Raw genomic sequence first — 115343 nt, forward strand, 5'->3', positions numbered from 1 at the left:
ATTGGTGGCAGCCTTTAAGTCAACCTTGGAAGAAAGCCGTCATGTTGATTTGCTGCTACACGTGATTGATGCCAGCGACCCAAATCATGCTGAACACGAAAAAGTTGTTCTGAATCTGTTAAAAAATCTAGATATGCTGGATATTCCACGTTTAGCTGTTTATAATAAGATGGATGTGGCAGAGCATTTTGCAGCGACAGCTTTTCCAAATGTGCGTATTTCTGCGCGTGATAAAGATGCTCGTTCACTTTTGCGCCGTTTGATTATCAATGAAATTCGTGAGATTTTTGAACCATTTAGCATTCGTGTTCACCCAAATCAAGCCTATAAGCTATACGATTTAAATAAAATCGCGCTGCTTGATCGTTATGATTTTGCAGAAGGATACGAAACCATCACTGGTTACATTAATCCAAAAAATAGATGGAGACTAGAAGAATTCTATGACTGATTATATAAGTTTAGCTTTAAAATACGGTGGCTTTACGTCACTAGATAAAGTATACTTGCAAAATGTTTTGGAGGATTTAACAGATGAGCAAAAATTGAGTTTCATCACACCACCTCCAAGTGTTATCAATGCTTATTTTGCAGAAATGTATCAAAAACAATCTCCGCAAGCCGCAACAGATTATTATTTTGAACTATCAAAAGAATTGCAGCTTTTAAATGATAAGCCATCTTTTGACGAACATAAGCCTTTTATTCGTTTGAATTTATCAGGAAAATCATATGGTTTCACTTATGAAAATGATAAAGAGGTTGCTCGTATCTTTTCTGAAAAAGATGAAGCTTTGACAAAAGATGTCTTGTTTGAATTGGCTCAAGTCTTTCCTCAATATAAAATTTATGTTGAAGATGGCAAGATCAAAATGTCAAAAATCACTTTTGATGACCAAGAACTTGAAGACCTCACACCAGAAAGTAGTTTGCTCAGTCATGTTTCAAAATTAAAAGGAAATATGGTTAAGCTAAAAAGTTTTAATCGCGATGAATTGTCAGACTTGCTAGCTCACTATCAAGGGCAAGTTTATTATACGTTTGATCAACGTGAATTTATCGCTTATGTAAAAGTATCGTAATAGGAAGGATAAGTAAAAACTTCGGTTTTTATAGGTATATATGGAATTACAATTTTTGGGAACAGGAGCGGGTCAGCCCTCAAAGTCACGTAATGTGTCAAGCTTAGTGTTAAAGTTACTTGACGAGATTAATGAGGTGTGGATGTTTGACTGTGGTGAAGGAACACAGCGTCAGATTTTAGAAACAACGATCCGTCCTCGTAAAGTGAAACGCATTTTTATCACGCACTTGCACGGTGACCACATTTTTGGTCTTCCTGGCTTTTTGGCAAGTCGTGCTTTCCAAGCAAATGAAGAACAAACTGACCTTGATATTTATGGTCCTGTTGGTATTCGTTCATACGTTTTGAACAGTTTGCGCTTGTCTGGTGCACGTTTGCCATACCGTATTCATTTTCATGAATTTGACGAAAACAGTCTTGGAAAAATCATGGAAACTGATAAATTTGTGGTGTATGCTGAGAAATTGGACCACACTATTTTCTGTATTGGTTACCGTGTGATGCAAAAAGATTTGGAAGGAACACTTGATGCTGAAGCGTTGAAAGCTGCAGGTGTGCCATTTGGTCCATTATTTGGAAAAATCAAGAGTGGTCAAGATGTTGTCTTAGAAGATGGGACAAAAATCATTGCCAAAGATTACATCTCAGCACCGAAAAAAGGAAAAATTATCACTGTTTTAGGCGATACACGTAAGACTGATGCTAGCGTGCGCCTTGGTTTGGGAGCCGATATTTTGGTTCACGAATCTACATATGGTAAGGGTGATGAAAAAATTGCTCGTAAGCATGGGCACTCAACAGGTACTCAAGCTGCTCAAATTGCTAAAGAAGCATCAGCTAAATGCTTATTGCTTAATCACATCAGTGCACGTTTCTTGGGACGCGAATGCAAACAAATCGAAAACGATGCTCAAGAAATTTTTGAAAATACACACTTGGTTAAAGATTTGGAAGAAATTAGCTTATGAGAATAATTGCTATTACAGGAGCAACAGGTGGACTTGCCAAAGAAATTGTCAAACAGTTACCATCTGATGACTTTGTGATTGCCTTAGGACGTAATGTAAAAAAACTTGAAGCCTGTTATGTTGAACGTCCTAACACAGTTTGCTACGAACTTGATATGTCAAGTGATGAAGCGATTGGGGCAATGGTTGAAAAACTATATGCTGAACATGGTTACATCGATGTCTTTATCAATAACGCTGGTTATGGTGATTTTAGTGAGTTTGATGCTTATACAACCGCTGAAATTCGTGACATGTTTGATATCAACACCTTTGCGACGATGACTTTTTCACGTTTGGTTGGGCATAAAATGAAGAAAGCTGGGTACGGCCATATTGTCAATATTGCCAGCATCGCTGGTTTGATTGCGTCAGCAAAATCATCTGTTTATTCTGCAACAAAATTTGCTGTGATTGGTTTTTCAAATGCTCTACGTTTGGAATTAGCTGATAGCAATGTTCATGTGACAACGATTAATCCTGGACCGATTGCAACAAGCTTTTTTGACAAGGCAGATCCATCTGGAGAATACTCAAAGAGTGTTGGACGTTTTGTTTTGCAACCAGAAGAAGTTGCTAGACGTACGGTTGCCATTTTAGGTAAGAACAAGCGTGAAGTGAACATGCCTTGGTCCATAGCTGCAGCACACAAATTCTATACTCTTTTCCCAAAGATTGCTGATTTTTTAGCACGCAAAGTTTTTAATTATAAATAACCTCCTTTCAATTCTACATAAGAAGTGAGAAGTGAATGATAACAAGTAAATACAATTGGAAAAATATTAAAAAAGAGCCAGATGATGGCTTTTTTGAAGTGACAAAAAAAGAAAATATAACGGCATTAGCCAGCAAAATCCTATACAGTCGTGGCGTTGACAACGACGAAAAACTAGCTCAATTTTTATCGAATGATTTGTCACAACTTCACGATCCATATCTTTTGCACGATATGGACAAGGCAGTTGCCCGCATTCGTCAAGCTATTGAAAATTATGAACAAATCTTGGTTTATGGTGACTATGATGCCGACGGGATGACCAGCGCTAGTATCATGAAAGAAGCGTTGGAAATGCTTGGGGCTGAGGTTCAAGTCTATCTTCCTAACCGATTTGTTGATGGTTATGGACCAAATGAATCGGTTTATAAGTATTTCATCGAGCAACAACAGGTTTCTTTGATTATTACGGTGGATAATGGCGTAGCTGGACATGAAGCTATTAGCTATGCACAAAGTCAAGGAGTAGATGTCATTGTTACTGACCACCATGGCTTACCAGCAGAGCTTCCAGACGCATTTGCCATTGTACATCCAGAGTATCCAGAAGCTAACTATCCTTTTAGATATTTAGCAGGATGTGGTGTTGCCTTCAAAGTGGCTTGTGCCCTATTAGAATCCATCCCAACCGAAATGTTAGACTTGGTTGCTATCGGAACGATTGCCGATATGGTTAGTCTAACAGATGAAAATCGTATCATGGTAAAGGTTGGGCTTGAAATGCTCAAGCAGACCGAACGCATTGGTCTCATGGAGCTTATGAAAGTATCTGATATTGACATGTCAGATGTTAATGAGGAAACTGTTGGGTTTAAAATTGCACCGCAGCTAAATGCTCTTGGTCGTCTAGATGATCCAAATCGAGCTATTGAATTATTGACTGGTTTTGATGATGAAGAAGCGCTAAGTATTGCGCAAATGATTAATGCCAAGAATGAAGAACGTAAAGAAATTGTTCAAAAAATTTACGATGAAGCCATGGGCATGGTTGATCTTGACAAGCCTGTGCAGGTGTTGGCAAAAGAAGGCTGGCATCCAGGTGTTCTAGGAATTGTCGCTGGTCGTATTTTGGAGCACATTGCTCAGCCAGTTATTGTCTTAAACATTGAAGACGGTATGGCAAAAGGCTCTGCTAGAAGTATTGAGGCAATCAATATCTTCCATGCACTTGATGACCACCGTGATTTATTTGAAGCTTTTGGTGGACATGCTGGTGCTGCAGGAATGACCTTGCCAGTTGATAACTTAGAGCAATTGTCACAAGTTTTATGTGATTACATTGCTGAAAATGATATTAATTTAGCTCAGAAAAAGACTTTGATCATTGATGAAGTGCTGGACTTGTCAGAAATTGATTTGGACACTGTTAAAAGTCTTGAGAAGATCGCACCTTTTGGGATGGATAATGCTAAGCCAGTCTTTGAAATCAAAGACCTTACCGTTAAACAAGCACGTACCATGGGGCAAAATGGCACTCACTTGAAATTAAAAATTGCTCAAGGAAGTACGGCGGTTGACCTTGTTGCCTTTAACCAAGGTCATTTGGTACAAGAATTCCAGCAAGCGCAGAACCTGTGCCTTGCCGTTACTTTGTCAATCAACAAATGGAACGGGCAAACCACAGTTCAGTTGATGCTTGAAGACGCGCGTGTTGACGGCGTTCAGTTGATTGATATTCGTTCCAAAAATGCCAGTCTTCCTGAACGTGTTCCTGTTTTGAGTGAAGACACCAGTGCCGGTGAAGTGGTTGTACTAGATATTCCTGATAAGGCTGAAGAACTCAAATCCCTTTTTGTCGGTCGACAATTTGATGCCGTTTACTTTAAAAATCACATCAAACGAGCTTATTATTTGACTGGCTATGGAACTCGCGAACAATTTGCTAAGTTGTATAAAACGATTTATCAATTCCCTGAATTTGATGTTCGTTACAAGCTGAAAGAATTGAGTCATTATCTTAATATTCCTGATATTCTTTTGGTCAAAATGATTCAAATTTTTGATGAATTGGATTTTGTAACCATCACAGATGGAGTGATGGTCGTCAATAAAGGTGCTGAGAAACGCAGTATTTCTGATAGTAAAATTTATCAAAATCTTAAGCAAGAAGTGAAATTTCAAGAGCTCATGGCACTTGGAACGCCACAAGAAATTTATGACTGGTTGATGAACTAGACTAAAAAGTTACGTTGCTTAGCTCAGCGTAGCTTTTTTAGCTTTTTGTCATAGAAAACGTTTACTTAAAAATTGAAAATTTTTTTAATTGAAAACTTTTTTAATTGGAACTATAATGAGACTACAAAGTTGTAGATGACTTTTAAAGTATTTTTTAAAGGAGTTTTTTATGTGTACTGCAATTACTTATACAACTAAAGATAATTACTTTGGTCGAAATCTTGATTTGGACTTTTCTTACAATGAAACGGTAACGATTTGTCCTCGAAATTATCCTTTTTCGTTTAGACACCAAGGAGAAAATAACAGCCATTTTGCCATGATTGGAATGGCAACGGTAGTGGCTGATTACCCACTTTATTACGAAGCAGTTAATGAAAAAGGTTTAGGAATGGCAGGTTTGAATTTCCCTGAAAATGCCGACTATAAAGAAGTAGCAGAAGGGAAAGACAATCTTGCATCTTTTGAATTGATTCCATGGTTCTTATCACAATGCCAATCTGTTGCTGAAGTTAAGAAACTTTGCCAAAATCTTAACGTCACAAATGAAGCATTTAGTGATGATTTTCAACCAAGTCCTTTGCACTGGTTGATTGCAGACCGCAATGAAGCTATTGTGTTGGAATCTGTGGCTAGTGGTCTTAAGGTTTATGATAACCCAACAGGTGTTTTGACAAATAACCCAACTTTTGATAAACAATTATTCAATTTGAACAATTATCGTCATGTTTCTCCAAAAGTTTCTGACAATCTCTTTTCTACAGAAATTACCTTGGACACTTATAGCCGAGGAATGGGAGGCCTTGGTTTGCCTGGGGATTTATCATCAATGTCACGCTATGTTAAGGTAGCCTTTACTAAATTAAATTCAGTAGCAGAAGATACAGAAGTATCTAGTGTTAACCAGTTCTTCCATATTTTGAAATCCGTTGAACAACAAAAAGGGTTATGTTACGTGGATGAAAGCGGCAAATACGAATACACCATTTACAGTTCATGTATCAACACAGAAAAAGGTATTTATTACTACACAACTTACGATAATTCACAGATTACAGCTGTCGATATGCATAAGGAAAATTTGGATAATAACAAGTTAGTTACTTATCCATTGATTAAAGATTGGCAAGTGAATTATCAAAATTAAGGTCTTGAAAATTTATTACCTAAATCCTCTGCTTTTTTTCGAAAAATATGCTATAATGAAATGTAAAACATTTTTTGGCAAAAAGCCCATAGAAAGAAGAAAATGGATTTAAAAAATTATATCGCTACAATTGAAAACTATCCTAAAGAAGGGGTCACTTTCCGTGATATTTCTCCTTTGATGGCAGATGGAAATGCTTATAGCTATGCTGTTCGCGAAATTGTACAGTATGCTACTGACAAGAAGATCGACATGATTGTTGGCCCAGAGGCACGCGGATTTATCGTCGGATGCCCAGTTGCATTTGAACTTGGAATTGGTTTCGCACCAGTTCGTAAACCTGGTAAATTACCACGTGAAGTAATCTCAGCTGATTACGAAAAAGAGTACGGCATTGATACACTATGTATGCATGCTGATGCTATCAAACCTGGACAACGTGTCCTTATCGTTGATGACCTTTTGGCAACAGGTGGTACTGTGAAAGCTACTATCGAAATGGTAGAACGCCTTGGTGGTATCGTTGCTGGATGTGCTTTCCTTGTTGAATTGGATGGATTGAACGGACGTAAAGCACTTGAAGGTTATGATACGAAAGTCTTAATGAATTTCCCAGGATAATTATAGCTAAAAACTATAACTACCTAAAGAAATTATATAATTGAAAACTATATCTCCATCTTTTATAATATTACTTAAATATAATATTATAGAGTGGAGATATTTTCATGCCAATAAAACTTGATAAAGAATTACCGGCCTTAGACATTTTGCGCAAAGAGAATGTCTTCATCATGGATAATAAACGAGCAAAGCATCAAGATATTAGACCGATGGATTTTCTCATCGTTAACTTGATGCCAACAAAAGAAGTGACAGAGACACAACTCTTGCGTTTGCTAGCCAATACGCCTTTGCAGATTAATGTTGAATTCCTCTATATGACTAGTCACGAGTCAAAAAATACAACGGCTGAGCATTTAGAAACCTTCTATAAAACTTTTGCGGATGTTAAACATAAGTATTATGATGGGTTGATTATCACGGGTGCTCCAGTTGAAACTTTGGCTTATGAGGAAGTGGATTATTGGGATGAATTGTGCCAAATCTTTGATTGGGGAAAATCTCATGTCTATTCAACCTTGCACTTGTGTTGGGGAGCGCAAGCTGGACTCTATTACAAATATGGTATTAAGAAGGTTTTGCTAGAGGAAAAATTATCAGGCATCTTTTCTCAAAATGTCAAACAACCTTCTAATCCGATTGTCCGTGGGTTTGATGACTGCTTTATGGCGCCGCATTCTAGGTATACAGAAGTTCGTCATGAAGATGTTGCTAAGGTTGATCGATTAGAAGTAATTGCTGAAGGTCCCACAGTTGGTTTGTCTATCGTAGCTAGTAAAGATTTGCGCGAGGTTTATAGCTTTGGACATTTGGAATACGACCGTGAAACTTTGGATCTCGAGTACAAGCGTGATGTTAAAGTTGGCAAGAATCCTAATGTGCCTGCACATTATTATGTCAACGATGATCCTGAGCAAGACGTTCCGATGAAGTGGAATTTAGCTGCAACAACTTTCTTTAGTAATTGGATTAATTATGCTGTTTACCAAGAGACGCCTTATCAACTGGAACAATTGGAAAAAGAATCATCTTTTTACGGTTATTTGTGATGAGGTGATTGTCGATCAAATCTTGCTTTATCTTTGTCAGGTTCGGTTTTAGAGGTGATGATTTTTTAGGAATATATTATGAGTTATTTGGAAAATTTTAAATCAGGCAATCTTGTATTGCCGAGTGCTCTTCTCTTTCATTACAAAGATATTTTTAAACGTGCAGATGATTTTTTGATTTGGCAGTTTATTTATCTCCAAAACACGACTAAGATGGATGATTTGGCACCTAGTCAAATTGCTAGCGCGCTGAATAAAACAGTGGCAGAAGTTAACCGCTCGATTTCTGATTTGACTGCTCAAGGTTTGCTTGATATGAAAACTATTGAGCTTGGTAGTGAAATCGAAGTGGTTTTTGATGCGAGTCCTGTTTTGGCACTATTGGATAAATTAGTTTCTGAACCAAAACAAGTTCCTGAAAAACAAGACGTAAATCCTGTGAAAGAACTTGTCGAAGAGTTTGAACGTGAGCTAGGTCGTATGCTAAGTCCATTTGAATTGGAAGATTTGCAAAAAACTATTCGTGAGGATAAAACGGATCCAGACCTAGTGCGCTCAGCGCTTCGTGAGGCTGTGTTTAACGGCAAGACAAACTGGAATTACATCAATGCCATTTTGCGAAATTGGCGTCGTGAAGGCATTACAACAATGCGCCAAGTTGAGGAACGTCGTAAAGAGTATGAAAATTCAAAAGTAGGTAAAGTCAATGTGTCAGATGACTTTTTGGCTGCGATGGATTTGTGGAGTGACTAATGAGAGTTGGACGTGAGCGTTTAAAGAAAATCTTAGCTATTATTGGTGACATGTATCCAGAAGCGCGTGGCGAGTTGGAATGGGAGACACCATTTCAACTGCTTATCGCGGTGATCTTGTCTGCTCAAACGACGGATAAAGCAGTAAATAAGGTGACTCCAAATCTTTGGAAACATTACCCAGAAATTGAGGACTTGGCTAAGGCAAATTTGGCTGATGTTGAGGAGTGTTTGCGAACTATCGGACTTTATAAGAACAAAGCTCGAAACATTATTAAGACAGCAAGAGCGATTTTGCAAGATTTTGACGGGCAAGTTCCTAAGACACATAAAGAGTTAGAAACCTTGCCAGGAGTTGGACGAAAAACAGCTAATGTTGTGTTAGCAGAAGTTTACGGTATTCCATCAATTGCTGTGGATACGCATGTGTCACGCATTGCTAAGCGCCTCAATATTTCTGCGCCAGATGCTGATGTTAAAGAAATCGAAAAAGATTTGATGAAAAAAATTCCAAAGAAAGATTGGATTTTGACGCATCATCGCTTGATTTTCTTTGGACGTTATCATTGTTTAGCTAAAAAGCCTAAATGTGATATTTGTCCAGTTCAAGCCTATTGCAAATACTATAAAGACAATGTGAAAACTAACTAAGCAGCTCACTTGAGTTGCTTTTGTTATGCTTTTGTAAGGAGAAGTTGTTTTTGATATAATTAAAAAGAATGATATTTTAGAAGGAAGAATTATGCAAACAGTATTATCTAAGCGTTTAGCTGCCGTAGCAGAATTTGTACCGCAAGGAGCACGCTTACTGGATGTCGGAAGTGACCATGCGTACTTACCGATTGCCTTGATGGAAGAGGGAAAAATTGATTTTGCTATTGCTGGTGAAGTTGTCAAAGGTCCATATGAATCAGCGGTTCATAATGTTGCTGGCGCTGGTTTGGCAGATAAAATCGTTGTGCGTTTGGCAGATGGTTTGGCAGCCTTTGAAGCATCAGACAAAGTAACAACGATTACGATTTGTGGTATGGGCGGCGGCTTGATTGCTGATATTTTGGCGGCAGGAGTTGAAAAATTAGCAAGTGTAGACCGTCTTATCTTACAACCTAATAATCGTGAAGATGAGCTTCGTGCTTGGTTGATGAACAATGGCTTCAAACTTGTCACTGAAGAAATCATGACAGAAAATGATAAATTTTATGAAATCATGGTTGTTGAACACGGACAGATGACTTTGTCAGAGACAGACTTACGCTTTGGTCCTTTCTTGAACCAAGAAAAATCAGCTGTCTTCAAAGCACGTTGGCAACGAGAATTGAAAAAATTAGAAATTGCTTTGCCACATGTGCCAGAAAATCGTGTCGATGACCGCGCTGCTATTTCACAAAAAATGACAGCTATCAAGGAGGCTATCAATGAAAGCAAGTGAAATCATTGAACGCTACGAAGCATACTGTCCACGTGAGCTTTCTATGGAAGGAGATATTTCTGGTCTCCAAATTGGAACTCTTGATAAAGAAGTTAATCGTGTCATGATCGCTCTTGATGTGCGTGAAACGACAGTGGCAGAAGCAATCGAGAAAAATGTTGACTTGATTATCGTTAAGCACGCTCCCATTTTTCGTCCGCTAAAAGACCTTGTGGTGACTCCCCAAAATCAGATTTACCTTGACTTGGTAAAACATGATATCGCTGTATACGTGAGTCACACAAATATCGATATTGTGCCAGATGGTTTAAATGATTGGTTCTGTGAGCTATTAGACATTACCGATACAGAGATTTTAAGTCCTACGGCTGATGGTTACGGGATTGGTCGAGTTGGAACGATTGAGGAGCAACCTTTTTCGGAATTTGCTCTTAAGGTTAAAGAAAAATTCAACTTAGATAGTGTTCGTTTGGTCGCATATGGAAACCAAGATAAGCTCATTAATCGCGTAGCTATTTGTGGTGGTAGTGGTCAAAGTTTTTACCGTGAAGCAATGGCAAAAGGGACGCAAGTCTACATCACTGGTGATATTTATTACCATACTGCTCAAGAAATGATTACAAATGGCATGCTTGCTATTGACCCTGGGCATCATATTGAAGTGCTCATGGTTGATAAATTACTTGAGAAATTTAATGCCTGGAAAAATGACAATCATTGGTCAGTAGATTTCATTGCCAGTGAGGCAGAAACAAATCCGTTTTATCATTTATAAATAATTACTGACATTTGTCAGTAATTTTCGTTAAAAGTTTGTAAAATTAGGAAATTTAGTGACAGCATTTGCAAAAAATGATAGAATAGTTCTGATAATTGATAATTTATTAATAAAGAGGGAGACCTAACTATGAAAGGTATTATTCTTGCAGGAGGTTCAGGAACACGTCTGTATCCTTTGACTCGTGCGGCTTCAAAACAACTTATGCCAGTGTATGATAAACCAATGATTTATTATCCACTATCAACATTGATGTTAGCAGGTATCCGAGATATCTTGATTATCTCAACACCAACTGATATTCATCGTTTTGAAGAACTACTTGGCGACGGTTCAGAATTTGGTATTTCACTTTCTTACGCTGTTCAACCAAGTCCAGATGGATTGGCACAAGCCTTTATCATCGGTGAAGAATTTATCGGAGATGACAATGTTGCTCTTGTTTTGGGAGATAACATTTACCATGGAGCAGGTCTAAGTAAAATGCTTCAAAAAGCAGCAAGCAAAGAAAAAGGTGCTACTGTCTTTGGTTACCAAGTAAAAGACCCAGAACGTTTTGGTGTTGTTGAATTCGACGAAGATTTCAACGCTCTTTCAATCGAAGAAAAGCCAGAACATCCAAAATCACACTACGCTGTAACAGGTCTTTACTTCTACGATAACGACGTTGTGGAAATTGCTAAAAACATCAAACCAAGTGCACGTGGTGAACTTGAAATCACAGATGTTAATAAAGCCTATCTAGAACGTGGCGACCTTTCTGTGGAAGTTATGGGACGTGGCTTTGCATGGCTTGATACAGGAACACACGAAAGCCTTCTGGAAGCAGCTCAGTACATTGAAACAGTGCAACGTATGCAAAACCTTCAAGTGGCAAACTTGGAAGAAATTGCATACCGCATGGGTTACATCACAAAAGAAGATGTTTACAACCTTGCACAACCACTTAAGAAAAACGAATACGGAAAATACTTGCTCCGTTTGGTTGGAGAAGAATAATGACAGAACAGTTTTTTGGTAAAGAATTAGCAGCACGTAAAATCGAAGCTATCCCAGGAATGATTGAATTTGATATTCCTGTTCACGGTGACAGCCGCGGATGGTTTAAAGAAAATTTCCAAAAAGAAAAAATGCTTCCTCTTGGTTTCCCAGAATCATTCTTTGCAGAAGGAAAATTACAAAATAACGTTAGCTTTTCACATAAAAACGTTTTGCGTGGACTTCATGCAGAACCTTGGGACAAATACATCTCAGTTGCCGACGAAGGTAAAGTTCTAGGTTCATGGGTTGATTTACGTGAAGGTGACAGCTTTGGTCATGTTTACCAAACAGTTATCGATGCTTCAAAAGGTATCTTTGTCCCACGTGGTGTCGCTAACGGTTTCCAAGTATTGTCTGATAAAGTATCATACAGCTACTTGGTTAATGACTATTGGGCACTTGAACTTAAACCAAAATACGCTTTTGTAAACTATGCTGACCCAACTCTTGGTATCAAATGGGAAAACTTGGAAGAAGCAGAGGTTTCTGAAGCAGATAAAAATCACCCATTGCTTAAAGATGTAAAACCATTACGTAAAGAAGATTTGTAAGAAGATTTGTAATAAAAATAAAAAAATAATCAGAAAGGAGTGTTCAGTTTTAAGAAACTGAACATGGGACTAAATCTCTGAGAAAAAAGAAAAATCTTCCTAGACACTTGTCGTCTGCGTCAGATTTCCTATTTTTCTACGAGATTTTTCGCGAGCGAAACGTCCCTTTGTATCTTAATTATGTCTGAATACAAAAATATTATTGTAACCGGTGGTGCAGGTTTTATCGGTTCAAACTTCGTACACTATGTTTACAACAACCACCCAGATGTACACGTTACTGTTCTTGATAAATTAACATACGCAGGTAACCGTGCAAACTTGGAAGAAATCCTTGGTGACCGTGTTGAATTGGTTGTTGGTGATATCGCAGATGCAGAATTGGTTGACAAATTGGCAGCAAAAGCTGATGCTATCGTTCACTACGCTGCAGAAAGCCACAACGATAACTCACTAAAAGACCCAAGCCCATTCATCCAAACAAACTTTGTTGGTACTTACACACTTTTGGAAGCTGCTCGTAAATACGATATCCGTTTCCACCACGTATCAACTGACGAAGTTTACGGAGATCTTCCACTTCGCGAAGATCTTCCAGGACATGGTGAAGGCCCAGGTGAAAAATTCACTGCCGAAACTAAATACAACCCAAGTTCACCATACTCATCAACAAAAGCTGCATCAGATTTGATCGTAAAAGCTTGGGTACGTTCATTTGGCGTTAAAGCAACAATCTCTAACTGTTCAAATAACTACGGACCATACCAACACATCGAAAAATTCATTCCTCGTCAAATCACAAATATCTTGTCAGGAATTAAACCAAAACTTTACGGTGATGGTAAAAACGTTCGTGACTGGATTCACACAAACGACCACTCAACAGGTGTTTGGGCAATCTTGACAAAAGGACGTATCGGTGAAACTTACCTTATCGGTGCTGATGGTGAAAAGAACAACAAAGAAGTTCTTGAACTTATCCTTGAAAAAATGGGTCAACCAAAAGATGCTTACGATCACGTAACAGACCGTGCTGGTCACGACCTTCGTTACGCAATCGATTCAACTAAACTTCGTGAAGAACTTGGTTGGGAACCACAATACAATAATTTTGAAGAAGGACTTGAAGCAACAATCAAATGGTACACAGATAACCAAGATTGGTGGAAAGCTGAAAAAGAAGCAGTTGAAGCCAACTATGCTAAAACTCAAAAAGTTCTTGATAAATAATTTAAAAAGCCTACCGTATCAAGCCACGCTTGGTACGGGGCTTTTTTTAGCTTTTGAGAAAAAGCAAAGCTAAGATAAGGTTAACTGAAAAATACCTATAATAACTTAGAATTATTTTATAAGTTAGGCTCTGATTCAAGAATTGTGTTTGGTTTTCTGGTACAATAGAAGAAAACGAGAAAGAAGAGAAAGATGACAAAGTTAGCGACGATTTGTTATATTGATAACGGTGAGGCACTTTTGCTTTTGCATCGTAATAAAAAGCCAAACGATGTTCATGAGGGAAAATGGATTTCGGTTGGTGGTAAACTTGAAGCGAGTGAAACGCCTGATGAATGTGCCAAACGTGAAATTTTTGAAGAAACGCATTTTACAGTTAAGGAAATGGATTTTAAAGGTGTGATTACTTTCCCTGAATTTACGCCAGGTCACGATTGGTATACCTACGTCTTTAAGGTGACAGATTTTGAAGGTGAATTAATCTCTGACGAAGAATCACGTGAGGGTACTCTTGAGTGGGTTCCTTATGATAAGGTGTTATCAAAACCAACTTGGGAAGGTGACTATGAAATCTTTAAGTGGATTTTAGATGATGTGCCATTCTTCTCAGCTAAGTTTACTTATGATGACAAGCAACGCTTGGTAGATAAGAGTGTTACTTTTTATGGTGATAAGTAGTCCTTATTGAAGTTGTCTGAAGAGAGGAGTTTTTATGGATCGTCATCAAGAAAAGAAATTTACGGAGTCTTGGTTTTTTAAATGGGTTTTAAACAGTCAAGCTACTGTGGCAGTTATGGTCACTTTTCTTGTCTTTTTGACCCTTTATTTGTTCACTAAGATTTCATTTCTATTTAAACCTATTTTGTCTTTTTTAGCCATCATCATGCTTCCTTTGGTGATTTCGGCAATTCTTTACTATCTGATTAAGCCTTTGGTTGGATTGATTGAACGACGTGGTGTTAATCGAACGGCTTCAATTTTCATTGTTTATGCTATTATTGTGGCTCTACTTATTTGGGCGGTAGCAAGTTTTATTCCTATGATTGAAGGACAATTAACCTCATTTGTTGAGAATTTACCTGCTTATGTTAAAAGTGTCAATGTTGAAAGTTCTAAACTTTTGAAGAGCCCTTGGTTGACTAATTATCAGTCAGAATTGCAGGACATGCTAGCCAATATCAGTAATAAAGCTGTTGATTATGCAGAAAGCTTTTCTAAGAACGCTATTGATTGGGCATCAAGTTTTGCCACCGCTATTGCTCGCGTGACCTTAGCTATCATTATGTCACCATTCATTCTCTTTTATTTCTTAAGAGATAGTCATAAGATGAAAGAGGGGTTAATTAAGGTACTCCCGACTAGAATACGTCGTCCAACATCACGTATTCTTGGGGATATCAACAAACAACTTGCTGGTTATGTTCAAGGTCAAGTAACTGTGGCGATTGTTGTTGGGATTATGTTTACAATCTTCTTTAATATGATTGGTTTGCGTTATGCGGCAACTTTTGGTATTATTGCAGGCTTCCTTAATATGATTCCATATCTTGGTAGTTTCTTAGCCATGGTTCCTGTTGTGATTATGGGGATTGTTCAAGGACCAATTATGCTGATTAAGATTCTTGTGACCTTCGTGGTTGAACAAACGATTGAAGGGCGTTTTGTGGCTCCTTTGGTTTTGGGAAGCAAGCTAAGCATTCATCCGATTACCATTATGTTTATTTTGCTAACGTTTGGCTCAATGTTTGGTATTTGGGGAGTTTTCCTAGGAATTCCGGTTTATGCCTCTATCAAGGTGATTGTTAAAGAAATTTTTGACTGGTACAAAGCTGCCAGTGGTTTATATGAAGAAGAGTTAATTGTAGAAGAAGGAGGAGAAGAATCAAAAGATGTTAAATAGTGAAAAAATGGTTGCCTCAATCCAGAGTCAAGATTTGGAGCATGCTAATAAATATTTTAAACGAGCTTTGAAAGAAGACGATGCTGAGACTCTTTTGGAATTGGCAGAGTATCTTGAAAGCATTGGTTTCTTGCCACAAGCAAAAGAAATTTATTTGCAAGAACGTGAAGATTATCCTGAAGTTAATATCAATCTAGCTCAGATTGCGACTGAAGATGGTGATATCGAAGGTGCTTTCTTGTATCTTGATGCTATTTCGCCTGAGAGCGATACTTATTTGTCTGCTTTGCTTGTTATGGCAGATATCTACGAAATGGAAGGGCTAGCTGACGTTGCGCGTGAAAAACTTCTCCAGGCTAGTCAGATTAGTGATGAACCTTTGGTTATTTTTGGTTTGGCTGAAATCGAAATGGAACTTGGTAATTACAACCAAGCTATCAAAGAATACGCTAAGCTAGATAATCGAGATATTCTTGAATTGACTGGTGTGTCAACCTATCAACGTATCGGTCGTGTATATGCTAGTCTCGGAAAATTTGAAGCAGCTATTGAATTTCTTGAAAAAGCTGCTGAGATTGAATACGATGATAATACTGTTTTTGAATTAGCGACAATTTTATATGATCAAGATGAATACCAAAAAGCAAATATTTACTTCAAACAATTGGAGACAATGAATCCTGATTTTGAAGGGTATGAGTATGTTTATGCACAATCTCTTCATGAAGAAAATAAAACTGAAGAAGCCCTTCGATTGGTTCAAAAAGGTTTGGCTAAAAATGAATTTGATACCAATCTTTTGCTTGCAGCATCACAATTTTCATATGAATTACACGATATCAAACAAGCAGAAAGTTATCTTTTGAAAGGAAAAGAAGTAGCTGTTGACGATGAAGATGTCTTGATACGTTTGACAAACTTATACTTAGAAGAAGAACGCTACGACGATGTTGTAGCTCTTAATCGCGATAACATTGATAATGTGCTTACTAAATGGAATATTGCCAAAGCTTACCAAGCTCTTGAGGCTGATAAAAAGGCTCTCAAAATTTATGATGATTTAGCAACTGACTTGGTAGACAATCCAGAATTCTTGCAAGACTATGCCTATATTTTGCGTGAATTTGGCTACGCAGATCGTGCTAAGGATGTAGCTAAACGTTATTTGACTTTGGTTCCAGATGATGTCAATATGGTGGAATTTTTAAATGAAGATGAATTTTAAGAGTCTTTTGGCTAGTAACCTAATAACGGTTATTATCATTTTTGTTTTGCTATTATTCTTTGATCAAAGTGGTGAACCACTTCGCAATATTCTTGTGGTATTTGGTAGTTTTATCTTGATGACCATCTATGATTTTGTCAGAACAAGACGAAAAAAATAGAGTAAAAAGCGCGACAACTTCGTCGTGTTTTTTCTTGTAATTTTCAAGAATGTTTTTAATCTTACTTTAGAAAGATAAAGAAAAATTTCACAAGAGAAATTTCACAAACTTTTCGTAAAACTATGGTATAATTGATTAATATTTGTGAAAAATAAAAATTTGTGATTTAGATTTGACTAATTTTATCGCCAGATTTTCTTGAAATTGTGATATATTGGAACTTTAAAAACTGTTCTTAATTAGTCATCTAAAGACATATAGGAGATAAAATGACTGAACAAAAGCAATATGGGGCTGATTTGGTAGTGGATAGTCTCATCAACCATGACATTGACTATGTTTTTGGTATTCCTGGTGCTAAAATTGATCGTATTTTTGACACTCTTGAAGATAAGGGGCCACAGTTGATTGTAGCTCGTCATGAGCAAAATGCTGCTTTTATGGCACAAGGGATTGGACGTATTACAGGTACACCTGGCGTTGTGATTACAACAAGTGGACCTGGAGTTTCAAATTTGGCGACAGGATTGGTGACCGCAACGGATGAAGGGGATCCTGTTTTAGCGATTTCAGGTCAAGTAAAACGTGCTGATTTGCTGAAACGGTCTCACCAATCTATGAAAAATGTGGCAATGATGGAACCAGTTACAAAATATGCTGTAGAAGTTCATGAGCCAGATACTCTCTCTGAAACAATTGCTAATGCCTATCGTGTGGCAAAGTCAGGTAAACGTGGTGCAAGCTTTGTTTCCATTCCACAAGATGTGACTGACAGTTTGGTTTCCGTAAAAGCAATCAAGCCATTAACAGATCCTCAATTGGGTTCTGCGTCAGTTGGTGATATCAACTATTTAGCGCAAGCTATCCGAAATGCCGACTTACCAGTTCTTCTTCTGGGAAATGGTGCTTCAACGCGTGCAGTTACAAAGTCTATTCGTAAGTTATTGGATGCTGTAAAATTACCAGTTGTTGAAACTTTCCAAGGGGCAGGTATCGTATCGCGTGAACTTGAAGAAGACACTTTCTTTGGACGTGTTGGGCTTTTCCGCAATCAGCCAGGTGACATGTTGCTTAAAAAAGCTGACCTAGTTATTGCTATTGGTTATGACCCAATTGAGTATGAAGCCCGAAATTGGAATGCTGAAATTTCAGCTCGTATTATTGTTATCGACGTTGCGCAAGCTGAAATCGATACTTATTTCCAACCAGAACGTGAATTGATTGGTAACATTGCGGATACGATTGACTTGCTCTTGCCTGCCGTTAATGGTTATGTTTTGACAAAAGCATCAGTAGATTATTTGCAAAATCTGAAGAAAAATGTTGTCGAAGATGTCAAATTTGATCGTAATTCCAAGGAAGGTTTGGTTCACCCGCTTGATGTTATTGATGTCTTACAAGAAAATACAACAGATGATATGACTGTCACTGTTGACGTTGGTAGTCACTACATTTGGATGGCACGTTATTTCAAATCATATGAAGCTCGTCATCTGCTCTTTTCAAACGGCATGCAGACCCTTGGAGTTGCACTTCCTTGGGCAATTTCAGCTGCTCTTGTTCGCCCAAATACAACTGTTATCTCTGTATCTGGTGATGGTGGTTTCCTCTTCTCAGCGCAAGAATTAGAAACTGCAGTTCGTCTTAATTTACCAATCGTTCACATTATCTGGAATGATGGTAAATACAATATGGTTGAATTCCAAGAAGAGATGAAATACGGTCGTTCTTCAGGCGTTGATTTTGGTCCTGTTGATTTTGTGAAATACGCTGAAAGTTTTGGTGCTAAAGGTTACCGTGTTGATAGCAAAGAAGGTTTTGAAGCGACCTTCAAAAAAGCTCTTGCTGAAGCAGCCAATGGTCCAGTTCTTATCGATATTCCAATCGATTACAAAGATAATATCAAACTTGGTGAAACAATCTTACCAGACGAATTTTATTAAGCTTGCAATTTAACGAATTTGGCAATAAAATATTAATGTCAGTTAATTTTTAATGACGAAAGTGAAGGAGAATATGTCAGAAGCAATTAAACTTTTTCAATATAATACCTTAAGTGCCCTAATGGCTGGTCTTTATGGTGGTACCTTAACCATTGGTGAGTTACTAGAGCACGGTGATTTGGGAATCGGAACACTCGATTCTATTGATGGAGAGTTGATTATTCTAGACGGTAAAGCCTATCAAGCTATCGGTTCAAACGGGAAACCTGAAATTGTTGAGGTTTCTGATGATGTCAAAGTTCCTTACGCTGCAGTTGTTCCTCATCAAGCTGAAGTGATTTTCAAACAACGTTTTGAAATGACAGATGCAGAGTTGAAAAAACGTATCGAATCGTATTATGATGGTGTGAACTTGTTCCGTTCGATTAAAATTAAGGGGACTTTTTCTAACATGCATGTTCGCATGATTCCCAAATCTGCGCCAAATACAAAATTTGCAGAAGTTGCAACACGCCAACCCGAATATTCACGTGAAAATGTCACAGGGACTATTGTGGGTATCTGGACACCTAAGATGTTCCACGGAGTAAGTGTTGCTGGTTATCATTTACACTTTATTTCAGATGATTTAACCTTCGGTGGTCATGTGATGGATTTTGTGATTTCAGAAGGTGTGGTTGAAGTAGGACCTGTTGACCAACTTGATCAACGTTTCCCAGTTCAAGACCGCAAATACCTTTTTGCAAAATTTAACATGGACGAATTGAAAGAAGACATCAAAAAAAGCGAATAAATCGTCTAGTTATCGCATATGAAAAAGGCACACTTCTAAAAACGAGTTTATCTTGTTTTAGCAATGTGTTTTTTTACGGATAAAAATGAGGTATAGAGTTGATTTTTATTTATATTTATCCTAAAATAAAAGACGTTGTGCATGTGAATCTTGTATCAAGGATTGATAGAATTATAAGAATTGCATGACGATTTCAAACAAATAACAGGAGAATGTATGGATATTTTTCGAAAGACCCCGATGGCGCAAAAGACAAGCCATTTGCAACGACGCCTGGGGCTTGCTGAACTTATCTTTTTAGGGGTAGGTTCGATTGTTGGGACTGGGATTTTCACGATAACAGGAGTAGGTGCTTCTCAATATGCAGGACCTGCGATTACTATTTCAATTATTATTGCTGCTATCTGTGTAACCATGTCAGCTTTATTCTTTGCAGAATTTTCTTCAAGATTGCCTCATTCAGGTGGTGTGTATCGCTATTTGTATACTGTTTTTGGAGAGTACCCAGCTTGGATTGCAGGTTGGTTTATGATGATTGAATTTGCAGGAGCGATTTCAACGGCAGCCTCTGGTTGGGGAGAGTATTTAAAAGCTTTCTTGAAAACTTTTGGCATTAGTTTGCCGACAGCTTTGAGTGGTCCTTTTAATCCTGCAAAGGGAACTTATATTGATATTGTTCCTGTTATCTTATTACTTTGTGTGACAGCCCTTGTTGTACTAGGGGTTCAAACGGTATTGAGATTTAATTCTATTTTGGTTATCTTTAAATTAGCGGTTTTGCTTATATTTATTGCTCTTGGTTTGACAGCAATTAATACACAAAACTGGAGTGATTTCACACCGTTCGGATTTGGTCAAATTTATGGTGGAAAAGTTGGTATCATGGCTGGTGCGTCATTGATGTTCTTTGCTTTTCTTGGATTTGAATCAATTTCTATGGCGGCTGATGAGACCAAAGAACCTCAAAAGAAAATTCCGCAAGGTATCTTCTTTTCAATTGGATTGACAACTTTGTTGTATGTTTTGGTTACTTTGGTTTTAACTGGAACTGTTCACTATACTAAATTAAATACAGCTGACGTGGTACCATTTGTTTTACGTAGCATTGGTTTTTCATTAGTAGGTAATATTGTTTCTGTTGTGGTTATTTTTACATTGGTAACGGTATGTATTTCTATGATGTTTGCCTTGTCACGTGTGATTTACAATGTCAGTTGTGATGGGCTTTTGCCTGAGCAATTCCAAGAATTAACACCGAAGAGCAAGGTTCCTAAGAAAGCAACTATATTTGTTGGGATTGTCACAATGTTCTTCTCGGGAGTTTTTCCTTTGGAAATTCTAGCTTTGTTAGTTAATATTGTGACACTTGCATACCTTATCCTGCTTGCTTTTGGGGTTATCAAACTTCGTAAAGATTTTGGTGAGCCAAAAGAAGGGGAATTCAGAGCACCTTGGGTGCCATTTTTGCCAATATTATCAATTGTGGTTTGCTTGGCTTTGATGACACAATGTAAGCTTGAGACATGGTATTGCTTTATCATTGCCTTTGTGATTGGAACAATCATTTATTTTGCTTATGGTTACCGTCACTCAAAATTAATCGATAAAACTGAAGAATAAATAAAAAGCATTGGCTTTTAGCCAATGCTTTTTTGCAATCTTAATAGCAAGTTATTTCTTATTTTCAATGCGCATGCTATTGATTTTTTCTTCGGTTGGTGTAACGCGAAGTGTTTTTTGACCAGTGTATGTGACAAAACCAGGTTTGGCACCAGTAGGTTTGTTGAGTTTTTTAGCTTCAATCATATCGACTTGGATAAGATTTGATAGGCGAGCTTTTGAGTAATAAGCTGCTAATTCAGCGGCATCAGTCTTGACTTCATCGCTTGGGTTAAGATTGTCCTTGATGAGTACGTGACTACCTGGAATATCCTTAGCGTGGAACCAGAGTTCACCTTTTTTCGCCATTTTGAAGGTTAATTCATCATTTTGCAGGTTGTTGCGTCCGACCATGATGATTGTCTTACCATCTGAAGCAAGGTATTGCTCTGGTTTTTTACGTTTGTGATGTTTATCGCGCGTGCGGCGTTTGACAAAACCAGTTTCCACCAACTCTTCACGAATGTCTTCGATATCAGAGATAGAAGCGTGACTAAGAGAAGTTTCAACACTTTCAAGATAAGTGATTGTGTGTTTTGTTTCTTCGATAAGCCCTGTTAAGTGTTTGACAGCTTCTTTTAGTTTTTGGTATTTTTTGAAATAACGCTGAGCATTTTGGTTAGGGGTCAAACTTTTATCAAGAGCAATAGTGATTTTTTCATTAGTGTAGTAGTTATCAAGTTCCACTTGGTCTTGATTGTTTGGCACCATTGAGAGATAAGTGGTTAAGAGTTCGCCTTTTTGGCGGAATTCTTCGGCGTTTTCAGTAGCTGCCAATTCTTTTTCTTGTTTTGCTAGCTTTTTGATATTTTTATCGAGTTCAGTTTGAACACGGTGAATCAAGTCGCTTGATTGTTGGTTGACGCGATCGCGTTCAGCTTTATCTTGATAGAAAACATCTAGCAACTCTGAAAGGCTGTCAAAAGTTTGACCGCTATTATTAAATGGCACCGCTGCAAATGATTTGTCAGTCATATTTGGCTGGACAGGTCGAGCAAAGAAAGCACGGAACTGTTTGAGTTTGTCATCACTAAGCTGAGCTGCCAAATTTTCAGCGGTATCACGTCCCAAACCTTGGAAAAGCTTTTGAAGATGACGTGGTGCCAAATCCTCGGTTTGTAAGATTTCAAATAATTTTTCATCTGAAACGGTAAAAGGATTTTTAGCATTAGTTTTTGGCGGTGCAATGTAAGTTGAACCAGGCAAGATTGTTCGGTAGCTGTTTTGTGAGAAACCGATATGCTTGATAGATTCGATAATCTTACTTTCAGCCTTATCAATCAAGATGATGTTACTGTGTTTGCCCATGATTTCAACAACCAAGGTGACCTTGATGTTGTCACCGATTTCATTTTTATTTGAAAAGGCGATTTCTAAAACACGGTCATTTTCAATTTGTGTGATGTTTTCAATAACCGCACCTTGAAGGTATTTACGCATAATCATGGTAAAGGTATTAGGTGTTTGAGGGTTTTGAAAGTCTGTTTTAGTAATTTGCAGACGCCCAAAAACAGGGTGGGCAGAAAGTAACAGTTTATAGTTTTTACGGTTATTACGAATGGTTAAAACAAGCTCGTGCTCAAAGGGCTGATTAACTTTTTGAATGCGTCCGTAGAGAAGCTCATCTTGTAATTCTTTGGTTAAATGATGTAGGAAAAAACCATCAAATGACATGATTAAAGTTGCCGTAATGCTAGCTAACCGAGAGCGATAAAAAGCTTACGACGTCTCCTTTCTAATCTCATGTTTTCAATTCTTCTATTATACCATAACCCTTGCAAAATCTGGACTCTGCGATATGGGAAAGTCTGTCCCTTACGATTTTTTTAATTTTTGAATGATTGTTAGAAGGTCTAGGTAATGCTTATTTTCCATTTTGACGATGGCGTAGGTTTTGATAAAAATGTCTTTGAGCTTTTTAGAGCTTGAAATGATATTGGAATTTTCAAGCAGACATTCTGCGATATCTTGACTAACAATGGTAATGCCAGTACCTTTAAGGACCTCGTGCTCAATCAGTGAGAGGTTATCGATAGAAATATGATGTTGGGTTGGCAGCTGGTTAATCTTGATAAATTCTTTTAAGAAATTGTGATAACTGCTGGTCGTGTGATAGAGTAAGAAAAGCGATTCTTCACCCTTGTCAAATTTTTCGATGAGCTCTTTTTGCCCGATGAAGGAAAATATTCTGGCAAAATTTCCAGATTTAAAAGGAATTGCGGTTAATGCTACGGGAATAAATACCATTGATTGTGAGTATGCAGAGAAGTTAGGCATTGCTATTCGAAATTTAGGAGCGCATTCGACAGAAGATGTTGCCAACCACACGATTGCTCTATTACTAGCACTAAATCAAAAACTCTTTATTCATCGTAAATACATTGAAGCTGGTTTTTGGAGTTATCAAAAAGCCGGTGAAGTAAAGCGTTTATCCTCGCAAACTTTGGCAATTTTTAGTCTTGGTCGAATTGGTCAAGCAGTAGCAAAACGTGCGAAAAGTTTTGGCATGTCAGTGATTGCCTACGATCCTTTTTTGCCAGAAGAGATGGCATAAGAAATCGGGGTCAAATTGGTCTCGGTTGAGACTATCCAAGTAGAAGCTGATGTGATTAGCTTGCATTTATTTGCTAATTCGGCAAATGAGCATTTCTTTAATCGTGATTTCTTTAAGAAATTGAAAAAGCCAGTGTTGTTTATCAATGTGGCGCGTGGGAGTCTGATTGATGAAGCAGCCTTGGTAGAAGCACTTGATGAAGGTGAAGTGATTGGTGCTGGTTTGGACGTTTTAGAGAGTGAAAATCCAGACCTGATTAACAATTCCTTTACTTGGACGTGAGAATGTTATTCTAACGCCACATTCAGCCTTTTATAGTCAAGAAAGTCTGAACACCTTGCAAGTTCAAACGGTTAAAAATGCAGTTGCCATTTTAAAGGAGTATCATCATGAAATTTGAAACGATTGAAGCCTACAGTTTGCCAGAGCGCATCGAAGCAATTACTAAATATTTGGTGTCCATTCTTTCGGTAAATGGCACAGAAGGTGAAGTTAAGCTGGCAGATGCCATCTATAACTTATTGCAGCACCGTATTTTAAAGCTCACTCAGAAGACCTCTGGCAGTAAGTTTTAGAAAATGACTCCTTGAAACGAAAAAATAATTTTGCACTGCTCAAAAAATCAGGAACAACTAAGACTGTCATTTTACACTCGCATATGGACACCGTAGGCATAGAGGATTATGGTCCGCTAAAGACAATCGCAAATGATCCAGATACTCTGATAGATTTTTTTAAAGATTATGACAATGACCCTGTCGTTCAAGAGCATGCTAAATCAGATGATTGGCTCTTTGGACGAGGTATTCTTGACATGAAATCGGGCGATGCGGTCAATATTGCAACACTTTTCTATTACATGGAACACATGGATGAACTTTCCTGTAATTTACTTGTGGTGACCAATTGTGTTGAGGAAAATGACCATACGGGTGCTATTCAAGTCTCAAGTGAACTTTTACGTTTGCGTAAAGCTGGCTATGATTTTAAAGTGGCTATCAATACAGATTTTATTTCGCCATCATATGACGGTGATGATAAGAAATATATCTACACAGGCGCAGCTAGAAAAATGTTGACATGTTTTTACATCAAAGGGAGAGAAACGCATGTTGGCAGTTGCCTAATGGGCATTGATGACACAATGATTTCTAGTGAGATTAATCTTAAAATCAATACCAACCTTGATTTAGTTGAAAAAATTGACAATGAAGATGTATTGCCAAGTTCTGTGCTTTTACAACGAGGTTGCAAGGATTTTTATAATATCCACACAAACAAGCGTGCCAATCTTTATTTCAATACTTTCTTATATGAAAAAAGTGCAGATACCATTTTGGACACCTTAATGGAAGCTAGTCGTGAGGCTGTCCATGAGGCTTCAAGACATTATAAAGAATGATTTAAGATTTATTCGGAAAGAAGTCATATTCATAGACAGATTTCACATGATATTACTGTGATGACTTTTTCGCAGTATCTAGATGTTTTGGAGAAAAAAGTTTTGATAGCCAAGCCTTGATTAGGAAGTGCTTTGAAACTATCGAATATTATGACAAACGAGAAGTTGGCTTTGATTTAATTGACTACCTTGAGGCAAAAACACAGTCTGATGAAGTAAAAGTGATTATCTTTTTAGCGCCGCCATTTTGTCCTCGCAATTATACTGGCCGTGACAGCGATGTTGACCAAGCGCTTGAAAAAATGATGACAGAATTTCCTGAAGAACATTTTGTGAAACGTCGTTTTTCCCCATTTTTAAGTGATTCTAGTTATCTTGCGATACGAGAAAGTCCAGAAGACATTGAAAAACTAAAAGCAAATTTTCCTCTGATGGATGCGATTTATCCTTTGCCAGTTGAGACGATTAGAAGCCTTGATATTCCAGCTCTTGACTTGAGCGTTTATGGTATTGGAGCTCATACTTGGAAAGAGAGACTCTATAAACCTTATTTTTATCACACTCTTCCAAAGGTTATTAGGAGTTTTATCCAGCATTTAAGCTAAAGTTTGAGCTTGGCAAATAAGTGTTTTGAATAAAAATAAGAAAATTTCGAAAAGAACTTGAAATTTTCAGAATTTAGGTTATAATTATTAAAAAACACAGGAGGAAGCTAAGATATGAACATGACACAAACTCTTACAAGTTGGCAAAGTTGGCGTATGTAAAAGTTGTGTTTATGTTGTTGCATAGATACGACTTTTGGAGTACTTCTAAAAAGTATTTATGCGCTAATCTTAGTTACAAGATAAAAAAGCGTGTAGTAAGCAATTACTAGACGCTTTTCTTTTTAGTTGACTCTTTAGGATGAAAATATGCTATTAAGAAAATAGATTGTTCAACGGAGATAACAAATGAAAAATAAAGCACTTATTGGAACACTTATTGCCCTTGTCATGTTAGTAGCTGGTTCAATGATTTATGACCAGACTAAAAATGAGTCAGCGAAAAATGGAGACATCAAAATCGGTATTTTACAATATGTTACCCACGATGCTCTTGATGAAATTGAAAGAGGGATTGAAGATGGCTTAGCTGATGCTGGTTATGACAAAGCAAATGCGAAGATTACCGTTTTGAATGCCGAAGGTGACCAAAGTAAAATCCAAACCATGAGTAAACAATTGGTTCATGCTAAAAATGATGTGGTCATTGGTATTGCAACACCAGCTGCCCAAGGTCTAGCCTCAGCAACCAAAGACATTCCGGTTGTGATGGGAGCTATTTCAGACCCAGTCGGAGCAAAATTGGTTAAGAATTTGAAAAAACCGGAAGGAAACGTAACAGGAGTTTCTAACAAAGTGCCGATTAAACAAACGGTTGAGATGATTCAAGAAATTACACCAAACGCTAAGACAATCGGAGTCTTGTATGCTAGCAGCGAAGATAATTCCGTATCTCAAGTGGCTGACTTTAAAAAGTACGCTAAAGCGGCAGGTATCAACGTGATTGAATACGCCGTCCCATCAACCAACGAAATTAAAACAACCATGTCTGTCATGACTGGTAAAGTCGATGCTGTTTTTGTCCCACAAGATAATACCATTGCCTCAGCTTTTTCAACTGTTGTTAACTCAGCAAACGCTGCTAAGATTCCAGTTTATTCATGTGTGGACACCATGGTTGAACAAGGAAGCATCGCTTCAGTCGCTCAAAGTCAATATGATTTAGGGGTTGAAACAGCAAAAATTGCTATCAAATTACTTGCTGGTAAAAAAGTATCAGACGTCCCAGTTAACATCGTTAATACTGGTACCCCAACCCTTAACTTAAAAGAAGCTCAAGAACTTGGCATTACAATTCCAGATAGCATGCTGTCAAAAGCAACAGTAGCTGTCAAAGCAGATGAAAATTAGGAGAGAAGGAGAAAACATCATATGATTATTTCGTCAGTTTCACAAGGACTTTTGTGGGGGATTCTTGGTTTAGGAATTTACCTGACTTTCCGAATTCTTAATTTTCCAGATATGACGACTGAAGGGTCTTTCCCTCTTGGTGGAGCAGTGGCTGTTACTTTGATGAATCACGGGACACACCCTTTGTTAGCTACTTTGACAGGTATGCTTGCGGGTTGTTTAGCAGGTCTTGTTACTGGTCTTCTTTACACCAAAGGAAAAATTCCGACGCTTTTAGCAGGGATTTTGGTAATGACGTCATGTAACTCAGTTATGCTTATGGTTATGAAACGTGCCAACCTTGGTTTGCTTAACATCAAGCCTTTGCAAGCCTTGCTTCCATTTGCTGATAGTACAAATCTTTTGGTAATTGGTCTTTTGGCAGTGGTAATCGTCATTTCAGCGTTGATTTTCTTCCTTTATACACGTCTTGGTCAGGCTTATATCGCCACTGGTGATAACCGAGATATGGCAAAGAGCTTTGGAATCAATACTGACCGCATGGAAGTTATGGGACTTACCATTTCAAATGGTTTGATTGCTTTGTCAGGGGCTCTTGTCAGCCAACAAGATGGCTACGCTGATGTGTCAAAAGGGATTGGTGTTATTGTAATCGGTCTTGCAAGTATTATTATCGGAGAGGTGCTTTACTCAACTGGTTTGACACTACTTGAACGTTTGATTGCCATTGTGGTCGGGTCAATTTTGTACCAATTCTTAATCACAGGTGTGATTGCTCTTGGCTTCAATACCAACTACCTCAAATTATTCAGTGCCATTATCCTAGCCATTTGTCTTATGGTTCCTGTTCTTAAAAATAAATTCTTTAAAGGAGTGACCTTATCACGATGAAAAAAATTGTCGAATTAAAAAATGCAACAGTTCAAGTTAATAACGGACTTGATGAGGTCAAAACAATCCTTGACGATGTGAATTTGACCATTTATGAACATGACTTTTTAACGATTTTAGGTGGAAATGGTGCTGGTAAATCAACTCTTTTCAATGTGATTGCTGGGACTTTGATGTTAACTAGCGGAAGCATTTCAATCCTTGGAAAAGATGTGACGCATCTGCCTGCTGAAAAACGTGCTAATTACCTTGCGCGTGTCTTTCAAGACCCTAAAATGGGAACAGCACCTCGTATGACAGTGGCTGAAAATATCTTAATTGCCAAATACCGTGGTGAAAAACGTGGGCTTTTGCCACGAAAAATTCACAGTTTTACAGATGAATTTAAGAAATTGGTGGCACGAACTGGCAATGGTCTTGAAAAACATTTGGATACGCCGACTGGCCTTTTATCAGGTGGGCAACGTCAAGCCCTTAGTCTTTTGATGGCAACGCTAAAACGTCCAGAGCTACTTTTACTTGATGAACACACAGCAGCTCTTGATCCCAAAACAAGTGTGTCATTAATGAATCTGACAGATGAATTTGTGACGGGAGATCAGTTGACAGCGCTCATGATTACACACCACATGGAAGATGCTCTGAAATACGGTAATCGCTTGATTGTCATGAAAGACGGAAAAATCATCAAAGACCTCAATCAAGACGAAAAAGCCCAAATGGCAATCGCTGATTACTATCAATTATTTGAATAAAATGAAACGCCCTCGGGCGTTTTTTTTGTACCTTGAGTGACTTTTCCAAATCATAAAGAAGAAAAACTGCTGAAAATATGTTACAATTAAATTGCTGTAATTCGACTTGCTAACCTTTTTGGAGGCGAGGACCGTTAGTAAAAGAAATAAGCAAACTTGGTTTGCACGTATAAAAAAATAAAATGAGGAGAAAACATCGTCATGAGCGATATTAAAATTATTGCCCTAGGTGGGGTTCGTGAAAATGCAAAAAACCTCTATGTGGTAGAAGTTAATGACTCAATTTTCGTTTTGGATGCTGGACTGAAGTATCCTGAAAATGAGCAACTTGGTGTGGATGAAGTCATTCCGAACCTTGATTACCTAATTGAAAACAAAAAACGTGTGCAAGGGATTTTCTTGACACACGGGCACGCCGATGCTATTGGAGCTTTGCCTTATATTTTGCAAGAATTCAAAGCGCCAGTCTTTGGTTCACCACTTACTATTGAGTTAGCGAAGCTCTTTGTTAAGAAAAATAACAACGTTAAGAAATTCAATAATTTCCACGTTATCGACGCTGAAACTGAAATCGAATTTGCCGATGCGACAATTTCATTCTTCAAAACAACTCACTCAGTTCCTGAAAGTTTAGGGATTGTAGTTGGTACCGATGAAGGAAACATCGTCTATACAGGTGACTTTAAGTTTGACCAAGCGGCGCGTAAATATTACCGTACTGACTTGGGACGTTTGACTGAAATTGGACGCGAAGGTGTACTTGCCCTTCTTTCTGATTCTGCTAATGCTACAAGTCACGTCATGACAGCAAGCGAAGCAGAAGTTGCTGCTGAAATGTATAGCGCTATTGCTGACGCTGAAGGTCGCGTTATCATTGCTGCGGTTGCTTCAAACCTTGTGCGTATCCAACAAGTCTTTGACTCAGCTGCTGAATATGGTCGTCGTGTAGTCTTGACTGGTTTTGACGCTGAAAACATTGTTCGCACAGCGATTCGCATGAAACGTCTTCGTTTGGTTGATGAAAAATTAATCATTAAACCAAAAGACATGCACAAATACGAAGACCATGAATTGATTATTCTTGAAGCTGGTCGTATGGGTGAACCAATTAATGGTCTACACAGGATGGCACTTGGTCGTCACCGTTATATTCAAATTAAAGATGGCGATTTGGTTTACATCGTTACAACACCAAGTCTTTCAAAAGAAGCAGCAGTTGCGCGTGTTGAAAACCTAATTTACAAAGCTGGTGGTACGGTTAATCTTATTACGAAGACACTTAATGTCTCAGGTCATGCCAATGGACGTGATTTGCAGTTGATGCTTAACCTTCTTCAACCGAAATACCTTTTTCCAGTTCAAGGTGAGTACCGTAATTTGGCAGCTCATGCTGAATTGGCACAAGAAGTGGGAATGTACCCTGAAAACATCTACATCGTCAAACGCGGCGATGTTATGGTTCTTGGTAAAAATGGTTTCAACCATGAAGGTAGTGTACCAGCAGGGGATGTCATGATTGATGGTAATGCTATCGGTGATGTCGGAAACATCGTTCTTCGTGACCGTAAAGTCTTGTCAGAAGATGGTATCTTCATCGTTGCCTTGACTGTTAATAAACGCGAAAAGAAAATTGTATCAAAAGCAAAAATTCACACACGTGGATTTGTTTACGTTAAGAAGAGCCGTGATATTCTTCGCGAATCAGCTGAATTGGTTAACCAAACCGTTGAAAACTACTTGGAACAAGATAGTTTTGACTGGGGTGAATTAAAGGGAGCTGTCCGCGATGAAGTGGCTAAATTCCTCTTCGACCAAACCAAACGTCGCCCAGCTATCTTACCAGTCGTTATGGAAGTGAGATAAGAAGATTATTGAAGTTGAGACAGAAGTTCTCAACTTCTTTTTTTATTATGATGAATCGTAGTGGTTGACTGGGATTAAAATGATTATTTTTTCTTGTTTTTTTAAGCTTAGCTTGTTATACTATAGCCCGAGGTAATTTGTTAATGCTTAGAATTCTAGAAAGAGAGGATAGGTATGAGAACACTATTTAAGATTATCTTTTTCATTCCAAGCCTCATTATTAATATTATCTGGAATTTTTTCTGGGCTATTATCAAGACAATCATTTTGATTGCGATTGTGTGTTTTGGTCTGCTTTATTATGCCAATAACAGTAGCTCACAGTTAGCAAATTCCATTTTAGATGCTGCTAATAGTGCGACAGCTTATTTTCAGGATAATAAAGATGATATTGCTAAGAATTTAAAAGATTTATCGACCGATGATTTCACGCATTATTCTGGTGCGCGCTGGTCAAGTAATTCAGCGACGGTTTATATTAAAACGACCAATAAAACTTTGGTCAATGCTTATGAAGAAGCTATCAATGCTTGGAATGCGACGGGTGCTTTTACCTTTACGCTTGTGAGTGATGAAAGTTCTGCTAATATTGTGGCGACGGAGTATTCTGATGCTAGTTCCAAGGCGGCTGGGCTTGCTGAGACAGAAACCAATGCTCTGACTAATCAGATCACACATGTGGATGTTAAGTTAAATACCTATTATTTGCTTGACAATGATTATGGCTACACACACAATCGTATCGTCTACACAGCAGAGCACGAATTGGGGCATGCGATTGGGCTTAACCACGATGACAATGAAGAATCTGTCATGCAGTCTTCAGGATCATACTACGGCATTCAAATGGTTGATATCCAAAAAGTGCAATCGATTTATAATCAATAGTAATGAAATCTGCTCATTTGAGCAGATTTTTTGATATTATCCTAGTTTAACGAGTGAGGATTTGTTAAAATAGACATATGATTATTTTACAAGGAAACAAAATTGAACGCTCATTTTCGGGCGATGTCTTATTTGACAATATTAATATTCAAGTTGATGAAAAAGACCGCATCGCGCTTGTTGGGCGAAATGGTGCTGGTAAATCAACGTTGTTAAAAATTTTAGTCGGTGAAGAAGCACCAACATCAGGTGAAATCAATACAAAACGTGACTTAAGTTTGTCATATTTGGCGCAAGATAGCCGTTTTGAGTCAGAAAATACCATTTTTGATGAAATGTTGCACGTTTTTGATGATGTGCGTGGCATGGAATCTCGTCTTCGTAAGATGGAAATGCAAATGGCTGAGCTAACAGGCGATGCCTTTGATAAATTGATGTCAGATTATGACCACTTATCAGAAGAATTTCGTGTTAAAGGTGGATTTACTTACGAGGCAGAAATCAAAGCCATTTTAAACGGGTTCAAATTTGATGAATCGATGTGGCAAATGAAAATTTCTGAGTTGTCTGGTGGGCAAAATACTCGCTTGGCACTTGCTAAAATGTTGCTTGAAAAGCCTGAACTTCTTGTACTTGACGAACCAACTAACCACTTGGACATTGAAACCATTGCTTGGCTTGAAAATTACTTGGTCAACTACCAAGGCGCTTTGATTATTGTCAGTCACGACCGTTACTTCCTAGATAAAGTGGCAACGATTACGCTTGATTTGACAAAACATTCGCTTGACCGTTATGTCGGTAATTACTCAAAATTCATGGACTTGAAGGCTGAGAAATTAGCTCTTGAAGCTAAAAATTACGAAAAACAAGCTAAGGAAATTGCTAAGTTGGAAGACTTTGTGCAACGTAACCTTGTTCGTGCTTCAACGACAAAACGTGCCCAAGCCCGCCGCAAACAATTAGAAAAAATGGAGCGCTTGGACAAGCCATCAGCTGGACAAAAATCTGCCAACATGACTTTCCACGCTGACAAGGTGTCAGGAAATGTCGTCTTGACAGTTGCTGATGCGGCAATTGGTTATGATGACCAAATTTTGTCTGAACCAATCAATATTGATGTCAAGAAATTTGATGCCATTGCCATAGTTGGACCAAATGGTATTGGAAAATCAACTTTGATTAAATCAATCGTTGGTCAGATTCCATTTATCAAAGGAACATCAACTTACGGTGCCAACGTAGAAGTGGGTTACTATGACCAAACACAATCAAACTTGACTCATACCAATACTGTACTTGATGAGCTTTGGAATGATTTTTCAACAACACCAGAAGTTGAAATTAGAAATCGTCTTGGTGCTTTCTTATTCTCAGGTGATGACGTTAAAAAATCTGTCAGCATGCTTTCAGGTGGCGAACGAGCTCGTCTTTTGTTAGCAAAATTGTCAATGCAAAACAACAATTTCCTTATCCTTGACGAACCAACCAACCACTTGGATATTGACAGTAAGGAAGTTCTGGAAGATGCCTTGATTGATTTTGACGGCACGCTTTTATTTGTCAGCCACGACCGTTATTTCATTAACCGTGTAGCGACAAAAGTGCTTGAAATCTCCGAAGAAGGCTCAACACTTTACCTTGGTGATTACGATTATTACCTTGAGAAAAAAGCAGAGCTGGAAGAATTAGCACGCTTGAAAGCTGAAGAAGCACAAGAAAAAACAACAGTTGTCGTTGAAAAAGCGCCAGCTAATGATTATCAAGCTCAAAAAGCCAATCAAAAAGAACTTCGTAAACTCACACGCCGAATCACTGAAATTGAAAATCAATTAGAAGAAATTGAAGCGCGAGAAGAAGAACTCAACCAAGCCATGCTTGCTACAAACGAAGCAAGTGAGTTGATTGATTTGCAAAAAGAACTCGATGAACTAACTGAACAACAGGAAAACCTCATGCTTGAATGGGAAGAACTCAGCGAAAAGGTTGAGGGTTAAAATACTAGTAATCTCGGCAGAAATGTCGGGATTTTTTGTTTTAAAAAATCAATAGCAGGCTATTGATTTTTGCCTTTAAAGTTTTATAATAGTCTTGGAAATAAAATGAAATGTTTAGCAAATCTTAAAGAGTGCCTGCTGGTTTTGAGTGGCATTTTTTGAAATTACTTTTTTATTGTTGGAGGTTACTATGAATCCTAAAAATGCTCCATACGGTTGGCTTGTTAAGCGAATCGCGCATCGTTTGGAACAAAATATGAACAATTTCTTAAAACCTTATAACATTACGATTATGCAATCTTGGGTTTTGCTGTATTTAAAAGACACCAAGGAATGCTGTACTTATAAGGAATTGGAAAAAGAATTCGAAGTGTCACAACCAACTATGGCGGGAATTATTTCGCGTTTGGAACAAAAAGAGTTGGTTACTAAGGTTCAGGATGACAAGGACAAGCGTGTCAAGAAAGTGCGCATTTCTGATAAAGGGCTTGATTTAATTGTACTTGTATGTGATCATTTGCAGGAATCCGAAGACGATATTATCAGAGGCTTTTCTGATAAAGATCAAGAAACATTTCACTCTTTGCTCGAGAGAGCTTATTATAATGTTGTAGAAAGAGGTGACGAGAATGATTAAAACCCTTTTAGCTCAAGTCAAGGAGTATAAGACGCCATCTTTACTTGCTCCTTTGTGTGCAACTTTAGAGGTTTTCTTCGATATGTCAGTCCCTTTTGTTATTGCTAAGTTAATTGACCAAGGGGTACAAGCTGGGAACTTGGCTGTTGCCATGAAGTATGGTATCTTGATGTTGGTTCTTGCCACATGTGGTTTAACAACTGGTTTCTTGGCTGGTAAATTCGCTGCGCAAGCCTCAGCAGGATTTGCCGCTAATTTGCGTGAAGGAATGTATGATAATATTCAAACCTTTGCCTTTTCAAATATTGATAAATACAGTACAGCTGGTCTTGTCACTCGTATGACAACAGACGTTACAAATGTGCAAAATGCTTATCAAATGATTATTCGTATCGTTGTGCGTGCACCACTGACAATCGTTGTTAGTATGATTATGTGTTTTGTGGTAGACCAACGTTTGAGTTTGATTTTCCTTGCGGCTGTCTTGATTTTGGGAGCATCGCTTCTATTTATCATGCGTAAGGCTATGACAACTTTCAATTACGTTTTCCGTAAATACGATGATTTGAATGCTAGTGTTCAGGAAAATATTTCTGCCATTCGTGTGGTTAAAGCATTTGTACGTGAAAAATATGAAAATAAAAAATTCACGAAGGCTGCTGAAAATATTTACCGTTTATTTGTTAAAGCTGAGAAAATCATCATTTTCAACGTGCCAGTTATGATGTTTATCATCTTTGGTTGTATTATCTGCTTATCATGGTTTGGAGCACAATTCATCGTTGGTGGTACACTGACAACGGGTGAATTGACATCCCTAATGTCTTACATCTTTGCCATGATGATGTCTCTTATGATGTTGTCAATGATTATGGTTATGGTTTCAATGAGTACAGCCAGTGCCGAACGTATTGCAGAAGTGCTTAATGAAAAAGCTGATATCGTGAACCCTAAAAATCCATTGATGGAAGTTCCAAATGGAAACATCGAGTTTAACCACGTGCATTTTTCATACAAACACGGTGATGGAGAAGAAGTGCTATCTGATATCGACCTTAGTGTTAAATCTGGTGAAATCATCGGTGTTATCGGTGGTACTGGTTCAGGTAAGACATCTTTTGCTAATTTGATTTCTCGTCTTTATGATGTGGATGCAGGGTCAGTCAAAGTTGGTGGACACGATGTTCGCGAATACGATTTGGAAGTTCTTCGTGACCAAGTAGCTGTAGTGCTTCAAAAAAATGTCCTTTTCTCAGGAACTATTCTTGATAACCTTCGTTGGGGGAATGAAAATGCGACTGACGAAGAATGTATGGAAGCTTGTCGCCAAGCTTGTGCAGATGAATTTATCGAACGTTTCCCTGACAAATACAATACATGGATTGAACAAGGCGGAAGCAATGTCTCTGGTGGTCAAAAACAACGTCTTTGTATCGCCCGTGCATTGCTTAAAAAACCAAAAGTTTTGATTTTGGATGATTCAACAAGTGCCGTTGATACTGCCACAGATGCCAATATCCGTCGTTCATTTGAAGAAACAATTCCAGGAACAACAAAAATCATCATTGCTCAACGTATTTCAAGTGTGCAACACGCTGATAAAATTTTGGTTCTTGATGATGGTAAAATCTCAGGCTTTGCTAGCCACGATGAGTTACTACAAACAAACGCTATCTACCGTGAAATCAATGAGGTTCAACAACAAGGTAGCGGTGATTTTGATGAGGAAGGAGGTAATAACTAATGGCTCAACCTAAAAAAGAAGTGAACAAACAAGCCACACTAAAACGTGTTTTGGCTTATGTGATTAAGAATTATAAATGGCGTTTCATGGCTGTTTTCGTCTTGATTTTGATTGCTGCGCTTTGTATGGTTCGTTTTAGTTTGTTCATGCAAACCTTGATTGATAGTTATGTCACACCTCTTTTGGCTGCTAAAAATCCTGACTTTTCTGGTTTAGCACATGCTATTTTCCAACTAATCATTATTGGAATTATTGGGGTAGCAAGTACTTACACTTATAACCGTTTGATGGTTTATGTGGGGCAAGGAACAATGCGTCATATTCGTATTAACCTCTTTACGCACATGGAAAGCTTGCCAATCAAGTACTTTGATACGCATGCTCACGGGGACATCATGTCAATCTATACCAACGACGTTGATACCCTTCGTCAATTGATTGGACAAAGTATCCCGCAAGTGGTCAACTCAAGCTTTTCGATTTTGACAACTTTTGTCAGCATGTTAGTTCTAAATGTGCCATTGTCAGCCATGTCAGTCTTCATGGTTATTGTTTTGCTTTATGTGGCTCGTAAAATCGCTGCGCAATCTTCAAAATATTTCCATGACCAACAAAATGACCTCGGTCGTGTTAATGGTTTCATCGAAGAAATGATGGATGGTCAAAAAGTTGTTAAAGTTTTTAACCATGAAGAACGTGCTAAGGAAGATTTCCGAAAACTTAACCAAGAACTTCGTGAATCAGCTACAAATGCCAATATCTTTGCGAATATCTTGATGCCAGTTTCTGCTAATATCGGTCACTTTTCATATGTTCTTTGCGCCATGCTTGGAGCAGTTCTTGCTCTTAATGGTTATGCTGGTTTGACTTTGGGGACTTTGGTTTCTTTCCTAGCATTAAACCGTGGTTTTACTAATCCGATTACTCAAATTAGCCAACAAATCAACTCTGTTGTTATGGCGATGGCAGGTGCTGACCGTGTCTTCCAACTGCTAGATGCAGAATCTGAATTGGATGAAGGTTACGTTGAATTGGTTAATGCCAAAGAAGACGCTGCTGGAAATCTGCAAGAAGTGAAAGAATCAACTGGTACTTGGGCTTGGAAACATCCACACGAAGATGGTACAGTGACTTATCATAAACAAGAAGGTCGTGTAACTTTCACAGATGTAACTTTTGGTTATAACGATGATAAGATGGTTTTACATGATATTAATTTATTTGCGGAACCTGGTCAAAAAATCGCTTTTGTAGGTTCAACTGGTGCGGGTAAAACAACCATTACAAACTTGATTAACCGTTTCTACGATATCCAAGAAGGTAAGATTCATTACGATGGTATTAACATTCGTAAAATCAAAAAAGCTGACCTTCGTCGTAGTTTAGGAATTGTATTACAAGACACACACCTCTTTACAGGAACTGTTATGGATAACATCCGCTACGGACGTTTGAATGCTAGTGATGAAGAATGTATCGAAGCTGCCAAATTAGCTAATGCACATGATTTCATTAAACGCTTGCCAGAAGGTTATAATACCATTTTGACAGGTGACGGAAGCAATCTTTCTCAAGGACAACGTCAATTACTTGCGATTGCGCGTGCGGCTGTGGCTAATCCACCAGCCTTGATCCTTGATGAAGCAACTTCATCAATTGATACACGTACCGAAGTTCACGTTCAAGAAGGTATGGACGCTCTTATGAAGGGTCGTACAACCTTTGTCATTGCCCACCGCTTATCAACGGTTCGCAACGCTGATTGCATTATGGTTCTTGAACAAGGACGCATCATTGAACGTGGTAACCACGATGAATTAATCGCTCAAAAAGCCCGTTACTACCAACTCTACACAGGTAACGCCATTAGTGAATAACAGATTTAGACAATCTTTGGAAAATAGCAGAGCTGTTTTTCAAGGGTTGTTTTTTGTTAGCTTTTTAGAGTGATTTTCCATGTAGAACGTTTACTTTTATTTTTTGGCAAAAATCACTTACGAAGAAAATTTTTTATGGTAGACTGAATCCTGTTGACTGTAAACTGGAGTTGATTGGAGAAGTGTTGGAGTAAAAAATCCATTCAGACACTATCCTAGCGGAGGACATGTTATTGTACGCCGACCTAGGTTGAGGGTTGATAAAAAATAAAATGAATGGAGAATAAAATGCCTCGTAATTTTAAAGAAGCAATGGTATTTACGTGTTTGATGTGTGGAATGATGGTTTTCGGAATGAGTATGTGGAACTTGTTCGTTGCAGGAGCTTTTTCTTGGAAACATGTCTTTTTAGGATTCATTCTAGAGTTTATCGTTGCTTTCATTTTAGATACTTTAATCGTTGGTCCAAATTCTTTTTAACCATGTTTATTATTGGAACAGATACGTTTCTGATTTCCCCATTGCTAACGACTTTATCTAGTCTTTACCATATTGATACGTCAATTTCTGGTTGGATGGTTAGTGCTTATACTATAGGCTATGCCTTATTCGCTTTGGTTTCAGGGCCAATTTCAGATGGAAGGGACCGCAAGAAAGTGATGGTATATAGTTGTCTAGCTTTTACGATTTCAACCTTTTTATGTGGTTTTGCAAATTCATTTGCTTTGATGTTTTTGTTTCGTTTTTTAGCTGGAATCAGTGCTTCTTTTGTGACTTCTCAAGTTTGGGCATCAATTCCAGTGGTGGTTGAGAAAAAGAATATTGTTCAGGTAATGGGATATGCAACGGCTGGTTTATCTGTTTCTCAGATGGCAGGTGTTCCGATTGGTGGTTACCTTGCTGGAATTTCATGGCGTTCCCCATTCTTTACCATTTCAGCGGCTTCCTTGGTTTTATTGCTTCTTATTAATTTTTATATGCCAAAATTGGAAATTGGAAAGGGTCATAAAATCTCCTTTACAAGTGCTTATAAAAATGTTTTGACTAATAAAAAATCTGTATCTTATCTTTTAGCTTATTTTGTCTTTCAGACAGGGTCATTTACAGCAATCACGTTTATTGCGACTTGGTATAATCATAGTTTTGGTTTGTCTTTAGCTAATATTAGCACAGCGATTATTGCTATTGGGGCAGGTAATCTTGCAGGTTCGCTTTTTGGTAGTCATATTGTTAAGCGTTTTGGTTTACAAAAAACATTTAAAACAGAATTGACGACAATTGTTATTCTTTACTTGGTTTTATTACTTGTTCACCATTTTTGGGTAGCAGAGGTGTTATTGACCATTATTTATGTGAACAATGGATTTATTTTTCCATTATTTATGACAACATTGCAAAGTACTGTAGAAAATGCTCGAAGTACGATTTCATCATTATCAAATGCCGTGATGTATTTAGGAGAAACTATTGCGAGTATCGTTGGTGGTGTTTTATTTGAACAATTTGCAGGATTTTTTGGCATTGCTGTTTTTGCAGCAGTAATGATCGCTCTTTCGTTGCTATTGTATTATAGGAGCTTTTAAGAAGGTTGATAATTAATGGTTCTTTGTTGTAACAAGGTGGGCAAATGAAAAGAAATTTGAAAAAGGTTCTTAGTGATATTTTGTTTCAAAATACTGGATCAACTACTTCAATTTTAGAAGCGATAATGAATAAAACAGTTGAAGTAGAAATAATTCAAGAACGTATTATTTGCGATAGTGACTATTCTACTCAGTATAATTGGGGGAGATTCTTTGGCTATGCGAGCTACAACATTAAAAGCTGGAGGTATTGACATCTCAAATAATATTGTTATTTATGATGCTGATAAAGTAAAGCAATTAGATGATTTTTGTGTTCAGAATTGTTTAATACCTATTGGTAAAATTTTTTCTGATTTAAGAAAGCCGGCATATTTAAGCAAATACTGTGATTTTTTTAATCTAACAGCTACAAAGTATCCAGTAAAAGAGTCCCAATTTATACATAATGGTGAAGTTTATTTTCATATTATTGAATTATATTTAGAAGATAATTTATTTGATATTTTAAATGGTACGTTAATAATTTAGACTATACTTCTAAAATAAAAAGACATCTTAGATATATCAGTCTAAGATGTTTTTGTACAAACTTGGAAATTCTGTTGAAAATGGTGTGAAAGGCTTGCTTGATTTACCTCAATGATTTTGAAAAGTAGTATAATGGCTTTAAGGATGTGAAACCGTTTTTAGAAATTGAGGAACAAGTTATGAGTAATCGAACAAATGAAAAAACTGTTCAACTTGACCTTGGAACTTACGCAGCTAACGACGTTTACAAAGCCGCTGCTACGCAAAGCTCAGGCCTAAGTCATAAACAAGTCAAAGAACGTCAAAAACAATATGGTCCAAATCGACTAAAAGAAGTCGAAAAAGAACCAGTCATTGTAACTTTTATTAGGAATTTTACAAGTCTTATGGCAATCCTTCTCTGGGTAGGAGGTGCTGTGGCGATTTTATCTCATAGCGTTGAACTCGGTCTTGCCATTTGGTTTGTCAATATCATCAATGGTGTTTTCAGTTTTGTTCAAGAATACCGTGCTAGCCAAGCAACCGAAGCTCTAAAAAAGATGCTTCCTTCTTATGCACGTGTCATTCGTGAAGGGCAAGAAGAAAAGGTACTTGCTGAAGAGTTGGTGCCTGGTGACCTTGTTTTGATTGAAGAAGGTGACCGTATCTCTGCAGATGGTCGTGTTATTTTTGCTACAGATTTTCAGGTCAATCAATCTGCCCTAACAGATGAATCAAATCCTGTCTATAAAAATAGTGATGCTGACACAGATGCTCAAAAAACAGCTCTTGAATACGACAATATGGTCTTTGCAGGTACAACTGTTTCATTGGGTTCAGCCAAGATGATTGTCTCAGCGACTGGTATGGCAACCCAATTTGGACAAATTGCTCACTTGACAGAAAATATGGCTGATGATAAAAGCCCGCTTCAAAAAGAATTAGACCATTTGACCAAACAAATTTCAGTTATTGCAATTACTGTTGGGGTTATTTTCTTTATCGCAGCGGCACTTTTTGTTCACCAACCATTTGCAAAAGCCTTTATTTTTGCACTTGGTATGATCGTCGCCTTTATCCCAGAAGGATTGCTCCCGACAGTTACTCTTTCTTTGGCAATGGCTGTGCAACGCATGGCAAAATCAAACGCCTTGGTTAAAAAATTATCATCCGTTGAAACTTTGGGAGCAACTTCGGTTATTTGTTCGGATAAGACAGGGACATTGACCCAAAATGCCATGACGGTTAACCACCTCTGGCAAGTATCTGGTCAGTATGATGTGACAGGACTAGGCTATGCTGCTGAAGGAGATATTCGCAAAAGTGGTGGTAAGAAAGCTGCGCTTATCGAAAGTCAACCGCTTGAACACCTTATCCGCTTTGCTCACCTCTGCAGTAATGCACAAGTTTTGCCACCTAATGACAAAAATGCTTCGTACACTGTCCTTGGTGACCCAACCGAAGCTTGTCTGAATGTCTTGGCTGAAAAAGCTGGCCTAACCCTTGAAAAAGACAAGTCTTGGGGACCACGCTTGAAAGAATTGCCTTTTGATTCAGTACGCAAGCGCATGACGACTGTTAACCAAGTTGACAGCTTAGTCGATGGCAGTTCTTTGGTGTCCATCACCAAAGGTTCTCCAAAAGAAATGGTAGAGCTCTGCCATTTTTACAAAGACCAAAAAGGTATTCATGAAATGACGGCAGACGTTCAAGCGAGAATCTTAGCTGCCAATGATGATTTTGCTAAGGATGGTTTGCGGGTTTTGGCATTTGCTTATCGGACCTTGGAAAGTGAACGATTGACTCAAGAAGAACAATGGACGAAAGAAACTCTAGAACACAATATGATCTTTCTTGGCTTGATTGCTATGAGTGATCCTCCTCGGGAAGGTGTGCGTGAGGCGGTTGAAAAGTGTCACCGCGCAAGTATTCGTATTATCATGGTGACAGGTGACTACGGTTTGACAGCGCTCAGTATCGCTAAGAAAATCGGTATTGTTCGTGGTGACGATGCGCGTGTTGTGACTGGCTTAGAGTTGGAAAAGATGTCTGATGAAGCCTTAAAAGAAGCGCTCAAAGGCGAAATTGTCTTTGCGCGTGTGGCACCGGAGCAAAAATATCGAGTTGTATCAGCTCTTCAAGAATTGGGTGAAGTTGTCGCTGTGACAGGAGATGGAGTTAACGATGCTCCTGCCCTTAAAAAAGCAGATATTGGTGTCGCTATGGGGATTACAGGTACAGATGTCGCAAAAGAATCGGCAGATATGATTTTGACGGATGACCATTTTGCATCTATCGTTAAAGCGGTTGAAGAAGGGCGTGCGGTTTTCCACAATATCAAGAAATTCTTGACTTATATCTTTAACTCAAATACTCCAGAAGCCGTCCCGTCAGCATTCTTCCTATTATCACGTGGCTTTGTCCCACTTCCTTTGACTGTTATGCAAATTCTAGCTGTCGATTTGGGGACTGACATGATTCCAGCACTTGGCTTGGGAGTTGAACCACCAGAACCAGGTGTGATGAACCAACCACCTCGCAAATTGACTGAGCGTTTGCTGGATAAGAAATTGCTGATAAAAGCTTTTCTATGGTATGGTTTGATTGAATCATCTCTTGCTATGGGTGCATTCTTTATCACTTATCTACTTCATAATGGAAACTTAGCGGTGCTTGCAGGTTCAGGTCAATTGTACCAAGAAGCGACAACCATGACCTTGGGTGCTATTATCTTCTGTCAAATCGGTATGGTCATGAACAGCAGAACCTCTGACCAATCCATTCGCAAGTTGCAATTATTTGGTAATCCTTTGATTAATATCGGTTTAGTTGTTGAATTGATTATTTTTGTGACTCTGGTATATTTGCCTGTTTTTCATGATTTGTTCAACACAGCAAGTCTTGGTGTTTGGCACTGGCTTTACCTTATGCTCTGCCCATTCGTCATCGTAGGACTTGAAGAATGGCGTAAGAGACTTATGCGAAAGTAAGCTTATTTGGGGTGTCTGTCTTTTCCTTGACACTTTCTGAAAATCTCTGTAAAATTCAAGAGAGTTAGGGGAGAATAATGGCGACAATTAATGACTATTTAGATCACAACAAAAATCGTTCTTTTGAAGATTTTGCCTTTAATGAAGCAGATATTCTATGCTTGAATGAGCTTGGTTATTTCTGTTTTGAGGAGTTAGATGCATCGATTGATTTTTCAAAAGAAGTGAATCTTCACGAGGTCTTAATGCCTTACGTAACAGGTGAAAAACTCTTTAATCATAGTTTTTTAGTGACTGAAGAGCGTGTTAAGCTTTTGCAGAAAGTTGTGGCTTCAAAACGTTTTGTAAATTTGAATTTGTCTGATTATGTCAATGACGTTGATGCGGAATACGAAAGACAGTTTTCAGCTATGGTCTTTACTTTACCTGAAATTAATCATCATCAGCTGGTTTTTCGCGGGACAGATGATACCATGATTGGCTGGAAAGAGGATTTTAAACTGACCTATGTTCAAGAAATTCCTGCTCATCGTGCGGCTGTGGCTTATCTTGAAGCTTACCTTGAAAAATACGCTGGTAAGGTGACCGTTAGCGGGCATTCTAAAGGTGGAAATTTGGCCCTTTATGCCGTAGCCCATGTTAATGACCTGCTTCGTGAACAAATCGAAAAAGTCTATATGCTTGATGCACCCGGTTTGCAAGAAAAAGGCCTTGAAAGTGATAGCTATAAGGCGATTCGCGGGCGCGTGACGGTGATTCGACCAGAAGAGTCTATCGTTGGCATTATGCTCTACAACGACATTGACCCGATTGTAGTTAAGAGTAATGCTTCAGGCATCATGCAGCATGCCGTTACGTCGTGGCAATTTAATGAAGAAACAGGTGAGCTAATCTTAGCTGAGCGCCAAACTGATTTAAGCCAAAATCTTGAGAAGACTTTCAAGCAATGGATGAAGGAATTGTCTAGTCAAGAATTGAAAATACTTTTTGACATTCTCTTTGATACCTTGATGTCAAGCGGCATTCATAGCATCAATGACGTCACAATCGACCGAGAATTTGGTGCCAAATTAGCTACAAGCATTGCTTCCTTTTATTCTATCGGAACAGAGAAAAAGCTCTTGCTAGCTAAATCAGCTAAATTATTTTTGCAAGCTTTTGTTGGACACAGTCGCTTGGGTAACTTTAGTAGAGATAAGATAAATTTGTCGTTACCTGATTTCAATAGTCTTTTGTCACGTTTAGATAAGAAGAAATAAGAGTAAAAAACTTGGGTTTTCCCAAGTTTTTTTGTGCGATTTACTTGACTTGGAGTTCACTCTAAGGTATATACTGTGTTAGAAAGATGAGAGGAGATGAGTTATGAATATCAAAAAAGTCAGTGAGCAAACGGGCGTTTCAGCAGATACTATCCGCTATTATGAGCGTATTGGCTTGTTGCCACGAGTGCGCCGAAATAAATCTGGTGTCAGGGATTTTTCTGAACAAGATATTGCTGCTCTTGAATTTATTCGTTGTTTTAGAAGTGCTGGCATGAGCGTAGAATCTTTGATTGAATACATGAGTTTGGTTGAAGAAGGTGAAGGCACGGAAAAAGCACGGATGAAAATTTTAGAAGAAGAACGTGAAAAATTGATTTCCCGCATTGCTGAACTCCAAGCTGCCAAAGAACGACTAGATTATAAAATTGAGAATTATAAAAATATCATTTTGAAAAAAGAAGAGAGTCTTTTTGAAGAAGGAACAGCTGATTAAGCGTTTAGAAAAGAGGATTCAACATGACAATTAAACAAACCGCAGGACGTGACCAATTGGGTGAATTTGCACCAGATTTTGCGCATTTTAATGATGACGTGCTTTTTGGTGAGAACTGGAATAGTAGCGATATTGACCTTAAAACACGTTGTATCATCACGGTTGTAGCACTTATGTCATCTGGTATCACTGACAGTTCTCTTGTTTATCATTTACAAAATGCTAAGAACAATGGTGTCAGTAAAGTTGAGATTGCTGCTGTTATCACACATGTAGCTTTCTACGCAGGTTGGCCAAAAGCTTGGGCAGTCTTCAACCTTGCAAAAGAAGTTTGGAACGAAGATTAAGTGAGGGAGAAATCGATGACAGATAAAGAACTTTTTGATAGAGAAAATATCTTTGGAAAAGGTCAAGCAAATGACGCATACGCACCATATTTTGATGGCAATTCTTTCCTCAATCCCTTAGTTGATGCGGATTCACCACTTTTTCTAGCAAATGTGACCTTTGAACCGGGTTGTAGAAATCACTGGCATATTCACAAGGCTGACAAAGGCGGTGGTCAAATTCTGATTTGTACCGCAGGTCAAGGTTGGTATCAAGAAGAAGGTAAGAAAGCTGTCAGTCTTGAACCGGGTAAAGTCATTGTGATTCCAGCCAATACAAAACACTGGCACGGTGCTAAGAAAGACTCATGGTTTAGCCATATTTCGCTAGAAGTCCCAGGTAAAAATACCTCAAACACTTGGTTAGAAGCAGTAAGCGAAGAAGATTATAGTAACCTATAAAATCTAATTAACCTTTTACTCCTAAAAGCAAAAACCAATCCATCTAGTAATAACGTCCAAGAAACAGCTTGGGCGTTTTTTGATATTACTTATCGTGACAATTTCTTTTGACCATGTTAAACTAGAAATCATGATGCAAATGAAACACACGAGATTGGTGCAGACTGGCAAGTTTTTAAAACTCTTCAAAAACGACACTCAATACACCACACCGATTTTTAGAATAGACCAGAAACGAAAAAATTTACAATTTGTCATTGTCTTCAAGTTAGAAGATGATGATTTTTATGTCCTTAATCGCTCTGAAAAAGGTTATAGCAAGGATTTAAAACGTATTAAGGTGTTTGCAACATCGATGCTTTACAATGCCATGATGTCTGTCCCAATTAAGGCGCGTGAGACGATTCAGATTTTGCAGGTACCAAGTGATAAAAAGTTGCTGAAGGCTTACGTGACCTATTACGATAAGGCAAGCATTGATTGGTTGTGCTTTGGCAAGAAAGCCAACCTAGACGATGTTTATGATCCCTTTCGTGATGCGCACTCGGCGCTTTTTCACTCAGATGATTCTGACAATGCCATATCTTATGATGATTATCAGGGTATTCAGGATTTCCATCCTTTTTCACTTTTAGATAATCAAGCCGTTGCTACTCCATGTTTTTACCAAGACCCGAAAAAAAACAAGCAAATTGCTCTGCAATTGATGGGCTGGTATTATCATGGGCAGCAGCTCAAAATCAGTTGGAAACCCGACAATCAGCACAATGCACGCTGGCGCTCGTCGGTTGTAGCGATTGACCGAAAGACTCGCCGTTATTTCTTTCAAGGAAATATTTATCAAGAAAGAGGAACTGACCCCGTCTTTTTAGAGAATCTTTTATTTGATTGTGATTTGAAAAATAGCAGAGCAGCAAAAGCAGAGTTTGACAGATTTATTCAAGAGATAAAAGAACAAGAGCGCGAGGCTTTGCTAAAGCTGCGCTGACAATCAAAGAGGTTTTTGAGTCCGCTTTTTATTTGTGCTATAATATTTTCTGACTGAAAACAATATTAGAAAGTATGAAAATGACAGATATTGACATTGAACGTTATCATGAACTAGCTCAACAAAAACAAAAAGAACACCGCAAATTTTTAGCAACACTCAAGAAAAAAGCTCCTAAAAATCTTGATAAAATTACTCAAGAAATTCACACAGAAGTTTTTAACGAGATTGATTGCACAAAATGTGCTAACTGCTGCAAAAGCTTAGGTCCTCTGTTTACAGAAGCAGATATCACACGCATTTCAAAAGTCTTTCGCATGAAACTTGGCGTATTTGAAGACATGTACCTTCGTGTCGATGAAGACGGCGACAAAGTCTTTCAATCAATGCCTTGTCCATTTTTAGGCGATGACAACCTTTGCACCATTTACGACGTCCGACCAAAAGCATGCCGTGAATTTCCGCACACAGACCGCAAAAAAATCTATCAAATTAATAACCTAACCATCAAAAACACCCTTTTCTGCCCCGCAGCCTACCTCTTTGTTGAAAAACTCAAAGAACGATTGGAAGGGAAATAAAGATTTAGAAAGTATCTCATTTTGAGGTGCTTTTTTCCTATCCCTTACTACGTCTGGTTTTTCATGAAAGCGGTAAAATTTACAATCAAATTAATGTACTTTATTTGAAAATCATAGTAAGCTTACAGTATTCGAAATAGAGGAGGGCAGTTATGTTTTTAGCATGGAATGAAATGAAACACTCGAAGCTGCGTTATGGATTAGTGGTTGGAGTGATTTTCTTGATTGCTTACTTGGTCTTTTTCCTGACGGGTTTGGCTAATGGTTTAGCCCAGACCAATCGCTCGGCGGTTGATTCTTGGAAATCTGATTATGTCATTTTAAATGAGCAAGCTAATAAAAATCTGCGCATGTCACGCTTTTCAGTCGACTTAAAAAATGATGTTAACGCTGATAAAATGGCAGAATTGACACAAGCTTCTACGACAATTAAAGACAAGGAAAAAAATAAAATTAATGTCAATTTATTCGCGATTAAGCAGGATGAATTTCTACGTCCGAAGTTGAGTGAAGGAAAGCTTTTCTCAAAAACAGGAGAAGTCGTCGCTGATAGTAGCTTAAAAAAATCATATCAATTAAAAATTGGTGACAAAATTACTCTTGGAGATAGTACTAAAAAGCTAACTATTACTGGTTTTACAGATAATGCGAGCTTTAATGTTCAGCCGGTCCTTTACATGACAAAAGAAACACTGGCAAGCGTCCTTGCGGATAATGCTCAAGTAAATACAATCAGTGCTCTAGTGATTCGTGGCAAGGTAAATCAGGTTCCTAAAGAGCTTGAGAGCATGACCACATCAACGTTTATTGAAAATCTTCCAGGTTATAAAGCTCAGAATCTGACTTTTTCCTTTATGATTGGCTTTTTGATTGTGATAGCAGCGATTGTCATTGGAATATTCATCTATATTTTGACACTGCAGAAAAAAGCAATCTTTGGTGTTTTAAAAGCGCAAGGCATTTCTAACGGCTATCTATCACAGATGGTTTTCGCACAGACCTTTATTTTAGCCATATTAGCGGTTAGTCTCGGCTTAGCGTTAACCCTGCTCAGTGCCGTTTTTCTACCAACATCAGTTCCGTTTCAGGTAAATCCACTCTTTTTTGCAGGAATTAGTGTGCTGATGGTTCTTATTGCCGTTTTTGGTGCACTTTTCTCAGTGGTAAGCATTGTCAAAGTTGACCCTTTAAAGGCAATCGGTTAGGAGATAATTATGACAGCAATTGAATTAATCAATATCAAAAAATATTTCAAAGATGGTCCAGATCAAATTGAAGCTCTGAAAGAGACAAATTTGACGATTAACAAAGGTGAATTTGTTGCCGTTATTGGCCCGTCAGGTTCTGGAAAAAGTACTTTTTTGACCATTATTGGTGGCCTGCAATCACCGTCACAAGGTGAAGTGAGATTGAACGGCCAAGCTTTTAGCCAGAAAAAAGAAAAAGCGCGTGCTAAGATGCGTTTTGACCAGATTGGCTTTATCTTGCAAGCTTCCAACCTAGTACCCTTTTTAAAAATCAAAGATCAGCTACGCTTGGTTGACAAGGTTGATAAGAAAAAACAGCGCGAATCGATTGACAGCCTTTTTGACCAGCTGGGTATTGCCAGTATCGCAGACAAATATCCTGAGGAAATTTCTGGCGGGCAAAGGCAACGAGTGGCGATAGCCAGAGCCTTGTATAATGACCCAACGATTATCTTGGCTGATGAGCCAACAGCGAGTTTGGACACTGAAAAAGCCATGGAAGTTGTCAAAATTCTAGCCGACGAGGCCAAAGAAAAGAATAAAGCAGTCTTAATGGTTACGCACGACAGACGTTTAGTCTCTTATTGTGACCGATTGTTGGTCATGGAAGACGGCGTTTTACGAGAAGAAGAGATTGCTGCTTATCAGTAGTAATTTGTCTTGAGATGCGATGTGTGATATAATGAGGTCAAATCTTACCGATTCAAAAAAGGGTCGTTAGTAAAGGAGACGTCATGATTACTTTTTTCTTACAAATGCGTCGGACATTGCGTGTCTTGTGGTCAATCTTTAAGGATGATGAAACCAGAGGAATTGCTGGTGTCACTGCTGTTTTATTGCTCAGTGGGACACTTTTTTATGCAAATGTAGAACATTTTACTTATTTGGATGCCCTTTATTTTTCATTTACAACTTTAACAACGATTGGCTACGGGGATATTTATCCCGTTACAGCAGCTGGAAAGATTTTTACCATGATGTATTCAGTTGTCGGATTAGGGGTTATGGGGAGTTTTCTAGCTGTTGTGGTTAAAAAATTGGGTCAATTGGATAAAAAAAAGTGAGAGAAGACCTGTGATTTATCGTGATTTATTGTTTGATTTGGACCATACTTTGCTTGATTTTAACGCGGCAGAAGATGTTGCTCTGACAGAACTTTTGACAGAGGCGCACGTGGATGATGTTGAAACTTACAAAGAAGTTTATATTCCCATGAATCGTAAACTTTGGAATGATTTAAGTTTGAAAAAGATTACCAAAAAAGAATTGGTTGACACCCGTTTTTCTCGTTTATTTGCGCATTTTGGACATGAGGTTGATGGACATGCCTTTGCTATGCGCTATCAAGATTTTCTTAGCCAACAAGGTCAGACTCTTCCTGGGGCAGATCAGTTGTTAGACCAGCTAAATCAAGAAGGTTACCGCATTTTTGGTGCAACAAATGGCATTACCAAGATTCAAACTGGTCGCATGGCTAATTCAGGGATTAAAGATTATTTTGAACACGTCTTTATCTCTGACGAAGTTGGTTATCAAAAGCCAGATAAAGGCTTTTATGACGCCATTTCTGGAGCCATTTCACGATTTAATCAGGAAAAAGCTTTGATGATTGGTGATAATTTGCTGGCGGATATTCAAGGTGGCAATAATGCTGGCATCGATACTGTCTGGTATAACCCAGATAAAAAAATCAATCACACCGTAGCTAACCCAACCTACACCGTCCATAACTATCAAGAATTGCTAAAATTATTACGATAAAAACCAAAGCTAGAAGTTTTAACTTCTAGCTTTTATCTTTAATAATCGATTTTACGTTCTTCTGTGATAAGTTTAGCCATTTGTTCGGGGTTAATAATTTGAATCTGATGGCCAGTTTTTTCAATCATTTCTTCAGCGCGAAGTGCTTTTACCATTCGTGCAATAGTCACTGAGTGCATGCCTAGGTAGCAGGCGATTTCTTGATAGGTAAAGAAGGTATTTAAAGCTAAATGACCTGATTCACATGGCTCAGCTTGATCAAGTAAGAAGCGGCAGAATTGGACCAAAGCAGGTTCATTTTTACTGCTGTGAAAATGTTCCATGAGATAAATATGATTTTCGGTCAATGTATTTAACATCAAGCTAACAACTGATGGAAATCCTAGCAAGTCTTGAAATTGACGATTAGAAATGCGGTAAGCCACGCAAGGCGTTTTGGCAACAATTGAAAATGATTTTTTCCCGTAATAGTTCAAATGCAGATTGTTCATCAATGGAACAAAGCCGACAAATTGTCGCTTTTTAAAGTATAGATAAGTTGTTTCTTTGCCATCACAAGAAATAGATGAAAGAGCACAGATGCCTGAAGATAGAATATAAATATCACCGCTTGTTTCGCCAGTGACGGACTGTGCGAGATTATCTCCCTTTTTAAAGGTCACACGTTCGCCGTATTGATAAAGTTCTGTAATATCTAGTGTAGAGTGCATAATTACCCTTTCTAAAATTAACATAGGCTATATAACTATATAGTTTACGTTAAAAAAGCGTTTTTATCAAGCCAAAAAATTAGAAAAAGAGCTTAAAAATATCTTGATAATGATTTTTAAAATGACTATTTTTGCGCCAAATAAAGGTAAAATCATGACTTATGGCAGGAATATCCAAATTAATTTTTTGGAGTTTACCTGCAGAAATTTCTTTTTGAACCACGCTTTGATAAACAAAACTAATTCCCAGATTTTTTTGGACTAGCTCGCAAATGGTATTTAGATTACCAATTTCAGTGATTTTATGGAAATCAGAAATGGTTAGATTGGCCTCTTTGAGCATGATTTCAAGTATTTCACGGGTACCTGACCCTTGCTCGCGTACGATGATAGGATAGGCTAGTAGGTCTTCTAAAGAATAGCTTCCGCTTGCTAGGGGTGAGCCGGGAGAAGCGACCGCGATGAAAGATTCTGTGCGATAAGGCAGAAAATCGTATTTTTCTTTTGAAAAGAAACCTTCGATCAAGGCAAAATCAATCTGTCCATTATCAATAGCTTTTAACAGTGTCTCGGTATTATCCACCAGCATTTTGACTTGGAAATTCGGGTGATTTGCCAAAATATCCACTAAAGAATCGGTCAAAACATACTCGCCAATGGTTAAAGTAGCCCCAAAATTTAGCGGCTGTAAATCTTGCTTGAGCTGTGTCTTGAAATGCTTAATATCTGTGTCCATAGTCGTCAGCAAATCAAGCAATTCTTTGCCACTTTGTGTCAGCCGACATTGTTTGCCAGAAAAGGTAAAAAGCTTAGTTTGATACTCTGTCTCTAAAGTTTTGACATGCTTAGTGACTGCAGGTTGAGTGATATGCAATTCTTTAGCAGCTTGGGTAAAATTAAGCGTTTCGCAGACTTTCATAAAGGTAAAAACACGGTAATCAAGCATAATAATCTCCTATTATTTTTTTTTATTATATCATAATAAATCATAATTTTACATTATAACTTGTCCAGGTTATAATATTTTGTGAAAAGGAGTTTTTATTATGATGACAATTGAGAAAAAATTGCCGGGAATTATGTTTTGTGTGATTCTAGCTTTACCAGCCTGGTTTTTAGGGAATTTATTTCCACTTGTAGGAGCGCCAGTATTTGCAATTCTACTTGGGATGGTTATGGGGAATTTTCATAATAATCGCACCCAAACCACTGATGGTATTACTTTTACATCAAAATATATTTTACAAGCGGCGGTTGTTTTATTAGGTTTTGGTTTAAACTTAACACAAGTTTTTAAAGTTGGGACACAGTCATTGCCAATTATTATTTCAACCATTGCAGTCTCGTTGGTTGTAGCGTTTTTATTGCAAAAATGGCTAAAATTGGATAGTAATATAGCAATCTTGGTTGGTGTTGGGTCATCTATTTGTGGTGGCTCAGCTATTGCCGCAACAGCACCAGTTATTAAAGCAAAAGATGAAGAAGTCGCAAAGAGTATTTCGGTTATCTTTCTTTTCAATATCTTAGCGGCACTAATTTTTCCAACGTTGGGAGAATTACTTCACCTATCTAACCAAGGTTTTGCGCTTTTTGCGGGAACAGCTGTCAATGATACGTCATCCGTTACGGCGACCGCGACAGCTTGGGATGCTGTTCACGGGTCAAATACCTTAGACGGTGCAACAATTGTGAAATTAACGCGCACATTGGCCATTATTCCGATTACTTTAGGACTGTCAATCTATAAAGCCTATCAAGATTCAAAAAATGGCAGAGCAAACCAAACGACTTTCCAATTGAAAAAAGCTTTTCCAATGTTTATTCTTTATTTCTTATTGGCTTCGATTGTCACGACAATTGTCAGCGGTTTAGGAATTGATACGGTTATTTTTGATAATCTTAAGACACTTTCAAAATTCTTTATTGTCATGGCAATGGGAGCTATTGGTCTTAACACGAATCCTATTAAACTTATTAAGACTGGTGGACAAGCTATTGGATTGGGAGCTACGTGTTGGATAGCTATCACCTGTGTCACTCTCTGGATGCAACATCTTCTAGGGATTTGGTAATGAAAATGTAGGAACAATGTTTGTGACTATTCAAGCATTGTTTTTCTTTTTTAAAAAATGATAGCGTTTACTTGAAATCGTTTCCTTAAGTGCTATAATGACCTTGAAAACCTTAGTTAAATTTTATAAATAAAGACTATTAATCTAATGGTTAACAGTTGTAAGGCATGGAATTTAGCAACGATAAAGGAGGAAAAGGTACGATGGCATATAAAACAACTTATCCTTATACAAACGAGATTCTTGCGACTTTTGACAATGCAACGGATGAAGCGTTAGAGGAAGCTTTGGCAAATGGGCATGCGCTTTATAAAAAGTGGCGTGCTGAAGGTAGCTTAGCAGAGCGAAAAGCTCAATTGCGTAAGATTGCTGAGCTGCTACGTCGTGACGTTGACAAATACGCTGAAGTCATGACAAAAGACATGGGAAAATTGTTCGTGGAAGCTAAAGGTGAAGTGGACCTCTGTGCAGAAATTGCTGATTACTATGCTGATAAGGCAGAAGAATTTTTGAAACCACGTCCACTTGAAAACATTAATGGTGATGCTTATTACATCAAGCAAGCGACAGGTGTTTTGGTAGCCGTTGAACCATGGAATTTCCCATTCTATCAAGTCATGCGCGTCTTTGCGCCAAACTTTATGATTGGAAATCCGATGATTTTGAAACATGCTTCAATCTGTCCAGCATCAGCACAAGCATTTGATGATTTGGTTTTGGAAGCAGGTGCACCAATTGGTGCATTCAAAAATCTCTTCCTTTCTTATGACCAAGTTTCCAAGGCTATCGCAGACCCACGTGTTGTTGGGGTTTGCTTGACTGGTTCTGAACGTGGTGGTGCTTCTATTGCAGCAGAAGCGGGAGCAAATTTGAAAAAATCATCTATGGAACTTGGTGGTAACGATGCCTTTATTATCCTAGAAGATGCCGATTTTGATTTGCTTGATAAGACCATTTTCTTTGCTCGTCTCTACAATACTGGTCAAGTTTGTACCTCATCAAAACGTTTTGTCGTTGTTGGTCAAGAAAACTATGACAAATTCGTTGATATGGTGGTCAAACATTTCAAATCAGCCAAATGGGGTGACCCAATGGATCAAGCGACAACTTTAGCACCGTTGTCATCAGCAGCCGCAAAAGAAGAAGTGCTTGGTCAAATCAAATTAGCTAAGGAAAATGGTGCAACTGTGGTTTATGGTGATGAACCAATTGACCACCCAGGAAACTTTGTCATGCCAACTGTTTTGATAAATGTCACCAAAGAAAATCCAATCTACAATCAAGAAATCTTTGGTCCAGTTGCTTCTATCTATAAAGTTGATACTGAAGAAGAAGCTATCGCGCTTGCCAATGATTCTAGCTATGGTCTTGGTGGTACCGTCTTTTCAAAAAATCTTGATCATGCCAAAGAAGTAGCTGCCAAGATTGAGACAGGGATGTCATTTATCAATTCTGGTTGGACATCACACCCAGAAATCCCATTTGGAGGCGTTAAAAATTCAGGTTACGGTCGCGAATTAAGCGAACTCGGCTTTGACGCTTTTGTCAACGAACACCTGATTTTTGTCCCAAATGATTAACCAGCTCTCCTTTTATTAAATCCCATACACGAAAACCACTTCCTGAGCCTAGGGGGTGGTTTTTCTTTTCCTAAACGTCCTAACAAGCAATGCAACAGCCTTTTTGCTATAATAAAACCATGAATGAACTGATTAAACATAAATTGGAGTTGCTGCCAGACAGCCCTGGTTGTTATATCCATAAAGATAAAAACGGCAAGATTATCTATGTCGGAAAAGCCAAGAATCTCAAGAATCGTGTGCGCAGCTATTTTCATGGTAGCCATAATACCAAGACCGAACTCTTGGTTTCTGAGATTGAAGATTTTGAATACATAGTTACTGGGTCAAATACAGAAGCCCTTCTTCTTGAAATCAATCTGATTCAAGAAAACTTGCCAAAGTATAACATCAAGCTAAAAGATGACAAATCTTACCCATTTATCAAAATCACGGTGAATGAACAGTACCCACGCTTGATGATTACCCGACAAATCAAAAAAGATGGTGCCATGTATTTTGGTCCCTACCCTGATTCAGGGGCAGCAACAGAAATCAAACGTCTGCTAGACCGCATTTTCCCATTTAAAAAATGTACAAATCCTGCTAACAAGGTTTGCTTTTATTACCATTTAGGTCAGTGTAAAGCTCATACCATCTGTCATGTGGACCATGATTATTTTGTTGCCATGGCGCAAGATGTGAAGAATTTCTTGAATGGTCAAGATAACAAAATTGTTGATGGCTTAAAAGAAAAGATGCAAAAAGCTTCTGACATGCTGGAGTTTGAACGCGCAGCAGAATACCGTGATTTGCTGCAAGCCATCTCAACTCTTCGTACTAAACAACGTGTCATGAATCAAGACATGATGGACCGTGATATTTTTGGATATTATGTCGATAAAGGCTGGATGTGTGTGCAGGTTTTCTTTGTTCGCCAAGGAAAACTCATTCAGCGTGATGTCAACATGTTTCCTTACTACAATGACCCAGAAGAGGATTTCTTGACTTACGTCGGACAATTTTACCGCGACAGCAAGCATTTTATTCCAAAAGAAGTCTTTATTCCTCAGGACATTGACGAAGAATTAGTTAAAGTAGTTGTTGATACCAAAGTCATCAAACCACAACGTGGTGAGAAGAAGCAGCTGGTAAATCTTGCGACAAAAAATGCGCGTGTCAGCCTGCAACAAAAATTTGACCTGCTAGAAAAAGATATCCGCAAAACACATGGCGCTATTGAAAATATCAGTGAATTACTCAATATTCCAAAACCAGTGCGCATTGAAGCCTTTGATAACTCAAATATTCAAGGAACAAGCCCAGTTGCGGGGATGGTTGTCTTTGTAAATGGGAAACCAAGTAAGAAAGATTACCGTAAATTTAAAATTAAAACCGTTGTCGGCCCAGATGACTATGCCAGCATGCGTGAAGTCATTTATCGTAGATACAGTCGCGTGATGAAAGACGGATTGACTCCGCCAGATTTGATCATCATCGATGGTGGACAAGGTCAGGTCAATGTGGCGCGCGATGTCATTGAAAATAAACTTGGACTCGATATTCCAATCGCTGGTCTGCAAAAAAATGACAAGCACCAAACGCACGAACTACTCTTTGGTGACCCATTAGAAGTGGTCGAATTGCCACGAAATTCTGAAGAGTTTTTCCTCTTACAGCGTATCCAAGACGAAGTTCACCGATTTGCCATTACTTTCCACCGTCAACTCCGTTCTAAAAATTCATTCTCATCAAAACTCGATGGCATTGCTGGGCTTGGCCCAAAGCGCAAGCAATTACTCATGAAACACTTCAAGAGCTTGCCAAGCATTCAAAAAGCAGACGTGGATGACATCATCAACTGTGGTGTCCCACGAAACGTTGCCATAGCTGTTAAGGAAAAATTGGCTGAGGAGAAGAAATAGTAAGGAGATAATCGTGGTAGAAAATATTTTAATACTAGGGAATGGCTTTGATTTAGCGATGGAACGAAAAACCAGTTATGGAGACTTTTTAAGATTTTTGAATTCATTATCTTTTTTACTTTCTTGTCAAGAAGTTTGCAATCAGCAGCTGGATGCTAAAAACTATGATTTTCTTCTAAAAGAGTATAATAACCTCAATATTGCAAGTTTGACAAAAGAAGAATTGCAGGAACAGATTAAACGTAAAAATATGCAAATTAAGAAGAAAGTTGATTCGCTGCAACGTAAAAATAGTTTTCAAGAAGCAGAAAATCTTGTAAAGCTTCTTGTTAGCACTAGTGAAGAAGATGATGCTATTAGCTGTTTTGATAACTTAAACTTTCAGGAAGAGTTTAAGTTTTATGAAAAATTACCTGATAAAGTTAAATTAGGGTTACTGTTAGAGTGTTTATCAAATTTCTGTAAAAATGAGCAATTAGGAACTTTTTTCGAAGAAAATAGAAATAATGAATCAGCTAAAGGTTTAGTTCGGAGTATTATCATTACGGGTGATGAGTTATTAGAAGTAAGAAGTGTCTGTGAGAAGAAAGATGATATTGAATCAAAGTACCTTCTAGATGTTGATATTATTGACGATTTGATTCAAAAGACAGGTAAAGAATATAAGTGGCTATTGAAAATTCGTGACAACCTTTTTTTGAAATATATAAATGAAAATAAATATAAAATTGGTGAAAAATGGTCAAGTATCGAGCTTGTAATTTCTGATATTGCAGAAGCAATCTCATATTTTAAAGAACATTTGGAAGAATTTAGTCAAATCTTTAGCAATGGTGATATAGATTTGACTAAAATACAAGAGAAATTTATCACTAAGCCAAACTTTGATGCATTGTCATTTGTGACAAATTATCAACTTGGGCAAAGATTTGATTATGGGAGTATGGGTTTTCAAAAAGTTATGGATGTGTGTAATAAAAACTTTATTCAAGCACTGGAAGAGTTGACTGATTATCTAGAGTTTTACTTAACTTATCTTGATAAATTAGATTTTGAGAAACAAAAAATAGAGAAAAAAAGAAGTAATCTAGATGCTATTGAGGGGCTTGAAAAAGCAAAAGTGTTAACGTTCAACTACACAGATACTGCAAATAAATTATTTAATATTCCTGAAGAAAATACTCATTTTATTCATGGAAGAATTGATTTTGCTCGTAAGCAAAAATTGATTAATACTATGGTTTTTGGTATTGAGGATAAAGAGGAGAAAACTGAAAATATTAACCCTGATTTAATTTCCTATCAAAAATTTTATCAAAGAATAATAAAAGAGACAGGAAGTGACTATAGAAAATTCTTTGAAAAACCTAAAAATTCAGGTGAAACTGTTGATGATATGAATATTATTGTTTTTGGACACTCGGTCGACCCTTTAGATAAGGAAATCTTTATTAACTGTTTTGATTTAGCCCAAAAAAGAGGCGGAAAGTATAAGTTTATATTTAACTATTATGATGAAAAAGCTAAAAGAGAGATTGTTAAGAATTTAACTATAATTTTAGGAAAAGAAAGAATGATATCATTAACAGCTGAACAAAAAGTTGCATTTGTAAAATGTGATGATGTCCAAAGAATGGAAAGAGAACTTTTGTAGTTGAAGTTAATACCATCTGAAAACATTCATGAAACTTTCTTTTTCTGATTGTAATCTATTTTAAACTGTGCTAACATGGATAGGGATTTTTAAGGAGATACGCATGTTTAAAAAAATGAAGCAAGGCCTCTCTCAGTTAAGTCAAAAGAGCACTTGGCTTCCAAGCATTGTGATTGTTTTGGTCGCCGTGTTACTCTTGCTTCCCCAATTAACGTCTCGTGGAGTGATTGCGGGTAGTGATTTCCTATTTCACTACAATCGTTTTTATGAGACGGCTATGCAAATTAAGACGGGTAACTTTAGTTATTTTATGTCACTGTATGGCTTTTACAGTTCAGGTCGAATTGTTAATGCTTTATATGGCCCGTATTTTGCTTATTTTCAAGGAATTTTGGTACTCATTAGCAAGAACTGGTATACCTATCAACTTTTGTCACGTTTCTTGTTGAGTGTGATTGCTGGTTTTTCGATGTATCGTTTGAATCGCAGAGCTTCTGTCAAAACGAAAATAGCCCTTGGTGTAGCAGTCTTTTACATGATGACCTTCTCGGTTCAATACTGGACGTTTAGACAAGGTTTTTCAAGCTGGGGTGCCGCTTTTATGCCGTGGTGCTTGATTCCAGCAGTTGATTTTGTTAGAACAAAAAGAGTTGAAGTGCTTCGTCTAGCAGTATCGGTTGCTGTTATGATGCAAGTCCACATGCTTAGCTGTTTCTTGTTAATCTTGGCTTATTTGCCATTTTACTTGTACGGCTTTTTCAAATCTGACAAGAAAAAAGAAGTCTTTTTCAAGGGTGTCCAATCAGTCTTGCTAAGCCTTTTATTAACAGCAAACGTCTGGGCAGCTTTGGTTGTTGTCGGTCAAAGTAATAACCTGGTTGAACCTTTCGTCAATTCAAAACTCTATATTATGACAGTTAACCAGCGTAGCATTGAATGGCTACTAACACCAAAAGCATTGGTTTTTGTGGTCTTGTATCAATTGTACTTCTCATTTAGACACTGGCGTCATTACGACACACTCTTGCGAGTGGTGACAGGGGCATTCTTTATTTTCTTGGTTTTATCAAGTAGCATTTTCCCATGGTACACGGTCAATAAATTGAATCTTCCTTTGGTAAATCTAATTCAATTTCCATTTAGATTCTTTGTGCCCGCAACGGTATTATTGTTGTTAGCGGCAGCTATGATTTTAGACAAATACTTCGATAAAAAATGGTCAAAATTTGTAGCTATTGGGCTAATCTTGGTGAATATCTTGAGCTTTGTGCAGTTGTCGCAATTGCAAGAAGAAAAGATTGATGATTATTACAATACGAAGCACCCTATTCAACGTAAAAAACATACTTTTATCTGGGGTAACCCTGCAGATGTCAGAGCAAGTTTTTATGATTCAGATAAATTCAAGCTACTAGATATCGTTTCAAAATCAACCCCAGATTATCTGCCAGCTGATAAATCAAATAAAGATAACAAGTACGTCCTATATGAAGAGTTTGTCCTTGGACATACGGATGCTTACAAAAAGACGCAAGGCGACAATGAGCTGGTATTTACTTGGACAGCTGATGCGAGTGGTTGGGCAATCATTCCAGTTGCAAAATACGCTGACACTGAGCTCATGCTTAATGGTAAAAGGCTTAGTCATAAGGACTACACTTTGTCAGGAATTGGCACGCCTACTGTTCAACAAAAAGCTGGAAAAAATACCTTGAAGATTACTTACCGCATTCGTACATGGTTTAAAGCTTTGATAGTGGTTAATATTTTATCTTGGCTTTCAGTTGTGATTTATCTCGGTATTAAAAAAATAACTTTAAGTAAGAAAGGCTAGGAAAAATCCTAGTTTTTTCTTTTTTGTATTTGTGTATGCGCTTTCGTAGCAAATAGCTGTAAAGTCTTTTTAAAAATGATAAAATAAAAGAGCATAAAAAAATTAAAAAGGAGGGTCGCTTAATGAAGTTTCTAGAATTGAACAAAAAGCGCCATGCCGTTAAAACATTCAATAGTAAACCTGTAGAATATAAAGATTTACGCACTGCAATTGAAATTGCTATTTTAGCACCTAGTGCTAACAATATTCAACCATGGAAATTTGTCATCGTCGAAGATAAAAAAGCGGAACTTGCTAAAGATCTTCCAAGTTTGAACAAAAAACAAGTTGAAGAAGCTCAATATGTTGTGGCACTCTTTACAGATACTGATTTAGTGCAACGCTCTCGTAAGATCGCTCGTATTGGGGTTAAATCATTGGATAATTCAAAACTTGGTTACTATATGGAAACATTGCCTGCTAGATATGCAGAATACGACGACAAGAGTAAAGGTGAATATCTTGCTTTAAACGCAGGACTTGTTGCAATGAACCTTGTGCTAGCTTTGACTGATCAAGATATTTCATCAAATATTCTTCTTGGATTTGACAAGTCTTTGACAAATGATATTCTAGATATTGATAAACGTTTTCGTCCAGAGCTCTTGATTACTGTTGGCTACAGTGATGATAAATCTGAACCAAGTTATCGTTTACCAGTCGACGAAATCATTGAGCGCCGCTAAGAGATTTTTAACGTTTATGCACCAAATCTAGTTAAGAATTTTCGCAAAACTAGGTTTACAAATCTTAAAATATGAGTTACTATGGGTTAGTTGACTCAAATGATAAACAATATAGTAGTTTTTCTGGTAAGGAAGAGCTACATTTATGGAGGAGTTATAAGAAATGACAGTAGACTTTAAAGCAGAAGTTGAAAAACGTAAAGATGCCATGATGGAAGACCTCTTTGCACTTTTGCGTATCAACTCTGAACGTGATGACAGCAAAGCTGACAAAGAACACCCATTTGGACCTGGTCCAGCAAAAGCTTTGGAACACTTTCTTGCAATGGCTGAACGCGATGGCTACAAAACTCGTAATATCGATAACTATGCTGGTGACTTTGAATTTGGTGAAGGTGACGAAGTACTTGGTATCTTTGCTCACTTGGACGTTGTGCCAGCAGGTAGCGGTTGGGATACAGATCCTTACGAACCAGTTATCAAAGACGGACGTCTTTATGCGCGTGGATCATCAGATGATAAAGGTCCTACAATGGCATGTTACTATGCCCTAAAAATCATCAAGGATCTTGGTCTTCCAGTATCTAAACGTGTTCGTTTCATCGTTGGTACTGACGAAGAATCAGGTTGGGGCGATATGGAATACTATTTCGCACATAACGGTTTGAAAGATCCTGATTTTGGATTCTCTCCAGATGCTGAATTCCCAATCATCAACGGTGAAAAAGGTAACATTACTGAATACCTTCACTTCGCAGGTGAAAATAACGGTGCTTTCACTTTGAATACTTTTGAAGCTGGTCTTCGTGACAACATGGTTCCAGAATCAGCAACAGCAGTATTTACAGCAGACAGCACTTTAGCTGAACTCCAAGAAAAACTTGCTGCTTTTACGGCTGCTGAAAATCTTAAAGCTGAGCTTGTTCAAGAAGGTGACGCTTTCCGCGCTACAGTAATCGGTAAATCAGCTCACGGTTCAACTCCAGAACTTGGTCTTAACGCAGCAACTTACCTTGCTAAATTCTTGGATCAATTTGCTTTTGATGGTGCAGCTAAAGTTTACCTTGATGTAACAGCTAACGTTCTTCACAAAGATTTCGCTGGTGAAAACCTTGGTGTTGCTTACACTGATGCGAAAATGGGTGCACTTAGCATGAACGCCGGTGTCTTCAAATTTGACCGCAACTCAGATGACAACACAATCACACTTAACTTCCGTTACCCACAAGGTACTGATTCTCAAACAATCAAAGCTGAACTTGAAAAACTTAACGGCGTAACTAAAGTGACTCTTTCAGATCACGAACACACACCTCACTACGTTCCAGCTGATGATCCATTGGTATCAACACTTCTTTCAGTTTACGAAAAACAAACTGGTTTGAAAGGTTACGAACAAGTTATCGGTGGTGGTACATTCGGTCGTCTTCTTAAACGCGGTGTTGCCTTCGGTGCTATGTTCCCAGATTACGTAAATACAATGCACCAAGCAAACGAATTCACAGATGTTGAAGATCTTTACCGTGCAGCTGCTATCTACGCTGAAGCACTTTACGAATTGATCAAATAATATAGAAAAAAGAAGAGGATTTTTGCGTTAGCAAAAGACTCTTCTTTATTTTTAGAAAGAAGTGATTGTATGGATAGCCTTGAACAATTAGTGGCTGATATTATGGCTGATGAGCAAAATGCTTCATACACCGAGCAAGGTATTAAGCCACTTTTTACTGTTCCAAAAAATGCTCGTATCAATATTGTTGGCCAAGCTCCAGGTATTCGAGCGCAAGAATCGGGACTTTATTGGAATGACCCGAGTGGGGATAATTTACGAAAATGGTTAGGCGTTGACCGTGAGACATTTTATAACTCTGGACTTTTTGCGGTGGTACCCATGGATTATTATTTCCCAGGTAAGGGAAAATCAGGTGATTTAGCGCCTCGAAAAGGTTTTGCGGATAAATGGCATAAGCGCACCCTAGCTTTAGCACCCAATATAGAGTTACATATTTTAGTTGGTTCTTATGCGCAGCGTTATTATCTTCATCAAAAATCCTCAGCTAAGCTTACGGATACCGTCAAACACTATAAAGACTATTTGCCAGAATTTTTCCCATTGGTGCACCCATCGCCACGAAATAACATTTGGCAGTGCAAGAATCCATGGTTTGAAGAAGAAGTCATCCCAGACCTTCAAAAGCGTGTCAAAGCTATTTTAGAAAAATAGGTATTAAAAAACTCGCCATCGTCTGGCGAGTTTTTCTTATTTCCCAAGACAGAATTGTGTGAAGAGTTTTGTGATTAATTCATCAGGTGCTGCATCACCTGTGACTTCACCGAGAATTTCCCAGCAACGTGTTAAATCAATTTGAAGAAGATCAACAGGCATTCCTAGTTCAAGCCCTTCATTGATGGCTTGCAAACTTTGCACCGCTTTTTCAATCAATGAAATATGGCGAGCGTTTGAAAGGTATGTTGCATCTTTTTCAACGATACCAGCGTTGTCAAAGAAGAGTTGGTTGATACGTTCTTCAATCAAATCAATGTTTTGATTGTTAAGAACTGAAATGCGAATCACATCATCAGGCAATTCATCAGCTTCAATTTTTTCAGGTAAATCAGTTTTATTAAGCAAGATAATGCGGTTGCTATCCTTACTGAGTTCAAGAAGAGCACGGTCTTGGTCAGTTAGCACTTCAGAGCTGTTAAGGACAAGAAGGACCAAATCAGCTTCCTCAAGAGCTTTTTTAGAACGTTCCACACCGATTTTTTCAACCACGTCATCTGTTTCACGAATACCAGCGGTATCAACCAATTTCAAAGGCACACCTTTGATGTTGACGTATTCTTCAATCACGTCACGGGTTGTTCCTTCGATGTCAGTAACAATGGCTTTGTCTTCACGGAGCAGATTGTTCAAAAGACTTGATTTCCCAACGTTTGGACGACCGATGATAGCAGTTGACAAACCTTCGCGAAGGATTTTACCACGTTTTGCAGTAGCCAAGAGATTTTCTAAAAGGCTTTGGAATTCTTGTGTTTTTTCACGAATAAGAGCTGTTGTCATTTCTTCCACGTCGTCGTACTCAGGGTAATCGATGTTTACCTCAACTTGAGCAAGGGTATTTAGAATTTCTTGACGGGTATCATTGATAAGTTTTGAAAGTGAACCATCTAGCTGTTTGACAGCAATATTCATAGCTTTGTCAGTCTTAGCACGGATGATATCCATAACGGCTTCCGCTTGAGTCAAGTCCACACGACCATTCAAAAAAGCACGTTTGGTAAATTCACCAGGTTCAGCCAGACGAGCACCTTGACGAAGAAGGAGTTGCAAGATTTCGTTAGTAACGGCAACCCCACCGTGCGTATTAATCTCAATGACATTTTCACGTGTGAACGTTTTTGGTGCCAACATGACAGAGACCATAACCTCATCGAGAATTTCATCATTATCAGGATCAACAATATGCCCGTAATTAATCGTATGTGAGGCAACTTTTGACAAATCTTTACCACGATAAACTTTTTGAGCAATAGCTAGCGCGTCAGTCCCAGAAAGTCGGACAATTCCGATAGCCCCTTCCCCTAGAGGTGTTGAAATCGCAGCAATTGTGTCGAATTCTTTTGTAATCATTTATGTCATTCCAATCTGTTATTTTCAAAAAAATATCTTATTTAATTGTAACGCAAAAAATTTTTTCAAGCAATAGAAGAGGGCTGAAAGTAAAGGAGCAGAAAAGCTACTTTTGAGTAATCCATTGTAGCGAAAACACCCTAAATCATGATATAATAGTTAGTTGGAAATAGGTAATTTTTGTTTTACATATAAATTTAGGTGAGGTTGTTATGGAAAAACTTAAAAAAATGGCTGGTGTTACAGCTGCTCAGTATGTGAAAGACGGCATGGTTGTTGGACTTGGAACTGGTTCAACAGCATATTTCTTCGTTGAAGAAATCGGTCGTCGTATGAAAGAAGAAGGTCTTAAAGTTGTCGGTGTGACAACTTCAAGCCAAACAACAGCTCAAGCAGAAGGTCTTGGTATTCCTTTGAAAGCCGTTGATGATATCGATGATATCGATGTAACTGTCGACGGTGCTGATGAAGTGGATAAAAACTTCAACGGCATCAAAGGTGGCGGCGGTGCTCTTCTTATGGAAAAAATCGTTGCTACACCAAGCAAAGAATACATCTGGGTTGTTGACGAATCTAAAATGGTCGACACACTCGGTGCTTTCAAATTGCCTGTAGAAGTCGTACAATATGGTGCTGACCGCATTTTCCGTGAATTTGAGAAAAAAGGTTACAAACCATCATACCGTATGTCGGATGGCGAACGCTTTGTGACTGATATGAAAAACTACATCATTGACCTTGACCTTGGCGTGATTGAAAATCCAGTTGAATTTGGTAAAGAATTGAAAGCTATGGTTGGTGTCGTTGAGCACGGTCTTTTCAACGGTATGGTTAACAAAGTTATCGTTGCTGGCAAAGACGGCGTTAAAATTTTAGAAGCTAAATAAAGAAAGTTTACAGGAGATGGTTTGACTGGTTCAGCCGATATCTCCTGTTTGCATGTTATCGTCATTATGATTTCTAATCGATTTGATTAGGAGGTTTTGGGTGCCAACCGTAACCACCCTAGAGTAGGAAAACTATGTCAACTTTTAATCGTATTCACCTTGTCGTACTTGATTCAGTCGGAATTGGTGCAGCACCAGATGCCAATAACTTTGTCAATGCTGGTGTGCCAGACGGTGCATCAGATACACTTGGTCACATTTCAAAAACTGTAGGACTTAATGTTCCAAACATGGCTAAAGTTGGTCTTGGAAATATTCCTCGTGAAACTCCTCTAAAAACAGTTCCAGCTGAAGCTCAACCAACAGGTTATGCAACTAAACTTGAAGAAGTTTCTCTTGGTAAAGACACAATGACTGGTCACTGGGAAATCATGGGTCTTAACATTACAGAACCATTTGATACATTCCTTGGTGGATTTCCAGAAGAAATTTTAACTAAAATCGAAGAATTTTCAGGACGTAAAGTCATTCGTGAAGCTAACAAACCTTACTCAGGTACAGCAGTTATCGATGACTTTGGTCCACATCAAATGGAAACTGGCGAGTTAATCATCTACACATCAGCTGACCCAGTACTTCAAATCGCTGCTCACGAAGATGTCATCCCAGTAGAAGAGCTTTACAAAATCTGTGAATACGCTCGTTCAATCACACTAGAACGTCCAGCTCTTCTTGGTCGTATCATTGCACGTCCATACGTTGGTGAGCCTGGTAACTTCACACGTACAGCAAACCGTCGTGACTATGCCTTGTCACCATTTGGTCCAACAGTTTTGAATAAATTGGCTGACGCTGGTATTCCAACATACGGTGTTGGTAAAATCAATGATATCTTCAACGGTTCAGGTATTACAAATGACATGGGACACAACAAATCAAACATGCACGGTGTTGACACTCTTCTTAAAACAATGCAATTGCCTGAATTCACAAAAGGCTTGTCATTTACAAACTTAGTTGACTTTGATGCCATGTACGGTCACCGTCGTAATGCTCAAGGTTACCGTGATTGCCTTGAAGATTTCGACAAACGTGTGCCTGAAATCTTGGAAAGCATGAAAGAAGATGACCTTCTTCTAATCACTGCTGACCACGGTAATGACCCAACTTACACTGGTACAGACCACACTCGTGAATACGTTCCATTATTGGCATACAGCCCAGCATTTAAAGGAAACGGTGTCTTGCCAGTTGGTCATTTTGCAGATATCTCAGCAACAATTGCTGAAAACTTTGGTGTTGAAAAAGCAATGATTGGTGAATCATTCTTAGATAAATTAGTATAAGAGGTAATTATGTCTACAATTATTGAAAAAATTGAAGAAGCACGTCAGTTTTTAGTGTCACAAGCGTGTGACGCCCCAGAATTTGGACTTATTCTTGGTTCAGGTCTTGGTGAATTGGCTGAAGAAATCGAAAATGCTGTTGTTATTCCTTACGAAAAAATCCCAAACTGGGGTAAATCAACAGTAGCAGGTCACGCAGGCCAATTGGTTTATGGTGACCTTGGTGGTCACAAAGTTCTTGCTCTTCAAGGACGTTTCCATTTTTACGAAGGAAATCCAATGGAATTGGTGACTTTCCCAGTGCGCGTGATGAAAGCTCTTGGTTGTAAAGGTCTTATCGTAACAAATGCTGCTGGTGGTATCGGCTTTGGTCCTGGTACATTGATGGCAATTTCTGACCACATCAACATGACTGGTCAAAATCCATTGATTGGTGCTAACCTTGATGACTTCGGACCTCGTTTCCCAGATATGTCAGATGCTTACACTGCTGAATACCGAGCAATCGCTCACAAAGTTGCTGAAAAAATCGGTATTAAACTTGACGAAGGTGTTTACCTTGGTGTGTCAGGTCCATGTTACGAAACACCTGCTGAAATTCGTGCCTTCCAAACTCTTGGTGCGGATGCTGTAGGTATGTCAACTGTTCCAGAAGTTATCGTTGCCGCTCACTCAGGCTTGAAAGTTCTTGGAATCTCAGCTATTACAAACCATGCTGCAGGTTTCCAAAGCTCACTTAACCACGAAGAAGTTGTTGCTGTTACACAACAAATTAAAGAAGACTTCAAAACACTTGTCAAATCAGTTTTGGCAGAACTATAATTTAGGAAATTTACCTTAAAACGTATTTAAAAAGTATTTTTTAGATGCATTTACAAAATAATCGATTTAAACATTTTAGCTACTGTTTACGTTTTGGAGGAGTGCTGATTTTAACAGCTTTGATAGCTGGTTTAGGTGGCATCTTACTTCATGAATTTTTAGACTTAATTGAGTACCTGGTTTTTGGTCACGGCGAGACATCGACCACTCAAGCAGTTTCGTCCAAGCAGTTCATTTTGATTGTCCTTGCAGGGATTATCTCAGCGATTCTCTGGTGTTTTTTACAACGAAAAAATCGTCAGATTATTTCTGTCAAATCTCAGATGAAAGCTGAAAATCCAGCATCGAGAATACCAAAACTTTGGATTCACTTGACCAATATTTTCTTGCAAGTGGCCTCTGTTGGTGCAGGCTCACCAATCGGAAAAGAAGGAGCGCCTCGCGAACTTGGTGCCTTGGGAGCTGGACGTGTATCTGACTACTTGAAACTAACCTTACAAGATAGAAAGCTCGCAATTGCTTGTGGGGCTTCGGCTGGTCTAGCGGCAGTTTATCAAGTACCAGTTGCCAGTATCTTTTTCGCCTTTGAAACGCTTGGGTTGGGAATTTCAGTTCTTAATCTGATTTCCGTCTCAGTAACGACGATTTTAGCAAGCATCGTAGCAGGAGTGGTCATCTCAGATGCGCCACTTTATGAGACTGCTCAAGTAACGCTGGATGTAAAGACTACTCTTTTAGCAATGTTTCTTGTGGTTCTCATCTCACCAATAGCACAGCTATTTCGCAGACTTACCCAAAAAGCACAAGCCCAAAAAACGACTGACCACACCATTTTATGGCGCTTACCACTGACTTTTCTACTATTAGCTAGTTTATCGCTTATTTTTCCTGAGATTTTGGGAAATGGCGGAGCTTTGGCGCAAGGTGTATTTGATGGTATGACTGTTCAGTATGCTGCTGTGATTGTTGTCGTTAAGGCGTTTGTGGTCTTGCTGACGCTAAAAAATGGCGCATACGGTGGAACCTTGACTCCCTCATTTTCAATGGGAGCAGTTCTGGGATTTCTTGGTGCTGTGCTTTGTAGCCAAATCTTTCCAACTATTTCACTAGCCTCAGCTATGCTCATCGGCTCAAGTGTATTCTTAGCAATCACAATGAATGCACCGCTGACAGCAGTAGGCTTAGTTGTCTCATTTACAGGACAAAAGCTTCAAGCCCTGCCAGTCTTATTAATCGCAGTAGCGCTAGCTATTGTCATCAAAAAAATTATTGAATATATTGAAAGGAAAATTTATGTCAATCCATATCGAAGCCAAACAAGGCGAAATCGCAGATAAAATCTTACTTCCGGGAGACCCACTCCGTGCAAAATTCATTGCTGAAAACTTCCTAGAAGATGCTGTTTGCTTTAACAATGTCCGTGGCATGCTTGGTTTCACAGGTACTTACAAAGGTGAACGTGTCAGTGTTATGGGAACAGGTATGGGTATGCCATCAATTTCTATCTACGCGACTGAACTTATCCAATCATACGGCGTTAAAAAATTAATCCGTGTCGGAACAGCTGGCTCACTTAATAAAGACGTTCACGTTCGCGAACTTGTTTTGGCACAAGCAGCAGCAACAACATCAAGCATGATTAAAAATGAATGGCCACAATATGATTTTCCACAAATTGCTGATTTTACCTTGCTTGACAAAGCCTACCATATTGCTAAAGACCTTGGTATGACAACTCACGTTGGTAGCGTGTTATCTGTTGACGCTTTTTATTCAGATTTTGCTGAAAACAATGTCAAACTCGGGCAACTTGGTGTGAAAGCTGTTGAGATGGAAGCCGCTGCACTTTACTATCTCGCAGCAAAACACGGCGTTCAAGCACTCGGTATCATGACGATTTCTGATAGCCTTGTTGCTGACGAAGATACAACCGCTCAAGAACGCCAAACCACTTTCACAGACATGATGAAAGTTGGTCTTGAGACTCTTATTGCTGATTAATGCAAGAAATATACGAGACGATAGACATCCTTTTGGATGTCTATGCTTATAATCACGCTTGGAAAATAGCAGAGCAGCACAGTGATTTTCCAGCACAGAGCCGTTATCTTTTAGAAATGTTAAAAGAGCGTAGGGAACTTAACGTTGACTTTGCTTTTTCACATGCAGCAGAAAATCAAGCGATTTTAGTCAATTATGGCGTTTCAATCATTAGCAATGCGTATGAAGAAGAACAATTAGCAAATTATATTATGGATTTGGAAGCTAAGGTGAAAAATGGCAATATCATTGATTTTGTCCGCTCTGTTAGTCCAATTCTATATCGGCTCTTTCAACGTCTTGCCAAACGCGAAATTCCAAATTTGGAAAACTATATCCACGATGCTAAAAATGACCAGTATGATACTTGGCTGTTTACAAAAATGAAGCAGAGCGACTATGCTATTTTTCATAGATACCTTAAGATTCGTCGTGATGGCAAAGTGACTTCAAAAGCTTTGGCAGAACTCTTACAATACGGACAACTTCCTAAGGAAATTAAACAGTTAATCAGCGAACTTCGTAATTTTGAAAAATCCGTTCGGAATCCCCTAGCCCACCTCATTAAGCCTTTTGACGAAGAAGAACTGCACCGAACAACAAATTTCTCATCCCAAGCCTTTCTAGATAAAATCATTGCCCTTGCTACCTATGCAGGTGTCAAATATAACAAAGAAAAATTCTATTTAGACCAAGTTAATGACATTATCAAAAGTGAGTTGAAGAGAAATGGATAGAATATAAAAACTCTTGGACAATGTCCAAGAGTTTTTAGTTATCAAATTGTACTTCTTCAAGTAGATAATCGATAAAACGTTCGCCCATTTTTGAAAGATTAGACTTTTCGTGGCGAATGTAGACAATATCAATCATATCTTCAACGTCAAGCGGAATTGATACGATGTCATCACCATTAAGGTTGCTATTTAAGATACCTGTTGCAATAGTGTAGCCGTCAAGACCAATCAAGAGATTGAAAAGCGTCGCACGGTCACTGACAACGATTGATTTTTTGTGTGGGATTTGTGACAAGATTTCTTCAGAGAAGTAAAAAGAGTTGTGAATTCCTTGATCGTAGCTAAGATAAGGAAATTCTTCCAAATCTTCCATAGTTACCAGTGTCTTTTCAGCTAGCGGATTATTTTTGCTGACAAAAATGTGCGGACGAGTTTTGAAAAGACTGGTATAAGTCAAATGATTGTCATCAAACATCTTTGTCAAGACATCACGGTTGTAGCTATTTAGAAAAAGCACCCCGATTTCAGAACGAAAATTTTTGACGTCATCAATGATTTCGTATGTTCGGGTTTCACGAAGGAAAAGCTCATAGCGTGTCATGTCTGTCTTTTTCAGAAGTGAAACAAAAGCATTCACCACAAAAGCATAGTGCTGCGCAGAGACGCTAAAGAGCTCACGGTTGGTGTTTTTGCTCTTGTAACGTTCCTCTAAAAGCGCTGTTTGTTCAAGTATTTGGCGCGCATAAGAAAGAAACTCAACCCCGTCTTTTGTCAGAGTGATTCCCTTAGGATTACGAATAAAAATCTCAATCCCCATCTCGTGTTCCAGGTCACGAACGGCATTTGACAAACTTGGCTGAGTGATGAAGAGTTGTTTTGCAGCCTCGTTCATACTGCCCGTTTCCACGATTTTAACGATGTAGTGTAATTGTTGTATTCTCATAGCCTTAGTTTAGCTCAAAATCGTAAATCCCGCAAGTAGTGGAAATACTATTGATGTGAAAGCGATAAAAAGACAAACTTTTGGATTAAAAGTCTAAAAATAAAAGGAAGAAGCTTTTCTAATGATAGCGCTTCCAATTTTTATACTTAAAAGATCATTTTGTTTGGAATTTACATCTAAAAATGGATAAAACTTGAAAAATGCACAAAAACTTACAATAAAAAGCGAATGATTACATTATGGTAACTTCCTTTCCAAAAACATAACAAAAAAGTAACAAATCCATAAAAAAAACAGTATTTTTAAAAGAAGTAAAACGTTGTCAAAACTAATATTTATAAAAAGTATAAGAATTATCATGTAAAGTTACAGTTTTTTAGAAATTGCAATAACCCTTAAAAAATGGTAAAATAAGAACGTTAATAATCAATTAGGAAGCGGAGATTTATTAAAATGCCGACTCACTCACATCATCATAATAGTTACCATGGTTACCATCACAGTAGTCATCATAAGCACCATAAGAGCTCACGGCGGCGCTCTCGATTTGCTGATTTGAAGATTGTAAATGCGATGCTTTTACTCCTGTATGCTGTACTTGCTGGTCTTGCCACATATATGATGTATGCTCATCATATCTTGGCATTTAGGCATCTTAACGTTGTTTATAGTATTATATTGGTAGCTATTTTTGCTTTGTGTTTAACATTGAGCATTCTTAAAAAGAGCAGGGTTCTAACAACAGTGCTTTTGATTGTCTTTTCTATCATTGCTGCAGTTTCCCTCTTTGCCTTTAAGTCATTGGTCGATGTAGCACATAATATGAATGAAACAGCCTCTTACTCAGAGATTGAGATGAGTGTGGTTGTTCCAAGCAATAGCTCAGTTAATGATGTATCTGATCTCACAAGTGTTCAAGCACCGACAGATGCTGACGGTAGCAATATCAATGAACTGTTGTCTCATATTAAGTCAGAAAAGGGAGTAGATTTAGCGACAGAAAAAGTTGATTCTTATCAAGCTGCTTATGAGAACTTAGTTAACGGATCAAGTCAAGCTATGGTCTTTAACAATGCTTATTCAAGCTTGCTTGAAATGTCTTATGAGAATTTTCAATCAAATCTTAAGACCATCTACTCTTATAAGATTAAGACAAGTATTAAAGACGAAGCTAAAGCACATGATTCAAATGTCTTTAACATTTACATCAGTGGTATTGATACCTATGGTTCAATTTCAACGGTTTCACGTTCAGATGTCAACTTAATCTTAACAGTCAATATGAATACTCATAAGATTTTGATGACGGAGACGCCTCGAGATGCTTATGTTAAGATTCCAGATGGTGGCGCTGATCAATATGATAAATTAACCCACGCTGGTATCTATGGTGTTGAAACCTCAGAGAAGACTCTTGAAAACCTCTATGGCATCACCATTGACTACTATGCTCGTCTTAACTTTGATTCATTCTTGAAGTTGATTGATGCACTAGGTGGTGTAACGGTTTATAATAGTCAGGCATTTACAAGTCTTCATGGTAACTATGATTTTCCAGTTGGAAATGTGACTCTTGATTCTGATAAAGCTCTCGGTTTTGTTCGTGAACGTTATAGCCTCGAACATGGTGATTATGACCGCGGTAATAACCAAATGAAAGTCATTCAAGCAATCCTCAATAAAATGACTTCGTTAAAATCAGTTTCTAATTATTCAACGATTATTTCAAATGTACAAGATTCAATTCAGACAGATATGAAACTTGACACTGTGATGAAATTGGTCAACAGTCAATTGGATTCAGGTAAGAAATTTACAATTACATCACAAGAAGTAACAGGTACAGGTTCTACTGGTGAGTTGACTTCGTATGCCATGCCAACTGCAAGTCTTTATATGATTCAGTTGGATGATGCTAGTGTTGCTAAAGCTTCGCAAGCCATTAAAGATGTTATGGAAGGTAAGTAAGTTAGATGATAGATATTCACTCACATATCGTTTTTGACGTGGATGATGGACCATCTACTATAGAAGAAAGTTTAGCTTTGATTGGGGAAAGTTACCGTCAGGGCGTACGCACCATCGTCTCAACGTCACACAGACGACGCGATTTGTTTAAGACACCAGAGGAAAAGATCTGGGAAAACTTTAAGCAAGTCAAGGAAGCGGCAGAAGCTAAGTTTGAAGGACTTGAGATTTTATATGGTGGAGAACTCTACTATAATAATGCGCTTCTTGAGAAGTTAGAAAATCACCAAGTGCCTCGCATGAACGATACACAGTTTGCTTTGATTGAGTTTAGCATGAAGACTCCGTGGAAGGAGATTCATGACGGACTAACAAAAGTCCTCATGCTTGGGGTCACACCAATCATTGCTCACATCGAACGTTACGATGCACTCGAAAATCAAGAAGAGCGCGTGCGTGAGCTGATTAACATGGGGTGCTACACACAGATTAATAGCGCACATGTTTTAAAAGCAAAACTCTTTGGTGATAAATACCGTAAGTTCAAAAAGCGCGCACGTTATTTCTTAGAAAAGAACGTAGTTCATATCGTTGCTAGCGATATGCATAATCTAGATGCTCGTCCGCCATATATGGATGTGGCGCGTGACATCATTGCCCAAGAGTTTGGCACAAGCCGTGCTTCTCGACTCTTTGAAGAAAATGCTAAAACCTTATTAGAAAATAAAGATTTATAGGAGTATGTATGAATACAAATGACAATGCAAGTATCGAAATTGACGTTTTGTACTTGCTAAGAAAGTTATGGAGTAAAAAATTCTTTATCATATTTGTTGGTCTTCTTGTTGGGACAATTGCTTTACTAGGTAGTGTTTTCTTCATTAAACCTAAGTATACCTCTACGACACGTATCTACGTTGTTAGCCGTAGCAGCGATACAAGTCTTACTAACCAAGACCTTCAAGCAGGGTCTTACTTGGTTAACGACTACAAGGAAGTTATCACATCAAGTGAAGTCTTGTCATCAGTTATTGACCAAGAAAAACTCTCAATGTCTACTGGTGAACTTTCTAAAGAAATTGCGGTAACTATCCCAACAGATACTCGTGTCATTTCAATTGCTGTTACAGATACAGATGCGCAAAGAGCTTGTGATATCGCAAATACTGTTCGCCAAGTAGCTGCTGAAAAGATCAAAGCTGTTACAAAAGTTGATGATGTAACAACACTTGAATCTGCGACAAAACCAAGCCACCCATCATCACCAAATGTTAAGAAAAATGCTGCTATTGGTGCTCTTGCTGGGGTATTCTTAGCTATCGTAGGAATCTTGGTAGCAGAAGTGCTTGATGATCGTGTTCGTCGTCCAGAAGACGTCGAAGAAGTGCTTGGTATGACACTTTTAGGAGTTGTACCAGATATTGATAAATTATAAGGAGAAAAATTGTAATGCCACAGTTAGAATTAGTGAGAGCTAAAGCTCAAATGGTTAAATCTATGGAGGAATATTACAATTCTATCCGTACCAATATTCAATTTAGTGGACGTGATTTAAAAGTAATTACGTTAACTTCGGCTCAACCTGGCGAAGGAAAATCAACAACGTCTGTTAACCTTGCAATTTCTTTTGCGCGTGCAGGTTTCCGTACACTTTTGATTGATGCGGATACACGTAATTCAGTCATGTCAGGAACGTTTAAATCTAATGAACGTTATCAGGGGTTGACAAGTTTCTTATCTGGAAATGCAGAGTTGTCAGATGTTATTTGTGACACAAGTATTGATAATTTGATGATTATTCCTGCTGGGCAAGTTCCACCAAATCCAACATCGTTGATTCAAAATGATAACTTCAAAGCGATGATTGAAACTGTTCGTGGACTTTACGACTATGTTATCATTGATACACCACCGCTTGGTTTGGTTATTGATGCTGCTATCCTAGCACACCATTCAGATGCTAGCTTGCTTGTGACAAAAGCAGGAGAAGATAGACGTCGTACAGTTACGAAACTAAAGGAACAATTGGAACAAAGTGGTTCAGTTTTCCTTGGTATTATTTTGAATAAATATGATATTAACTTAGATAAGTATGGTTCATATGGTAGTTACGGTGGGTACGGTGTTTATGGCAATTACGGAAAAAGTGAAGAAAAAACAAAAATTGGTAGAGGTAAACGAAAAAAATAGCTGATACCTTTACCTTAGAATAGGGAACAGGGAGTTATATGTATAGCGAAGATTCGAAAAAGAAAGTTTATTACCTTTTGTCGGATATTATAGCATTAGTGGTAAGTTACCTCATCTTAGCACAATTTTATCCTTATCATCTTTTTGATAGTAAATTCTTTGCAGTTGTTTTTGGGATTTTAATTGTGATTGTTGGTGTTTTGAGCGATGAATACTCTTCAATTACAAATCGTGGTTATTTAAAAGAATTAAAGGCATCTGTGATTTATGGTATGAAAGTTTTAGTTTTATTTACTTTTGTACTGATACTTGGAAAAATTCGTTTTATCCATGACATTTCACAGATGTCTTATTTCTTCTTGGGGCAAATTTTTATTTTAGTAAGCCTTTTTGTCTTCATTGGACGTATTTTAGTTAAGAATCTTTTCAAAAGTCATGCAAGAGACATTAAGCAGGTATTGTTTGTCACGGATTTTACGAATGGTCAGGAAGTCATTAAAGAGCTTAAACATTCCAATTACCATATCGCTGCTTACATCAGTCGCCGTGATAATCCTGACATTTCACAGCCTATCTTAAAAAGTACTAAAGAAATTAGAGATTTTGTAGCAAATCACCAAGTTGACGAGATATTTGTTTCCAGAAATTACAAAGATGATTTTATAGAATTTGCTCATTGCTTAAAATTGTTAGGAATTCCAACGACAGTAGCTGTTGGGAATTGTTCGGACTTCTATGTTGGAAATAGTGTTCTAAAAAAAGTAGGTGATACGACCTTCATAACGACAGCATTCAATATTGTAAAATTCCGTCAGGTTGCTTTAAAACGTCTTATGGATATTGCGATGGCTTTAGTTGGCTTAGTGATTACTGGGATTGTAGCTATTATTATTGCACCGATAGTCAAGAAACAATCACCAGGACCGTTGATTTTCAAGCAAAAACGTGTCGGTAAAAATGGTAAAATCTTTAATATTTACAAGTTCAGAAGCATGTATACAGATGCGGAAGAACGTAAAAAAGAACTGTTAGCGCAAAACGATTTGGATACTAATTTGATGTTTAAAATGGAAGATGACCCTCGAATCTTTCCATTTGGACACAAGCTTCGCGATTGGTCCCTTGATGAGCTACCTCAGTTTATCAATGTCCTAAAAGGAGATATGTCTCTTGTCGGGACACGTCCACCAACGCTTGATGAGTATCGCCATTATGAATTACATCATTTCAAACGAATGACAACAAAACCTGGTATCACAGGACTTTGGCAAGTCAGTGGTCGTAGTGATATCACCGACTTTGAAGAAGTTGTCGCTCTTGATATGAAATACATTCAAAACTGGAGTATCAGCAATGATATCAAAATCATTGCAAAAACAGTAAAAGTAGTATTGAAGAGAGAGGGGAGCAGATAAAATCTGCAACTCTCTTTTTGTTTAGTTTAGGAGAAAAAATGAAAAGCGTTTATATCATTGGTTCAAAAGGAATCCCAGCTAAATATGGTGGATTTGAAACCTTTGTTGAAAAGTTAACTGAAAACCAAAAAAATAAGAATATTAAATATTATGTAGCATGTATGCGTGAAAACTCAGCTAAGTCAAATATTACAGCAGATGTTTTTGAGCATAATGGTGCAACTTGTTTTAACATTGATGTTCCAAATATCGGTCCAGCAAGAGCAATCGCATATGACATTGAAGCACTAAAAAAAGCTATTGAGATTTCTAAAAGCAATAAAGATGTAGAACCTATTTTTTATGTTCTTGCATGTCGCATCGGTCCTTTTATTGGTAAGTATAGAAAACAGATTCATGCACTTGGTGGCCAGTTATTTGTTAATCCAGATGGACATGAGTGGATGCGTGAAAAATGGAGTGCTCCAGTTCGTCGCTACTGGAAAATCTCGGAATCTCTAATGGTAAAAAATTCTGATTTGTTAGTTTGTGATAGTAAGAATATTGAAAAATATATTCAAGAAGATTATCAAAAATACTCACCTAAAACAACATATATCGCTTATGGTACCGATCTTCACAAATCATCACTAACACCAAAAAATAGAATTGTTCGTGAATGGTTTTCAGAGAAGGGGGTTTCTGAAAATAATTATTACTTGGTAGTTGGTCGCTTTGTTCCAGAAAATAACTATGAAGCAATGATTCGTGAATTCATGAAATCTAACACTAAAAAAGATTTTGTCTTAATCACTAACGTTGAACAAAATGCTTTTTACGAAAAACTTCGAAAAGAAACGGGCTTTGATAAAGATTCTCGAATCAAATTTGTAGGAACAGTTTATAACCAAGAATTGTTGAAATACATTCGTGAAAATGCATTTGCTTATTTCCATGGCCATGAAGTTGGAGGAACAAATCCGTCATTATTGGAAGCTCTGTTTTCTACAAAATTAAATCTTTTGCTTAATGTTGGATTTAATAAAGAAGTTGGTGAAAATGGTGCAATTTATTGGGATAAAGATAATCTTCATGATGTTATTGAAAAATCAGAAACTTTATCTCAAGAACAAATTGATGAATTAGATAGATTGTCAACAAAACAAGTTCAAGAGCGCTTTAGCTGGAATTTTGTTGTTGATGAGTATGAAGGATTGTTCAAAAGAAATTAATTTTTTTGTAATTAGGAGAGAACTGTGACAAAAATAATCTTATTTGGAGGCGCTGGTTTTATTGGGACAAACTTAGCAATAGAACTTTCACAAGATGAGAATAATGATATCACTTTAGTTGACAGAGATATTAATTTTTTTGAAGATTTAAGAAAGTTAAATCTTCAAAAGTTTTCATATGTAGAATCAGATTTCAGTGAAAATACAAATTTTGATGAATTGTTAGAAGGACAAGAAGTTGTTTACCATCTTGTGAGCACAACTGTCCCAACTACTTCAAATCAACAGATTCCTCAAGAACTTTCTGCAAATATTATTGTGACTTCAAAATTATTAGAAGCATGTGTGAGACAAAATGTAAAAAAAGTAATTTTTATTTCATCTGGCGGTACAGTTTACGGGAAAGAAGTGTGCTGCCCCTTAAAGGAAGAAACACCGACTTATCCAATCTCTTCGTATGGTTTACAAAAAATAACTATAGAAAAGCTCCTTTATTTATATCATTATATGTATAATCTTGATTACAGAATTGTTAGATTATCCAATCCTTATGGCCCATACCAAAGGCCAAATGGTATTTTAGGTGCAGTTACAACTTTTACATATAAAGCATTAAATGATGAAGAAATCACTGTTTTTGGAGATGGTTCTGTAGTTAGAGATTTTATTTATATCGATGATGCAGTAGACGCAATTATAAAAATCGCTACCCAGAATGTTGAGCAAAAGACTTTTAATCTTGGGTGTGGTTATGGAACTAGTATAAAACAGTTACTTGATATCATTTCTTCTACGTTGAATATACATTTAAAAATAAAATACGTAGAAGGAAGAAGTGTAGATGTTCCAGTAAATTATTTAGATATACAAAGGTATGAAAAGTATTTTGGAACTTTAAGTCCGATTTCTCTTGAAGAAGGGATCAAGAAGACTGCTGAATTTATGCAGAAGAATTTTTTAAGTTAAGGGTTAAAATTAGAATATGACAAATATATTATTTTTACATGCTGGTGCAGAAATGTACGGCGCTGATAAGGTTATGTTAGATTTGATAAAAAGACTGGACAAAAGTAAGTATACTCCTTTTGTTATTTTACCAACTTCAGGAGTACTAGTCGATGCTTTAAAAGACGCTGGGGTTTCGGTTACAGTGATGCCGTATCCAATCATGAGGAGAAAATATTTTAATTCAAAAGGTGTGATTCAATATGGAATTAATTTCGTAAAATATACAAATAAAATAGTAAAATTTGCTAAAGAACATAATATTAAATTGATTCATACAAATACTGCTGCAACACTTGAGGGATGTTTTGTGAGTAGACGTTTGAAGATTCCTCAATTGTGGAGTATACATGAGATTATTATCAATCCAAAAATAATGTACCGATTTACAAGTAAATTAATTGCAAAATACTCTAAGATCACAATCACTGATTCAAATGCTGTAAAAAAACATTTAGATGCTTCTGGTTATTTTAGAAATGGTGATGTTAAGGTTATTTACAATGGTGTTGATAGTGAACGATTTACACCTGATATTTCTTGTGACTACTTATATGATGAATGGAAGATTCCTCGAAATTCTAAAGTCATTGGTATGATGGGACGTGTCAATAGTTGGAAAGGACAAGCTGATTTTCTGAAAGCAGCAAATATTATTATGGATCAAAATCCAAATGTATATACTGTTTTTGTTGGTTCAGCATTTGAGGGAGAAGAGTGGCGTGAGAAGGAATTGGCTAAGGCTATTTCTGAATCTCCACATAAAGATAGAATCATTAATAAAGGTTATAGAACTGATAGTGAAGCTATCTATAAATTGTATGATGTTTTTGTTTTACCAAGTACGAATCCGGATCCGCTTCCAACTGTTGTGCTAGAAGCAATGTCTACTGGTAAACCTATTGTTGGTTATAAACACGGTGGTGTTTGTGAGATGGTTAAGGAAGATTATAATGGTTTATTAGCAGAAGTATGTAATCCATCAGATTTAGCTGCTAAAATTGAAAAACTACTTAGTAATGATGCATTAAGGATGGAAATGAGTAATAATTCAAGAAAGAGACTTTTAGAAAAATTCTCCATTGATTCATATGTGCAAAATTATAGCAATGAATATGAAAAATTACTTAAGGGTATTTAATATGGATAGTAGAATTGGAATACAGGATAAAATAATTATTCTTAGTCAAGTTGGGAAAAAATTATTTAGAGGATTTTTTAAGCGTTTTTATTTAAAAAAAACGTCTGGTTTGTTTTTAGTTGGAAAATCTGTACAGATTACACACGGAAGACATATTTATTGTGGAAAAAACGTGAAATTCGAAGATTATTCAGAAATTCATGGCCTGAGTTCCCAAGGATTGCATTTTGGTGATCATGTGACTATTAGTCGAGGAGTCATGATTCGTCCTTCGTCATATTACGGTGGCGATCTTGGTGTTGGTTTACAAATTGGAGATAATTCTTCAATTGGGCCTTATGGCTACGTTGGATGTTCAGGAAAAGTGACGATAGGTAAGAATGTCATGTTTGGACCTAAATGTAGCCTTTTTGCAGAAAATCATGTTTTTTCGGATACAAATAGTAGTATAAAGAGTCAAGGTGTAAAACAAAAAGGAATTGTTGTTGAGGATGACTGTTGGATTGGTAGTAATGTTACCATACTTGATGGAGTTACAATTGGAAAGGGATCTGTTATAGGAGCCGGTACCTTAGTCAGTAAGAATATCCCTGCCGGTAGTATTGTAATTGATAAACGTAATAGGTTTGTTAGAAATAGGTAGTAGCAGAAAATTATTTTTCAGTTTATATTATATATGAGATATTAGTGAGGAATTATATGAAAAAAATGGCATTTGTTGATTTGACAAATTTTTATGATTGGCCCATGGGAGGTATGTTAGAGTATGAACTTTCTATTTTAAAACACCTAGTCAAGGAGTATGATGTTGATATTTGGGGGATGGCTGTTGATGGTAAGGTTAATTCTTCAATTGACATAGATGGAAAAAAATATCCAATCCATATTTTTGGAAATGTAAAAAATAAAAGAAAATTAATTCCGAACTATTGGAGAGGATTGTGTATATTTAATCAAAAAGAATTTTTTGATTCAAATTATGATGTTGTTTATGCACACACAGGGAGTTGTTTAATTGCTGCTAGAAGTTTAAAAAAAGCTGGAACAAAATTGGTATATCATCAACATGGATTAAATCATCGTTCAGATTATTCTTTGATGTCTTTAATTCAGAGACCAGCTCTAAAGTTAGCTCAAAAATATGCAGATTTGGTTTTTGTTGTTTCTGATACTGAGTCTGTTAATTTATATTCTCAAGAGATGAAAGACAAAACAGATGCCAAATATGTTTCTATAGGTAGTCCAGTAGATTTATCTTGTTTTGATAGAAAAGTTATTCAAAAAGAATTAGATTTTAAAAAGAATTTACCAACAAAAACATACATATATACAGGACGTTTATCTGCATTTAAAAATGTCAAAACGCTTATTGATGCAGTTTATATGTATAAGAACAAGGTAAATGAGAATGTGACACTTGTGGTTGCAGGTTCAGGAGACGAATGGGATGCGATAAATAAACAAATTATTGAGCTGAACCTGCAAAATAACGTGAAGATGTTAGGCTCTGTTTCACATAATGAAATTTATAGCTTACTTGAAAAAGCTGATGTGTTTTTGACTGCATCCGGTGGAGAAGGAGTTTCAGTCTCTGTTATTGAGGCTTATGCTGCGGGGTTACCAGTTGTTTGCTTTAATGTTCCTGGTTTAGAAAAGCAAGTACTTAACAATGTAACTGGAGTAATTGCTGAAGAAAGGAATGCTGAGTCTTTCTTTAAAGCTATGTTGGAAGTAGATAGAAAACGTTTTGAACTTTCGCTTAATTGTTTAGTGGAGGCTCAAAAGTATGAAGCAGGAAAAATATCTAAAAAAATAATTTCTGAAATTAATTCTTTATTTTGAAAGGAAAAAAATTGCGTGTATTAGTTCTGATGTCAACATATAATGGTGAGCAGTATTTAGAGCAACAGATAGTTAGTGTATTAAATCAAGAGAACTGTGAGGTTGAATTATTGATTAGAGATGATGGTTCAACTGATAAAACTATGGATATTATTCGAAAGTACTCATCTCTCTACAATGTTGATTACTATTGTGATTATAATTTGAAATCGGCAAAATCGTTTATGCATCTTTTGAATAATTGTGATAAAAAATATGATTATTATGCATTTTGTGATCAAGATGATGTATGGGATAAGGATAAATTAAGCATAGCAATACAAAAGCTAAAAAAAATTGATATTCCTGCTCTTTACTGTAGCAATTCTGAGTTGGTCGATTCAAGATTAAAGCCACTTGGAAGAACTTTGTATAGCAGTAATATTCCTATTAATTTTAAAAGAGTACTACTTGCAGGAGAAGTACAAGGTGCAACTATGGTGATGAATAGTGCTCTTATAAATTATTTCAATAATAAGCCTATTCCTAAATATTTACCTATGCATGATTATTACGTTGCTGCTGTCTGTGGTGCAATTGGAGGAGAGTACATTTTTGATTTTAATAGTCATATGAAATATAGACAACATGAATTGAATGTTTTAGGTGTATCCACTTCTTTTAAGGATAGAGTAAAAAGAAATTTGAATAGGATGTTAAAAAAGAATAACTTTAGTGATTTAGAAAGATTTAGCCAACAAATTTTAGCTGATTACATAAATGTTATTCCTAAGGAAAATGTTATTTTTTTAGAACAGGTGTCGACTTATAAAACAAGTTTTTATAAAAGATTTAAACTAGCTTGTTTATCTCAATTAAAATTTGGAAAACTAAGCCAAGAGATAACTTATCGACTATCTATTTTGCTTGGAAAATTATAGTGGAGGAAAAGATGAGTATCTTATTATTTATTACTGCAATACTATTTAGTATCTTGTCGGTAGTATCTGTCAAAATAGAAAAATCAATTTTTAATCCTCTAACTATTTTTTGTGCGGAGTGGTCCATCATTATCCTGCTATCTGCAACAGCACAAAAATTATACAGATGCTCTTTTGAGACATATTTTTATATCATTGTTGGAGTATTGTTTTTTGTATTCGGTTACTATTTTAAGTCTAAGTTTTTTAGAAGTATAATCAATTTTTCTGTAACAGGAAAACGAAATTATAGCTGTAATGAAGTAGAGTATATTCCTAGATATAGTCTATTAAATTTTCTATTATTTATTTGTATTATAATATATGCAAAAGATGTTTTATTTGTTACTTCTCGTGTAGGACTGTTCCAACTTGGCACTCTTCAAAGAATGTTACAATTGGGAACTTTAGTTATACAACGTTCTTCTATTGAGAATTTCTTATTTATATTTTTAGTCGAACCGCTGACTTTTTCAGCACCAGCGATCATTGCTGCAGATTTTTGGTTTGGAAAAAGAAATAAGACTTCAATTATTTTTACATTCATTATGCTATTATTGAGAATGTTATCTACTGCTAATAGATCGGCTTTCATAATTTTTTTTATTTTTATTATTATATCTGGTGAAATTGCTTTAAATAAAAATGGTAAACTTTTAGAACATATAATTTCAAAATCCCAAAATTATAAGCTGAGAATTATGGGAGCTTCTATTATTCTCATATTTGCATTTATTTTTATGACAATGGCCCGAGGATCTTCAGTATTTTTTAATATTACTCAAAATTTTTCTATACCGCCTCAGATGTTTGAAATTTGGAAAGAAAAAGTTGATGATTTAGAAATATTCGGATATGGATCCGCTTCATTAATGGGAGTATGCTTTCCACTCTTTTATATTTTAGGTAATATTTTAAAAATAATTTATCCTAATAACATATTGAGTGTTTATAATTTAATTAATTTAACAGATACTCAATGGGTATGGGTAGGAAAGAAAATTACTGCCAATGCGTATGTGTCAGTATTTTGGTTTTTATACACTGACTTTCGTTTGCCTGGTATAATTTTGGGAATGTTTATTTATGGCTATATAGCATCTAGTCTATATAATAAAACTTTAAAATATAAAGATGCTAAACATGTTAGTTTATATTGCATAATGTTCTATTCTATCTTATATTCGTTTGTACGAATGCAGTTTTCACAAGCTAGAATAATTTTAGGTTTAATTTTTATTTCTTTGTTTGCCTATCGAAGGGGTAATCTTAAAAAGGAGAAATTATAAATGAAAGTTCTTTTTATTGAAAATGCTGGTCTGTTATCAGCAGGTGCTTTTAGAAGTCTTGTTACATTAATCACTGAATTGAGAAAACTTGGAGTTGAGGGGCACGTCGCATTACCTGTTACAGCAGATGCTGTTTATTTATTAGAGAAAGAAAATATTCCTTATATTCAATTACAAAGTTGTGCATATACGAGAATGATTAGTGATAGTATATCGTCAAAAGAAAAATTTAAGATGGTTTTTAAGGATATTGCGGTTAAAATAACTGCACATAAGCTGGCAAAGTATGTTAAAGAAAATAGGATTGACATTGTCCATGATAATACCTCAGTAAGTTATATTGGTTACTATGTCGCTCAAATAGCAAATATAAAGCATGTTTGGCATTTTAGAGAATTCATGGAGGAGGATTTTAATTGTCATTATTGGAAAAAAGAACAATTGTTAAAACTCTTTAATAAATCTGATGCAAACATTGCAATTTCTAAGGCTATATATGATAAATATAAGGATGTTATTGATAATTTACAAATTATTTACAATGGGATAGATATTGAAAAATATTATTCTAAAAGAAAAATATTATTTGATAAAGAAACAGTTCGAGCTTTATGTGTGGGGAGAGTATGTGATGGAAAGGGACAGAAGGATTTAGTGAAAGCTGCTGGTGTTTTATATAAAAAATATGGTGAAAAAATTAAGATTTCGTTAGCTGGCACTTATACGGACATAGAATATCAAAAGATTATAAAAATTGCAAAAGAATATGGCATAGAAGAAAGCGTTATCTTTTTGGGACAATGTACAAATATGACGGATGTTTATGCTGATAATGATTTAATTTGTATGGTTTCAAAATGCGAAGCTTTTGGAAGGGTGACTGTTGAAGCTATGCTATCAGGATGTCTAGCATTAGGAGCGGATAGTGGAGGTACGAAAGAGATTATAACTCCTGAGACTGGAATTAAGTTTTTAGCTGGTGCCAATGATGATTTAGTCGAAAAATTGCATTATATTGTGAATAATAAAAATCAGGTTTCTTATTTAGCTTTAGCAGGTCAAGAAGATGTAAAAAAAAGATTTTCTTCAATACAGAACGCTATGCAAGTTCAGAAAGTTTATAAGACATTAACTGATTAATTTATCTGTGTAAGGATTTATTTATCATAAAGAAAACGATAAAGTAGAGAGGTTTTACTGATAAAAACTAAAATTTTTAATACAAAAAGGAAGAGATAGTTAATAATGAAAAAAAATAAGTCAATGGGACTTAATGCTATTTTAAACAGTTTACAGAGTCTTTTGAATTTAGTATTCCCTCTTGTAACATTTCCGTACATATCAAGAACATTATCAGTTGATGGTGTAGGTAAATATAATTTTGCAAACTCGATTATAAGTTACTTTATCTTATTAGCAGGACTGGGAATTAGTGTATTCGCAGTTAGGGAAGGGGCAAAATTAAGAGATAATCGGAAAGAATTCAGTTTATTTGCCAGTCGTATTTTTACAATTAATATTGTTTCTACTGCTATTTCTTACTTAGCACTTTTTTTGATTCTTATTTTAAGTACAAGTTTACAAAAATATAATACAGCTATTTTAATTTTTAGTATTCAAATCTTTTTTACTACTTTAGGTGTGGATTGGATTTATACCATTTTTGAAGAATACGGTTATATAACAGCTAGAAACATTATTTTTAAAATTATTTCAGCCTTGCTTCTATTTATTTTTGTAAGACACCGTGATGATTATCTTAACTACATCATCATTTCGGTTGTTGCGTCAACAGGATCATACTTACTTAATTTTTTTCACTCCAAGAAGTTTTGTGATATTAAGTTAGTATTTAATTTTAATTGGAAAAATTATTTAACACCTATTTTGACAATCTTTGCTTCTACAGTTGCAATTAAAATTTATTTAGCTTCTGATGTGACAATGATTGGTTTTTTAAAGAATGAGTACACTGTTGGTATTTATAGTACTGCTACAAAGATATACGGTATAGTAAGTGTTATGCTATCGGCTGTGACTGCAGTAACTATTCCAAGATTAGCTATGTTGATGGGGCAAGAGCGTATGGATGAATACCGTCAACTATTAAAACGATTGATTAATATGCTGTTGGTTATTATTCTTCCAGGTATTATTGGATTATTCATGGTTAGTAAAGATGTCATTCTTATTATTGCTGGTGAGAAATATTTACGCGCAACTGTAGCGTTACAAATAACATGTTTTGCGATGTTGGGGAGTGCAATGAGTACGATTTTTAACCAGTGTGCTTTGATGCCTGCAAAACGAGAGAAAAAAACATTGCTATCGTCAAGTACCAGTGCACTATTAAATATTGGCTTGAATTTTATTTTAATTCCTATCTTTGCTGAAAAAGGAGCAGCTTTTACAACGGTTTTAGCTGAGTTTACAATGATGACAATGAACTTCTATTTCAGTAGAGATATTACTGGTTTTGTTTTTAAAGATAAACAAACTTGGAAGAATATTTTTTCAGCGATAGCAGGCTGTGTAGGTATTTTTCTGGCATGTAGAGTAAGTTCAGTGTTACCTAATATGTTTATTAGATTAATGGTTTCAATAAGCTGTTCAGGTGTTGTATATGCAATTATTTTATTAGTACTGAAAAATGAAGTTGCTCTAAGAATGTTTGATCAACTAATATCAAAAAGAGTAAAAAATAATAGGGAGTAAAAGTAAAAAGAAAGCAGTATATTGATATCTTAAAAGTTATTGGCTTACTTGGAATTGTTTTAGCTCATGTTACCCCACCAGCAGTGGTGTTTCAGCTAAGAAATTTTGATGTTGTTTTGATGATTCTAGTTTCAGCTTATTTAGGTTTGAAATCTAGAAAATCAGAAGAGTTAATGCCGTATTTGATAAAACGATTTAAACGATTGGTTCTTCCTACCTGGATCTTTGTCTCATTTTTTCTTTTATTAAAATTGTGTTTAGGAAATTTTGATCTAGGATTTAAGGGAGTGTTGGCAACATTCGCTTTATCAAATTATGGTATTGGGTATGTTTGGATTATTAGAATTTATTTTGTTGTTGCAATTTTAATTCCATTATATATATAAAGCTTTGAAGTTATATTTGAATGAAGTCCATGTTTTATTAATTTCATTGTTACTATTTGTAGGATATGAGTTCTTATGTCATGCAGGAGTGTTTAACAATAAATTATTAGATTATCTGATAGCCTATTTTATTCCATGTTTCTTATTGTTAGTGTTGGCTAAAATAATTTTTGAAAGCGAAAAATGGAATAATATTACTATAATGGTAAGTTTTCTAATTTTTGTTGCATATGCAGTTTATTTGTATAGAGAGAATGGATACTTTATTCAGACTCAAGAATATAAATATCCATTTCAACTATATTATTTAAGTTATGGTATCCTCGTATCCGGTATTTTGATAAAATTGACAAAGAGAGTAACGCTTGCTGGATTTTTGTATGACAAAGTAATATTGTTTATATCAAGTCATTCACTTTGGATTTATTTATGGCACATTATTCCTGTAACCTTGTTGAATCATTTTGCTTTAGCATAGTATATTAAATATGTATTAGTTCTTATTATTGCTTCAGCTTTAACGGTTTGCCAGAGCAAAATTGTAGAAAAACTTCAAGGAAAAGTAAATCCTGAGCTTTTAAATATTTTTAGAGGGTAAAAAAAGAATATATTGAATTCTTAAGTGATTATTTTTAATAAAGAGGGAGACCTAACTATGAAAGGTATTATTCTTGCAGGAGGTTCAGGAACACGTCTGTATCCTTTGACTCGTGCGGCTTCAAAACAACTTATGCCAGTGTATGATAAACCAATGATTTATTATCCACTATCAACATTGATGTTAGCAGGTATCCGAGATATCTTGATTATCTCAACACCAACTGATATTCATCGTTTTGAAGAACTACTTGGCGACGGTTCAGAATTTGGTATTTCACTTTCTTACGCTGTTCAACCAAGTCCAGATGGATTGGCACAAGCCTTTATCATCGGTGAAGAATTTATCGGAGATGACAATGTTGCTCTTGTTTTGGGAGATAACATTTACCATGGAGCAGGTCTAAGTAAAATGCTTCAAAAAGCAGCAAGCAAAGAAAAAGGTGCTACTGTCTTTGGTTACCAAGTAAAAGACCCAGAACGTTTTGGTGTTGTTGAATTCGACGAAGATTTCAACGCTCTTTCAATCGAAGAAAAGCCAGAACATCCAAAATCACACTACGCTGTAACAGGTCTTTACTTCTACGATAACGACGTTGTGGAAATTGCTAAAAACATCAAACCAAGTGCACGTGGTGAACTTGAAATCACAGATGTTAATAAAGCCTATCTAGAACGTGGCGACCTTTCTGTGGAAGTTATGGGACGTGGCTTTGCATGGCTTGATACAGGAACACACGAAAGCCTTCTGGAAGCAGCTCAGTACATTGAAACAGTGCAACGTATGCAAAACCTTCAAGTGGCAAACTTGGAAGAAATTGCATACCGCATGGGTTACATCACAAAAGAAGATGTTTACAACCTTGCACAACCACTTAAGAAAAACGAATACGGAAAATACTTGCTCCGTTTGGTTGGAGAAGAATAATGACAGAACAGTTTTTTGGTAAAGAATTAGCAGCACGTAAAATCGAAGCTATCCCAGGAATGATTGAATTTGATATTCCTGTTCACGGTGACAGCCGCGGATGGTTTAAAGAAAATTTCCAAAAAGAAAAAATGCTTCCTCTTGGTTTCCCAGAATCATTCTTTGCAGAAGGAAAATTACAAAATAACGTTAGCTTTTCACATAAAAACGTTTTGCGTGGACTTCATGCAGAACCTTGGGACAAATACATCTCAGTTGCCGACGAAGGTAAAGTTCTAGGTTCATGGGTTGATTTACGTGAAGGTGACAGCTTTGGTCATGTTTACCAAACAGTTATCGATGCTTCAAAAGGTATCTTTGTCCCACGTGGTGTCGCTAACGGTTTCCAAGTATTGTCTGATAAAGTATCATACAGCTACTTGGTTAATGACTATTGGGCACTTGAACTTAAACCAAAATACGCTTTTGTAAACTATGCTGACCCAACTCTTGGTATCAAATGGGAAAACTTGGAAGAAGCAGAGGTTTCTGAAGCAGATAAAAATCACCCATTGCTTAAAGATGTAAAACCATTACGTAAAGAAGATTTGTAAGAAGATTTGTAATAAAAATAAAAAAATAATCAGAAAGGAGTGTTCAGTTTTAAGAAACTGAACATGGGACTAAATCTCTGAGAAAAAAGAAAAATCTTCCTAGACACTTGTCGTCTGCGTCAGATTTCCTATTTTTCTACGAGATTTTTCGCGAGCGAAACGTCCCTTTGTATCTTAATTATGTCTGAATACAAAAATATTATTGTAACCGGTGGTGCAGGTTTTATCGGTTCAAACTTCGTACACTATGTTTACAACAACCACCCAGATGTACACGTTACTGTTCTTGATAAATTAACATACGCAGGTAACCGTGCAAACTTGGAAGAAATCCTTGGTGACCGTGTTGAATTGGTTGTTGGTGATATCGCAGATGCAGAATTGGTTGACAAATTGGCAGCAAAAGCTGATGCTATCGTTCACTACGCTGCAGAAAGCCACAACGATAACTCACTAAAAGACCCAAGCCCATTCATCCAAACAAACTTTGTTGGTACTTACACACTTTTGGAAGCTGCTCGTAAATACGATATCCGTTTCCACCACGTATCAACTGACGAAGTTTACGGAGATCTTCCACTTCGCGAAGATCTTCCAGGACATGGTGAAGGCCCAGGTGAAAAATTCACTGCCGAAACTAAATACAACCCAAGTTCACCATACTCATCAACAAAAGCTGCATCAGATTTGATCGTAAAAGCTTGGGTACGTTCATTTGGCGTTAAAGCAACAATCTCTAACTGTTCAAATAACTACGGACCATACCAACACATCGAAAAATTCATTCCTCGTCAAATCACAAATATCTTGTCAGGAATTAAACCAAAACTTTACGGTGATGGTAAAAACGTTCGTGACTGGATTCACACAAACGACCACTCAACAGGTGTTTGGGCAATCTTGACAAAAGGACGTATCGGTGAAACTTACCTTATCGGTGCTGATGGTGAAAAGAACAACAAAGAAGTTCTTGAACTTATCCTTGAAAAAATGGGTCAACCAAAAGATGCTTACGATCACGTAACAGACCGTGCTGGTCACGACCTTCGTTACGCAATCGATTCAACTAAACTTCGTGAAGAACTTGGTTGGGAACCACAATACAATAATTTTGAAGAAGGACTTGAAGCAACAATCAAATGGTACACAGATAACCAAGATTGGTGGAAAGCTGAAAAAGAAGCAGTTGAAGCCAACTATGCTAAAACTCAAAAAGTTCTTGATTAAGATTTATATATAAAGGCTGTACAGGGATAGTATGTTCTCGGACAGCTTTTTTATTACCTGACTTTAGTCAGTCTCACTACCAAAGGAGTTAGATAAAAACCACCCGTTTTCACGGGTGGTTATGACTAATTGAACAATTAATATTAAATTTTTTTAGAATTTTTAGGTAATTTATTACTGTATAAACTTTCAAAAAAGTATTGTCTTATAAATTCAATAAATGAGCAAACGATAAAAACTAGTAAAATTACAGAAATAGAATATGGAATTAGAAACTTATCTTGTTCGTGTGATGAGTTTTTAAAGAATGAAATCCATAAAAAATTTCTTACATAGCTATTATCGTGAATTAGATATATTCCAAATGTTGTTGATGAAATGATGTTTATTAATTTGTTGTATTGCAGATCAATTTTTGAAAAGCCTAAAAATAATAATACGGATAAAACCAATATTGGTATTCTTTGTTTATCATAAAAGTAAGTAGAGTGCTCTGCAAAAATTTTGTATTTCATACCAATAATGTCAAAAATTATAACAGTTAAAAAGGTTAGGAGAGTTATTGAAAGTGAATATAGAAGATACTTTTTAGCATTATATCTAAAATTATAGTGTAATCTTAAGTATCCAGACAGTGAATAGAGATAAATAAACCACAATAAGTTATCAGAAAGAAATTTCTGTCCTGTTAATGTAGGAATAACACTCCAAAAAATTGTTAGTATTAGAATAAAAAGTTTATAATCTTTTTTTGATAATGAAAGTAATAATTTGTTTAAAAATGGGGAAAGAATATATAGAACAAAATATGTACTTGCAAACCACCATTCACCGAACGTTATTGGAAGAAGATGTTTTACCAATTCTTTGATTGAGAACTGGTAAAATCCTATTGTGGTAAAAATTCCATATAATACAATAGAATATATAAAAATTTGTAGCCAAAATTTTATAATTTTATCTATTTTAATATTTTGAGATTTGATTAAAAAGTATCCGGATATTAAAACAAATAAATTAATTCCGATGGTTCCGCCCATTTTAATAAACTGAATCCAAAGTCTATTAGGAGTGATTAAAGATGTTGGAAATGTGAACTTACCATGTAACGCAAAATGATGCGCAATAATTAGAATCATCGCAATAATGCGTAGTAGTTCAATATTTGATTTACGTTTGCTTTTAGTCACTTTATCTCACCTTCATTAATCTCTTCTAAAGATATCGCGTGTGTAAACTTTTTCTTTGACATCGTCCAGTTCGGTGTTGTAGCGATTAGCGACGATGCTTTGACTAAGTTTTTTGAATTGTTTAAGGTTGTTCACAACTTTTGAACCAAAGAAGGTTGTACCATTTTCTAGAGTTGGTTCGTAGATGATAACAGTAGCACCTTTGGCTTTGATACGTTTCATGACACCTTGGATAGAGCTTTGACGGAAGTTATCAGAGTTACTCTTCATAGTTAGTCGGTAAACACCGATAACAGTTTCTTTTTCTTGTTGTGGTGAGTAGTTATCGTTATTTGTATAAGCGTAATACCCTGCAAGTTTTAGAACTTGGTCAGCGATAAAGTCTTTACGTGTACGGTTTGATTCAACGATGGCAGTCATCATATTTTGAGGGATATCATTGTAGTTAGCCAAAAGTTGTTTTGTATCTTTTGGCAAGCAGTAACCGCCATAACCAAATGATGGGTTATTGTAATGTGTACCGATACGTGGATCCAGACCAACACCGTTAATAATTGCTTGTGTATCAAGTCCTTTTAACTCGGCATATGTATCAAGTTCGTTAAAGTAAGAAACACGAAGGGCGAGATAAGTATTTGCGAAAAGTTTAACGGCTTCGGCTTCAGTGAATCCCATAAAGAGAGTATCGATATTTTCTTTTTCAGCACCGTCTTGAAGAAGTTGGGCAAAAAGTTTAGCAGATTTTGTGAGTTCTTCGTCTTCTTTGTCGGTTGATACGATGATACGACTTGGATAAAGGTTGTCATACAACGCTTTTGATTCACGTAAAAATTCTGGACTGAAGATGATATTTTTTGTATTGAACTTTTGACGTACAGAGTCAGTAAATCCTACAGGAATTGTAGACTTGATGACCATAATGGCATCTTTATTAACAGAAAGAACTTGTTCGATAACTGATTCAACAGCACTAGTATCGAAATAGTTCTTTTCACTGTCATAGTTAGTAGGAGCAGCTATGATAACAAAGTCAGCATCTTTATAAGCAGTATCACCGTCAAGAGTAGCAACTAAGTCAAGCTCTTTTTCAGCAAGGTATTTTTCAATATAATCATCTTGAATAGGTGATTTTTTGTTATTGATAAGTTCAACTTTTTCAGGAATAATATCAACTGCAGTGACATGGTTGTGCTGAGCAAGTAGAGTCGCGATTGACAAACCTACATAGCCAGTACCTGCAACAGCAATATTATAAGCATGGTTAAGTTTTTGTGTTTTTTCTTTTTTAATAGTAAACAAATCTGTGATGTCAAATCTAATAATATTAGCAAGAGTTTCAATCTGGCTAATTGATGGAATGTGTTCACCTTGCTCGATCTTACTTAAGATAGAACGATTAATGCCACTCTCAGTAGCCAAAGCTTCCTGAGACACTTTATTATCTTTACGATAATCCAAAATTAACTTAGCTAAAATAGCTGATGAAAATAATTTCATTTAAAAAACCTCCTGACTAAAATTATACCGCTTTCTGAATTTTAAAACAACTAAAAACCCTAATTTTTTTTAAAGATATCAGTAAACTGTTTTTTTAAAAAACAACAAGTGCTTTGAAATTGATTTAATTAAAAAATTCTAAATTTAATTGAATCTTTGCTTCTGATTACTGCTTTTTCTGAAAAAATAGTGTAAAATAGTAGGGAATGATTTAAAAGGTTTGAAAGCCTTTAGATATGATAAAAGGAGTGCTAAAATGATTTTAGTTACAGGTGCCAATGGGCAACTAGGAACAGAATTACGTTATCTTTTGGATGAACGTGGTGAGGAGTATGTAGCGGTTGACGTTGCAGAAATGGATATCACTAATGCTGAGAAAGTTGATGAAGTGTTTGCGCAAGTTAAACCAACACTTGTTTACCACTGTGCGGCTTACACTGCGGTTGATGCGGCTGAAGATGAAGGTAAAGAACTTGACTACGCCATCAACGTGACAGGTACTGAAATCGTAGCTAAAGTTGCAGCAAAATATGGTGCAACTCTTGTTTACATTTCAACTGACTATGTTTTTGATGGTGAAAAACCAGTTGGTCAAGAATGGGAAGTTGATGATACTCCAGATCCTCAAACTGAATACGGTCGTACAAAACGTTTGGGTGAAGAAGCAGTTGAAAAATATACTAAAAACTTCTACATTATCCGTACTGCTTGGGTATTTGGTAACTACGGTAAAAACTTTGTCTTCACAATGCAAAACCTTGCCAAAACTCATGACACATTAACTGTTGTTAATGACCAACACGGTCGTCCAACATGGACTCGTACATTGGCAGAATTCATGACTTATTTGACAGAAAACCAAAAAGAATTTGGTTACTATCACTTGTCAAATGATGCTACTGAAGATACAACTTGGTTTGATTTTGCGGTTGAAATCTTGAAAGATACTGATGTCGTGGTTAAACCAGTTGATTCAAGCCAATTCCCAGCAAAAGCAAAACGTCCATTTAACTCAACAATGAGTCTTAAAAAAGCAAAAGCTACTGGTTTTGTCATTCCAACTTGGCAAGAAGCTTTGCAAGAATTCTACAAACAAGACGTTAAAAAATAATGATTAGAAACGAGGGTGTAAGCCTTCGTTTTTTATGCGTAAAAGCAGTAATAATTTTAGTATAACAAGAAAAAAATGGTATAATAGGGCCATAAAAAATAGATGGTATAATGATGGTTGCTATTATTGAAAGAAATCGAGATTTCAAGTTTTTGACTAATAAGGAATTGTTAGAGCAGGCAAAGATTAATTCGAAAAAACAGGGAACTACTTTGTCGAGGGCACTTGATTTATTTGTTAAGCAAGTGGCTATTACCAGAGAAATTAACCTGATGAGTGAAGAAGAGCTTGAAAAAGAAAGATTGTTTAGACAACTTCAGACAGAGGTAAATGAAAGCATAGCAGAATATAAAACTGGAAAATATTATACTGAGGAAGATTTAAATGAACGATACGGTTTATGAGATTGTTTTCCAAAGTAATATGATTACAAAACTAGATGAAATATATGACTATATAGCTAAAGAGCTTTCTGCTCCGATTACTGCAAAGAAAAAAATTAAAGAAATTCGAGATAATATATCTATATTGAAAATGTTTCCTAAATCTGGTTTTGATGCAGATGAGAAATTTGGAAAGGTAATAGATTCCAATAACAAAAGGAGGGAAATCACTTTAAAAAGAGATTATATTGTTTTATATTTTATTGATGGTAATCAAAGACGTGTAGCTGTTACAAATTTATTTTCAATAAAAAGCGATTATGTGAAACTTTTTAAGTAGACTAAGAAAAGAAACCTCCTTTTGAATTTTTGGTACTTCAGGAGGAGGTCTTTGCTATATTTTTCAAAGGTTAACTATTCGTGATTTAGGATTGTTGCGCCTTCAAAATCATCCATCATATGTAAGTTACTTTTTTCCTTGAAAGGGTTAGATAGTTCAGTTGTTAACAATTTAGAATTGTTTTGCTCTTATTAATCTTTATTGGTTTTACTGTAAAAGCCATTAAAAAACCTTCCTTCTCATTAGGTATAGAGTGTGAGAAGAATCTTTTCCTGTCAATTAATATATCGTTCGGTTTTTCTTTTTATTTTCAGGCTTCTTATCTTTTTTCATTGTCCTTTCATCTATTATGTGATATATTAGTAGTAACGTACTGTAATAGAAATGTAATATAAGTTATAAGGTGAGTGTGGTGGTAGCGATGAAAGATACAAATTCAAATGGGCATCGTTTATTAATTCAAAAATTACTTGTCAGCATTCATTACCTAACACTTTTCAGAGATGAAATTGTTTTGGTTGAGAAGACCCCATCTTTATTGGGGGCTTCTTTTTCGCCAAATATTGTGCAATCAGAGTTAGGTGAAATTTTGGCAGCAGTGGATGCGCTTTCTAAGCAAAAAAAGTTGATTAAGTCAACTTTCTGGTATGATGAAGCGTCATTCAGATTGATGAATCACTCTTTGGATATTGTCGGTACTTGGATTCGTGGGATTGATAATGTCTTGGAAATTTGTGAGTCTAAGTCTGTTTTCCATGCGATTTTGGGTGATAATCGTCAACGCGTTTTTGGTGTTTTGATTGATGTCTTTACCTCTCTTCGTGTAACAAATTTATCAATCAAAGAAGAATCTGAATACCCTCTTTTGGTTGATCCGCTACAAGTTGTGGAATACAAGAAAAGAGAAGTCAAAAAAGCAGAGCTAATGGCTAAGATTGATGCCTTGACGCCAAGAAAATCTGAAGAAGTTTATGATGACAGTAAAGACGAAAAAGTTGAGTCTATCCCAGAATTAGTAGAAAAAGAATTAGCTAAAGAAAAAGCAGCTAAGTCCGAAAAAGTTCTTGGACCAGATGAATTAAAAGAAGTTGTTAAAGGAAATGACGAAGTAGCCGATAACAAAGAAGACGCTGAGGAAGTCCTTGAATCTGTCGTTGCTGACGAAGCAGAAACTGTTGAAACTACTGATGCTGAAGAAGATACTCCTCAAACTGAAGTAAGCCCAGAAGAAGTAAGTGAGTCAGTTGATGAAGAACCAGCTGTTGAGGTAGAGGTGGAAACTTCTGACGAGGAGAATGAAGAGCAAGAATCAAAAGAGTCTGATTTTCCAGTAATCAGTCGTGATGAGGCTGTTAAGCAGTTCCGCCACTTCCTTTTCGACCATAAAGGCTTGGTATGTGTCTTGGATGCTGGAGATGATTTGAAGCGCGAGATTAACTTCTACAATGCGTTTGATCGTTTTTATGGTGCAGTAGATAATATCTCAGATTGCTTGGTTATCCTTGAAAATGTTTTAAATGAATTACGTCGCCGCAAGAAAGAAGTCTTTGATGAAGAAGGTAATTTGATTAGCGAACCGACTGAACCAATCAATCTATTGATTTATGGTCAAAATATCTTGCTAAAAGATAGTCGCTTTGAAACCTTGATGTCAGAAATCACCCCATTTACTGGACGCTCTGATTTACAAATCTATTCTTATGCAGCATATCCAGATTAAAAAAAACAGTCCAGTGGACTGTTTTTTCATGAGCCTGAAAACGGAAAAGCGAATAAGTCCAGTGGACTGTTTTTTCATGAGCCTGAAAACAGAAAAGCGAATAAGTCCAGTGGACTGTTTTTTCATGAGCCTGGAATTAAGAAAAATTGGCTTGCTTAAGGGACTAAATCAGATTTTCTTTTTTGAAATAGAACCATTTTCGGTATAATGTTAGGGTCGCGACAATATTTAAGCAAGTTACGAACTTAGTTTGGAGGTAAGCGTTGTGAATGTTATCTTCGAACTTGTTTTGATACCTTTTGTAGTTGGTATTGCTGCAGAAGTAGTTGCTGAGTGGTTGATTCAGTACATTCAAAACAAACGTGACAACCATTAACCTGAGTTTTCTCTGAAAACAAAAAAAGACAGTAGTTGTAGCTACTGTCTTTTTTGCGTTGTGCTAAGTTTATCTTCGAACTTTAGCGTTGACCATATCATAACATGTCATAAGGAAGGATATTAAAGGATAGTGTGTTTAGCATGTTTCTAAGCTACTTTAAACTCCTCTTGTCATGGTTTGATTTAATTATCTGCGGACAAGAGAAGTATCAGAAACTTACAAAAATAATTGACAAGCAAATGAAAACGCGTTATAATAGTGAAAATTTGAAAACCTTTAATTAAGTCCAGAGAGACTTTCAAGGTTACTGTAAAAAAGAGTGTTATCTCTGATAAAGGGTATGAGTGTACTTTGGTGTGCTCTGCTTATTTTGCTGTAACCTTGCCTTCTGGCGAGGTTTTTTTGTGTGAAAGGAACACTATGAATTCAAGTTGTAAAGACAAAACTTCTGTGTTAAAAGAAGATTTGCTGATTGTTAGTCAACGTGAGATTGCCCCACGCATTTTTGAGATGAAGCTTTCTGGTGAGATGGTCTTGGACATGGCACCTGGTCAATTTTTGCACTTGCGTGTGCCGGACCCTAGCAAACTTTTACGACGTCCGATTTCGATTTGTCAGATTGATAAGGTCAATAAAGTGGCAACAATTGTTTACCGAGTAGAACGTGCTGGGACGACTATTTTATCTCAGCTAAAAGCTGGTGATCGCGTTGATACCATGGGACCTCAGGGTAATAGCTTTGATTTGTCAGTCATCTCAGCTGGGCAAACAGCTCTTCTCATTGGTGGGGGTATTGGTGTTCCGCCTTTGGTTGAAACAGCTAAGCAGCTTGCTGCTAAAGGTGTTAAAGTCGTTTCTGTGCTTGGATTTGCGACTAAAGATGCTGTGATTCTAGAAGAGGCATTATCAGCTTACGGTAAGGTTTATGTGACAACAGATGATGGCTCATATGGTATTAAGGGTTATGTGTCAACGGTTGTCGATGATTTGGTTGAAAAGCAGTCATTTGATGCCATTTATTCATGTGGTGCGCCTGGCATGCTGAAATATGTGGACAAGAAATTTGAAAATCACCCACATGCTTATCTGTCAATGGAATCACGTATGGCTTGTGGCATGGGTGCTTGCTACGCTTGTGTGGTGCATTTGCGAAATGCCAAAGAAGCAGCCAACAAGCGTGTGTGTGAAGATGGTCCAGTCTTTGAAACTGGTCAAATCATTTTGTAAGGAGGCAAAATCATGTCAGAAAATAGTTTAGCGGTCAAACTTCCAGGACTTGATTTAAAAAATCCGATTATTCCAGCGTCAGGTTGCTTTGGTTTTGGACAAGAATACGCCAAATACTATGATTTGGATAAACTTGGCTCAATCATGATTAAGGCAACGACTAAGGATGCGCGTTTTGGAAATCCGACACCTCGTGTGGCAGAAACACCATCAGGCATGTTAAACGCTATTGGCTTGCAAAACCCTGGTGTCGACGTGGTCTTGTCAGAAAAACTTCCTTGGTTAGCTGAGCATTTCCCAGAATTGCCAATCATTGCTAATGTTGCAGGATTCTCAAATGACGAATACGCTTATGTGTCAAAAAAGATTTCAAAAGCTCCAAACGTCAAAGCAATTGAGCTTAACATCTCATGTCCGAATGTTGACCACGGCAATCACGGTCTTTTGATTGGTCAGGTGCCTGAGTTGGCTTACGCTGCCGTTAAAGCGAGTGTTGAGAATTCAGATGTGCCAGTTTACGTCAAACTAACACCAAGTGTTGCTGATATTACGACAGTTGCTAAGGCTGTTGAAGAAGCCGGTGCGACAGGGTTTACCATGATTAATACTTTGGTTGGCATGCGATTTGATTTGAAAACACGTAAACCAATCATTGCCAATGGTACAGGAGGTATGAGCGGTCCAGCGGTCTTTCCAGTAGCTCTTAAGCTTATTCGTCAAGTAGCGCAAAGTTCTGATTTGCCAATTATTGGTATGGGTGGTGTTGATTCGGCAGAAGCGGCTATTGAGATGATGATTGCTGGTGCGTCAGCTATTGGTGTTGGAACAGCGAACTTTGCAGATCCTTACGCTTGTCCAAATATCATCGAGCGTTTGCCAGAAGTCATGGACCAGTATGGCATCACAGATCTTGAAACTTTACGTCGCGAAGTTCGCCAAGATTTACGTGGCAAATAAGCTATGCTATTTGATTAAAAAGTCAGTAAATTTTTGACTTTGATTGTAAAAAAAGATATAATATTAACAACTGAATAACCTTTAATTGAGTCCAGAGAGGCGAGAAAGGTTCGTGAAAAAAGAAGATATAATCTTTGATAATGGGGTGTTTGCTACCCTGCTTTTCGTGTAACCTCGCCCTCTGGCGGGGTTTTCTTTATAGAAAAAGGAGAAAAAATGCACGAAAGTCGTCCGATTATTGCTCTTGATTTTCCATCATTTGATGATGTGAAATCATTTCTTGCTTTGTTCCCTGCAGATGAGAAGCTCTATGTCAAGATTGGTATGGAACTTTATTATGCTGAAGGACCAGAGATTGTTCGTTATGTGAAATCTCTTGGACACTCAGTTTTCCTAGATTTGAAATTGCATGACATTCCGAATACGGTTAAATCAGCAATGCGTGTGCTTTCAAATCTAGGTGTGGACATGACCAATGTTCACGCAGCTGGTGGTGTTGAGATGATGAAAGCGGCGCGTGAAGGGCTTGGACAAGGTCCAAAACTGATCGCAGTAACTCAATTAACCTCAACATCAGCTGAACAGATGAAAGCAGATCAAAATATTCAGACAAGCTTGGTTGATTCTGTGCTTCATTATGCGAAAAAAGCAGAAGAAGCTGGTCTTAATGGCGTTGTCTGCTCAGCTTGTGAAGTTGCTGTTATCAAAGAGGAAACGTCAGATGATTTTGTCTGCTTGACGCCAGGTATTCGCCCAGCAGGAGCTGTGGTTGGTGACCAAAAACGCGTCATGACGCCAAGTCAAGCATCAGCTATCGGATCAAGTTATATCGTTGTTGGACGACCAATTACTAAAGCTGAGGATCCAGTGGCAGCTTACAAAGCCATTTACAACGAATGGAACGCTTAGTATTTTAATACTAAGACGACAATTGATTTTTGAGTTTAGAAAAGAGGAATAAAATGACTTTAGCATCACAAATTGCATCAGATTTGCTTGATATTCAAGCAGTTTACTTGAAACCAAATGATCCATTTACTTGGGCATCTGGGATTAAATCACCAATCTACACAGATAATCGTGTAACTTTGTCTTACCCAGAAACACGTACTTTGATTGAAAATGGGTTTGTTGACAAAATCAAAGAAGAATTCCCAGAAGTTGAAGTAATTGCCGGAACTGCAACAGCTGGTATCCCACATGGTGCCATTATCGCTGATAAAATGAATCTTCCATTTGCTTACATTCGTAGTAAACCAAAAGATCATGGTGCTGGAAATCAAATCGAAGGTCGTGTAACAAAAGGACAAAAAATGGTTGTCGTTGAAGACCTTATCTCAACTGGTGGTTCAGTTCTTGAAGCTGTAGCAGCTGCCGAACGTGAAGGAGCTGATGTTATCGGTGTGGTAGCCATCTTCACTTATGAATTGCCAAAAGCAACTGAAAACTTTGAAAAAGCAGGTGTAAAACTTGTAACACTTTCTAACTACACAGAGCTTATCAAAGTGGCTAAAGTACAAGGTTACATCACTGCTGATGATTTGACATTGTTACGCAAGTTTAAAGAAAATCAAGAAACTTGGCGTGACTAAATGAGTTAGTATTTGGCTACTAAGGTGAAAAACTTTGGTGGCCTTCTTGGTTTAAACATGGAAAGGGGTTATAATGAAACTATCATCACCATTTAAAGATAATGTTTTACCAGATACCTATGCTAAAGGGGCTAGTGTTCAAGTGAGAGGAAACGCTGTAATTTCTTTTCCTTTTACGATTGAGGATGTTCCCAAAGGAACAAAGACATTTGCTTGGACCTTTGTCGACTATGATTCTATTCCAGTTTGTGGCTTTGCTTACATTCACTGGGTAGTGGCTAATGTTCCTAATGATATGACAGCTATCTCAGAGGATTTTTCTCGTCTAGATGCTAAGCACACTCATGGTAAAAATAGCTTGGTTAGCAAGTTTTTAAATGAGGATAACTCAGATATTTATGATGGTTATATGGGACCATATCCACCGGATAAAGACCATGTTTATACCCTTACGGTCTATGCTTTGGATTGTGAAGTGCCACTTGAAAATGGTTTTTACATGAATGATTTGCTACATGCTATGGATGGTCATATCTTGGCAAAAGAAAAGCTAGATTTAGTAGGGAAATACTAAAACTAACGAGGAGTGAACATGCAACATTCAACTTGGCATGAATTAATTAAAAAGGAATTACCAGAGTATTATTTTGGGCAAATCAATCAGTTTATGGACTTGGTCTATCAACAAGAATTGGTTTACCCACCACGTGAAAAAGTCTTTAACGCGATTCAGACAACAGCACTAGAAAATGTAAAAGTTGTCATCATTGGTCAGGATCCTTACCATGGTCCGAATCAAGCACAAGGCTTGTCATTTTCAGTGCCAGAAGACATTCCAGCTCCGCCATCTTTGCAAAATATTTTGAAAGAATTGGCAGATGATTTGGGGCAACGTGATCACCACGATTTAACACCATGGGCACAGCAAGGAGTGCTTCTTTTAAATGCTTGCTTGACAGTTCCAGCTGGTCGTGCAAATGGTCATGCGGGGCAAATCTGGGAACCTTTCACAGATGCGATTATCAAGGTGGTTAATCAAAAAGAAACACCTGTTGTCTTTATCCTGTGGGGTGGCTTTGCACGTAAGAAAAAAGTTCTCATTACCAATCCTATCCATCATGTCATTGAAAGTGCGCACCCAAGTCCACTCTCGGCTTATCGAGGATTTTTTGGCAGCCACCCTTTCTCAAAAGCTAACGCATATTTGACAGAGGATGGCCTTGAACCAATTGATTGGTTGAAATAATAGGAGTTTAACATGTTACTTATTAAAAATGGTCGTGTTGTTGATCCGAAATCTGGTTTTGATCAGGTAGCGGATGTACTTGTTGATGGTAAAAAAGTTGTTAAAATTGCGGATGCAATTGAAGAAGCTGATGCTGAAGTGATTGACGCTACTGGTCTTGTTGTGGCACCAGGTTTGGTGGATATTCATGTACACTTCCGTGAACCAGGTCAAACGCATAAAGAAGACATTCACACAGGTGCATTAGCAGCGGCAGCTGGTGGCTTCACATCAGTTGTGATGATGGCAAATACCAACCCTACCATTTCTGACGTTGAGACTTTGAAAGAAGTTTTAGTAAGTGCAGCTAAGGAGAACGTTCACGTTTACACTAATGCAACCGTAACGAAAAACTTTGACGGCAAGACTTTGACTGATTTTAAGGCTTTGCTTGAAAATGGTGCTCTTAGCTTTTCTGATGATGGTATTCCGCTTCAAAGCACAAAAGTGTTAAAAGAAGCCTTGGATTTGGCTAAAGCAAACAACACATTTGTGGCTGTGCACGAAGAAGACCCAGAATTAAACGGCATCCTTGGATTTAACGAAGGTATCGCACGTGATAAATTCCATTTCTGCGGAGCAACAGGTGTGGCAGAATACAGCATGATTGCGCGTGATGTTATGATTGCCTATGACCGCGGAGCTCATTTGCATATCCAACACTTGTCAAAAGCTGAATCAGTGAAAGTGGTTGAATTTGCTCAACAATTGGGGGCAAACGTCACTGCAGAAGCAGCACCGCAACATTTCTCAAAAACAGAGGATTTGCTTTTGATCAAAGGTTCTGCAGCTAAGATGAACCCACCACTTCGTACAGAAAAGGATCGCTTAGCGGTTATTGAAGGCTTGAAATCTGGCGTCATTTCTGTGATTGCGACTGACCACGCGCCACACCACGCCGATGAAAAGAATGTTGAAGACATCACAAAATCCCCATCAGGCATGACAGGGCTTGAAACGTCGTTATCACTTGGTTTGACAAACTTGGTAGCGACAGGCGACTTGACGCTTTCAGAATTGCTTGCTAAGATGACCATCAATCCGTCATCTATGTATGATTTCGATGCAGGTTATTTGGCTGAAAATGGCCCAGCTGACATCGTGATTTTCGCTGACAAAGAAGAACGTGTTGTCTCTGACCATTTTGCTTCTAAAGCTTCAAATTCACCATTTATCGGTGAAAAACTCCAAGGTGTTGTCAAATACACTATCTGTGATGGTAACATTGTTTATAAAGCATAAAAAAAGAATTAGCATTTTGCTAATTTCTTTTTTGTTCTTGATGACTTAAATTCATTCCCCAAGGAACGAGGTTTTCTTCATGATTTTTAATACGAGTAATATTGTCTTTGTGTCGTACAATGATGATGCCTGCAATAATGATAATCAATAATGTAAAGAGCAAATCATAGTGATTAAGCAAGAAACCAAATGCTGGAAAGACAAGCACACTAACCACAGCAGCGCTTGCAGCAACAACACTAGACAATGAAATCATGCTATAGAGGTAAAGGGTGATGACAAAGATAAGGGCAAGGAAAAGAAGAAATAGCGGTGCGTATCCAAGAAGAACACCAGCACTTGTCGCAACTGCCTTACCACCTTTAAACTGTGCAAATAGCGGGAAGGTATGACCAATAATGGCAAATAAACCAATAAGAACAGGTGACACACCATTAACGCTAAAGATAAGAGGAAGGAGTGCTGCCAGGGTTCCTTTTAGCATATCAATCACAAATGTTACAATTCCTGCTTTGACACCTAAAACTCGAAAAGTATTGGTTGTCCCAGTATTACCGCTACCATGTTCTCTGAGGTTGACATGATAGAAGAATTTTCCAATCCATAGACCAGTTGGGATTGACCCCAACAAGTATGCAATCACAATCATAACTAAAATTTTCATGTTTTCATTATAACATAATCAGTTCTTATGAAAAGGTAAAATTTGAAAAATAAATAACTTGAAGAATCAAGTTAAATTTGTGATAACGCTTTAAATTTGTTATACTATTTCATGAAAAAATTAGTGATTTTCCTTGTAAAATCCTTATTCGATTTGATTTTTTTTTTGCAAAAATTTGAAAAAACTTGTAAGATAAAAAAGATGAATTATTTGGAGGTCGCTTTTGGCTAAAAAAGAAATTAATATAAATAATTATAATGACGATGCCATTCAAGTGTTAGAGGGGCTAGATGCCGTACGTAAACGCCCCGGAATGTACATCGGTTCAACAGATGCGACAGGACTACATCATTTAGTTTGGGAGATTGTTGACAATGCCGTCGATGAAGCTCTTTCTGGCTTTGGTACTCAGATTGATGTTATTCTTAATCAAGATGGTAGTGTGACCGTAAAAGACCAAGGACGTGGGATGCCAACTGGTAAGCACGCTATGGGGATTCCAACTGTAGAAGTTATCTTCACTGTGCTTCATGCAGGTGGTAAATTCGGTCAAGGTGGTTATAAAACATCTGGTGGGCTTCACGGTGTGGGGTCTTCAGTTGTTAATGCCCTCTCAAGATGGCTTGAAGTCGAAATTACTCGTGATGGTGTGGTTTACAAACAACGTTTTGAAAATGGTGGTAAACCCGTGACAACCCTTAAAAAGATTGGAACAGCATCAAAATCTAAGTCAGGTACTATGGTAACATTCATGCCTGATGATACGATTTTCTCAACGACTGACTTTAAATTTAACACCATTGCTGAGCGCTTAAAAGAATCTGCCTTTTTGCTTAAGAATGTTACATTGACGTTGACGGATAATCGTCCAGAAGAAGCAGAACATCTGGAATTCCATTATGAAAATGGAGTTCAGGACTTTGTTGAATACCTTAACGAAGACAAAGAAACATTAACACCTGTGATTTGGGTGACTGGTGAAGACCAAGGTTTCCAAGTTGAAGTTGCACTTCAATACAATGACGGATTCTCAGATAATATCCTTTCTTTTGTTAACAATGTTCGTACTAAAGATGGTGGAACACACGAGACAGGATTGAAATCTGCCATTACTAAGGCGATGAATGACTACGCTCGCAAGTCAGGCCTTTTGAAAGAAAAAGATAAGAACCTTGAAGGGTCAGATTACCGTGAAGGGCTATCTGCAGTGCTTTCAATCTTGGTTCCAGAAGAACACTTGCAATTCGAAGGACAAACTAAAGATAAACTCGGTAGTCCTCTAGCACGTCCGATTGTAGACAGTATTGTCTCTGAAAAACTCACTTTCTTCCTTTTGGAAAATGGTGAAGTGGCGTCTAACCTTGTTCGTAAGGCGATTAAAGCGCGTGATGCCAGAGAAGCAGCTCGTAAAGCGCGTGACGAATCTCGTAATGGTAAGAAGAACAAGAAAGACAAAGGACTCCTTTCTGGTAAATTGACACCAGCACAGTCTAAGAATCCTAAGAAAAATGAGCTTTATCTGGTCGAAGGGGATTCTGCCGGCGGTTCAGCTAAACAAGGACGTGACCGTAAATTCCAAGCTATTTTGCCATTGCGTGGTAAAGTCTTAAATACAGCAAAAGCTAAGATGTCTGACATTGTGAAAAACGAAGAAATCAATACCATGATTTACACAATTGGTGCAGGCGTCGGTGCAGATTTTAAAGTTGAAAATTCAAACTACGATAAGATTATTATCATGACCGATGCGGATACCGATGGTGCTCACATTCAGACATTGTTACTAACTTTCTTTTACCGTTACATGCGTCCGCTTGTGGAAACAGGTCATGTCTATATCGCTTTGCCACCTTTGTATAAAATGTCTAAAGGTAAAGGCAAGAAAGAGCAAGTTGAGTACGCTTGGACAGATGGTGAGTTAGAAGAATTACGTCAAAAATTTGGTAAAGGAGCTCAACTCCAACGTTACAAAGGTCTTGGTGAGATGAACGCTGACCAATTGTGGGAAACAACCATGAACCCTGAAACACGTACGCTTATTCGTGTGACTATTGATGATTTGGCGCGTGCCGAACGCCGTGTCAATGTCCTTATGGGTGACAAAGTTGAACCACGCCGCAAATGGATTGAAGACAATGTTAAATTCACCTTGGAAGAAAATACAGTGTTTTAATTGCTTGTGATGAATCCATAAATTTTTTGACGTGAAAAGTAAAGGATAATAATTATGTCAAATGTTCAAAATATGTCTCTTGAAGACATTATGGGGGATCGTTTCGGACGATATTCCAAATATATTATTCAAGAGCGGGCTTTGCCAGATATTCGTGATGGTTTGAAGCCTGTTCAACGTCGTATCCTTTATTCGATGAACAAGGACGGCAATACTTTTGATAAGGGTTTTCGTAAATCGGCAAAATCTGTCGGTAACGTTATGGGTAATTTCCACCCACACGGTGATTCCTCTATTTATGACGCTATGGTGCGAATGAGTCAGGATTGGAAAAATCGTGAAACCTTGATTGAAATGCATGGTAACAATGGTTCTATGGACGGTGATCCACCGGCAGCCATGCGTTACACTGAAGCACGTTTGTCAGAGATTGCTGGCTACTTGCTTCACGATATTGAAAAAAATACTGTTCCGTTTGCTTGGAACTTTGATGATACCGAAAAAGAACCAACGGTTTTGCCAGCTGCCTTTCCTAACCTTTTAGTTAATGGTGCAACAGGTATTTCAGCTGGATATGCAACTGATATTCCGCCACACAACTTGGCTGAAGTCATTGATGCAGTTGTTTACCTTATCGACCATCCAAATGCAAAATTAGATAAATTGATGGAATTCTTGCCAGGACCTGATTTCCCTACTGGGGCGATTATCCAAGGTAAGGATGGTATTCGTAAGGCTTACGAAACTGGTAAAGGACGTGTTGTTGTTCGTTCACGAACGGACATTGAAAGTCTTCGTGGCGGCAAAAAACAAATCGTCGTCACTGAAATTCCTTATGAAGTCAATAAAGCCGTACTCGTTAAGAAAATTGACGATGTTCGTGTCAACAATAAAGTCCCTGGCATTGCAGAAGTTCGTGATGAGTCAGACCGTGATGGACTTCGTATTGCTATCGAACTTAAAAAAGATGCAGACGAGCAAACGATTCTCAACTATTTGTTGAAATACACTGACTTGCAAGTCAACTATAACTTCAACATGGTTGCTATTGACAACTATACACCACGCCAAGTGGGTATCATTCCGATGTTGACAAGTTACATTGCTCACCGTAAGGAAATCATCGTTGCCCGTTCAAAATTTGACAAGGAAAAAGCTGAAAAACGTCTTCACATCGTGGAAGGCTTGATTCGTGTTATTTCAATTCTGGATGAGGTTATTGCGCTTATTCGTGCGTCTGAAAATAAAGCTGACGCTAAAGAAAACCTCAAAGTCAGCTATGAATTTTCAGAAGAACAAGCTGAAGCTATTGTGACTTTGCAATTGTACCGTTTGACAAATACTGATATTGTGACGCTTGAAAATGAAGAAGCAGAGCTTCGTGAACGCATCACTATGCTTAAAGCAATTATCGGTGACGAACGTACTATGTACAATGTCATGAAACGTGAACTACGTGAAGTTAAGAAGAAATTCGCTAACCCACGTTTGACAGAATTGCAAGCCGAAGCACAAACGATTGAAATCGATGTGGCAAGCTTGATTGTCGAAGAAGATACTTATGTCAGTGTGACAAAAGGTGGTTACATCAAACGTACAAGTCCGCGTTCTTACAATGCTTCTACGGTTGAAGAAATTGGTAAACGTGATGATGATGAACTGGTCTTCGTCTCACAAGCTAAGACAACTCAACATTTGTTGATTTTTACAAATCTTGGCAATGTCATCTATCGTCCAGTCCATGAATTGACAGATATTCGCTGGAAAGATATTGGGGAACATTTATCACAAACCATCACTGATTTTGCGACAGACGAGTATGTCTTGTATGCTGAAATTGTCGATGACTTTGGACCGCAAACTTATTTTGCAGCCACAAAATATGGTCAAATCAAACGCTTTGAACGCAAAGAATTCACGCCATGGCGCACCTACAAATCAAAAGCTGTTAAGTATGCTAAGTTGAAAAAAGACGATGATATGGTCGTGACTATTGCGCCAATTGCACTTGATGATGTCATGATCATTACGCATAATGGCTATGCCTTGCATTTCAATATTGACGAAGTGCCAGTAGTTGGTGCCAAAGCGGCAGGGGTTAAATCAATTAACCTTAAGGATGAGGATTTTGTCGTGTCAGCCTTTATCGCCAATACAGAAAGCTTCTTTATCTTGACACAACGTGGTAGCCTTAAACGTATGACAACTGAGCTAATTCCAGCAACAAGTCGTGCTAATCGAGGCTTGCAAGTCCTTCGTGAACTCAAATCAAAACCACATCGCGTCTTTATGGCAGGACCAGTCCATGCCTCAAATGACGTGCAAAATATTGATTTATTCACTATTGAGACGTTAGATTCAGATAAAATCGAAACCTTAGAAGTTTATTCAAATAAAGGCAATCATTATCAAGCCATTCTTGAAGATTTGACCTTGTCAGAACGCACAAGTAATGGTTCCTTTATCTCAGATAAAATTTCAGATGAAGGTGTCTTTAGCGCAAGAATTAAATAGCGATAATAAATCGGAGATTTTCTCCGATTTATTTTTTGAACAAATTTTCAGAATTTTATGAAAAAGTACTTGAAAAAAGATTTAAAAAGCGTACAATAGGATAAAAACAAAGAAAGAGGAATAGTTATGACAGTAGATTTAGACTGGGATAATCTAGGCTTTGCCTATCGTAAATTACCATTTCGTTACATCTCTTACTACAAAGATGGTAAATGGGATGAAGGAAAATTAACAGAAGATTCAATGCTCCACATTTCTGAAGCATCACCAGCTTTGCACTATGGTCAACAAGCCTTTGAAGGGTTGAAAGCCTATCGTACAAAAGATGGTTCAGTACAATTGTTCCGCCCAAATATGAACGCTGAACGTTTGCAACGCACTGCAGATCGTCTTCTTATGCCACAAGTGCCTACAGAAAAATTTATTGATGCTGCAAAACAAGTCGTTCGTGCTAATGAAGAATTTGTACCACCATACGGCACTGGTGCAACACTTTATCTACGTCCTCTTTTGATTGGTGTTGGTGACATTATTGGTGTTCACCCTGCAGATGAATACATTTTCACTATTTTCGCAATGCCTGTTGGTAACTACTTCAAAGGTGGTTTGGTACCAACTAATTTCTTGATTCAAGACGAATATGACCGTGCTGCTCCACATGGTACAGGTGCTGCAAAAGTAGGTGGTAACTATGCCTCAAGTCTTCTTCCAGGTAAAATGGCTCACGACCGTAAGTTCTCTGATGTTATTTACCTAGATCCTGCGACACACACTAAGATTGAAGAAGTCGGCTCTGCAAACTTCTTTGGTATTACAGCTGATAATGAGTTTATCACACCACTTAGTCCATCAATCTTGCCATCTATCACAAAATACTCACTTCTTTATTTGGCAGAACACCGTTTTGGCATGAAAGCTATCCAAGGTGATGTTAGACTTGATGAATTGGATAAATTCGTTGAAGCAGGTGCCTGTGGTACAGCAGCTGTTATTTCACCAATCGGTGGTGTTCAACACGGTGATGACTTCCATATCTTCTACAGTGAAACAGAAGTAGGACCTGTTACTCGTAAATTGTACGACGAGCTTGTCGGTATCCAATTCGGTGACATTGAAGCTCCAGAAGGCTGGATTTACAAAGTTGACTAATAAATTAAAGCTTGCTCTTGCAAGCTTTTTTGTTTTTCGGTAAAATGAATAGCGTGAGGTGGAAAAATGAGCAAAAAAGATAAAAAAATCGAAATTCAACTTGCTGACGCCAAAGTTGCCATCAATAATGCTAATGTCGATGGTTATAATTTGACTGCTGGAAAAAAAGTTATCGGTGAAATTGCTGAGCTTGATAACAAATTTGCCGTTGTCAAAAATGGAGAAGTGGAAGCACTTTTCAAAACTTTAGAGCAAGCAATTGAAAGTATTATTGAAAATTACAACTTAAATCGCTAAAAAATAGCGAAAAGTACTTGTCAGAGAACAAAAACTATGCTAGAATAGTTTTTGTCGTAACGGAAGGGTAGCGAAGAGGCTAAACGCGGCGGACTGTAAATCCGCTCCTTCGGGTTCGGGGGTTCGAATCCCTCCCCTTCCATTCCTAAGATCTTATCTTAGAATTAATTGAACCTTGTTTTTGGGGTATAGCCAAGCGGTAAGGCAAGGGACTTTGACTCCCTCATGCGTTGGTTCGAATCCAGCTACCCCAGTCAAAGGTATCGAGTTTCGGCTTGACACCGTCAAAGATAAAAGTTGTTGTCGTTGCGGGTTACCTTGAGAAATATTATTGTTGTCAAAAGCTAGCTTAAGCTAGCTTTTGTTGGAGGATTTTTTAGAATGAATGAATTTGAAGATTTGCTAAACAGTGTTAGCGAAGTAAACCCTGGTGATGTTGTCACTGCGGAAGTTTTAACTGTTGATAATGATCAAGCAAACGTTGTTATCGAAGGAACAGGTGTTGAAGGTGTTCTTACACTTCGTGAATTAACTAACGATCGCGATGCTGATATTAACGATTTTGTTAAAACTGGCGACACAGTTGAAGTACTTGTTCTTCGTCAAGTAGTAGGTAAAGATACTGATACAGTTACTTTCCTTGTCTCTAAAAAACGCTTGGAAGCTCGCAAAGCTTGGGATAAACTTGTTGGTCGCGAAGGCGAAGTTGTTACTGTTAAAGGTACACGCGCTGTTAAAGGTGGTCTTTCAGTTGAATTTGAAGGACTTCGCGGATTCATCCCTGCTTCAATGATTGATACACGTTTCGTACGTAACACTGAAAAATTCGTTGGTCAAGAATTCGAAGCTAAAATCAAAGAAGTTGTTCCAGCTGAAAACCGCTTCATCCTTTCACGTCGTGAAGTTGTTGAAGAAAAAGCTGCTGCAGCTCGTAAAGAAGTCTTCTCTAAACTTGAAGAAGGCGCAATCGTTAAAGGTAAAGTTGCTCGCTTGACAAGCTTCGGTGCTTTCATCGATCTTGGTGGTGTTGACGGACTTGTTCACGTAACTGAATTGTCACACGAACGCAACGTTTCACCTAAATCAGTTGTTTCTGTTGGTGAAGAAGTTGAAGTTAAAGTTCTTTCAATCGACGAAGAAGCAGGTCGTGTATCACTTTCACTTAAAGCTACAACACCTGGACCATGGGATGGTGTAGAACAAAAACTTGCTGCTGGTGATGTTGTTGAAGGTAAAGTTAAACGTTTGACTGACTTTGGTGCTTTCGTTGAAGTATTGCCTGGTATCGATGGACTTGTTCATATCTCACAAATCTCACACAAACGTGTTGAAAATCCAAAAGATGTTCTTTCAGTAGGTCAAGAAGTTAACGTTAAAGTTCTTGATGTTAACGCTGCTGCAGAACGTGTATCACTTTCAATCAAAGCTCTTGAAGAACGTCCAGCACAAGCTGAAAACGAAGAAAAACGTCAATCACGTCCACGTCGTCCAAAACGTGAAGCTAAACGTGATTACGAACTTCCAGAAACTCAAACTGGATTCTCAATGGCTGACTTGTTTGGCGACATTGAATTGTAATTATAAATGAGAAAAGACTTGATTTCCAAGTCTTTTCTTTTTGTTTCAATATGGTATAATATAGTAGTTGCCACTCTTAGTGTAATGGATATCACGCAAGATTCCGGTTCTTGAAATGGGGGTTCGATTCCCTTAGGGTGGAGTGTTATACCGATTAGAAAAGCCAGTTCTTGGCTTTTTCTTTTTGTATATGCTCATAAAAGCCTTTCTGTGAAGTCTTCAGAGCTATTTAAGGGAGCTTGCCGCAAGTTAATATTGGATAGCGTTACGAGCAGTTTAAGGGTAAATAAAAAGCCTGTGATTTTTACCACAGACACTTATAAAAAAGCTTATTTTAAAATAATTTGAGCTACGATTGGACTGATAATAACGTAAACAATTCCGGTAACTCCGATAGCAAGTCCGCCCATCGCTCCTTCAACGAGACCGTATTTTAGAGCTGTTCCAGTACCGATTGCGTGCCCTGTTCCTCCAAGACTAAGCCCGATAGCAACAGGATCTTCGATTTTTAAGAGTTTTAAAAAAACGGGTCCAAGAACACTTGTCAAAATTCCAGTAATAACAACGACAACAAGTGTTACAGTTGTGATACCTCCCATTTTTTCAGTGATTCCAACAGCCATTGCAGTTGTTACTGATTTAGGGAATAATGAAATAGCTAGCAAATATTTAATACCAAATGTTTTCGCAACAAGAGCGGTAAAAGTCGTGTTGACGATACAAGCAGCAAGAATACCAGTTAGGATACTTCTGATGTGATGTTTCATCAAGTGGAATGAGCGATAAAGTGGAATACCGAGCGCTACTGTTGATGGAACAATCAATGTGTTAAGATAACTTCCGCCAATGTAATAATCATGGTAGGAAATCTTAGTAATCTTTAAAAAGGCAATAATAAAAAAGGTTGCTAATAGTAAAGGGGTAGTAATTGGGTGTGGAAAACGCCTAAAAATAAGCATGCCCATAAGGTATGCTAGGATTGATAGCATGATACCAAAGATTGGGTTTGTAAGAATATTAGTCATGATGACCTCCTTTATCAACATAGTCTCCCTCAAAGCGTGTTTTGATAAATTGAACAACAAAACCAATAGTAGCAACATTCAAAAAGATGGCTACAAGGATGATAATGGTGATAGGGAGCAAATAATCCTTGATATCATTGAATCGATCTATGATTCCGACAGCTGCAGGCAAGAATAGAATGGTCATATTATTGAGCAGGAAATTTCCCACAACATCTATGTGTCTCAAACGAATTACCTTGAATTCCAGGGCAAGAAAAAGTAGCACTAACCCAATAATGCTACCAGGAACAGGTAAATTGAGTAAATTAGAAATAGCCTCCCCAATAAATGAAAAGATGAGAATTATCATAAATTGAACGTATAACTTCATTAGTAAACTCCTTCGTTATAAGTCTACTACTATGTAAGAATTTTTCAATACTGTGAAAATGTTTACATGAAATTTTTTTGAAAAATTACAGTTGTAATGAGAAAAGAAAAAGCCGAGCTAAGCTCAGGCTTTAGTGACCTAATAGTAATTTTAGGATATTTCCTCCAAAAATCCAGATATAACTATAAGAAATAATTGAAATTGGCTTGGTTAGTAGGATAATGAAGGTGAAACGTTTTAATGAAATATGAGATAATCCAGTTATCATCACCACGATATCGGCTGGTGAAATGGGTGATAACATGCAAATGATGAAGAGGTTTTCATAATTTTGAGTATTAAGCTTCGCTTCGTATTTGTAAAAAGTCTTCTCATCGACAAAAAGTAGAATAAACTTGCGACCATATAGCCTAACAAGAATAAATAGAATGATACTACCAATCACAATACCCACATAGTTATAAAAGAAGGCTAGGATTGGATCAAAAATTAAAAACCCAGCAACTGTTGTGACACCACCTGGAATCACTGGGAAGACAACTTGAAAGATTTGCACTAAGATAAAAACTAAAGGCCCACAGACACTGTGCTGATTAACAAAATCTTTGAGTGCATTACTATCGTTTAGAATCCCTAAATGGTAGAACCAGATGACTAAAACAAACGTTCCCAGCAAGGCTAATACTCCCAGAAACTTGATCAGTCGCTGCCAAAAGGCATAGTGGTCGAATATCTTCATTTTCATAATTCTTATCATATCATAAGAATTTCTTTTTTGCTATTTTAAATATTATTTGCTATAATAACAAATGTAGCTTTTGACTACTTTATAATATCTGGGGTCGTTACGGATTCGACAGGCATTATGAGGTACATTCTGCGACTCATCGGCAGATGTAAAAATGCCAGTTAAATATAACTGCAAAAAATACAAATTCTTACGCTGTAGCTGCCTAAAAACCAGCTCGCGTGATCTCTACAGGATTGCTTGTGTTTTGCTAGAGGTTTCATTGATTAGCAAGCTACGTTTGATTATTGCCTAGCTAGTCAAAAAGAGATTTATAGGCTCGCTTAATCTAGGTTTGAGTTATGTATCGAGCTTAAGTTAAATCAAAGACATAACCTATGGTTGTAGACGAATGTATTGGCAGGTGTTTGGACGTGGGTTCGACTCCCACCGGCTCCATAAAAGCTTTTCATAGTTTAGCAAAGTTACGCAAAACGTTGATATATCAACGTTTTTTTATTTTTACGTTTTGCCTTTCACCCAGACACAATTCCAGATATAAAAATAGCCACCAGAATTTGGTGGCTATAATATTTATTGAATATTAATTTTGTTTTTAAGCAAGTAATGTGTTGCTAAGTAGAAGATGGTACCTTCGATAAAGCACTCAATACAAGAATAGATAAAGAAATGGATAGTAAGGTCACTATTTAGTTCGTGGCTTCCGAGAATTTCAGACACTAATAAAACAATGAATGAAACGACGAAGTAGGCAACGAATGCCATAAGAGCACGTCTATTAGCAAATAATTGCCCGATTGTAATAGCTAAGTAGATGAGCAAAATTCCTGAAATAGAAGAGATTGCTAACCAAAGAAAACCAATTCCCCATTCAGAAAGAGTGAGTACTTTATCGAATTGTGGTAGGAAGGCTAAGAAATGACCTAGGCCAAAAATCGGTATGACAAGTAAGGTCACTCCAATGGTAACCACGATTGCGTTAAAGGCTGTCCAAATCAGTGAAGCAATTAATTTAGATAAAATGATTTGGTGAGTAGATACTGGCAAGGTTAAAGTAAGGTAACCTTCGCGACCAAAGATATTTTTATAAAAACGTCGCACGATGATAGCTAGTGTAGCAATCCAAGCACTGGCAACCACAACACCAAACATGATTGATAAGATGATTGGAATAAGTTGTGTGTAATGATTAGCATTACTTGTTGTATAGTTTTCAGCATAGTCTGTAAGTGTCTTGATGCTAAAGCCAAGGAAGATGGAAATAGCGATAATTGATGCATTAAGTGTGAAGTACCATTTACCGACAGATTTTAGTTCGTATTTTAAAAGTTTTGAAAACATAATTCCTCCCTAAGCTTTGTAAGTCTCACGGAAGAGTGAATCAATGGATTGACCGTGCTCTTCACGAATATCATCCGTATTGCCTTGCAAAATAATTTTTCCGTCCTTAAGGAAAA

General features: G+C 37.2%; 105 protein-coding genes, 3 tRNA genes, 1 other RNA gene and 3 pseudogenes (2 of these 112 only partly in view). 99 read left to right on the forward strand and 13 right to left on the reverse strand.

The genetic code is table 11. From position 1 onward, the window contains the following. The 22 genes from hflX to DQN23_RS03435 form a co-directional block, all read left to right on the forward strand. Positions 1–451: the final stretch of a GTPase HflX gene (gene hflX, locus DQN23_RS03330; RefSeq protein WP_020916507.1), read on the forward strand. It extends 788 nt beyond the left edge of the window; only the last 451 of its 1239 coding nucleotides appear in the window; the start codon falls outside the window, past its left edge; its stop codon occupies positions 449–451. Then, positions 444–1082: a cystathionine gamma-lyase gene (locus DQN23_RS03335; protein ID WP_020916508.1), complete on the forward strand. Its 639-nt coding sequence runs from the start codon at positions 444–446 to the stop codon at positions 1080–1082. Before hflX ends, DQN23_RS03335 begins: the two co-directional genes overlap by 8 nt. 40 nt (positions 1083–1122) lie before the next feature. Beyond that, the gene (gene rnz, locus DQN23_RS03340) at positions 1123–2052 is read left to right on the forward strand and encodes a ribonuclease Z (protein ID WP_111712709.1); all 930 of its coding nucleotides are present in this window, start codon (positions 1123–1125) and stop codon (positions 2050–2052) included. Next, positions 2049–2807, forward strand: a complete 759-nt coding sequence (locus DQN23_RS03345) for an SDR family NAD(P)-dependent oxidoreductase (RefSeq protein ID WP_111712710.1) — start codon at positions 2049–2051, stop codon at positions 2805–2807. Before rnz ends, DQN23_RS03345 begins: the two co-directional genes overlap by 4 nt. A 35-nt stretch (positions 2808–2842) precedes the next feature. Next, complete coding sequence (recJ, locus tag DQN23_RS03350) at positions 2843–5041, forward strand: single-stranded-DNA-specific exonuclease RecJ (protein ID WP_111712711.1); 2199 nt, start codon at positions 2843–2845, stop codon at positions 5039–5041. Between the two features lie 169 nt (positions 5042–5210). Further along, positions 5211–6188, forward strand: a complete 978-nt coding sequence (gene bsh / locus DQN23_RS03355; protein WP_058833142.1) for a choloylglycine hydrolase — start codon at positions 5211–5213, stop codon at positions 6186–6188. Between the two features lie 102 nt (positions 6189–6290). Beyond that, positions 6291–6809, forward strand: a complete 519-nt coding sequence (locus DQN23_RS03360) for an adenine phosphoribosyltransferase (RefSeq protein WP_004231134.1) — start codon at positions 6291–6293, stop codon at positions 6807–6809. Positions 6810–6916: 107 nt separating this feature from the next. After that, the gene (gene metA, locus DQN23_RS03365; protein WP_058833141.1) at positions 6917–7861 is read left to right on the forward strand and encodes a homoserine O-acetyltransferase MetA; all 945 of its coding nucleotides are present in this window, start codon (positions 6917–6919) and stop codon (positions 7859–7861) included. 78 nt (positions 7862–7939) lie between these two features. Next, positions 7940–8614 carry a DnaD domain-containing protein gene (locus DQN23_RS03370; RefSeq protein ID WP_111712712.1) on the forward strand — a complete coding sequence of 225 codons (675 nt, stop codon included), beginning with the start codon at positions 7940–7942 and terminating at the stop codon, positions 8612–8614. Continuing rightward, complete coding sequence (nth, locus tag DQN23_RS03375; RefSeq protein ID WP_020916515.1) at positions 8614–9264, forward strand: endonuclease III; 651 nt, start codon at positions 8614–8616, stop codon at positions 9262–9264. Before DQN23_RS03370 ends, nth begins: the two co-directional genes overlap by 1 nt. Positions 9265–9355: 91 nt before the next feature. Continuing rightward, a complete protein-coding gene (locus DQN23_RS03380) occupies positions 9356–10042 on the forward strand; it encodes a tRNA (adenine(22)-N(1))-methyltransferase (RefSeq protein ID WP_058813782.1) in 687 nt (228 codons plus the stop codon). Beyond that, entirely contained in the window at positions 10029–10817 is a 789-nt protein-coding gene (locus DQN23_RS03385; protein WP_111712713.1) for a Nif3-like dinuclear metal center hexameric protein, read from the forward strand. Before DQN23_RS03380 ends, DQN23_RS03385 begins: the two co-directional genes overlap by 14 nt. A 132-nt stretch (positions 10818–10949) precedes the next feature. Further along, positions 10950–11819, forward strand: a complete 870-nt coding sequence (gene rfbA, locus DQN23_RS03390; RefSeq protein WP_058833138.1) for a glucose-1-phosphate thymidylyltransferase RfbA — start codon at positions 10950–10952, stop codon at positions 11817–11819. After that, positions 11819–12412, forward strand: coding sequence for a dTDP-4-dehydrorhamnose 3,5-epimerase family protein (locus DQN23_RS03395; protein WP_111712714.1), 594 nt, complete (start codon positions 11819–11821; stop codon positions 12410–12412). The genes rfbA (DQN23_RS03390) and DQN23_RS03395 overlap by 1 nt, the downstream gene beginning before the upstream one ends. A gap of 180 nt (positions 12413–12592) precedes the next feature. Then, on the forward strand, positions 12593–13642 hold the full coding sequence (gene rfbB, locus DQN23_RS03400; protein WP_020916520.1) for a dTDP-glucose 4,6-dehydratase: 1050 nt from the start codon (positions 12593–12595) through the stop codon (positions 13640–13642). 192 nt (positions 13643–13834) lie between these two features. Next, on the forward strand, positions 13835–14320 hold the full coding sequence (locus DQN23_RS03405; protein ID WP_020916521.1) for an NUDIX hydrolase: 486 nt from the start codon (positions 13835–13837) through the stop codon (positions 14318–14320). A 34-nt stretch (positions 14321–14354) separates the two neighbouring features. Further along, positions 14355–15542 (forward strand): AI-2E family transporter, encoded by a 1188-nt coding sequence (locus DQN23_RS03410; protein ID WP_111712715.1) that lies wholly within the window; start codon positions 14355–14357, stop codon positions 15540–15542. Further along, positions 15532–16767, forward strand: coding sequence for a tetratricopeptide repeat protein (locus tag DQN23_RS03415; RefSeq protein ID WP_111712716.1), 1236 nt, complete (start codon positions 15532–15534; stop codon positions 16765–16767). Before DQN23_RS03410 ends, DQN23_RS03415 begins: the two co-directional genes overlap by 11 nt. Further along, entirely contained in the window at positions 16751–16927 is a 177-nt protein-coding gene (locus DQN23_RS03420) for a sec-independent periplasmic protein translocation protein TatC (RefSeq protein WP_111712717.1), read from the forward strand. The genes DQN23_RS03415 and DQN23_RS03420 overlap by 17 nt, the downstream gene beginning before the upstream one ends. A 269-nt stretch (positions 16928–17196) precedes the next feature. Further along, positions 17197–18870 carry an acetolactate synthase AlsS gene (alsS, locus tag DQN23_RS03425; protein ID WP_020916524.1) on the forward strand — a complete coding sequence of 558 codons (1674 nt, stop codon included), beginning with the start codon at positions 17197–17199 and terminating at the stop codon, positions 18868–18870. 73 nt (positions 18871–18943) lie between these two features. After that, positions 18944–19663, forward strand: coding sequence for an acetolactate decarboxylase (budA, locus tag DQN23_RS03430; RefSeq protein ID WP_039697121.1), 720 nt, complete (start codon positions 18944–18946; stop codon positions 19661–19663). A 216-nt stretch (positions 19664–19879) separates the two neighbouring features. Further along, positions 19880–21283, forward strand: a complete 1404-nt coding sequence (locus DQN23_RS03435; RefSeq protein WP_020916526.1) for an APC family permease — start codon at positions 19880–19882, stop codon at positions 21281–21283. Between the two features lie 51 nt (positions 21284–21334). Here the strand turns inward: DQN23_RS03435 and DQN23_RS03440 are convergent, their stop codons facing one another. Continuing rightward, positions 21335–22996 carry an Rqc2 family fibronectin-binding protein gene (locus DQN23_RS03440; protein ID WP_111712718.1) on the reverse strand — a complete coding sequence of 554 codons (1662 nt, stop codon included), beginning with the start codon at positions 22994–22996 and terminating at the stop codon, positions 21335–21337. Positions 22997–23495: 499 nt separating this feature from the next. On the opposite strand from DQN23_RS03440, the pseudogene DQN23_RS03450 reads away from it, so the two are divergent. The 25 genes and pseudogenes from DQN23_RS03450 (at position 23496) to DQN23_RS03570 (ending at position 50088) form a co-directional block, all read left to right on the forward strand. Then, a pseudogene (locus DQN23_RS03450) lies at positions 23496–24158 on the forward strand (NAD(P)-dependent oxidoreductase). Positions 24159–24265: 107 nt separating this feature from the next. After that, a pseudogene (locus DQN23_RS09555) lies at positions 24266–25883 on the forward strand (peptidase M20). Positions 25884–26231: 348 nt separating this feature from the next. Beyond that, positions 26232–27233, forward strand: a complete 1002-nt coding sequence (trpX, locus tag DQN23_RS03460) for a tryptophan ABC transporter substrate-binding protein (RefSeq protein WP_020916530.1) — start codon at positions 26232–26234, stop codon at positions 27231–27233. Positions 27234–27254: 21 nt separating this feature from the next. Then, positions 27255–28124 carry an ABC transporter permease gene (locus DQN23_RS03465; RefSeq protein ID WP_020916531.1) on the forward strand — a complete coding sequence of 290 codons (870 nt, stop codon included), beginning with the start codon at positions 27255–27257 and terminating at the stop codon, positions 28122–28124. Then, positions 28121–28879: an ABC transporter ATP-binding protein gene (locus DQN23_RS03470; RefSeq protein WP_111698385.1), complete on the forward strand. Its 759-nt coding sequence runs from the start codon at positions 28121–28123 to the stop codon at positions 28877–28879. Before DQN23_RS03465 ends, DQN23_RS03470 begins: the two co-directional genes overlap by 4 nt. 201 nt (positions 28880–29080) lie before the next feature. Next, positions 29081–30742: a ribonuclease J gene (locus tag DQN23_RS03475; RefSeq protein WP_020916533.1), complete on the forward strand. Its 1662-nt coding sequence runs from the start codon at positions 29081–29083 to the stop codon at positions 30740–30742. Between the two features lie 174 nt (positions 30743–30916). After that, on the forward strand, positions 30917–31630 hold the full coding sequence (locus DQN23_RS03480) for a matrixin family metalloprotease (protein WP_020916534.1): 714 nt from the start codon (positions 30917–30919) through the stop codon (positions 31628–31630). A 77-nt stretch (positions 31631–31707) separates the two neighbouring features. After that, positions 31708–33627: an ABC-F family ATP-binding cassette domain-containing protein gene (locus tag DQN23_RS03485; protein ID WP_020916535.1), complete on the forward strand. Its 1920-nt coding sequence runs from the start codon at positions 31708–31710 to the stop codon at positions 33625–33627. 190 nt (positions 33628–33817) lie between these two features. Further along, entirely contained in the window at positions 33818–34264 is a 447-nt protein-coding gene (locus DQN23_RS03490; protein WP_020916536.1) for a MarR family winged helix-turn-helix transcriptional regulator, read from the forward strand. After that, positions 34257–36008, forward strand: a complete 1752-nt coding sequence (locus DQN23_RS03495; protein ID WP_111712719.1) for an ABC transporter ATP-binding protein — start codon at positions 34257–34259, stop codon at positions 36006–36008. Before DQN23_RS03490 ends, DQN23_RS03495 begins: the two co-directional genes overlap by 8 nt. Further along, positions 36008–37885, forward strand: coding sequence for an ABC transporter ATP-binding protein (locus DQN23_RS03500; RefSeq protein WP_111712720.1), 1878 nt, complete (start codon positions 36008–36010; stop codon positions 37883–37885). Before DQN23_RS03495 ends, DQN23_RS03500 begins: the two co-directional genes overlap by 1 nt. 288 nt (positions 37886–38173) lie before the next feature. Then, positions 38174–38353: pseudogene (locus tag DQN23_RS03505) on the forward strand (hypothetical protein); the annotation flags it as partial. A 14-nt stretch (positions 38354–38367) separates the two neighbouring features. Next, positions 38368–39468, forward strand: coding sequence for an MFS transporter (locus tag DQN23_RS03510; protein ID WP_111712722.1), 1101 nt, complete (start codon positions 38368–38370; stop codon positions 39466–39468). A 219-nt stretch (positions 39469–39687) separates the two neighbouring features. After that, on the forward strand, positions 39688–39999 hold the full coding sequence (locus tag DQN23_RS09235; RefSeq protein ID WP_233422896.1) for a hypothetical protein: 312 nt from the start codon (positions 39688–39690) through the stop codon (positions 39997–39999). Positions 40000–40178: 179 nt separating this feature from the next. Continuing rightward, positions 40179–42968, forward strand: a complete 2790-nt coding sequence (locus DQN23_RS03520) for a cation-translocating P-type ATPase (RefSeq protein ID WP_111712723.1) — start codon at positions 40179–40181, stop codon at positions 42966–42968. Positions 42969–43045: 77 nt separating this feature from the next. Beyond that, positions 43046–44227, forward strand: a complete 1182-nt coding sequence (locus tag DQN23_RS03525) for an Mbeg1-like protein (RefSeq protein WP_020916544.1) — start codon at positions 43046–43048, stop codon at positions 44225–44227. A 103-nt stretch (positions 44228–44330) separates the two neighbouring features. Next, positions 44331–44723, forward strand: coding sequence for a stress response transcriptional regulator NmlR (gene nmlR, locus DQN23_RS03530; RefSeq protein WP_020916545.1), 393 nt, complete (start codon positions 44331–44333; stop codon positions 44721–44723). Positions 44724–44746: 23 nt separating this feature from the next. Further along, complete coding sequence (locus DQN23_RS03535) at positions 44747–45070, forward strand: carboxymuconolactone decarboxylase family protein (protein ID WP_111712724.1); 324 nt, start codon at positions 44747–44749, stop codon at positions 45068–45070. Positions 45071–45085: 15 nt separating this feature from the next. Further along, entirely contained in the window at positions 45086–45511 is a 426-nt protein-coding gene (locus tag DQN23_RS03540) for a cupin domain-containing protein (RefSeq protein ID WP_111712725.1), read from the forward strand. Between the two features lie 130 nt (positions 45512–45641). Then, entirely contained in the window at positions 45642–46499 is an 858-nt protein-coding gene (locus DQN23_RS03545) for a hypothetical protein (protein WP_111713075.1), read from the forward strand. An 80-nt stretch (positions 46500–46579) separates the two neighbouring features. Further along, complete coding sequence (locus tag DQN23_RS03550) at positions 46580–47080, forward strand: YkgJ family cysteine cluster protein (RefSeq protein ID WP_021142109.1); 501 nt, start codon at positions 46580–46582, stop codon at positions 47078–47080. Positions 47081–47232: 152 nt separating this feature from the next. Further along, positions 47233–48285: an ABC transporter permease gene (locus tag DQN23_RS03555; protein ID WP_111712726.1), complete on the forward strand. Its 1053-nt coding sequence runs from the start codon at positions 47233–47235 to the stop codon at positions 48283–48285. 9 nt (positions 48286–48294) lie between these two features. After that, positions 48295–48978: an ABC transporter ATP-binding protein gene (locus DQN23_RS03560; protein ID WP_013851721.1), complete on the forward strand. Its 684-nt coding sequence runs from the start codon at positions 48295–48297 to the stop codon at positions 48976–48978. Between the two features lie 83 nt (positions 48979–49061). Further along, the gene (locus tag DQN23_RS03565; RefSeq protein WP_003064430.1) at positions 49062–49391 is read left to right on the forward strand and encodes a potassium channel family protein; all 330 of its coding nucleotides are present in this window, start codon (positions 49062–49064) and stop codon (positions 49389–49391) included. A gap of 10 nt (positions 49392–49401) precedes the next feature. Continuing rightward, entirely contained in the window at positions 49402–50088 is a 687-nt protein-coding gene (locus tag DQN23_RS03570; protein WP_013851722.1) for a YjjG family noncanonical pyrimidine nucleotidase, read from the forward strand. 38 nt (positions 50089–50126) lie between these two features. On the opposite strand, the gene DQN23_RS03575 is transcribed toward DQN23_RS03570, so the two are convergent. Continuing rightward, positions 50127–50798, reverse strand: coding sequence for a Crp/Fnr family transcriptional regulator (locus tag DQN23_RS03575; RefSeq protein ID WP_058692836.1), 672 nt, complete (start codon positions 50796–50798; stop codon positions 50127–50129). 79 nt (positions 50799–50877) lie between these two features. Further along, positions 50878–51744, reverse strand: a complete 867-nt coding sequence (locus tag DQN23_RS03580) for a LysR family transcriptional regulator (RefSeq protein ID WP_111712727.1) — start codon at positions 51742–51744, stop codon at positions 50878–50880. A 100-nt stretch (positions 51745–51844) separates the two neighbouring features. On the opposite strand from DQN23_RS03580, the gene DQN23_RS03585 reads away from it, so the two are divergent. The 8 genes from DQN23_RS03585 to DQN23_RS03620 all read left to right on the forward strand — a co-directional run bounded on the left by DQN23_RS03585 (position 51845) and on the right by DQN23_RS03620 (position 62791). Beyond that, a complete protein-coding gene (locus DQN23_RS03585) occupies positions 51845–52870 on the forward strand; it encodes a YeiH family protein (protein ID WP_111712728.1) in 1026 nt (341 codons plus the stop codon). A 203-nt stretch (positions 52871–53073) separates the two neighbouring features. Then, positions 53074–54450, forward strand: a complete 1377-nt coding sequence (locus tag DQN23_RS03590) for an NAD-dependent succinate-semialdehyde dehydrogenase (protein WP_111712729.1) — start codon at positions 53074–53076, stop codon at positions 54448–54450. A gap of 119 nt (positions 54451–54569) precedes the next feature. Beyond that, a complete protein-coding gene (gene uvrC, locus DQN23_RS03595; RefSeq protein WP_111713076.1) occupies positions 54570–56354 on the forward strand; it encodes an excinuclease ABC subunit UvrC in 1785 nt (594 codons plus the stop codon). Positions 56355–56367: 13 nt separating this feature from the next. Next, positions 56368–58008: an AbiH family protein gene (locus DQN23_RS03600; RefSeq protein ID WP_111712730.1), complete on the forward strand. Its 1641-nt coding sequence runs from the start codon at positions 56368–56370 to the stop codon at positions 58006–58008. Between the two features lie 103 nt (positions 58009–58111). Continuing rightward, positions 58112–59842 (forward strand): hypothetical protein, encoded by a 1731-nt coding sequence (locus DQN23_RS03605; protein WP_111712731.1) that lies wholly within the window; start codon positions 58112–58114, stop codon positions 59840–59842. A gap of 122 nt (positions 59843–59964) precedes the next feature. After that, positions 59965–60567, forward strand: a complete 603-nt coding sequence (locus DQN23_RS03610; protein WP_111712732.1) for a nitroreductase family protein — start codon at positions 59965–59967, stop codon at positions 60565–60567. Between the two features lie 163 nt (positions 60568–60730). After that, the gene (gene pepV, locus DQN23_RS03615) at positions 60731–62137 is read left to right on the forward strand and encodes a dipeptidase PepV (protein WP_058833117.1); all 1407 of its coding nucleotides are present in this window, start codon (positions 60731–60733) and stop codon (positions 62135–62137) included. 69 nt (positions 62138–62206) lie between these two features. Next, entirely contained in the window at positions 62207–62791 is a 585-nt protein-coding gene (locus DQN23_RS03620; RefSeq protein WP_058813809.1) for a uracil-DNA glycosylase family protein, read from the forward strand. A 36-nt stretch (positions 62792–62827) separates the two neighbouring features. On the opposite strand, the gene mnmE is transcribed toward DQN23_RS03620, so the two are convergent. Beyond that, on the reverse strand, positions 62828–64201 hold the full coding sequence (gene mnmE, locus DQN23_RS03625) for a tRNA uridine-5-carboxymethylaminomethyl(34) synthesis GTPase MnmE (RefSeq protein WP_111712733.1): 1374 nt from the start codon (positions 64199–64201) through the stop codon (positions 62828–62830). Between the two features lie 212 nt (positions 64202–64413). Between mnmE and rpiA the strand changes: the two genes are divergently transcribed. From rpiA to DQN23_RS03655, 6 genes are all read left to right on the forward strand, one after another. Continuing rightward, positions 64414–65088 carry a ribose-5-phosphate isomerase RpiA gene (gene rpiA, locus DQN23_RS03630; RefSeq protein ID WP_111712734.1) on the forward strand — a complete coding sequence of 225 codons (675 nt, stop codon included), beginning with the start codon at positions 64414–64416 and terminating at the stop codon, positions 65086–65088. Positions 65089–65222: 134 nt separating this feature from the next. Beyond that, positions 65223–66434 (forward strand): phosphopentomutase, encoded by a 1212-nt coding sequence (locus DQN23_RS03635; protein ID WP_111712735.1) that lies wholly within the window; start codon positions 65223–65225, stop codon positions 66432–66434. A 9-nt stretch (positions 66435–66443) separates the two neighbouring features. Continuing rightward, entirely contained in the window at positions 66444–67256 is an 813-nt protein-coding gene (locus DQN23_RS03640) for a purine-nucleoside phosphorylase (RefSeq protein WP_004231324.1), read from the forward strand. A 101-nt stretch (positions 67257–67357) separates the two neighbouring features. Beyond that, the gene (locus DQN23_RS03645) at positions 67358–68593 is read left to right on the forward strand and encodes a chloride channel protein (protein ID WP_233422897.1); all 1236 of its coding nucleotides are present in this window, start codon (positions 67358–67360) and stop codon (positions 68591–68593) included. After that, positions 68550–69257: a purine-nucleoside phosphorylase gene (gene deoD, locus DQN23_RS03650; protein WP_111712737.1), complete on the forward strand. Its 708-nt coding sequence runs from the start codon at positions 68550–68552 to the stop codon at positions 69255–69257. The genes DQN23_RS03645 and deoD overlap by 44 nt, the downstream gene beginning before the upstream one ends. Next, positions 69257–70033 carry a LytR family transcriptional regulator gene (locus DQN23_RS03655; RefSeq protein ID WP_111712738.1) on the forward strand — a complete coding sequence of 259 codons (777 nt, stop codon included), beginning with the start codon at positions 69257–69259 and terminating at the stop codon, positions 70031–70033. Before deoD ends, DQN23_RS03655 begins: the two co-directional genes overlap by 1 nt. Positions 70034–70067: 34 nt before the next feature. On the opposite strand, the gene DQN23_RS03660 is transcribed toward DQN23_RS03655, so the two are convergent. Beyond that, complete coding sequence (locus tag DQN23_RS03660; protein WP_111712739.1) at positions 70068–70976, reverse strand: LysR family transcriptional regulator; 909 nt, start codon at positions 70974–70976, stop codon at positions 70068–70070. A gap of 453 nt (positions 70977–71429) precedes the next feature. On the opposite strand from DQN23_RS03660, the gene cpsA reads away from it, so the two are divergent. The 18 genes from cpsA (at position 71430) to rfbB (DQN23_RS03755) (ending at position 90442) form a co-directional block, all read left to right on the forward strand. Then, a complete protein-coding gene (cpsA, locus tag DQN23_RS03665) occupies positions 71430–72944 on the forward strand; it encodes an LCP family glycopolymer transferase CpsA (RefSeq protein WP_111712740.1) in 1515 nt (504 codons plus the stop codon). A 5-nt stretch (positions 72945–72949) separates the two neighbouring features. Then, on the forward strand, positions 72950–73681 hold the full coding sequence (gene cps4B / locus DQN23_RS03670; protein WP_111712741.1) for a capsular polysaccharide biosynthesis protein Cps4B: 732 nt from the start codon (positions 72950–72952) through the stop codon (positions 73679–73681). A gap of 8 nt (positions 73682–73689) precedes the next feature. Continuing rightward, on the forward strand, positions 73690–74379 hold the full coding sequence (locus DQN23_RS03675) for a Wzz/FepE/Etk N-terminal domain-containing protein (RefSeq protein ID WP_111712742.1): 690 nt from the start codon (positions 73690–73692) through the stop codon (positions 74377–74379). A 14-nt stretch (positions 74380–74393) separates the two neighbouring features. After that, on the forward strand, positions 74394–75134 hold the full coding sequence (locus tag DQN23_RS03680; RefSeq protein WP_111712743.1) for a tyrosine-protein kinase: 741 nt from the start codon (positions 74394–74396) through the stop codon (positions 75132–75134). 38 nt (positions 75135–75172) lie between these two features. Beyond that, on the forward strand, positions 75173–76549 hold the full coding sequence (locus DQN23_RS03685; RefSeq protein ID WP_111712744.1) for a sugar transferase: 1377 nt from the start codon (positions 75173–75175) through the stop codon (positions 76547–76549). Positions 76550–76587: 38 nt separating this feature from the next. Further along, complete coding sequence (cps2T, locus tag DQN23_RS03690; RefSeq protein WP_111712745.1) at positions 76588–77760, forward strand: beta 1-4 rhamnosyltransferase Cps2T; 1173 nt, start codon at positions 76588–76590, stop codon at positions 77758–77760. A 24-nt stretch (positions 77761–77784) separates the two neighbouring features. Further along, a complete protein-coding gene (locus DQN23_RS03695) occupies positions 77785–78726 on the forward strand; it encodes an NAD-dependent epimerase/dehydratase family protein (protein ID WP_111712746.1) in 942 nt (313 codons plus the stop codon). 16 nt (positions 78727–78742) lie between these two features. Further along, positions 78743–79906 carry a glycosyltransferase family 4 protein gene (locus DQN23_RS03700; protein ID WP_111712747.1) on the forward strand — a complete coding sequence of 388 codons (1164 nt, stop codon included), beginning with the start codon at positions 78743–78745 and terminating at the stop codon, positions 79904–79906. A 1-nt stretch (position 79907) separates the two neighbouring features. Beyond that, entirely contained in the window at positions 79908–80549 is a 642-nt protein-coding gene (locus tag DQN23_RS03705) for an acyltransferase (RefSeq protein WP_111713077.1), read from the forward strand. Between the two features lie 56 nt (positions 80550–80605). After that, positions 80606–81748 (forward strand): glycosyltransferase family 4 protein, encoded by a 1143-nt coding sequence (locus DQN23_RS03710; protein WP_197712757.1) that lies wholly within the window; start codon positions 80606–80608, stop codon positions 81746–81748. An 11-nt stretch (positions 81749–81759) separates the two neighbouring features. Beyond that, entirely contained in the window at positions 81760–82668 is a 909-nt protein-coding gene (locus tag DQN23_RS03715; protein WP_233422898.1) for a glycosyltransferase family 2 protein, read from the forward strand. A gap of 11 nt (positions 82669–82679) precedes the next feature. After that, the gene (locus DQN23_RS03720; protein WP_111712749.1) at positions 82680–83996 is read left to right on the forward strand and encodes an O-antigen polymerase; all 1317 of its coding nucleotides are present in this window, start codon (positions 82680–82682) and stop codon (positions 83994–83996) included. Further along, entirely contained in the window at positions 83997–85136 is a 1140-nt protein-coding gene (locus tag DQN23_RS03725; protein WP_111712750.1) for a glycosyltransferase family 4 protein, read from the forward strand. It abuts the gene before it with no gap. Between the two features lie 105 nt (positions 85137–85241). Then, positions 85242–86711 (forward strand): flippase, encoded by a 1470-nt coding sequence (locus tag DQN23_RS03730; protein ID WP_111712751.1) that lies wholly within the window; start codon positions 85242–85244, stop codon positions 86709–86711. 26 nt (positions 86712–86737) lie between these two features. Beyond that, the gene (locus tag DQN23_RS09645) at positions 86738–87097 is read left to right on the forward strand and encodes an acyltransferase family protein (RefSeq protein WP_392396615.1); all 360 of its coding nucleotides are present in this window, start codon (positions 86738–86740) and stop codon (positions 87095–87097) included. A gap of 655 nt (positions 87098–87752) precedes the next feature. Next, complete coding sequence (gene rfbA / locus DQN23_RS03745) at positions 87753–88622, forward strand: glucose-1-phosphate thymidylyltransferase RfbA (RefSeq protein ID WP_058833138.1); 870 nt, start codon at positions 87753–87755, stop codon at positions 88620–88622. Then, the gene (locus tag DQN23_RS03750; protein ID WP_111712714.1) at positions 88622–89215 is read left to right on the forward strand and encodes a dTDP-4-dehydrorhamnose 3,5-epimerase family protein; all 594 of its coding nucleotides are present in this window, start codon (positions 88622–88624) and stop codon (positions 89213–89215) included. The genes rfbA (DQN23_RS03745) and DQN23_RS03750 overlap by 1 nt, the downstream gene beginning before the upstream one ends. A gap of 180 nt (positions 89216–89395) precedes the next feature. Further along, positions 89396–90442 carry a dTDP-glucose 4,6-dehydratase gene (gene rfbB, locus DQN23_RS03755; protein WP_058813849.1) on the forward strand — a complete coding sequence of 349 codons (1047 nt, stop codon included), beginning with the start codon at positions 89396–89398 and terminating at the stop codon, positions 90440–90442. Positions 90443–90585: 143 nt separating this feature from the next. Here rfbB (DQN23_RS03755) and DQN23_RS03760 read toward each other — a convergent pair whose 3' ends face one another. After that, positions 90586–91632 (reverse strand): acyltransferase family protein, encoded by a 1047-nt coding sequence (locus DQN23_RS03760; protein ID WP_111712754.1) that lies wholly within the window; start codon positions 91630–91632, stop codon positions 90586–90588. Positions 91633–91647: 15 nt separating this feature from the next. Then, positions 91648–93129 carry a nucleotide sugar dehydrogenase gene (locus tag DQN23_RS03765; protein WP_111712755.1) on the reverse strand — a complete coding sequence of 494 codons (1482 nt, stop codon included), beginning with the start codon at positions 93127–93129 and terminating at the stop codon, positions 91648–91650. Between the two features lie 256 nt (positions 93130–93385). Here DQN23_RS03765 and rfbD point away from each other — a divergent pair, with 256 nt between their 5' ends. From rfbD to DQN23_RS03820, 11 genes are all read left to right on the forward strand, one after another. Next, positions 93386–94240 (forward strand): dTDP-4-dehydrorhamnose reductase, encoded by an 855-nt coding sequence (rfbD, locus tag DQN23_RS03770; protein ID WP_111712756.1) that lies wholly within the window; start codon positions 93386–93388, stop codon positions 94238–94240. Positions 94241–94350: 110 nt separating this feature from the next. After that, positions 94351–94644 (forward strand): type II toxin-antitoxin system RelB/ParD family antitoxin, encoded by a 294-nt coding sequence (gene relB / locus DQN23_RS03775; RefSeq protein WP_233422899.1) that lies wholly within the window; start codon positions 94351–94353, stop codon positions 94642–94644. Next, positions 94625–94963: a type II toxin-antitoxin system RelE/ParE family toxin gene (locus tag DQN23_RS03780; RefSeq protein ID WP_111712757.1), complete on the forward strand. Its 339-nt coding sequence runs from the start codon at positions 94625–94627 to the stop codon at positions 94961–94963. Before relB ends, DQN23_RS03780 begins: the two co-directional genes overlap by 20 nt. 421 nt (positions 94964–95384) lie before the next feature. Further along, positions 95385–96683: a hypothetical protein gene (locus DQN23_RS03785; RefSeq protein ID WP_111712758.1), complete on the forward strand. Its 1299-nt coding sequence runs from the start codon at positions 95385–95387 to the stop codon at positions 96681–96683. Positions 96684–97482: 799 nt separating this feature from the next. Beyond that, complete coding sequence (locus DQN23_RS03790) at positions 97483–98289, forward strand: dihydroorotate dehydrogenase electron transfer subunit (RefSeq protein ID WP_058813854.1); 807 nt, start codon at positions 97483–97485, stop codon at positions 98287–98289. A gap of 12 nt (positions 98290–98301) precedes the next feature. Beyond that, positions 98302–99246, forward strand: a complete 945-nt coding sequence (locus tag DQN23_RS03795) for a dihydroorotate dehydrogenase (protein ID WP_111712759.1) — start codon at positions 98302–98304, stop codon at positions 99244–99246. 216 nt (positions 99247–99462) lie between these two features. Continuing rightward, positions 99463–100155 (forward strand): orotidine-5'-phosphate decarboxylase, encoded by a 693-nt coding sequence (gene pyrF / locus DQN23_RS03800; RefSeq protein ID WP_111712760.1) that lies wholly within the window; start codon positions 99463–99465, stop codon positions 100153–100155. Positions 100156–100208: 53 nt separating this feature from the next. Beyond that, on the forward strand, positions 100209–100838 hold the full coding sequence (gene pyrE, locus DQN23_RS03805; RefSeq protein ID WP_020916593.1) for an orotate phosphoribosyltransferase: 630 nt from the start codon (positions 100209–100211) through the stop codon (positions 100836–100838). 73 nt (positions 100839–100911) lie between these two features. Further along, positions 100912–101412 carry a YbhB/YbcL family Raf kinase inhibitor-like protein gene (locus tag DQN23_RS03810; RefSeq protein WP_111712761.1) on the forward strand — a complete coding sequence of 167 codons (501 nt, stop codon included), beginning with the start codon at positions 100912–100914 and terminating at the stop codon, positions 101410–101412. Between the two features lie 18 nt (positions 101413–101430). Next, complete coding sequence (locus tag DQN23_RS03815) at positions 101431–102084, forward strand: uracil-DNA glycosylase (protein WP_111712762.1); 654 nt, start codon at positions 101431–101433, stop codon at positions 102082–102084. A gap of 12 nt (positions 102085–102096) precedes the next feature. After that, positions 102097–103365, forward strand: a complete 1269-nt coding sequence (locus tag DQN23_RS03820; protein ID WP_111712763.1) for a dihydroorotase — start codon at positions 102097–102099, stop codon at positions 103363–103365. Positions 103366–103384: 19 nt separating this feature from the next. Here DQN23_RS03820 and plsY read toward each other — a convergent pair whose 3' ends face one another. Next, positions 103385–104029, reverse strand: coding sequence for a glycerol-3-phosphate 1-O-acyltransferase PlsY (gene plsY / locus DQN23_RS03825; protein ID WP_111712764.1), 645 nt, complete (start codon positions 104027–104029; stop codon positions 103385–103387). Positions 104030–104252: 223 nt separating this feature from the next. Between plsY and parE the strand changes: the two genes are divergently transcribed. The 8 genes from parE to DQN23_RS03865 all read left to right on the forward strand — a co-directional run bounded on the left by parE (position 104253) and on the right by DQN23_RS03865 (position 111882). Further along, entirely contained in the window at positions 104253–106202 is a 1950-nt protein-coding gene (parE, locus tag DQN23_RS03830) for a DNA topoisomerase IV subunit B (protein WP_111712765.1), read from the forward strand. A 54-nt stretch (positions 106203–106256) separates the two neighbouring features. Beyond that, on the forward strand, positions 106257–108716 hold the full coding sequence (gene parC, locus DQN23_RS03835) for a DNA topoisomerase IV subunit A (protein WP_111712766.1): 2460 nt from the start codon (positions 106257–106259) through the stop codon (positions 108714–108716). Positions 108717–108842: 126 nt separating this feature from the next. Next, positions 108843–109865 carry a branched-chain amino acid aminotransferase gene (locus DQN23_RS03840; protein WP_111712767.1) on the forward strand — a complete coding sequence of 341 codons (1023 nt, stop codon included), beginning with the start codon at positions 108843–108845 and terminating at the stop codon, positions 109863–109865. A gap of 66 nt (positions 109866–109931) precedes the next feature. Then, on the forward strand, positions 109932–110162 hold the full coding sequence (locus DQN23_RS03845) for a DUF2969 domain-containing protein (protein ID WP_039697048.1): 231 nt from the start codon (positions 109932–109934) through the stop codon (positions 110160–110162). 61 nt (positions 110163–110223) lie between these two features. After that, positions 110224–110304, forward strand: a tRNA-Tyr gene (locus tag DQN23_RS03850). Positions 110305–110344: 40 nt separating this feature from the next. Continuing rightward, positions 110345–110416: transfer RNA gene (locus tag DQN23_RS03855), tRNA-Gln, on the forward strand. A gap of 127 nt (positions 110417–110543) precedes the next feature. Continuing rightward, positions 110544–111740, forward strand: a complete 1197-nt coding sequence (gene rpsA, locus DQN23_RS03860; RefSeq protein ID WP_009854084.1) for a 30S ribosomal protein S1 — start codon at positions 110544–110546, stop codon at positions 111738–111740. 70 nt (positions 111741–111810) lie between these two features. Further along, positions 111811–111882, forward strand: a tRNA-Arg gene (locus DQN23_RS03865). A 187-nt stretch (positions 111883–112069) separates the two neighbouring features. On the opposite strand, the gene DQN23_RS03870 is transcribed toward DQN23_RS03865, so the two are convergent. From DQN23_RS03870 to DQN23_RS03880, 3 genes are all read right to left on the reverse strand, one after another. After that, positions 112070–112765: an LrgB family protein gene (locus tag DQN23_RS03870; protein WP_111712768.1), complete on the reverse strand. Its 696-nt coding sequence runs from the start codon at positions 112763–112765 to the stop codon at positions 112070–112072. After that, complete coding sequence (locus DQN23_RS03875; RefSeq protein ID WP_111712769.1) at positions 112758–113138, reverse strand: CidA/LrgA family protein; 381 nt, start codon at positions 113136–113138, stop codon at positions 112758–112760. The genes DQN23_RS03870 and DQN23_RS03875 overlap by 8 nt, the downstream gene beginning before the upstream one ends. A 130-nt stretch (positions 113139–113268) precedes the next feature. Then, complete coding sequence (locus DQN23_RS03880) at positions 113269–113883, reverse strand: TVP38/TMEM64 family protein (RefSeq protein WP_043895222.1); 615 nt, start codon at positions 113881–113883, stop codon at positions 113269–113271. A gap of 93 nt (positions 113884–113976) precedes the next feature. Between DQN23_RS03880 and ssrA the strand changes: the two genes are divergently transcribed. After that, positions 113977–114327: a transfer-messenger RNA gene (gene ssrA, locus DQN23_RS03885) on the forward strand. A gap of 132 nt (positions 114328–114459) precedes the next feature. Here ssrA and DQN23_RS03890 read toward each other — a convergent pair. Beyond that, positions 114460–115227 carry an ABC transporter permease gene (locus DQN23_RS03890; protein ID WP_111712770.1) on the reverse strand — a complete coding sequence of 256 codons (768 nt, stop codon included), beginning with the start codon at positions 115225–115227 and terminating at the stop codon, positions 114460–114462. Positions 115228–115236: 9 nt separating this feature from the next. Continuing rightward, positions 115237–115343, reverse strand: the 3' end of a protein-coding gene (locus tag DQN23_RS03895; protein ID WP_111712771.1) for an ABC transporter ATP-binding protein. 592 nt of this gene lie beyond the right edge of the window; only the last 107 of its 699 coding nucleotides appear in the window; its start codon lies beyond the right edge, outside the window — the gene reads right to left on this strand; it ends in the stop codon at positions 115237–115239.

Source organism: Streptococcus lutetiensis (assembly GCF_900475675.1).
GTDB classification, from domain to species: domain Bacteria; phylum Bacillota; class Bacilli; order Lactobacillales; family Streptococcaceae; genus Streptococcus; species Streptococcus lutetiensis.

Bases quoted from the DNA above. Each gene is read 5' to 3' on its own strand.
- DQN23_RS03335 (WP_020916508.1), top strand. From the start codon at position 444: ATGACTGATTATATAAGTTTAGCTTTAAAATACGGTGGCTTTACGTCA.
- rnz (WP_111712709.1), top strand. From the start codon at position 1,123: ATGGAATTACAATTTTTGGGAACAGGAGCGGGTCAGCCCTCAAAGTCA.
- DQN23_RS03345 (WP_111712710.1), top strand. From the start codon at position 2,049: ATGAGAATAATTGCTATTACAGGAGCAACAGGTGGACTTGCCAAAGAA.
- recJ (WP_111712711.1), top strand. From the start codon at position 2,843: ATGATAACAAGTAAATACAATTGGAAAAATATTAAAAAAGAGCCAGAT.
- bsh (WP_058833142.1), top strand. From the start codon at position 5,211: ATGTGTACTGCAATTACTTATACAACTAAAGATAATTACTTTGGTCGA.
- DQN23_RS03360 (WP_004231134.1), top strand. From the start codon at position 6,291: ATGGATTTAAAAAATTATATCGCTACAATTGAAAACTATCCTAAAGAA.
- metA (WP_058833141.1), top strand. From the start codon at position 6,917: ATGCCAATAAAACTTGATAAAGAATTACCGGCCTTAGACATTTTGCGC.
- DQN23_RS03370 (WP_111712712.1), top strand. From the start codon at position 7,940: ATGAGTTATTTGGAAAATTTTAAATCAGGCAATCTTGTATTGCCGAGT.
- nth (WP_020916515.1), top strand. From the start codon at position 8,614: ATGAGAGTTGGACGTGAGCGTTTAAAGAAAATCTTAGCTATTATTGGT.
- DQN23_RS03380 (WP_058813782.1), top strand. From the start codon at position 9,356: ATGCAAACAGTATTATCTAAGCGTTTAGCTGCCGTAGCAGAATTTGTA.
- DQN23_RS03385 (WP_111712713.1), top strand. From the start codon at position 10,029: ATGAAAGCAAGTGAAATCATTGAACGCTACGAAGCATACTGTCCACGT.
- rfbA (WP_058833138.1), top strand. From the start codon at position 10,950: ATGAAAGGTATTATTCTTGCAGGAGGTTCAGGAACACGTCTGTATCCT.
- DQN23_RS03395 (WP_111712714.1), top strand. From the start codon at position 11,819: ATGACAGAACAGTTTTTTGGTAAAGAATTAGCAGCACGTAAAATCGAA.
- rfbB (WP_020916520.1), top strand. From the start codon at position 12,593: ATGTCTGAATACAAAAATATTATTGTAACCGGTGGTGCAGGTTTTATC.
- DQN23_RS03405 (WP_020916521.1), top strand. From the start codon at position 13,835: ATGACAAAGTTAGCGACGATTTGTTATATTGATAACGGTGAGGCACTT.
- DQN23_RS03410 (WP_111712715.1), top strand. From the start codon at position 14,355: ATGGATCGTCATCAAGAAAAGAAATTTACGGAGTCTTGGTTTTTTAAA.
- DQN23_RS03415 (WP_111712716.1), top strand. From the start codon at position 15,532: ATGTTAAATAGTGAAAAAATGGTTGCCTCAATCCAGAGTCAAGATTTG.
- DQN23_RS03420 (WP_111712717.1), top strand. From the start codon at position 16,751: ATGAAGATGAATTTTAAGAGTCTTTTGGCTAGTAACCTAATAACGGTT.
- alsS (WP_020916524.1), top strand. From the start codon at position 17,197: ATGACTGAACAAAAGCAATATGGGGCTGATTTGGTAGTGGATAGTCTC.
- budA (WP_039697121.1), top strand. From the start codon at position 18,944: ATGTCAGAAGCAATTAAACTTTTTCAATATAATACCTTAAGTGCCCTA.
- DQN23_RS03435 (WP_020916526.1), top strand. From the start codon at position 19,880: ATGGATATTTTTCGAAAGACCCCGATGGCGCAAAAGACAAGCCATTTG.
- DQN23_RS03440 (WP_111712718.1), bottom strand. From the start codon at position 22,996: ATGTCATTTGATGGTTTTTTCCTACATCATTTAACCAAAGAATTACAA.
- trpX (WP_020916530.1), top strand. From the start codon at position 26,232: ATGAAAAATAAAGCACTTATTGGAACACTTATTGCCCTTGTCATGTTA.
- DQN23_RS03465 (WP_020916531.1), top strand. From the start codon at position 27,255: ATGATTATTTCGTCAGTTTCACAAGGACTTTTGTGGGGGATTCTTGGT.
- DQN23_RS03470 (WP_111698385.1), top strand. From the start codon at position 28,121: ATGAAAAAAATTGTCGAATTAAAAAATGCAACAGTTCAAGTTAATAAC.
- DQN23_RS03475 (WP_020916533.1), top strand. From the start codon at position 29,081: ATGAGCGATATTAAAATTATTGCCCTAGGTGGGGTTCGTGAAAATGCA.
- DQN23_RS03480 (WP_020916534.1), top strand. From the start codon at position 30,917: ATGAGAACACTATTTAAGATTATCTTTTTCATTCCAAGCCTCATTATT.
- DQN23_RS03485 (WP_020916535.1), top strand. From the start codon at position 31,708: ATGATTATTTTACAAGGAAACAAAATTGAACGCTCATTTTCGGGCGAT.
- DQN23_RS03490 (WP_020916536.1), top strand. From the start codon at position 33,818: ATGAATCCTAAAAATGCTCCATACGGTTGGCTTGTTAAGCGAATCGCG.
- DQN23_RS03495 (WP_111712719.1), top strand. From the start codon at position 34,257: ATGATTAAAACCCTTTTAGCTCAAGTCAAGGAGTATAAGACGCCATCT.
- DQN23_RS03500 (WP_111712720.1), top strand. From the start codon at position 36,008: ATGGCTCAACCTAAAAAAGAAGTGAACAAACAAGCCACACTAAAACGT.
- DQN23_RS03510 (WP_111712722.1), top strand. From the start codon at position 38,368: ATGTTTATTATTGGAACAGATACGTTTCTGATTTCCCCATTGCTAACG.
- DQN23_RS09235 (WP_233422896.1), top strand. From the start codon at position 39,688: ATGCGAGCTACAACATTAAAAGCTGGAGGTATTGACATCTCAAATAAT.
- DQN23_RS03520 (WP_111712723.1), top strand. From the start codon at position 40,179: ATGAGTAATCGAACAAATGAAAAAACTGTTCAACTTGACCTTGGAACT.
- DQN23_RS03525 (WP_020916544.1), top strand. From the start codon at position 43,046: ATGGCGACAATTAATGACTATTTAGATCACAACAAAAATCGTTCTTTT.
- nmlR (WP_020916545.1), top strand. From the start codon at position 44,331: ATGAATATCAAAAAAGTCAGTGAGCAAACGGGCGTTTCAGCAGATACT.
- DQN23_RS03535 (WP_111712724.1), top strand. From the start codon at position 44,747: ATGACAATTAAACAAACCGCAGGACGTGACCAATTGGGTGAATTTGCA.
- DQN23_RS03540 (WP_111712725.1), top strand. From the start codon at position 45,086: ATGACAGATAAAGAACTTTTTGATAGAGAAAATATCTTTGGAAAAGGT.
- DQN23_RS03545 (WP_111713075.1), top strand. From the start codon at position 45,642: ATGATGCAAATGAAACACACGAGATTGGTGCAGACTGGCAAGTTTTTA.
- DQN23_RS03550 (WP_021142109.1), top strand. From the start codon at position 46,580: ATGACAGATATTGACATTGAACGTTATCATGAACTAGCTCAACAAAAA.
- DQN23_RS03555 (WP_111712726.1), top strand. From the start codon at position 47,233: ATGTTTTTAGCATGGAATGAAATGAAACACTCGAAGCTGCGTTATGGA.
- DQN23_RS03560 (WP_013851721.1), top strand. From the start codon at position 48,295: ATGACAGCAATTGAATTAATCAATATCAAAAAATATTTCAAAGATGGT.
- DQN23_RS03565 (WP_003064430.1), top strand. From the start codon at position 49,062: ATGATTACTTTTTTCTTACAAATGCGTCGGACATTGCGTGTCTTGTGG.
- DQN23_RS03575 (WP_058692836.1), bottom strand. From the start codon at position 50,798: ATGCACTCTACACTAGATATTACAGAACTTTATCAATACGGCGAACGT.
- DQN23_RS03580 (WP_111712727.1), bottom strand. From the start codon at position 51,744: ATGCTTGATTACCGTGTTTTTACCTTTATGAAAGTCTGCGAAACGCTT.
- DQN23_RS03585 (WP_111712728.1), top strand. From the start codon at position 51,845: ATGATGACAATTGAGAAAAAATTGCCGGGAATTATGTTTTGTGTGATT.
- DQN23_RS03590 (WP_111712729.1), top strand. From the start codon at position 53,074: ATGGCATATAAAACAACTTATCCTTATACAAACGAGATTCTTGCGACT.
- uvrC (WP_111713076.1), top strand. From the start codon at position 54,570: ATGAATGAACTGATTAAACATAAATTGGAGTTGCTGCCAGACAGCCCT.
- DQN23_RS03605 (WP_111712731.1), top strand. From the start codon at position 58,112: ATGTTTAAAAAAATGAAGCAAGGCCTCTCTCAGTTAAGTCAAAAGAGC.
- DQN23_RS03610 (WP_111712732.1), top strand. From the start codon at position 59,965: ATGAAGTTTCTAGAATTGAACAAAAAGCGCCATGCCGTTAAAACATTC.
- pepV (WP_058833117.1), top strand. From the start codon at position 60,731: ATGACAGTAGACTTTAAAGCAGAAGTTGAAAAACGTAAAGATGCCATG.
- DQN23_RS03620 (WP_058813809.1), top strand. From the start codon at position 62,207: ATGGATAGCCTTGAACAATTAGTGGCTGATATTATGGCTGATGAGCAA.
- mnmE (WP_111712733.1), bottom strand. From the start codon at position 64,201: ATGATTACAAAAGAATTCGACACAATTGCTGCGATTTCAACACCTCTA.
- rpiA (WP_111712734.1), top strand. From the start codon at position 64,414: ATGGAAAAACTTAAAAAAATGGCTGGTGTTACAGCTGCTCAGTATGTG.
- DQN23_RS03635 (WP_111712735.1), top strand. From the start codon at position 65,223: ATGTCAACTTTTAATCGTATTCACCTTGTCGTACTTGATTCAGTCGGA.
- DQN23_RS03640 (WP_004231324.1), top strand. From the start codon at position 66,444: ATGTCTACAATTATTGAAAAAATTGAAGAAGCACGTCAGTTTTTAGTG.
- deoD (WP_111712737.1), top strand. From the start codon at position 68,550: ATGTCAATCCATATCGAAGCCAAACAAGGCGAAATCGCAGATAAAATC.
- DQN23_RS03655 (WP_111712738.1), top strand. From the start codon at position 69,257: ATGCAAGAAATATACGAGACGATAGACATCCTTTTGGATGTCTATGCT.
- DQN23_RS03660 (WP_111712739.1), bottom strand. From the start codon at position 70,976: ATGAGAATACAACAATTACACTACATCGTTAAAATCGTGGAAACGGGC.
- cpsA (WP_111712740.1), top strand. From the start codon at position 71,430: ATGCCGACTCACTCACATCATCATAATAGTTACCATGGTTACCATCAC.
- cps4B (WP_111712741.1), top strand. From the start codon at position 72,950: ATGATAGATATTCACTCACATATCGTTTTTGACGTGGATGATGGACCA.
- DQN23_RS03675 (WP_111712742.1), top strand. From the start codon at position 73,690: ATGAATACAAATGACAATGCAAGTATCGAAATTGACGTTTTGTACTTG.
- DQN23_RS03680 (WP_111712743.1), top strand. From the start codon at position 74,394: ATGCCACAGTTAGAATTAGTGAGAGCTAAAGCTCAAATGGTTAAATCT.
- DQN23_RS03685 (WP_111712744.1), top strand. From the start codon at position 75,173: ATGTATAGCGAAGATTCGAAAAAGAAAGTTTATTACCTTTTGTCGGAT.
- cps2T (WP_111712745.1), top strand. From the start codon at position 76,588: ATGAAAAGCGTTTATATCATTGGTTCAAAAGGAATCCCAGCTAAATAT.
- DQN23_RS03700 (WP_111712747.1), top strand. From the start codon at position 78,743: ATGACAAATATATTATTTTTACATGCTGGTGCAGAAATGTACGGCGCT.
- DQN23_RS03705 (WP_111713077.1), top strand. From the start codon at position 79,908: ATGGATAGTAGAATTGGAATACAGGATAAAATAATTATTCTTAGTCAA.
- DQN23_RS03710 (WP_197712757.1), top strand. From the start codon at position 80,606: ATGAAAAAAATGGCATTTGTTGATTTGACAAATTTTTATGATTGGCCC.
- DQN23_RS03720 (WP_111712749.1), top strand. From the start codon at position 82,680: ATGAGTATCTTATTATTTATTACTGCAATACTATTTAGTATCTTGTCG.
- DQN23_RS03725 (WP_111712750.1), top strand. From the start codon at position 83,997: ATGAAAGTTCTTTTTATTGAAAATGCTGGTCTGTTATCAGCAGGTGCT.
- DQN23_RS03730 (WP_111712751.1), top strand. From the start codon at position 85,242: ATGAAAAAAAATAAGTCAATGGGACTTAATGCTATTTTAAACAGTTTA.
- rfbA (WP_058833138.1), top strand. From the start codon at position 87,753: ATGAAAGGTATTATTCTTGCAGGAGGTTCAGGAACACGTCTGTATCCT.
- DQN23_RS03750 (WP_111712714.1), top strand. From the start codon at position 88,622: ATGACAGAACAGTTTTTTGGTAAAGAATTAGCAGCACGTAAAATCGAA.
- rfbB (WP_058813849.1), top strand. From the start codon at position 89,396: ATGTCTGAATACAAAAATATTATTGTAACCGGTGGTGCAGGTTTTATC.
- DQN23_RS03765 (WP_111712755.1), bottom strand. From the start codon at position 93,129: ATGAAATTATTTTCATCAGCTATTTTAGCTAAGTTAATTTTGGATTAT.
- rfbD (WP_111712756.1), top strand. From the start codon at position 93,386: ATGATTTTAGTTACAGGTGCCAATGGGCAACTAGGAACAGAATTACGT.
- relB (WP_233422899.1), top strand. From the start codon at position 94,351: ATGATGGTTGCTATTATTGAAAGAAATCGAGATTTCAAGTTTTTGACT.
- DQN23_RS03780 (WP_111712757.1), top strand. From the start codon at position 94,625: ATGAACGATACGGTTTATGAGATTGTTTTCCAAAGTAATATGATTACA.
- DQN23_RS03785 (WP_111712758.1), top strand. From the start codon at position 95,385: ATGAAAGATACAAATTCAAATGGGCATCGTTTATTAATTCAAAAATTA.
- DQN23_RS03790 (WP_058813854.1), top strand. From the start codon at position 97,483: ATGAATTCAAGTTGTAAAGACAAAACTTCTGTGTTAAAAGAAGATTTG.
- DQN23_RS03795 (WP_111712759.1), top strand. From the start codon at position 98,302: ATGTCAGAAAATAGTTTAGCGGTCAAACTTCCAGGACTTGATTTAAAA.
- pyrF (WP_111712760.1), top strand. From the start codon at position 99,463: ATGCACGAAAGTCGTCCGATTATTGCTCTTGATTTTCCATCATTTGAT.
- pyrE (WP_020916593.1), top strand. From the start codon at position 100,209: ATGACTTTAGCATCACAAATTGCATCAGATTTGCTTGATATTCAAGCA.
- DQN23_RS03810 (WP_111712761.1), top strand. From the start codon at position 100,912: ATGAAACTATCATCACCATTTAAAGATAATGTTTTACCAGATACCTAT.
- DQN23_RS03815 (WP_111712762.1), top strand. From the start codon at position 101,431: ATGCAACATTCAACTTGGCATGAATTAATTAAAAAGGAATTACCAGAG.
- DQN23_RS03820 (WP_111712763.1), top strand. From the start codon at position 102,097: ATGTTACTTATTAAAAATGGTCGTGTTGTTGATCCGAAATCTGGTTTT.
- plsY (WP_111712764.1), bottom strand. From the start codon at position 104,029: ATGAAAATTTTAGTTATGATTGTGATTGCATACTTGTTGGGGTCAATC.
- parC (WP_111712766.1), top strand. From the start codon at position 106,257: ATGTCAAATGTTCAAAATATGTCTCTTGAAGACATTATGGGGGATCGT.
- DQN23_RS03840 (WP_111712767.1), top strand. From the start codon at position 108,843: ATGACAGTAGATTTAGACTGGGATAATCTAGGCTTTGCCTATCGTAAA.
- DQN23_RS03845 (WP_039697048.1), top strand. From the start codon at position 109,932: ATGAGCAAAAAAGATAAAAAAATCGAAATTCAACTTGCTGACGCCAAA.
- rpsA (WP_009854084.1), top strand. From the start codon at position 110,544: ATGAATGAATTTGAAGATTTGCTAAACAGTGTTAGCGAAGTAAACCCT.
- DQN23_RS03870 (WP_111712768.1), bottom strand. From the start codon at position 112,765: ATGACTAATATTCTTACAAACCCAATCTTTGGTATCATGCTATCAATC.
- DQN23_RS03875 (WP_111712769.1), bottom strand. From the start codon at position 113,138: ATGAAGTTATACGTTCAATTTATGATAATTCTCATCTTTTCATTTATT.
- DQN23_RS03880 (WP_043895222.1), bottom strand. From the start codon at position 113,883: ATGAAAATGAAGATATTCGACCACTATGCCTTTTGGCAGCGACTGATC.
- DQN23_RS03890 (WP_111712770.1), bottom strand. From the start codon at position 115,227: ATGTTTTCAAAACTTTTAAAATACGAACTAAAATCTGTCGGTAAATGG.